We start from the raw sequence: 115343 nt of genomic DNA, 5'->3' as shown, positions 1-115343 counted from the left end.
CGCCAGCATCCGCCGCCAGAACGGCAGCTCGGCTTCCCGGCGTTCAGCGTCGGCTCGTAGGCGTGCAGACCACTCATAGAGCGAGGTTTCTTCCGGCGGCAAGGTGATCGGCTGCCCCTGCATGGCGCTGTCGGCCACCTGCCGCAGCTCGTCGAGCAGGATGCGCCAGGAAACGCCGTCGACTACCAGGTGATGGATCGCCAGCACCAGCCCCAGGCTCTGCCCGTCACGCCGCAACAGGATGCCTTGCATCATGGTGCCGGCAGCCGGTTCGAGATGGTCAAGTGCGGCATCAAACGCCTGTTCCGCCGCTAACTCCAGCTCACCGGATACGTTATGAACCTGCATCAGTTCACCGCCGGCGGCGGTTTCAACCACCAACTGACCGTCGCGGATCCGCGCGCCCAGCGCCGGGTGCGCCGCACGCAACTGCTCCAGTGCATAACGCAGCTGTTCCGGCTGCAGCTCAGCAGGCACGCGCAGAAAAACCCCGTGCGCGAAGCGACGATGCATATCGCCCGTCTCGGCAAACCAGTGCAGGATCGGCAGCCCGTCGATCGGGCCTTGTTGCACGCTGCGTGCAGCCTGAGAGTCTACGGCCAGCGGCTGCATCGCCTGCGCCATGCGCGCGGGGGTGTGCAGCGCGAAGATCTCGCGCGGCCGCAGCAGATACCCTTTGCGCCGCAGGGCGGTGCCCAGCCCCATCGCCGAGATGCTGTCGCCGCCGAGCGCGAAGAAATCGTCGTCGGCGCCGATGCGATCCATCCCCAGCAGCTGCGCCATGGCGCCGCAAATCAGCCTTTCCTGCTCGGTGGCCGGCTCGCGAATGCTTTGCGCCAGCGTCTCCTGCGGTTTGGGCAGCGCCTGGCGGTCAATCTTGCCATTCACGTTAAGCGGCAGCTCCGGCATCACCACCAGGATCGCCGGCACCATATAATCCGGCAGACGCTGCGCCAGCTGCCCCAGCAGCTCGCTTTGCAGCGAGGGTGAGGCACGGCGCGCGTCATCCTGCACCGAGCAATAGCCGATCAGGCGATAGGTGGCGCCGATCGGCTCGGCGATCGCTACCGCCCGCCCCACGTCCGGCAAGGCGGCCAAGGCGCTTTCCACCTCACCCAGCTCGACGCGGAAGCCGCGCACCTTGATTTGGTGATCGGTCCGGCCAATAAACACCAGCTGGCCCTCCGCGCTCCAGCGCATCAGATCGCCGCTGCGGTACATCACCTCGCCTTCGGCGAACGGATTGGCGACAAAGCGCGCCGCCGTCAGATCCGGGCGCCGCAGGTACCCGCGCGCGATGCCTTTGCCGGAAATGTACAGCTCGCCCGCCGCGCCGATCGGCACCGGCTGCAGGCGGCCGTCGAGCAGCCAGACTTCGGTATTGGCGAGGGGACGGCCAATCACCGGCTGTTCGGCGGCCATGACCGGCGCGCCGAGGGTATCGACGGTGTATTCGGACGGGCCGTAATAGTTGTGGATCTCCACCTCCGGATGCTGCTGCATCAGGTTCCACAGCGTCGGCGTCGCCGCCTCGCCGCCGATCATCACGAACGCCGGCAGCGGGAACTGCCCCTTCAGCAGGCCGCAGTCCACCAGTTGCGAGAAGAATGACGGCGTGATGTCCAGCAGATCGATCGGCGTCTGTTGGGTTTGTTCGAGCAGCGCCCAGGGATCGCGGCGCAGCTCCTCATCGAAGATGACCAGTTCGCTGCCCATCATCATGCAGAACAGCGGTTCCCAGGAGGAGTCGAAAGAGAACGAAGCGGTATGGCCGGCGCGCAGGCGGCGCCCATGGCGAGCCTGGAATTTTTCGATCGCCGGGCCAAACAGCGAGGCCTGATGCGACAGGAACAGGTTCAGCAGCCCGCGGTGCGTGGACATCACGCCTTTGGGTTTGCCGGTCGAACCGGAGGTGTAAATCATATAGGCCAGATGCGCCTCGTTCAGCGGCGCACGCCGTTCGGCATCCGTTATCGGCGCAGCTTCGGCGGCCGCGCAGCGCGCCAGGCACGCTGCGTCGTCCAGGCACAATACCTGTGGCAGATCCGGCATATTGGCCTGCGTAGCGCGGTGGGTCAGCAACATCGCCGGCCGCGCGTCGTCGCACATCAGCGCCAGGCGTTCACGCGGGTAATCCAGATCGAGCGGCATATAGGCCGCGCCGCTGGCCAACACGCCGAACAGCGCGACCAGCGTGTCCACCGAGCGCGGAATGCCGATGGCGACCACGTCTTCCGCGCCGATGCCGCTTTCGATCAGCACTCGCCCCAGCTGCATCACCCGTTCGGAGAGCTGACGGTAGCTGAGGCGCACATCGCCACAGGCCACCGCCAGCGCCTCGGGCTGCCGCTCAACCTGGCGCAGGAAAGCGTCCATGATTGACACCATGCCCGCCGGCGGTGTCAGATGCGCGCCGCGCCCCCAGGCCGCGAGCTGCTTTAACTCCCCTTCGCCGATCAACGCCAGTTGACCGTTCGGCTGGTGCGGCTGCCGCGCCAGTTGCTGCAGCCAATGGCCGATGCGCTCCGCGTGGTGATGCAAGGTGCGCGGCGAGTATTTGGCCGGGTTGGCCACCAACGACAGCGTCAGCACGCCGTTGCGAAAGCCGATCTCAAACTCGAGATCGTCGACCGGCCCCATCGCCAGCGTATGGGTAACGGCCGCCTGGCCGTCGAAGGACAAGGCGCTGTGGTAAACCTTGACGTTGATCACCGGGCCGTACAGTTCCTGATGGCCGCCGACCAGGCCGAGATCGCGTTTGATCTGCTCCGCTTCATAGCGTTGATGGCGGCGCGCCTGTTTGATTTGCGCCACGGTCGCCTGGCAGACGTCCGCCAGCGACATCTCCGGCGTCACATTCAGCAGCAGCGGCAGCACGTTAACCACCGGGCCGACCGCCGCCAGCGCCTGGGAGCCCATACGGCGCATGAAAGGAAAACCGAGTGAAAAACGGGTTTCGCCGCTCATGCGCGCCAGATACATCGCCAGCGCCGCCGTGACGATATCGGCCGGCTGCAGCGACTGCAGCGCGCCATCGCGCAGCGCTTCGTCAAACAGCGATTCCGGCAGCACCAGCGCCTGTTTGAGCGGCCGGGCGCCCGGTTCAACCTCCCGACTCTCCGTTGATAACGACAGCGGCGACGGCAAATCGCGCAGATGCTGTTGCCAGAACTCGGCCGCCCGCCGGCGCGCCGGCGACGTTTGCCATTGCTGAAACTCTTCCACCACCTTGCCGAATGGGGTAAACGGCGATGCCGCCGGCGACAGCCCGTGACGCAGCGCGCGATAGATATCGGCGATCCGACGGGTGATGGCCTCGAAGCTGAAGCCGTCCAGGGTCAGATGATGAAAGCGCTGGTACCAGAACCAGCGATCGGCGCTGACGCGGATCACCGCATGGCGATAGAGCGGCCGTTCGCCGTCCGCCGGCAGATCCTGCGCCAGATCGTCGTTCATCAGCGCCAGCGCCGCCTGCTCGGCGTCCGGCCGCGCGCTGAAATCGAACCACTCCGGCGCCTGCACGCGTGCGGGATCGGCTATCAGCGGTAAACGCTGCACCGGCTGGCCGTCCTGCGCCTCAAAGAATCGCGCCTGAACCGTATCCGCTTCGGCCAGCCCTTGACGGATCGCGCGCTCCAGCGCCGAACGATCGATAGCGCCGTGCAGTTCGGTGTAGTGCGCCACGGCGAAGCTGTTGCGGCGCAGCGCGATTTGGTCGGCGATCCAGATCCCCGGTTGCGCAGCAACCAGCGGATAATCCCGATACTCGACCTGAGTATCCGGTAAAGAAAGCGTTTCTGACATGGTGTCTGTCCTTTCCCTCAAACGGAATATATCGATTGTGCCTGGCGCTTAACGCGCCGCATCCGCCGCTTTCAGCGCCGCCGGCCGCATGTCCTGCCAGTGCGTTTCGATGTAGTCGATGCACTCGCCGCGCGACGCCGGCCCCATCAGCACGCGCCACCCCTGCGGCGTATCGGCAAACTGCGGCCACAGCGAATACTGCTGCTGCGCGTTGACCAGCACGGAGAAACGGAGGCTTTCGTCATCGAACGGGTTTTGTTGTTCCTGAGTCATTTTCATTACCTGTCTGTCAAAATGTGGGATTACTTCATTGCGGAAAGCAGTCGGCGCACGCCGTCCACCAGGCCGCCGCGCCAGCAGAGCGCGTCATGTCCGCCGGAATACACGCGGTAGTCGGCGCGGTGCCCGGCCGCCGTCAGCGCTTGGTGCATCTGGCGATTGACGAATTCGATGTCCGCCTCCCGATCGCCGGCCTGTTGGATCACGGTGAGCTTGGGTGCCGCCGCGTTGCGCTGCCGAACCTGGCGTATCAGCCAGCCTTCCTCCAGTTCGTGGCGTTTTTCGAACTGGGTCACAAATTGCACCGTAGGCCACCAGAAGGAGCCGGACTGGCTCAGCACGTGGCCAAAGCGCTCGGGCCAGTGCAAACCGGCGTATAACGCCGCCAGCCCGCCGTAGCTCTGGCCGGCGACCACGGTGCGCGCCCCAGTCTCGCTGAACGCTTCGCGGCGCTGCGCCTGCGGCAGCAGTTCGTCGATCACCGCTTGCCAGAAGACGGCGTTGCAGGGCAGCTCGTTTTCCCGGTATTCACCATCGATCGCATCGATCAGCAACCAGCACGCGGGCGGCAACTGCCCTTTTGCGGTTTCGTTCTCGATCACCGGCAGCAGCGCATGCCTTTCGATCCAGTTTTGGCCGTCGAGCAGCAGCACCAGCGGGCGGTTCGCTTTCACCGCCGCGTCGCCGCTGGCATACAGCCAAACGCGCCGCTGGTTACCCAGCCGTTCGCTGCGCCACTGAAATCGCTGTAGCCGCGCCTCATCCAGCGGCCGATCGGCGGCCTGCCAGGCGCTTTGATCGTCGGCATCCGGCCCTTGCGCCAGGGATACGGGCCGCGGGCGATGAGACGGCCCCAGCGAGAGGCGATTCAGCGGATCGGCGATCGCCAACGGGAACAGCGATACCCACCAGGCACGCTGTTGGCGGTCGCGTAACGTTTCGTCTTCGCTGAAGACGGGGGGCAGGTCTCGCTCGGTAATAGGGATCAGGCTGTAGCTGCCGCGCCAGCGGCGATCGATAACGGCCGAGCCGTACCAAACGTCGGTGCCGGGGAGCCGAGTCAGGCTGCTGGGGGACGTGCTGTGGTGATCGGTAATGCCGTTGATATCGGCGTAAACGCGGCATATCGGCGAGTGCCGTTCATCGCCGGCGGGGTCGCGCCATAGCCAGGTCATTTTGACGTGGCGTTCGTCGAGCGCGTCGACGATGGGCGTGCCCTGCGCGGCAACCTTTTGCCACCACGCGGATTGCCCTGCCGCCTCTTCACGCAGCCATTGCGCCGCCAATCCCTCAAGGTCGTTTCCTGGCCTCTTTTCCGGCAAAAACTCCATAGCGCCCCTTACATAACATGAGTGATTTTTACAAAACCTGACAATCGTATTGATACTCATTATCATTTTCAATACTATTTGTCGGATTTTTACCGTCGTGCACATACGGCGTCTCCGCGTCGACGGGTGAATACCGCTCGCCGATATTTCGGGGTTTATCAGGGTGGCATAACACACAACGCAGGTATGCAGGAGAGATAATGAAGATTAAAAACAAAGGGATAGCTAACGGGAATGCGGAGGCGATGTCCGCCAGGCATCTGTTGCTGGGATCGGCGCTGGCGTTATTGCCCTTGGCGCAACACGCGTCTGCGGCAGCGGACGAAACGATTTTGGTGACCGCCGACGCGCAAAACAGCGTGACCGCGCCGGTCAAAGGGATCGTCGCCAAAGAGAGCGCCGCCGGCACCAAGACCGCCGCCTCTCTGCGCAAGACGCCGCAGTCCATCTCGGTGGTCACGCGCGAGCAAATGAACGACCAGGAGCCGGCGTCGGTCGCCGACGCGCTGAACTACACCAGCGGAGTGATCACCACCTACCGCGGCAACTCCAACCGCAATGACGAAGTGATCAGCCGCGGCTTCCGCTATGCGCCCAAACTGCTCGACGGTCTGCACTTTGGCCTCTCGAGCCAAAATGGCGGCGCCGGGCAGATCGACCCCTGGCTGCTGGAGCGCGTGGAGATGGTGCACGGCCCGGCCGGCGTGCTGTACGGCCAGGTCAGCCCCGGCGGCGTGGTGGTGATGACCAGTAAACGCCCTACCGCCCAGAGCATTCACGAAGTCAAATTCAGCACCGGCAACCGCCATCTGGCGGAAACGGCGTTCGATTTCGGCGGCAAACTCAACGACGACAACACCCTGTTCTATCGCCTGAACGGTATCGCCAGAACCGAGCACGAGTTCGTCAAAGACAGCAAGCAGCAACGGGTGGCCATCGCGCCGGCCTTCACCTGGCTGCCGAACGAAGACACCAGCTTTACGCTGCTGACCAGCTACCAGAACGATCCGAAAGCCGGGTCGCGCAACTTCCTGCCGCGCGCCGGCACGCTGTTCCCGACCAGCGCGGGCTATGTACCTTACGACTTCAACGTCAGCGAGCCCAGCTTCAACAAATCGCGGCGCGAGCAGGCGTCGATCGGTTACAGCCTCGAGCACAACTTCAGCGATGCGCTGTCATTTACCCAGAACCTGCGCTTCACTCACCGCGATGAAGACTATAAATATCTGGTCTATAACGTAAATTCTGACGTTAACGACCACACCGTGACGCGCAGGGCGCAGCATGAAACGCAGATGACCAACGAGTTTGGCGTGGATAACCAGCTGAAGGGTCTGTTCGATACCGGCGAGGTGAAGCACACCGTGCTGGGCGGGCTGGATTACCGCTACAGCCATAGCGATTCGAAGATGTATCGCGATCGCGGCAACGATTACCCGATCGACTGGGCCAATCCGGTTCGCCCCAGCATTGATGGCAGCGCGCTGACGCTGGTTTCCAGCGAATTGAAGACGCTGAATCAGGTCGGGGTGTATCTGCAGGATCAGCTGGAGTGGCATAACTGGAACCTGCTGCTGTCCGGCCGCCAGGACTGGTCGCAGGTCAACACCCGCGATCGCACCGCCGGCGGCAAAGAGCAGACCTACAACGATGCGCAATTTACCGGCCGTGCGGGGCTGCTTTACGCCTTCGACAACGGCATTTCGCCGTACGTCAGCTACAGCACCTCGTTCGATCCTAACCTGTATCCGAGCGCGCCGGGCGCCGATCCGCTCAAGCCGACCACCGGCAAACAGACCGAGGTGGGCGTGAAGTACCAGATCCCGGGCGGCAATACCCTGCTGACCCTCTCCTGGTTCGACATTACCCAGCGCAACGTGGCGTCCTATAACCGTCTCACCTCCGCCTATGAGCAGATTGGCGAGGTGAAATCCAAGGGGATTGAGGCGGAAGTGCACGCTCAGCCGACGCCGGAGATCAAGCTAACCGCCGCCTATACCTACACCGACGTAGTGACCAAAGACTCCAACTCGGCGGACGAAATCGGCCACAGCCCGGCGGGCATCCCGCGCCACGCGGCGTCCGCCTGGGGCAGCTACAGCTTCCTGAGCGGCGCGCTGAACGGCCTGACCGTCGGCAGCGGCGTGCGTTACATCGGCGATGCGCCGGCCGACGCCACCGGCCAGTACGACGTGCCGCACTACACGCTGTACGACGCCATGGTGAAGTATGACCTCGGTCAGGCTTCGTCGGCACTGCGCGGCGCGGCGCTGCAGCTCAACGTGCAGAACCTGACGGACAAGAAATACGTTTCGTCGTGCAGCGGCGAGTACGCCTGCTTCTACGGCAGCGGCCGCAGCATTATCGCTTCGGTCAACTACCGCTGGTAACGACAAGGGGCGGCCATCGCCGCCCCTTTCTTCCGCCTTTCTCGCCGCCTTTCTCGCCGCCTTTACTCCTGCTTCAATTCCCGCAAATGCTTGTACACCGTGGCGCGCCCCATCGACAGCACATTGGCGATGTAATCCGCCGCGCTTTTGGCCTTGAACGCCCCCTGATGATAGAGATCGCTGACCAGCCGCCGTTTCTGCTCGCGGCTCAGCGCGCCGAGCGCAGCGTTCTCGCGCCGCAGCCAGTCATGCAGGAAGGTGTTGATCTTCTCCTGCCAGTCGTCTTTGAACAGCTGTTGCGGCTGTGGCTGCAATCGCGTGACCGATAAAAACATGTCCAGCGCATTGCGGGCGTCCTCGAACATCGCGGTGCTCAGGTTGATGCACAGCAGATAGCTGGGCTTGCCCTGCTCGTCGCGCGCGGCGATGCTCACCGAACGCATCTTTTTGCCGTCCCAGTTCAGCTTTTCATAGGGGCCGGTCACGCCGGCGCCGCCATCGAGCTCGAAGTCTTCCAGCCCGGCGTCATCGCCCGGTTTGCGCTTCGACAGGTTGTTCGCCAGATAGGCAATCTTGTTGGTGGCCAGATCGTGGATCACCACTTCCGCATTCGGGAAAAACAGCGCGGCGATGCCGTCGGCGACCGATCGCAAAAGGTCGAGTTGAGAAGAAGAGTTCGGCACGCTGGGGGGTCTCCGTATAGCCCGGTTTGGTTTGCGGTTCAGCCGCTTAGCATACCGCAGTTGCCGCCGCTTGCCGAGCGGAGCGGCGGCAAGCGGCGTATCCTTCGCCGGTTATTCCGCCTCGGCGCCGCGCCGATAAAACACGTAGCTCTCGCGCGCCACGCTGTCGCGGACCCGATAGCGCCAGATCAGGCCGAGCGTGGTAAACCACAGCGGCATGCTGCACAACGCGATCAGCGTATCGCGATCGAACACCATCAGCACCAGCGTAAAGGCGAAAAATGCCAGCGTCAGCCAGGCCATCGCTACCCCGCCCGGCATTTTGAAGTGGGAAGCGGCGTGCAGATCCGGCCGCTTCTGGCGATACACCAGGTAGGCGACCAAAATCATGCCCCAGCTGTAAACCACCAGGATCGCCGCCACGGTAGAGACAATGGTGAACAGCGTCATGACGTTCGGCACCAGTACCAGCAGCAAGGTGCCGGCCACCATGCAGAAGCAGGAAAACAGCAGGCTGCGGATCGGAATGGCCGTGGTGCGCGACAGAATGCGGAACTGACCGTGGGCATGCTTTTCCATCGACAGGCTGTACAGCATGCGGGTGCTGGAATACACCCCGCTGTTGGCCGAGGACATCGCCGAAGTCAGCACCACGAAGTTGATCACCGCGGCGGCGGCCGGCAGCCCCGCCCGATCGAACAGCATCACGAACGGGCTGCTGTCCGGCGAGATGTGGCTCCATGAGGTGACGGCGATAATGGTCAGCATCGAGCACACGTAGAAGACGATGATGCGGGCCGGGATCGCGTTGATCGCCTTCGGCAGCACCTTCTCGGGGTTTTTGGTCTCCGCCGACATTGTGCCCAGCAGCTCGATGCCGGTGCAGGAGAAAATGGCGATCTGGAAACCGGCGAAAAAGCCGAAGATGCCGTGCGGCATGAAAATGGCGGGATCGGTGACGTTATGCAGCGAAGCGGTCACGCCGTCCGGCGAAGTCCAGCCGCTGAACACCATCCAGGCGCCGGTAGCGATCAACGCGACGATCGCCACCACCTTGATCATCGCGAACCAGAATTCGGCCTCGCCGAACATCTTGACCGACAGCATGTTGAACAGACACAGAAACCCCAGCGTCAGCAGCGCCGGCAACCAGGGCGAGACGTCTGGCAGCCAATATTGCACGTAGCCGCCGCACACCACCACGTCGGCAATGCAGGTTACGACCCAGCTCAGCCAGTAGGACCAGCCGAGAAAAAAGCTGGCGCGCGGCCCCAGGTATTCGGAGACAAAATCGGCGAACGAGCGGTAATCGAGCCGCGTGAGCAGCAGCTCCCCCATCGCTCTCATCACCATGAACATGAAAAAACCGACGATGGCGTAAGTCAGTACGATGGAGGTGCCCGATAGCGCGAGGGTTTTCCCGGCGCCCATAAACAGCCCGGTGCCGATGGCGCCGCCGATCGAAATCAGTTGAATGTGGCGCGCACTCAGCCCGCGCTGCAAGGTTTGGGCACAGTGAGGCCCCTCGGCTGAACCTGGGTTCAGCCGATCGCAGTGGTTTTTTGTCATGGTGTTACCTGTCCGTCGTTAAGGCGATTAAGCAACCGATGCGCGGTTGCAGCAGGAATGAAACGCCCGCGGGCGCTCTAACCGGCAAAAAAATTGAGACCAAACGCTGCCCGCCCCGTTATGACAGGGAGGTAATAATAATGGGTACCAAGAAAATGCTCTCGTGAGCCGTCGTATCGCCCACGTTTGGCGTACAAAGCCTGAGCGTGGTGGGTAAACACTACAATATCAAATGGTTATACTTTCCCTTGTGCAACAAAAAAACGACGCCGGAGCCGTTTTAACATTAATTTAACTCTGGCGAGGGGAAATGCCATTGTCAACATGGCAGTTAAATAAAATGAAACTTTTTGATCACATTCAAGCTTCTGAAAAATAGATAAAAAGGGTTTTTATGCGCTTTATATGCATAAATTATGCATGTGATCGCTCACCGCCGACAAAAAGTAATTAACTATTCATTTACCGCGCTGCAGGCGGCGAAAAACCGTCCGCTGGCCCGATGAGAGGGGGGCTAACAACCGGCATAATTAGTGGTAAATTTAGCGTCGCAAAGTGTTATGCGCTTGCTAATCCACGGTTAAACGAAATAAATACCTCTAATATATAAAGGTTGGTTATGGAAAAGCTATCCTACGCTTCAGACAGCAGCACCACCGCTTGGGCTACATATCTGCAACAAATCGATCGCGTCGCCCCTTACCTCGGTGACCTGTCACGCTGGGTTGATACGCTGCGTCACCCTAAGCGCGCTTTGATTGTCGATATCCCGCTGCAGATGGACGATGGCACCATCCGTCACTTCGAAGGTTTCCGCGTACAGCACAACCTGTCGCGCGGGCCGGGCAAAGGCGGCATCCGCTTCCACCCTGACGTCGATCTGAACGAAGTGATGGCCCTGTCCGCCTGGATGACCATCAAGTGTGCCGCGGTCAACCTGCCGTACGGCGGCGCCAAGGGCGGTATCCGCGTCGATCCGTTCAAACTGTCTGAAGGTGAACTGGAGCGACTGACCCGCCGCTACACCAGTGAAATCGGCTTCATCATCGGGCCACAGAAAGACATTCCTGCGCCGGACGTCGGCACCAACGCCAAAGTGATGGCCTGGATGATGGACACCTACTCCATGAACCACGGCACCACCATCACCGGCGTGGTCACCGGCAAACCCATCCACCTCGGCGGCTCCCTGGGCCGTGAGAAAGCGACCGGCCGCGGCGTGTTCGTCACCGGCAGCGAAGTGGCCAAGCGTCTGGGCGTGCAGATCGAAGGCGCCAAAGTGGCGGTACAAGGCTTCGGTAACGTGGGCAGCGAAGCGGCCCGTCTGTTCGTCGGCGTCGGCGCGCGCGTCGTCACCATCCAGGACCACTCCGCTACCCTGTTCAACGCCAACGGCATCGACCTGGCCGCGCTGACCGAATACCAGGCCAAGCACAAGCAGATCGCCGGCTTCCCTGGCGCCAGCGAGATCGAAAGCGAAGCGTTCTGGTCGGTTGACATGGACATCCTGATCCCTGCGGCGCTGGAAGGCCAGATCACCCGTCAGCGCGCCGAAATCCTCAGCGCCAAGCTGGTGCTGGAAGGGGCTAACGGCCCAACCTTCCCAGAAGCGGACGACATTCTGCGTTCCCGCAACATCACCGTGGTTCCGGACGTTATCTGTAACGCCGGCGGCGTAACGGTCAGTTACTTCGAGTGGGTGCAGGACATGGCGAGCTACTTCTGGAGCGAGTCCGAGATCAACGAGCGCATGGACAAGATCATGACCGACGCGATGGTCCACGTCTGGAACAAGGCGGCCGAGAAAGAGTGCAGCCTGCGCACCGCCGCTTACATCGTGGCCTGTGAGCGCATCCTGACCGCACGTAAAGAGCGCGGCATCTACCCAGGTTGATGCCCGTATCCCGGCCTGCCCCGGCAGGCCGGATTTTCCTCAGCGCAAACAGCGTTTCAACACCTTACCGGTACTGGTCATCGGCAAGCGTTCGACAAACTCGACGATACGCGGATACTTGAACGCCGCCAGCCGCTCCCGGCTCCAGGCGATCAGCGCTTCTTCCTCGATCGGTTCTTCCGTTTCCTTCAATACCACCACCGCTTTGATCTCTTCGCCCAGCGAAGGATGTTCAACGCCGATCACCGCCACCAACGACACCGCCGGGTGGCGAATCAGCGCCTCTTCAATCTCGCGCGGATAGACGTTGAACCCGCCGCGAATGATCATGTCCTTGGCCCGATCGACGATGAAATAGAAGCCGTCGGCGTCGCGGCGCGCCAGATCGCCGGTGCGGAACCAGCCGTTTTCCAGCACTTCCGCCGTCGCTTCGGGGCGATTCAGATAGCCTTTCATGATGTTGTAACCGCGCACCGCGATCTCTCCCACCTGATCGACACCGTCGATCGGTTGCCCGGTGACGTCGAGCAAGCGAACCTCCACGCCCCAGATCGGTTGGCCGATGGAGCCGGGTTTGGTCACGCGGTGCGGATGGTTAAAGGTGGCGACCGGGCTGGTTTCCGACAGCCCATACCCTTCGAGAATGTTGACGCCGAAGCGGCGCGAGAAATCCTCCAGGATCTGCACCGGCAGGCTGGCCCCGCCGGACACCGCCATACGCAGCGTGCTGCGCAGGCACTCGATATCCGTGTACTCATCCAGCGCATTCAACAGCGCCCAATACATGGTCGGCACCCCGGCGAAAAAGGTGATGCCGTGCCGTTGCATCAGCGCGATGGCCTGTGCGGCGTCGAAGCGCTCGACCAGCACCAGGGTGGCGGCGGCGGCAAATCCGGCGTTCATCTGCACCGTCGAACCAAACGTGTGGAACAGCGGCAAGGTTACCAGGTGACGATCGGGATTCGCCTCTGAGCCGTCGAACAGCCGCACCGATCCCAATGCGTTGAGCACCAGATTGGCGTGGGTCAACTCCGCACCCTTGGCCCGGCCGGTGGTGCCGCTGGTATAGAGCACCACCGCCGTGTCGCTTTCGAGCGTTGCGGCAGACGCGAACTCAGTGGACTGTGCGGCTATCGCCTGGCTGAAACGCTCCCCCTCGAGCGGCAGCCGATCGCCGATAATAAACACCTCGCGGCATTGTTCCGCCTTCGCCGCCGCCCGCAGCGCCTCTTCCCCCAACGGCAGAGTGCTGCTGCCTTCGAAACAGAACAGCGCCACCGCCGCCGAATCCGCCAGGTAATAGTCGAATTCGGCGCTTTTAAGCAAAATATTCAGCGGCACCACCACGGCGCCGCTTTTGAGGATGCCGTAGTAGATAGCCGGAAACTCCGGCCGATTTGTGCAGGCCAGCGCCACCCGTTCACCGGGCTGCACGCCGCGCGCGACCAGCAAATTCGCCACCCGGTTGGCCATTTCATTCAGCGCCCGATAGCTGAGCGGGATATCGTCCTGTATCACCGCCGGCCGCTCCGGCCAGGTACGCGCACTCTCTTCAAGCAAGGTTGCCAGATTCAGCATCGGGGATCCTCCCTGGGGTTGAGCGACGAGAAAAGCGCCGCAGTATCACGAGTATAGATAGGCGCTTTGCGGTTCGCATTCCCAGGGGGGCTGGGCTATACCTTAGGCATTCCCCCTCCTGCAGGAGTTGTGATCATGAGCAAGAAAAAGATCCTGATGCTGGTCGGCGACTACGCCGAAGATTACGAAACCATGGTGCCGTTTCAGGCATTGCAGATGATCGGCCATTGGGTGGACGCCGTGTGCCCCGGCAAAGCCGTCGGCGACTATATCCAGACCGCGATCCACGATTTTGACGGCGCGCAGACCTACAGCGAGAAACCCGGCCACCGTTTCACCCTGAACGCCGACTTCGCCGCCGCCAAAGAAGAGCACTACGATGCGCTCTTGATCCCCGGCGGTCGGGCGCCGGAATACCTGCGTCTGAACCCCGACGTGATCGCGCTGGTACAGGCGTTTGACGCCGCGAAAAAACCGATCGCCGCCGTTTGCCACGGTCCGCAGCTGCTGGCGGCGGCCGGGGTGTTGAAAGGCCGCACCTGCAGCGCCTACCCGGCCTGCGCACCGGAGGTGCGGCTCGGCGGCGGTCATTATGCGGAGATCGGCATCGATCAGGCGCACGTCGACGGCAATCTGGTCACCGCCCCGGCCTGGCCGGCGCATCCGCAGTGGCTGGCGAAGTTCGCTGAGGTATTGGAGCAGTAATGCGGCGCTAACGGAGCTGCTCGATCAGAAAATGGATGTCGTACAGCCAGCGTTTGGCGCGCGCGGAGCGCACCAGCATAGACACGCACAGCGGCCGGGTGTGTTCTTTACAGGCGGAGGGAGAAAACCAGCGCCCGGTATTGCTCGGCGGCTGGAAATACAGCTCGTGGTTATAGTTGCCGCTGTCGACGCCGAAGGTGTCGAAGTAGCGGCGCATCAGCGTGTTGGAGTCGCTGAACGACAGATTGAGCACGGTGTTAATCTCGGTTTCCGGGGTGATGGCCACGCCCTTCTGCAGCCGCCCTGATGCGTTGAAGGCGGCGATAAGCGCGATGACCTGTTGCTGAATGTCTTCTGCCATGACGACCTCGAGCCGATATGAAGAAAAAGTGAGTGCAATTACCTGTCTGACTCTGCCCGCCGCGGCGAGTTCGGGCCGCCGCGCGGGTTTTCCGTTTCTTTACACTTTCCATAAAAAACGCGCGCAGCCAAACGCCCGGCGCGCGCGGTCGAAGGTTAGCGGCTGAGCGTCGTCTTGTCGGCGATGACGCCATCCCCCTGCGGCTCGGCGGCAACCCCGCCGCCCAACACTTTATACAGGGTCGCCTGATTGTCGTACGCGGTCTGCTGTGCGGCGATCAGCGACTGCTGCGCCGTATACAGCGTGCGCTGCGCGTCCAGCACGGTCAGATAGCTGTCCACGCCCTGGCGGTAGCGCAGTTCGGCCAGACGATAATATTGCTGCGCCGCCGCCACATAGCCGGTTTGCGCCGCCAGCTGTTCCCGCAGCGTGGCTTTGCGCGCCAGCGCGTCGGCGGTTTCCTGAAATGCCGTCTGCACCGCTTTCTCATAGGTGGCGACATACAGATCTCTCTGCGCTTTGCTGTAGTTCAGTTGCGACGTGTTATAGCCGCCGCTGAAGATCGGCAGGCTGATGCTCGGGGCGAATGACCAAACGCCCGCGCCATGGCTGAACAGCGACGAGAGTTCACCGCTGCCCACCCCGCCGCTGGCGGTCAGGCTGATCGACGGGAAGAACGCCGCCCGCGCCGAGCCGATATTGGCGTTGGCGGATTTCAGGTTATGCTCCGCCTGCAGCACGTCCGGCCGCGTCAGCAGCACCTGCGAAGAAACCCCGGCCGGCAGGTCGCGCATGATCCCGCCCAGCGCGTCGATGCCGCCGGGCAGCAGGTTTTCCGACACGCTTTGCCCCACCGCTAAATCCAGCGCGTTTTTCGCCTGCGCGGCGCTGGTCGCATAGCTGGCGGCGTCCGATCGCGCCTGTTGATAAACGGTCTCCGCCGACGCCACGTCGACCAGCGACGAGATGCCGTGCTGCTGGTTTTTGCGCGTCACCTCCAGCGACCGTTTGGCGCTTTCCATCGTCTGCTGCGCCACCGCCAGATTGCTGCGCTCGGCCGCCACCGCCACCCAGTCGGTGACGATGTCGGCAATCAACGTCAGGCGGGTACTTTTCGCCGCCTCCGAGTTCGCCAGATAGGTTTCGAACGCCGCCCGCGACAGGCTGGCGTTTTTGCCGAACAGATCCAGCTCAAAGGCGCTGACGCCGGCCTGCGCTTCGTAACTCTGGCTGATGGCGGTGGCATTGCCGTTGCCGGTCAGCGAACGCCCGCGACTGCCGTCGGCGGTGGCGTTGATCGTCGGCAACAGCGCTGCCCGCTGCTCACCGTACAGCGCGCGCGCCGAGGCGATATTGGCGATCGCTTCGCGCAGATCGCGGCTGCTGCTCAGCCCCATCGCCACCACCTGGCGCAGCCTGGCGTCCTGCACATAGTCGCGCCAGGCGACGTCCGGGTAGCTCAACGCCTGCTTGCCGGCGGCCTCGCCCTGCGGCAGGTTGGCGGGCACCGGCGCCGCCGGGCGCTGGTAGTGCGGATCCAGCGACAGACACCCGCTCAGCAGCAGCGGTAAAGTTAACATCATGACTCGTTGCAACACGTTATTCTCCTGCCTGCGACGGCGAGTTGGCGGGCCGACGGGTAAACATGCGGCGCACCAGCACATAAAACAGCGGGACGAAAAAGATCGCCAATGCGGTGGCGGTAAGGGTGCCGCCGATAATGCCGGTACCGATGGCAATGCGGCTGTTGGCGCCGGCGCCGCTGGATACCGCCAGCGGCAGCACCCCGGCGGTAAACGCCAGCGAGGTCATCAGGATCGGCCGCAGGCGCATGCGCGCCGCGTGAACCGCCGCGCCAATCAGCGTTTCACCGCGCTGGTGCATTTCCTCGGCGAACTCGACGATCAGAATGGCGTTTTTTGCCGACAAACCGACGATGGTCAGCAGCGCCACCTGGAAGTAGATATCGTTCTCCAGCCCGCGCAGCGTGATCGCAAGCAGCGAACCGACGATGCCCATCGGCACCACCAACATCACCGCAAACGGAATCGACCAGCTCTCATACAGCGCCGCCAGGCACAGGAACACCACGATGAGCGAAATGGTGTACAGTGACGATGCCTGGCCGCTGGTCAGCCGCTCCTGATAGGAGAGCCCGCTCCAGGAATAGCTGCTGCCGGCGGAGAACTTCGCCGCCAGTTTCTCCATCTCGCTCATCGCCGTGCCGGAACTGACGCCGGCGGCGCCCTGCCCGGTGATCTCGAACGACGACAGCCCGTTATAGCGCGACAGGTTTTCCGGGCCGTAGATCCAGTGTGAGGAAGCAAAGGCGGAGAACGGCGTCATGCTGCTGTCGCCCGCCGCGTTGGTGCCGCGCACAAACCATTTGTCGAGATCTTCCGGCTTGGCGCGATACGCTACGTCGCCCTGCATATAGACTTTTTTCACCCGGTTGCGATCGATAAAGTCGTTGACGTAGGTGCTGCCGAACGCGCTGCTGAGCGTGCTGTTGACGTCGCCGGCGCTCAGGCCGAGCGCCTGCAGTTTGCCGCTGTCGATCTCCACCTGCAGCTGCGGCGTATCCGGCAAGGTGTTGGCGCGCACCGCCAGCAGCGACGGATTGCCGGCGGCGGCGGCGACGATCTGATCGCGCATCGCCTGCAGCTCGGCGCGGGTGGTCGCCCCTTTGGCCTGCAGTTCGAAGGTGAAGCCGTCGGACTGGCCGAAGCCGTCGATCGCCGGCGGGCTCATGGAGAACACCTGGGCGTCGCGCAGCGAGGCGAAATGCGCCATGGCGCGCTTGGCGATGGCGTCGGCGGTGTTTTCACTGCCGCCGCGTTGGCTCCAGTCTTTGAGGCTGACGAACGCCATGCCGGCGTTTTGCCCGCTGCCGCTGAAACCGAAGCCGTTGATGGTGAAAATAGTGCTGACGTTGGCCTTTTCCTGCTCGAGGAAATAGGCGGTGACCGCCTCGCTCACCGCCGAGGTGCGGGCATTGGTGGCGCCGGCCGGCAAGGTGTACTGCACCATCACCGAACCCTGATCCTCATTGGGCAGGAAACCGGTCGGCAAACGCAGATACATCACGGCGGTGGCGATCAGCAGCAGACCGTACAGCAGCAGATAGCGCGTCGGCCGGTGGATCACCCCGCCGACCTTGTCGGCGTACTTCTCCTGCAGCCGGTTATAACCGCGGTTGAATTTACCCAGCAGCCCTTTGTCGGTCTGTTCTTCATGCGTCGATTTCAGCAATGTGGCGCACAGCGCCGGCGCCAGCGTCAACGCCAGCACCACCGACAGCACCATCGAGGAGACGACGGTGATCGAGAACTGGCGGTAGATCACCCCGGTGGAACCACCGAAGAACGCCATCGGCAGAAACACCGCCGACAGCACCAGCGCGATGCCGACCAGCGCGCCGGTGATCTCGCGCATCGATTTCTCCGTCGCCTCGCGCGGCGGCAGCTTATCTTCACGCATCACGCGTTCGACGTTTTCCACCACCACGATGGCGTCGTCCACCAACAGCCCGATCGCCAATACCATGCCGAACAGCGTCAGGGTATTGATCGAGTAGCCGAACGCCGCCAGCACGCCGAAGGTGCCCAGCAACACCACCGGCACGGTGATGGTCGGGATCAGCGTGGTGCGCAGGTTTTGCAGGAACACGAACATCACCACCACTACCAGGACCACCGCTTCGAACAGCGTTTTCACCACCTCCTCGATCGAGATGTTGATGAAGTCGGTGCTATCTTTCGGGTAGGCCACCTTATAACCCTGCGGCATCGCGCTTTGATATTCCGCCACCTTGGCCTTTACCAGCTTGGCGGTGTTGAGGGCGTTGGCGCCCGCCGCCAGCTTGACCGCGATCCCCGCCGCCGGGTGGCCGTTGAGGTGCGCGCTGGCGGAGTAGTCTTCGTTGCCCAGTTCAACCCGCGCCACGTCGCCCAGCCGCACCAGCGCACCGCTGCTGTCGCTTTTCAGGATGATATTGCGGAACTGTTCCGGCGTTTGCAGCCGCGACTGCGCCTTCACCGTGGCGGTCAGCTGCTGGTCGGCGGCGGCCGGCAGATCGCCTACCTTGCCGGCGGACACCTGGGTGTTTTGCGCCTCGATCGCCGTCTGCACGTCGGAAGGCATCAGCGCATAGCTCGCCAGCCTGGTCGGATCCAGCCAGATGCGCATCGCGTATTCCGAGCCGAATACCTGCACGTCCCCCACGCCCTCGATGCGCGACAGCGGATCCTGCAGGTTGCTGACCAGATAGTCGGAAATGTCGGCCATTGTCGCCTTGTCCGTCTCGTCATACAGCCCGACGATCAGCAGAAAGCTGCTCTGGGATTTCTTGACCGTCACGCCTTGGGCGGTGACCGCGCTCGGCAAGCGGCTTTCCGCCTGCTGAACTTTGTTTTGCACCTGCACCTGCGCGATATCCGGATCGGTGCCCTGATCAAAGGTGACGTCGATGCTGACCGAGCCGCTGGAGCTGCTGGTCGAAGAGAAATACAGCAGGCCATCCAGCCCGGTGAGCTGCTGCTCTATCACCTGGGTGACGCTGTTTTCCAGCGTTTCCGCGTCCGCGCCCGGGTAGGTGGCGGAGATGGAAATCTGCGGCGGTGACACGTCCGGGTACTGCGAGATAGGCAACGAATTGATCGACATCAGGCCGCACAGCATGATGATGATGGCGATCACCCAGGCGAACACCGGCCGCCGGATAAAGAACTGCGCCATATCACTGCTCCCCGCGTTGGTTTTTGTCGACCGAGACTTCAACCGGCTTCACTGCGGCGCCGATCGTCACCTTGCTGGTGCCTTCGACGATCAGGCGATCGCCTTCGTTCAGCCCGCTGCCGATCAGCCAGTTGCTGCCCACCACCCGTTCGGCGCTGACGGTGCGCTGCGCCACTTTGTTTTGCTCGTCGACCACCAACGCGGTGGCTTCGCCCTTGGCGTTGCGGGTGATGCCCTGCTGCGGCGCCAGAATGGCTTTGGGATCGACGCCGTTATCCACCGTGGCGTGGATATACATGCCGGGCAACAGCTCATGTTCGGGGTTGGGGAACACCGCGCGCAGCGTGACCGAACCGGTAGCCTCATCCACCGCCACCTCGGTCAGCTCCAGCTTGCCGGCATGGGCATAAGACGTGCCGTCCTCCAGCTTGATGGCGACCGGCGTGACCGCGCCGCGCTGTAACGCCGCCTGCTGGCGCCGCAGTTTAAGCAGCTGGGCGCTGGACTGGGTAAGGTCGACATAGATAGGATCCAGCGCGCGGATGGTGGTCAACGCATCGCTTTGGCCGGCGGTCACCAACGCGCCCGGCGTCACTGACGAAATACCGATGCGCCCGGCGATCGGCGCACGCACCTGGGTATAGCCGAGATTGATGCGCGCCGTCTCCAGCGCCGCCTGATACTGCGCCACCGACGCCACGGCCTGCAGATACGCGGCTTTGGCGTCGTCTGCGTCCTGTTTGGAAACGCCGTTTTCTTTCACCAGCGCCGCATAGCGCTGCGATTTGAGCCGGGTGGATTGCACCGTAGCCTGGGCGTTTTTCAACTGGGCGGCGGCCTGATCGTAGCTGGCCTGATAGCTGGCGGGGTCAATTTGATACAATACCTGCCCGGCTTTCACCTCGGCCCCTTCGGTAAACAGCCGCTGCTTGATGATACCGTCGACCTGCGGCCTCACGTCGGAGGTCATGGTGGCGTTGACCCGGCCGGTCAACTCGCTGCTCAGGGTCACTGACTGGCCGCGCAGCGTGACCACGCCGACCTCCCGCTCACCGCCCGCTCCCGCCGGCGCGTCGGCGTTTTGCCCATCGCAGCCGGCCAGCAACAGCGACAGCCCCAGCGCTAAAAGCGTTTTCCTCTGCATTGCAATACGATCCTATTGAGAATGACTATTCTCAATATATCGAATGCCGCAATGCGCTTCTGAAAGGGTTGCGTAAGGATTGCGTAAAATCTTTTCGGGCTGGAAAACGCGCAGCGCGGTGGGTTTACCCTAATCTGCGCGCAAGCGTCAGCGCCAAAACCGTGGCGATGCTGATACCCGCCGCTCCCAGGAAAACGGCGGATGAGCTGCCGGGAATGAACGCCATAAAGGATGACAAGAACTGGCCGGAGAAAATCGCCATCGATAAATAGGCCAGATTTCGCCCCCGGGTGCGGGGGGAGCTTTGTTCTACGGTCATATGATTAACCAACGGCACCGAGAAGCCGAACCCGCATCCCATCAGAATGCCGCCGGCAACAAATGCCGCAGTCTCGTGCGCAGAGGCGAAGAGCAGATGCGCTGCGGCATAACAGACAAACGCCGCGCCAAGCGCGCCGTTTTCTCTGAGTAAAGCCACCAACCTGGGCATCAGCGCGGCGGCAAAAACGGCGATAAGCGAGATAAACGACAGGAAGTATCCCGTTTGCGCCGCCCCGATATTCATGTGGTGGAAATGCTGCGGGATGATAATGATCCCGGTGAAGAAGCAGATCATGGAAAGCACAGCGGAAAAATAGACCGCGGTTAATCTGCCGGCGCCGGTGGAAATGGCATCACCGCGCTGAACGTTGTCTGATTCGCCCACATCGGACTGGGGTTTGGGCACAAACAGCAACTGCATCGCCAGCAACACCCAGGCGACAAGATACAACAGGAAGGGCCAGCGCCAGCCGAGCGTCGCCAACAGTCCGCCGATAAACAGAAAGATGACGCCGCCCAGCTCGATCGACATGCCTTGCGAAGCGATCATTTTCAAGCGCGCCTGCCCGCTGTAAAAAGCAGAAATCAGACCGGTGCCGGCTGACATCACGATCGCCGTGGCGCCGCCAAGCAGCAGGCGGTCGAGCATCACCGGCCAAAAGCCGCGAAGCAACAGCCCCCCCGCCCCAAGCAGGCCATACAACAACAGCCCCCAGCTGAGCGCCGCGTAAGCGCCCGCCCTGTCAATAAAACGTCCGGCGAAGGGGCCAAATATCACCACGCCCAACGACGGCACGGTGACCAGCCAACTGGCCGCGGAAGGCGTGCCCAACTGGCTCGCGATCTCCGTCAAACCGGGAACGATCACGCAACCGACCATGATCGTCAGACAGGCCACGGCCAAGAGCGTAAACGCCGCCATTTTTCTTAATTCACGCATAGAGTGCCTCACTGAAATATCCGATATATGGATATAGCATCCACAATTCGGACGGTATTCTTGAGGCTTCTGCCCAACATGTCAACGCGCGAACTGTAAATCGAATGTCAATCCTACCCTGCCAACGTCGGCAACCCCTCAGTTATTACCTGCAATGGCTGGCAGGCGCTTTTTGGCAATCCATGCGCTTTGTCACTCAATGAGCGTTGACATCGCCCACATCCGGCAACAGAATAATAACCATTATTCGGATGAATGATCCATCATGCGGATAATTCAGAGTCAATATCAACCACACCACATCTCGCTGCCGTCAAGTCGGCGACAACCTAAGTGAGGATCTCATGAGTAAAGAAATTTCACGTCGTAATATCATCAAACGCATTCCGCTGTTGGCTGGCGGCGCCTTGCTTTCTCAATCCCTGCTGTCTTCCGCCATGGCGGCGCCATCATCCGCCCTACCGGCGGCGACGCGGAAAGGCGCGTTTACTGATGCGGGCGCATCGCTCGATAAGTCATTGATTTCCTACTATCAGGTGCCGATGCAGAAACGCTTGAAGATCAATGAGAAAGGCATTCAGGGCAAGCCCTATGCCGAGTTCTTCGACAGCAATCTGGATGCGCCCGTAGAGATGATCCGCGCGCTGGAACAGGGGCCGTTGGCAAAAGAACACATTCTTCAACCCACGAAAGCGGGCCTGAAAACCCTATTGGAACGTTTTGACGAGTTTCCGGTATCGGGTTACGCCGTCGTTGAGGATGGCGGCCCCTGCGCCTATGCGCAAAGCCGCCATATTTTTCCGGGCGTGACCACGGAGATGTTCAAGTGGTGGTTCTGCTGGCACCCGATCGAGAGCGAACGCTATTATCTGTGGTTCCCGCATGCTCATATCCACAACTCGGTTGTCGATCCCAAGCGTCTGGCGGATACCCGTCTGTCCTACGCTGAGCGGCTGTACGGCAACCCGAACCACATTACCGAGTACATTGGCGATAACTATCTGGACGGCGTTATCCATTTTAATGCGCCGGAAAGCTTCGGCGTCGAGAGCGAGTTGCTCAAAAAGCATCGCTTTACCTTTAACGCCAGCGGCATCATCACGCCTTATGATGCGCAATCAACGCCGCTGGTGCTGATGATTCATCTGGGTCGCGACACGCCGCAAGGGATGGAAATGGTCAACCGTTACTGGATCGGCACGCACGAATCCTGGGATAGATTCGACAAGTTCCCGGACGGCGGAAAACGCTCGCGCGAATACATCGCAAAAGCGGGGATGACGAAAGCGTCGCTGGAAGGCTTTGCCTATGAAATGGCCGTCCACGATATGACGGAGTTCTCTTCGCTCGGCCGTTTTCTGCCTGAGATTTATGCCCGGTTCGGCAACAGCTGACCGCCGCCTTCCCCTCGCCAACGCAGCGCCGGGGGCGAGGCAGGCTTGCCCATGCGGCGTTTAGCGCCTGCCGGGCCAAACGCCCCGGCTTGTTATGCCAGCATCGCCTCGATTTCCGCTTTGCACTGCATCAGCGAACCGAGCAGATGGTCAAACTTTTCCTCGAAGCGCATGGCCGGAACCGCAATGGATATGGCGTAAAGCTCGTTGACGCCGATATTGAGGTAAACGCCGACGCCACAGACGCCGCGAGCGTGCTCTTCGCGATCGATGGCGTAACGACGGATCCTGGTTTCCCGAATGTCCTCCAGTACGGATGAGACGGTTCTGAGGGTATTATCCGTTCTGACATCCGGCTGGCCGCCAAGCAGATCCGCAATCTTTTCGTCAGGCAGCTCGGCCAGAATGGCTTTGCCATGCGCTGTGCAGTGGCACGGAAAGGCGGTGCCAACGGCTGATACGACGCGAAGTTCCTGATCGGAAACAAACTGGCCTACCGATACCGCGTGGCTGCCGCGGTAAACGCACAAATCGACGGTTTCACGCGTGCGGCGGCCAAGCGTTTCCATCGCCGGTTTTGCAAGGGTGATCACATCCGTATGCGCGGAAGCCGCCAGGCGGGCGAGCGCCGGCCCTAATTGAACGCCGCCGCTGCCCATGATGAGCAGCTGTTGCGATTCAAGCGAGGTGACCAAACGGTGTACGGTGGTGCGCGGCAGCCCCGTTTCCCGGGACAATTGAGAGATGGTCATGCCCTTCGGTTGAGTTTCCAGCGCCCGCAGCAGGGTGGCGGCCCGGGCAATCACCTGTGAGCCGCTATTATCCGCGTCATTACTCATCGTGATGTTCCACATTGAATGGGGTCAGGGACGAAAGAATATCACAGGTTGTCCACATATTGGATAGGTGGACAAGATCCATGGAAAATCCCCCGCCTACCTGCCTCATCACAGATACCAGGATTTTTTAGAGCAACACCGTGAGATAAAAGCAATAGCTCCCCCCATGATATTCAGGATGGCCGTTTGCCCATGTTTCATCATCGCGCAGGCGCCTACGCCAACAGCCTCACGTACCTACGGCTTTTTACGGCTTCGCCAATCTGAACACCGTTTTGGTGTGCCAATAGTAGTCGATCGCCGCCGCGATATTCGGCATCCAACCGTCCGGCTCATAGGGCACGAAGCCGGAAAAACCCAGCCTGCGGGCAGAGACCTGGAACCCCGCGCCGGAGAAAATGCGCGCATAGTCGTCCAGCGAGCGATCCTGCACCACGGTATGCGTCTGTTCAGCGACCCTTGCGCGCCATTGCGGCCACAGCGGGTTGTCGGTGTGGCAACCGGTCACCGCATAGTAAACGCCGCCCGGTTTCAGCGCCCGCAGCATATCGGCGGCATGCTGCGCGATATCTTCGATCAGATAGATGACTTCATGGCTGAAGGCGATATCGAAATGGTCATCCCAGCCTGTCAGCCGCGTGTCGGTTTGATAATCGATCGGCAGGTTTCCTTTCAGGCGATTGGCGTGTTCGACGGACTGGCGGGCGATATCGACGCCGAGCCCTTCACGAAATGGCCGGATTTGGTGCAACAGACGCAGAAAACCGCCCTGATTGCAGCCGAAGTCCAGCACCCTGACGCCGGACAGTTCGTGTTCCGGCACCAGAGTTAGCAGATGCCGCCAGATAGGCGCATGGCCTTCGGCCATGGCCTGCTCTGCGTGCGGATCGCGATACCAGGTGGGAATGCTCAAGGATGAGTCGTTCATGATGGCCTCCTTATGTTTCCACTCAGCCAACCACAGCCTATGGCGACAAACAACCGTGCGCGCATTTTTTGAACATTCACTGCTCTGGTTTGCCATGCACCGGCAGCTGGCTGGTCACGCAGTGAATGCCGCCGCCGCCGGCCGCGATGGCGTCGATCTCCAACTGCACCACCTTGCGCTGCGGATAGAGCGCCGACAGTAGCGTAAATGCCGCCTTATCCGCCTGCGGGTCGCCAAATTCAGGGGCGATCACCGCGCCGTTGATCACGAAATAGTTGATGTAGCCCGCCGCAAAGTCCGGATTGTTACGGCTGAAACGGCTGTCGCGCGGTGCCAGCGGCGGCGAAAGCGTATGCACCTGCAGCTTGCGGCCGTCGGCGTCGGTCGCTGCCTTGAGGATCGCCAGATGCGCCTGGGTAACCGCATGATCATAAGAGGCCGGATCGGTGTCCAGGTTGGCCACCACCACGCCCGGCCGCACGAAACGGGCATAAAAATCGACGTGGGCGTCGGTGATGTCCCGGCCTTTAATGCCCGGCAGCCAGATAATTTTGCGCAGGCCGAGCATCGCCTTCAGCTCCTGCTCCACCCGATCGCGGTTCCAGCCTGGATTACGGTTTGCATTCACCCAACTGCTCTCGGTCATGATGCCGGTGCCGCGCCCATCCACCTCAATGCCGCCGCCTTCGCCTACCAACGCACTGCGGCGCGGCTGAGCGACGCCGTATTTTTTGGCGGCGAACGCCGCCAGACGCGCATCCCTGGCATGCCGCTGCTTATCGCCCCAGCCGTTGAAGTTGAAATCCACCGCGCCCAGCGCACCGGCGTCGTTGACGACGAAATTGGCGCCAATGTCACGCATCCAGATGTCATCCAGTTCGGTGACGACATAGCTGACGTTCTGACTGCCGCAGGTGGCCTCCGCCAGCTGCCGTTCGTGCGCGCGGCAAAATACCGTCAGCGGCTGAAACTCGGCGATGGCGCGGGCGATGCGCCCCTGCGCTGCCTGCACGTCCGCCGTGAACCCGCCCCAGATGGCCTTCTGGGCGCCGAAGGCGAGAAACGCCCGCAGCTGAGGTTCCCCTTCGTCGGGCATCCGCCAGGCCGGATTAAGCGCAGCTTCTGCGTGACCGCGTAATGGAAAGCCCAACGATGCCGTCAAGCCGACGCCGGCCACCGCCGAAAGCTGCTTGATAAAGGTGCGACGCGTTGACATAAACAACCTCTTTTAATTAATTTAAATTCAAATAGTTAGCCGAGATCTTTACGCTCCGGCACTTGAATCTCATGCTAGTCTTCCCCCGCCACCGCGACAAACGATATATTTAGCGGATATCTGATTAGACAGGCTTATCGATAATGTTAAAACACTGGCCCCCCTTGAGCGCCCTGCGCGGTTTCGAAGCGGCGGCGCGCCTGGGTAGTTTTCATCAGGCCGCCGAAGAATTGCACCTGACCCAGTCGGCCATCAGCCAACAGATCCGCAGCCTCGAGGCGTTTTTGGAACAGCCGCTGTTCTTCCGCACCGGCCGCAGCGTAACGCTGACCGACGCCGGCCACGATCTGTTCAGCACCGCGCAGGTGATGCTGCAACAATTGGCCGTCGGCATTCGCCGTTTGGATCAGTACCGCAAACCCAATCAGCTGATCGTCAACACGACGCCGGCCTTTGCCCGTCACTGGCTGACGCCGCGGTTGGGCGAGTTCAACCGGCGACATCCGCAGATCGATCTGTGGCTGTTCACCAGCTTTGAACCGCCGGATATGGCGACGGACAGCATCGATCTGGCGATCCGCGACGATCTCAGCGCGCAGGCGGACTGCACCTTTAACGTTCTCTGTACCGACCGGCTCTATCCCGCCTGCCACCCCAGCCTATTGGCGTTGGCGCCGGAGCAGCGCGTGACCTTGCACGGCGAACGCGAGATGGACTGGAGCCACTGGACGGTGGCGGGCGGCGCGCACGTCGGCCAACGCGACAGCGGGCTGAACTTCTCCGATCCTGGTCTGCTGCTGGACGCCGCCTGCAACGGCCTCGGCATCGCGTTGGTCAGCCAACTGCTGGCGCAACACGCGCGCGACGTCGGGCTGCTGCAACCGTTAACCGAGCAACGCGTGCGCGGCGCCAACTGGGCGTGGCTGCTGCACCGCGACAGCGAACATAATCCGCTCGCCCGGCACTTCTGCCAATGGCTGCAGTCGGCGCTGCCCGCCGGCGCATAACGCGCCACGTCACGATTTGCTACTCTGGTCAGGCGGGCCCGCCTGACCGCTGCTACTTTCAATAAAGCGCCGCAACAGCCCGAAGAAAACGCGCTAACCTGCTGTTTCAAAATAATTAGTTGAATTCACCTGATAACTGAACATCGCTAAAAGGATCTTCTATGTCTGCCGGTTTATTGAAAACGATAGCGCTGAGCGTGACCCTTGTTTGCTCCCTTCCCGCCGCCTGTGCCGCCGATCTGACCGCCAGCGCGGTCGCCGCTCCGGATCAGTATGGCGCCAAGGTCGCCGCGCACATTCTGCAGGCCGGCGGCAACGCGGTCGATGCGGCGGTCGCCACCGCCTTTACCCTGGCGGTAACCTACCCTGAAGCCGGCAATATCGGCGGCGGCGGCTTTATGACGCTGTACGTCGACGGCAAGCCCTATTTTCTCGACTACCGCGAAGTGGCGCCCAAGGCCGCCGGCAAAACTATGTATCTGAACGAGAAAGGTGAAGTGATCGAAAATCTCAGCCTGGTGGGCAGCCGCGCCGCCGGCGTGCCGGGCACCGTGCTGGGGTTGTGGGAAGCCCACAAGCGTTTCGGCAAGCTGCCGTGGGCCGAACTGCTGACGCCGGCGATCGGTTACGCCCGGCAAGGTTTCACCGTAGCGGATCAGCAGTATCAGTACCGTGAAGACGCCAACAAGCTGTTCGCCGGTAAAACCAACTTCGGCGACTATTTCGGCGCCATGAAACCCGGCACGGTGTTCAAACAGCCGGAGCTGGCCGCCACCCTTGAGCGCATCGCCAAATCGGGCGCCGACGATTTTTATCACGGCGAAACCGCCCGCCTGCTGGTGGCGCAAATGCAGCGCGACAACGGGCTGATCGGCGCGGCGGATCTGGCCGACTACCGGGTGAAATGGCGCGAACCGATGCGCATCAGCTGGCGCGGCAACACCGTGTATACCGCCCCGCTGCCCAGCTCCGGCGGCATCGCGCTGGCGCAGCTGCTGGGGATAAAAGAAGATCGCGCCGCCGACTTCAAGGGCGTGCCGCTGAACTCGGCGCGCTATATCCACCTGTTGGCGGAGATCGAAAAACGCGTGTTCGCCGATCGCGCCGACTACCTCGGCGATCCGGATTTCACTAACGTGCCGGAAGCGCAGTTGATCGCCCCTGATTACCTGCAAAAACGCGCCGCCGAGATCAATCCGCAGGCGATCTCACCGACCGAGCAGGTACGGCCGGGGCTGGAAACCCACCAAACCACCCATTTCTCGATCGTCGATGCCGCCGGCAACGCCGTCAGCAACACCTATACGCTCAACTGGGACTTTGGCAGCGGCGTGGTGGTCAAAGGCGCCGGCTTCCTGCTCAACGACGAGATGGATGACTTCAGCGCCAAACCGGGCGTCGCCAATGCCTTTGGCGTGGTGGGCAGCGACGCCAACGCCATTGAGCCGGGCAAACGCATGCTCTCCTCGATGAGCCCGACCATCATCACCCGCGACGGCGACGTCACCCTGGTGATCGGCACCCCGGGCGGTTCGCGCATCTTCACCTCGATCTTCCAGGTGATCAACAACCTCTACGATTACCATCTGCCGCTGGCGCAGGCGGTGGCCGCCCAGCGCGTACACCATCAGCTGTTGCCGAAGGACACCGTCTACTATGACAGCTTTGCGCCGCTGACCGGCAAACCGGCGGACGAGCTGAAGGCCATGGGCTACACCCTCGAAGACCAGGGCTGGAACATGGGGGATATTCAGGTCATCCGCATCGATGGCCGCACGCCGGAAACCGCGTCCGATCCGCGCGGCCGCGGCGTGGGCCTGGTGGTGAAAAAGTAACGCCCCGGCGGCCCGCCTCAGGTTAGACGGGCCGCTACTTCCCCGCATTGACTGCCGCTGCGCCCTTTCTTACTCATCTATACTGAAGCGACAGGCTCGCGTTTGACGACGGCGGCGTCTGCCTTCCTTCTTAGACGATAACGACAATATTAATTTTAAATCAATCACCTGCATTTATCGTAAGCGGTGTCGGAGGCAATCAATAATGGCGAAAAGACGAGCAGTACCCGGTGTCCATCCCTACGATGGGCCCGCCGGCGGTTGGGGCGCGCTGAAAGCGACGGCCATCGCCGTGCGCACACAGATGGATACCCTGGAAGCGCCGGTGACGCTGATGCGTACCAACCAGCCCGACGGGTTTGACTGCCCGGGATGTGCGTGGCCGGATAAAGAGCATCGCTCCACCTTTCAGTTTTGCGAAAACGGCGCCAAAGCCGTGACCTGGGAAGCGACCAGCAAGCGCGTGACCCCCGAATTCCTGGCGCAAAATACCGTGACCTCACTGCTGCAAAAAACCGATTATCAGTTGGAGGACTACGGCCGTCTGACCACGCCCCTGTTTTATGACGCCGGGACGGACACCCTGCGCCCGCTGGCCTGGGACGAGGCGTTCCAACGCATCGCCGCCGTCTTGCAGACGCTGCCGCCGGAACAGGTGGAATTTTATACCTCCGGCCGGGCGTCCAATGAAGCGGCCTACCTGTTCCAGCTGTTTGCGCGTGAATTTGGCAGCAATAACTTTCCCGACTGCTCCAACATGTGCCATGAGCCGACCAGCGTTGGCCTGCCGCAGTCGATCGGCATCGGCAAAGGCACTGTCTCGCTGGACGACTTTGACAGCGCGGAGCTGGTTATTTCCATCGGGCACAACCCGGGCACCAACCACCCGCGCATGATGGGCACGCTGCATGAGCTGGCGCGCAAAAAAGTGCCGATCATTGTGTTTAACCCGCTGCGCGAGCGGGCGCTCGAACGTTTCACCGATCCGCAAAACGTCATCGAAATGGCGACCTACAGTTCGACCCCGATCGCTTCAACCTACTATCAGGTCAAAGCCGGCGGCGATGCTGCGGCGCTCAAAGGCATCGCCAAAGCATTGCTGCAGTTGGATGATGAGCATGGCAATGCGCTGGATCACGCCTTTATTGCCGAGCACACTGAAGGGTTTACGGCTTTCGACGCCGATCTGCGGGCCACCCGTTGGGAAGCCATTGAGGCGGAAAGCGGTCTGACGCGTCAGGATCTGGAACAGGTCGCCGCCGCTTACGCGAAATCCAACGCCACCATCGTGACCTACGGCATGGGCATTACGCAGCACAATAAAGGGACGGCCAACGTGCGCCTGATCGCTGACCTGCTGCTGCTGCGCGGCAACATTGGCAAACCGGGCGCCGGCATTTGCCCGCTGCGCGGCCACTCTAACGTGCAGGGCAACCGCACCGTCGGCATCACCGAAAAACCCTCGGCCGAATTTTTGGCGAAGCTGGAAACGGTGTTTGGCTTCACGCCGCCCAAAGCCCACGGTCACGATGCCGTGAAATGCATGCAGGCGATGATCGACGGCGCTTCGAAAGCGTTGATTTGCCTGGGCGGCAACTTCGCCGTGGCGCTGCCGGACCCCGAGCAGAGCTTCCCGGCGATGAAAGCGCTGGAGTTAAGCGTGCATATCGGCACCAAACTCAATCGCAGCCATCTGTTGGTGGCGAAAGAAACTCTCATTCTGCCCTGCCTGGGCCGTACCGAGCTGGACCTGCAGGCCGGCGGACGGCAATCGGTGACGGTGGAGGATTCGATGTCGATGGTGCATGCCTCGTCCGGCAAATTAAAACCGGCGTCGGAACTCCTGCGTTCGGAACCCGCCATTGTGGCCGGCATGGCCAAAACGGTGATGCCCGCCAGCAAGGTGCCCTGGGATGAGCTGATCGAGGATTACGACGTGATCCGCGATCTGATCGAAAAAACCATCCCCGGCTTCGACAATTACAACGCGCGCATTCGTCAACCCGGCGGTTTTCGCATGCCATTGCCGCCGACAGAACGCCAGTGGCCGACGGCGACGGGCAAAGCGATGTTTTCGGTGTTCAGCGGGTTGCACGAAGACCAGATTGCGGCGGAACAAAATACGCTGCGGCTGATCACCCTGCGCAGCCACGATCAGTACAACACCACCATCTATGCCCTGGATGACCGCTATCGCGGGGTTTTCGGCCGGCGCGACGTGCTGTTTATGAATGACAGCGATCTGCAACGTTTGGGGCTGGAGCATGGCGACGTGGTCGACCTGGAAACGGCGCTGCCCGGCAGCACCCAGCGCCTGGAAGGCATCACGGTGATCGCCTACAACATCTCGGCCGGATCGGTTGGCGCCTACTACCCGGAAGCCAACGTGCTGGTGCCGTTGCATTACATCGATGAGGAGAGCGGTACGCCTTCGTACAAATCGGTGCCAATCCGCGTGAAGCTGAGATCCAAAGAGGTGCGCGCGGTCGATATCGCCTGACGGAAGCGGTTTGAGCCTTTCTCCGCATGGAGAAAGGCTTCTCCCCTTTATACCTGCGCCACCAACACATTGACGTTGGCGGGGAAAACCAATCCTTCCAATGCATTACCGCTGTCGGAGGTCACCAGATAATCGACCTCGGGCCATTTGGCCACCAGCGTCATCGCATGCCCGCGCAGCTTGTTTTCATCCGCCAGCACGATGCATTTGCGGCTCTGCGCAATCATTTTGCGCGCGATGGCCGCCTCATTGACGTTTTGATCCATCACCCCGGTCTGCACATTAACCGCACCGGCGCCGATAATGGCGTAATCGGCGAAAAACGCTTCGATATTATTCAACGCGATCGCGCCCAGGCACGCCATTTTGGAGTCGATGAACTGCCCGCCGATCAGCACCACGTCGATGGAGTCATTTTCCAGACAGACGTTGGCGATCAGCGGCGAGTTGGTGATGACCGTCAACTGATCCACCGTCGCCAACTGCCGAGCGAACTCCAGCGTGGTGGAGCCGAAATCCACGAACACCGTATCGCCCGGTTGGATCAGCGTCACCGCTTTCTCCGCGATGGCGCGCTTCTCAGCCTCGGCGATTTTGGCCCGCTCATTGAATTCATGCTCGAACTTGAACTGGCTGCTGACCGCGCCACCGTGGATCTTCTTGATCAGCCGATAGTCTTCCAGCTTGTTCAGATCGCGCCGAATGGTTTCCTGCGAAACCTGGAATTTATCCGCCAGCTCATTCACGTAAACCCGGCCATTGGCCTGGATCAGCGCCAGTATTTCATTGCGCCTTTCCACGGAATTAGAGATATCCATTCACATTACACTCGCTGCCTTAAGTAAGAGTGACTGCTTCCGCCGAGACTCGCGGCGTTAACTGACGGAATACTACGGGTTTCAGGGCGTTAGACGCAAGCCGTAGCCGCCGTTCATCCGGTGGGTTCGATGCTGATGTGCAGCGCGTCACGCTCGCCGCCGGGCGGCAAGGCGATGTTGCGCAGCAGGATCCGCCGTTCCGGCAGGCAGCGATGCGTTTTGCGGTACAGCACTTTCTCCCCCAGCCGCACCACCACCGAACCGGACACCGGCTGTTCCACGCGCATATTGATCGTGACCGTGGTGGGTTTGCCGATCAGCGCCACGTTGGCAGGCGCGGTCAGGCGGATCCGCTCGTCATGCCGCACCGGGAGGATTTGCCGCGCCGGCGGCAGCGTGCGCTGCAGCGAACGGGCAACGGCTTCGCCGACGTGCAGCCCTTCCTGATAACACTGGTCGCCCATGTCTGCCGGGTGCAGCATGTTACCGACGGCGAAATAGGCGGCGTCGGAACAGCGGCCGAACTGATCGGTCAGCGGGCAGCCGCTCTCCGGCCGCTGCGCCAGGTGGCTCTGGCGGATCAGCGTATACTCCCCGGTGAAGCGGCCGGTGAAGATCAGGCTGTCGCAGGCGATGCGCCGTTTCTCTCCCTGGCGATTCTCCACCTCGATGGATTCGACCCGATCGCGGCCGGCAATGTCGGTCACCCGCGAATAATAGTGAATCGGCACCCCCATCAGGCGCGCATAGAGCGCGCTCAGCCGCCAGGCGACGGGCCTGCCGCCGCTTTCAATCATGGCGACGGCGCGCACGCCGGCGTTGCGCAGCGTCCACAGCGCGGAGAAACTGACCAGCTCGGTGCCGACCACCACCGGCGCCTTGCCCGGCTGCAGCCCGCGCAAATAGACGAACTGCTGCAGCGCGCCGGCGGTCAGCACGCCCTGCGGCCGCAGGCCGCTCACCAGGCGTGGATGACGCGGCGTCTCGCGCACGCCGGTCGCCAGGATCACCCGCTGCGCTTTCAAGATGCTGACGCCACGGCGGTCCGTGATGGTCAGCTCACCGTCTGGTTTGATGGCGAGCACCGTCACGCCGGTGCGGATCTCTACCTGCCCGGCGCGCGCCAGTATCTTATCAACATAGGTGGACCCCAGCATCGGCCGGTAAAAAGTCTGCAGCCCGAAGGTGGGATGTCGGCAGTGCCTGGGCACGCCGCCCGCCTGCTGTTCCCGCTCCAGGATCACCACATCCTCGATGCCCGCCTGCCGCAGCGCGGTCGCCGCCGCAATCCCGGCCGGCCCGGCGCCGACAATCGCCACCTGATACTCAGTTTTCATCAATGCTCCCTACGGCCAGCGTTTGGCCAAAACGATCGCCCACCATTTCCGCCACCCGGCTGCTGCAATAGAAACCGTTGCAGCGCCCCATCATCACGCGCGTGCGGCGCCGCAGCCCGCCGATGCATTCCGGCGGCACGGCGGAATCGAACGCCGCCTCTATCTCCCGCTGGGTCACCAGCTCACAATGGCAAACGATGCCGCCGTTGTCCGGGCGCGCATAATCGCGCAGCGCATAGTCGGCAAGCATCGGCATCTGCGGCCAATGCACGGTCTGCGGCGTTGTCAGCGTGAAGCACGGCGTAAAGTGGTCGCGATAAAGCTGCTCCACGTATTGCGCGATGCCGAGCGCCGCCGTCAGGCCGGTGGAGCGAATGCCCGCCACGCAGATCCACTGCCGATCGGGATAGTGCTGAATGCGGTAGTGTTTCTGTTCGGTCGCCGGGCGTAATCCGGCATAGCTGGCGGTCACGCTGTAATTCGCCAGCGTGGGCAGCAGTCGGGTGCCCTGTTCGATCAGCTCGCGCATTTTGGTTTCGTCCACCGTCGCCGTCTCGCGGTCCTGCTGCTCTTCGGCGGTCGGCCCGAGCAGCAAATTGCCGAAGATGGTTTTCGACAGCAGCACCCCTTTGGTGATCGCCGTCGGCACCGGCAAGATGATGGCGTTGACCTGACCGGCGGCGGCCTTGTCGAACACCAGGAACTGCCCTTTGCGCGGGCGGATTTCAAACTCGGGCTGATGGCAGAAACTTTCTACCCGGTCGCCCTGATTGCCGGCGCAGTTGATGACGATTTTGCCGTGAAACTCGCCCCGGTTGCTGGTTAGCCGCCAGCCGGTCGGCAAGCGTTCGGCGCCGGTCACCTCGGTATTGAAGCGATAGTCGCCGCCGTGTTTGACACCTTGCGTCAGGTACGCCAGCGGCGTGCTCCAGGGATCGATCACGCTCTCTCCCGGTACCTCTACCGCCGCCAACGCGCCGGGCGCCAGCTGCGGCTCACGGCGATACAGCTCGGCGGCGTCGATCTGCGCCACGTCCAGCACGCCGTTGTCATGCGCCTGCTGCACGATCGCGGGCAGCGCCGCCAGCTGCTGCTCGTCCCACGCCACCACCAACGCGCCGGTAGGCAACAGCGGCAAATTCATCCGTTCACGGATGGCGATAAACTCCCGGTAGCCGGCCTGCATGCAATGCAGTTCCAGGCTGCCGCTCGGCGCATCGAAGCCGGTATGCAGCAGCGCGCTGTTGGCTTTGCTGGCACCGGACAGGATATCGCCCCCCTTTTCCAACAGCAGCGTACGGGCGCCCATCAGGCAGAATTTGCGGAATACCGCACACCCGACCACACCGCCGCCAATCACGACAATGTCCCAATCCGTTTGTTCTTCCATCATGCTGATGTCCCGTTTTGATGTGATAACCACAATAAAACCACACAATAACCGCATTTGAAATGGTAAAAACAACACAACTCCCAAAAAAATGCCGCATAAGGCGGGTGATAAGCAAAAAGTATGAGGTCGATCACGCGGGGTTATTTTATCTTGTGATTTATGTTGCTTTAATGTGTGAAATTGAAGATAGATTATTAAAACAGTCACACAACCAACACCAGGCACAATAAAAAAACAAAACCTATAAGAGAGCGAAGCAATGATGAATCAACGTTATGCCGCGATTGATCAGGGAACCACCGGCACCCGGGTCGTGGTGTTCGGCGAAGACGGCAGGCACCATTCGCCGGCCAGCATGCCGCACAAGCAGATCACCCCCAATCCGGGCTGGGTGGAACACGACGCCCTGGAGATTTTGGCGAATATCCGCCGCTGTCTCAGCCAGTGCGACATGGTGGATGCCATCGGTTTAGGGCATCAGGGCGAAAGCCTGCTGGCCTGGGACGCCGACAGCGGCCTGCCGCTGTACAACGCCATCGTTTGGCAAGATCAGCGCACCGAGCCGGAGATCCAGCGCCTGAAACGCGAAGGCGTCGAGCCGCTGGTGATGGCGAAAACCGGCCTGCCGCTCGATACCTACTTCTCCGCCAGCAAGATGGGCTGGCTGATGAACAACGCGCCGGGGGCCAGGCAGCTGGCGCAACGCGGCCGCCTGCGGCTCGGCACCATGGACGCTTTCTTCCTGTTCCACCTGTGCGGCCGGCACCTCACCGACTATAACTCGGCCTCGCGCACCTCGTTGTTCAACATTTATACCCTGCAGTGGGACGAGGAGCTGTGCCGTTTGTTCGGCGTGCCGATCGACAGCCTGCCCGAGGTCAGAGACAACATCGGCCACTTCGGCGACGTCGCGCTCAACGGCAAGCCGGTGCCGTTGACGGCCTGCATCGTCGACCAGTTTGCCGGCACTTACGGCCACGGCTGCCATCAACCGGGGCAGATGAAGATCACCTTCGGTACCGGCGCCTTTTTACAGGCGATCACCGGGCCGCGCCCGATCGACGCCGGCGAGTCCGGCCTGTTGCCCACGCTGTGCTGGAAGCTGCCCGGCAGCGAGCCGGTGTATGGCCTGGACGGCGGCGTTTATAACGCGGCCTCCGCCATTAACTGGGCAAGAAAGATAGGCCTGTTCAACGATTTCGATGAATTCGGCGATTTTCCGGCCCAGCCGGCCATCGCGCGCGGCCTGGCCTTTGTACCCGCGCTCTCTGGGCTGGCCTGCCCGTACTGGGATCGCTCCGCCGCCGGGATGTGGGCCGGCCTGTCGCTGGAAACCGAACGCAAGGATCTGCTGCAGTCGATCCTCGAAGGCATCGCCATGCGTTCCGCCGAGGTGATCAACGCCATGGATAAACTGAAACCGATCGGCGACAGCATTTCGGTGGACGGCGGTCTGTCCGCCAACCGTTACTTCACGCAGTTTCTCGCCAACCTGATCCAAAAGCGCATCGTCTCTCCCGCTAATAAGGAGATCACCGCCCTGGGCGTGGCGCTGCTGGCGCGTAAAGGATTGGGGATGGAACATCCGCTCAAGGTGCTCAACCGTTATGAAGTGACGGAACCCGCCGAGGTCGATATGAGGGTCTGGTTTACCCGCTATCAGGAAATCATCGCGCGCTCGCGCGGCTTACGTTCACCGCAGGAGGAACACCATGGCTGAGTTCGGTAATGTCATCATCTATATCATCATGGCCGGCACCCTGATCGGCGCGTTGGCGTCGATCGTCAAGCCGGAAGGCGAGCTGGGGCGTGAGTTCGTCAACGGCATTCATGCCATCGGCCCGGTGTTTCTCGCCCAGGCGGGCATCATGGCCGCGATCCCGATCATCTCTTACCTGATCATGTACAGCATCGGCCCCTTCTTCTCAGCGCTCGGCTCAGACGCCTCGATCGCGGCGCTGGCGGTGATCGCCGTGGACATGGGCGGCTACCAGTTGGCCGACGCCATCGCCGCCAACCGCGATATGTGGATCGTCGCCATGCTGGTGGGTTACACCTCCGGCGCCAGCATCGTCTATCTGATCCCGGTCGGGCTTATCATGCTGAACCGCGACGACCATAAGTATCTGGCGTTAGGGGCCATGGCGGGTTTGATCAGCATTCCGTTCGCCGTGCTGATCGCCCTGGTGACCATCACCCTCAACAACCTGCCGGTCAGGGAGATCATTTCCACCACCTCGCCCGCCGCGCACTATCTGCAGCTGGACTTGCTGCAGGCGCTGCGGCTGCTGTCGCCGCTGTTCGCCCTGTGCTTCCTGTTGGCGCTGGGGCTGAAGCTGCGGCCGGCGGCGATGGTGAAAGGGTTCCTAATCTTCGGCAAGGCGGCGGATGCCTTTATCAAACTGGTGTTGGCGCTGTGCATCATCGAGCATTTCACCGGCGTGTTTAAAAAGGTATTCGGCGGCTGGGTGTTCGATCCGTTATTTGCCGACAAAGACGAATTATTCCGCGCTATCGAGATCGCCGGTTATATCGGCATTATGTTGGCGGGCACATTCCCCATTTGTTATTTATTCCAGCGCTATTGCCGCAAGCCGATGCATTTCATCGGTAAAAAGCTCGGTTTATCGGATACCGGCGCGCTGGGCTTTATTATGGTATTGGCCAATATCATCGCCGTTTATCACCTGTTCAAAGGCATGCGGGCGCGCGATAAGGTGCTGTGCGTGGCCTTCGGCATCTGCGCGCAGGCCACGTTGGGCGATCACCTGGCGTTTACCGCCAACTTCCAACCTTCGCTGGTGTTGCCGATCATGATGGGCAAATTCCTCGGCGGCATGATCGCCGTGCTGATCGCCATAAAAATTTCGGTGCCGGAGGCTGAATTGCTGGAAAAAGAACAGACGCAAAGGCAATCGACGGCCATCGCCGCCGCCGCTCGCTGAATTTATCCCTAAGCCATAAAAATAAACGGGGCGCCGCCTCACGGGGAAGCTGCGCCCTTTTTTCGTCCCTGACAACAATTATTGAGAGAACAAACGCTAATGAGAAAAATATTTTTGGCCTGCCCCTACAGCCACGCCGACGCCAACGTCGTGCAGCAACGCTTTATCGCCTGCAACGACGTCGCCGCCGCTATCGTTCGCGCCGGCAACGCCGTTTTTAGCCAGGTCAGCATGTCGCATCCGATCAATCTCTGTCTGCAAGATCTCGACAAAACCGCCATCGGCACGCTGTGGGCGCCGATCGACGCGCTGTTCATGGCGGCGATGGATGAATTGATCGTGCTCGACTTGCCGGGTTGGCAAGAGAGCGGCGGCATCAAGCGCGAGATGGATTCTTTCGCGGCGCGCGGCTGCCGCGTCAGCCTGTGGTCCGAGGTCGCAGGCGAGTTCAACTGAGGCGTGCGCCCCGCCGCTTGGCGCGACGGGGCAGCGGCCTATTTGCCGTTGGCCAATTCGCCGTACACCACCTGGCCGCGGAAACCGCGCCGCACCTGCTGGAACAGCTCGCGGAACGCCGGGTAATCCTGCGCCTGGCACAGCGCTTCCTTGCCGCGAATGGCGTTCACCTGCAGGCGGTGATTGACGGTCACCTGCTGCCCGTCGCGCCGCCATGCCACGCGATAGTCGCCCGCCGCATTGCGGAACTGCCTGTCTTGCGGAATGGCGATAATCGGCACGTTGGCCGGCAGCTGCAGGCGGTAGGTTTCGTCGTAGCGCTGCGCGCTGCAGTAGAACGGCGTTTCGTTGCCCGGCGCCGCCGTGGTGGTATACAGCGTGCGGAACGATTTGCCGCCGGGCGGGTTGGGCAAGGTCATGCCGCCCACCACGCCGAAATCGACGTAGTCGTCCGCCTTGAAGCGGAAGCGGTAACCGAACTGCTTTTTGAGATCCAGCGGATCGCTGTTCATCGCCACCTCGCCGCTGCCGTCGATGCCGGAGGCGGACATGATCGTCGCTTCGGCCTGCGCCCGGTTCTGGCGGTTGATCTGCGAGAAGTAGCCCCGCAGGTCAATCTCTTCCACTTCGCTCAGCCGGCGCTCGGTCTCCCCCTGCAGATTGCCCGCCTTGTCGAACACGAAATCGACGCTCAGCGCGCTCTTGACCGGCTGCTCGTCGCTGCCCGGCGTGCGCGCCAGTTTGGCGTCGCGCGTGAGCAGCACCGGCGCCCCCAGGTCGCCCTCCGGCAGTTGCCCGAAACGCGCCCAGGGATTGGTGGAATCGAGGTACAGTTTGAATTCCGGCACATAGGTGATGGCGTGATTAAAGCGGCCGAGCAGCGGCACGTTAGGCAGTATCGGGCCTTCATCCATGCCGATCAGCACCGGCGAGCTTTCGATGCCCTTGGCGGCGAGCAGCGCCTCCAGGATCACCACGTGATCCTTACAGTCGCCGTAATGGTTATCGAGAATGCTCTGCGCCGAATTCGGCTCCAGCCCGCCGTTGCCCAGGTACACCGCCACGTAGCGAATGTTTTGCGCCACCCAGCGATAGAGGGCCTCCGCCTGCTCGCGCCGATCGCTGATGCCGGCGGTGATATTGTCCGCCAGCGCCTGAATGCCCGGCGTCACCTTCGCCGCCGCACCGGCCTTCAGCTGGTAGGCCTTGGCCAACTGCGGCCAATCGCGGTAGGTGCTGGCCATGATGGTCGGGCTGAAGGTCCAGCTGTCCGCCGCCCAGTTTTGCGCCTTCATCGGCGCGCTGCGCGAATAATGCCAGCGCCAGTGCGCCTGCCCGTTGCGGATCTGCGGCTGGTCCCCGCCCTCGACGCCGCGCGTGAAGATATGCATCGGCAGCTTGGCCGGCGCCTGCAGGGTCACTTCGGCGTCGTCGAACTGATCGAAAACGCTGAACGTCTCCCACAGGCCGAAATAGTCGGGGAAATACGGGGTGTTTTGCGTGCGGCGCAGCTCATACACCACGCGAGATCCCGGCGCCAGGTTGGAGAACACGATGACGCGCACTTTGCGGTCGGCATACAGCGGCGCCGTGGCGCTGGAGTAGCTCTCCTGGGTGTAGATGCGGTCGGGTGCCACGTCGTGGCGCTGGCCGTCGGCGGTCAGCGTATAGGCGGCGACCACCTCCAGCGTTTCCATTTTCTCGCTGTAGCTCAGGCGGATCTGGCTGAATTTCTCGATCGCCGCCTTGGTCTTCAGCAGCACTTCGTAGCTTTCCGTCTTCACGTTGGTGGCGTTGGCGTTAACGCGATAATCCGCGCGATAGCGCACGAAGCTGAAATCGTTGTTGGCCGTGTCGTTCTGGCCCTGATCCGCCGCGGCGGGCGGTGCAGCGGCCAACACGGTGGCCGGGTGCGTCGCCGTCAAACCGGCGAGTAACAGTATGGAAGGAATAGCGATTTTCATCTTCGGTCCTTGAAGGGCGTTAAGCAGCGACACCGGGCCATACGTCCGTCCCGGCGTCAAAACAGGCGGGCACACTAATATAATTGAGAATCATTTTCAATAAACGAACCGTCAACGCCCGGGTTAGCCCTGTTCGATCAGCATCACGGCGGTGGTCTCCGGCTCCAGCGCTTCGAATACATGCTCGCGATCGGCGGAGTAACTGATGTAATCGCCGGCGCTCAGCTCCAGCGGCTGATCCGCCGGGCCAAGGCGCGCGCGCCCGCTGCTGATGATCACATGCTCGACGGTGCCCGGCGGATGCGGCCGCGAGCATTTCGTTTCACCGGGTTGCACCCGCAGCCGGTAAATGTCGCGTTGCGCCCCCGGTGGGCAGGTCGCCAACAGCGTGGCGGCGTAGTTGCCCTGCTCCGACAGCGCCGGCGTTCCCTCATGGGCGCGGATCACTTGCACCGGCCTGCTCGGCTGTGAAATCAGCCGGCTGACCGGCACATCCAGCGCCATCGCCAGCGCCCACAGCGTTTCCAGGCTGGGATTGCCGCTGCCGGCTTCGAGCTGCGACAGCGTGGACTTGGCGATACCCGCGCGCTTCGCCAGTTCGGTAACGGACAGGTTCAACCGCTCCCGCTCGCGGCGGATTGCCGCCGACAAGAGGCCAATCGGCGTGATGTTCTGCATTAGGCTCTCGCTCATTGTTCGTTATACCATTCAATTGTTCGGCTTGACGAACAGCGTCAACCATGTTCATCATAATGTTCGATTGTTCATTTTAATGATTAAGCGACTTCACCACAAGCACGGTCAGGCCGCGAGGGAAACGACATGAAAACGAAAACGCGCGGCGCAGTGCAAATGATCCTCGCCATGACGATCTCCGGCACCGTCGGTTGGCCGGTACTCGTTTTAGGGCAGCCGCCCGCCACGGTGGTGTTTTGGCGCTGCGCGTTCGGCGCGCTGGCGATGCTGGCCACCTGCGCCGCGCTTGGGCAACTGAAATCAGGCGCGATCAACCGGCGGCAGCTGGCTTTCGCCGTCCTGGGAGGCCTCGCGCTGGTGCTCAACTGGACGCTATTGTTTGCCGCCTATGCGCATGCCTCGATCGCTGTCGCCACCGTGACCTACCATGTTCAACCGTTTATGTTGGTGGCGCTGGGAGCGCTGCTGTTCGGCGAAAAACTGACGGCTAATCGGCTGGGCTGGCTTCTGCTGGCGTTCGCGGGGATGGTGTTGATCGTCACCGGCCGGCAAAGCGGTGGCGGCGATGGCGACTATCTGTTCGGCGTGGCGCTGACGCTGGGGGCGGCCCTGATGTACGCCCTGGCGGCGGCGATCGTCAAACAGCTGGCTGCGTTGCCGCCGCAGCTGATCGTGTTGATTCAGCTGACCGTCGGCGCGCTGGCGCTGGCTCCGTTCGCCGGGCTGGCCCACCTTCCCGCAGATTCGTTCGACTGGCTGCTGCTGGCGACCCTCGGTTTGGTGCATACCGGGTTGATGTCCACGTTGCTCTATGGCGCGATCCAGAAAATCCCCACAGCTCTGGTCGGCGCGCTGTCGTTTATCTACCCGGCAGTGGCGATCGTGGTGGACTGGGCGGCGTTCGGGCACCGTCTCAGCCTGTTGCAACTGCTGGGCACGCTGGCCATTCTCGGCGCGGCGGCGGGCATGAACTTCGGCTGGCGATGGCCGCCCGCCGCGCACCGGGCCGGTAAAATCGGTTAATCCCGCCTGACGGGCAAGCTATGCACAATAAGGCATTCGCCTTGTGTCCGGCGCGGTGCTATTTATTTAAACCGTGTAGGGTAGAAGGAGTGTTCTATGTGGCATCACCGCCTGCAACGGCGCATCCGTTTCAGCTACTGGAACGAACTGTGCGTCACAAAAAAATAAGGGAAGGCGCAAGCCTTCCCTTTTGTCATTCACCGCTCGGGTCAAAAACGGTCGGTTTTCACCACCTCGTCGAACGGCAGCTTGCCGATGCGCGGGTAAGGTTGCCCCGCCGCCTTGCCGATAGCGACCATCAGCGCGATCTGATAATGCGCCGGCTTATTGATAATCTCGCCCACCGCGTCGAAATCAAAACCGTCCATCGGGCAAGAGTCGTAGCCCTGCGCCTTGGCCGCCAGCATCAGCGTCTGGGCGAAGATGCCGCTGCTGCGCATCACCTCGTCGCGCTGCACCTGCGGCTTACCGCGATAATACTGATCGACGGCCGGGATCATGAATTGCTGCACCGGCTCCGCGGCCTCGGCCCAGACGGTTTTTACCTGTGACTCCCAGCTCGACAGATCGCCGCACAGCACGACCAGCATCGACGCGTCGGTCACCTGCGCCTGCCCCCACGCCGCCTCGCGAATTTTCTCGCGCTGCGCGCGATCTTCGATCAGCAGCGGGCGCCAGTGCTGCAGGTTAAACGCGCTGGGAGCGCCCTGCAGCGCGATAGTCAGCAACGCTTTTTTCTCTTCGAGCGTCATCACGTGCTGCGCATCGAACTGCTTGGTGGCGCGGCGCTGGCGGATTGCGTCTAACGTATTCATTTTACTGCCTCTGTCCATGTGAAAAGCTCTATTGTCGCCAACGCGGCGTGGCTGTCCAGCCCCCGGAGGCTATTTCTGCGCGGTTTCGGCGCGCAAGCGGCCGACCTGCGCCGCCAGGTCCGGCCACGGCGCCTGACCGGCGTAATGCTGCCGCAGGTAGTTGAGCAGGATGGCGATCTGCGCGTCATTCAGGTTATGGCGAAAGCCCGGCATATAGCCCAGCTCGGCGTTCGCCGGCCGCTGTATGCCGTCCAGCACCACGCGAATGGCGTTGTCCGGCGCCTCGGCGAACAGGTTGGTATTCAGCGCCAGAGACGGGCGCACCCCCGCCATCTGCGCGCCTTTTTCCTGCGCATGGCACGCCATGCAGGCACCGGAAAACAGCCGCGCCCCTTGCGAACTCAGGGGCTCGACCTGGCGCTCCGCCTGAGCGTTCAAAGTTGCCGCCGCGGCCTGCGCCGCCGCTTCCGGATGATAGCTGCGCAGATAGACGGCGATCGCCTGCAGGTCGGCCTGCGGCAAGCGCGACAGCCCTTCTTCGATCACCGGCGCCATCGGGCCGGCGGCGACGCCGTGGTTGGCCGAGTAGCCGGTGCGCATGAAATCGACCAGATCCTGCTGTGACCAGGCGAGCGGCGCGGGCGAGCGGCCGGTCAACGCCGGCGCCGTCCAGCCTTCCGCCACGCCGCCGGCCAGGTGCTCGCCGCCGGTTTTCTCGCCGAACAGCACGTTGCGCGGTGAGTGGCAGGCGCTGCAGTGCCCCAACCCTTCGACCAGGTACGCGCCGCGGTTCCAGTCGGCGCTTTGGGCTGACTGTTCCGGCAACGCCCCCGGCGTCAGGAACAGCAGGTTCCAGGCGAAGATGCCCTGGCGAATGTTGAACGGAAAGTGCAGATCGGTGGCCGGCGGCCGGTACTTGACCGGCGGCTGCGACATCAGATAGGCATACAGCGCCTGCAGATCGTCGTCGCGGGTGCGGGTAAAGGCGGTATAGGGAAACGCCGGATAGAGATAGCGGCCCTGGCGATCGACGCCGTGGCGCATGGCGCGTTCGAACGCCGCGTAGCTCCAGCTGCCGATGCCGGTTTCCACGTCCGGCGTGATGTTGGTGGTGTAAATGGTGCCGAAGGGGATCTCCATCGCCAGCCCGCCGGCGTTGCGCTCGCCGCCCGCACGGGTGTGGCACACGGCGCAGTCGCCGAGATCGGCCAACGTTTTGCCGCGCGCGATCTGCGCCTCGCTGAAACTGTGGGTCGCATCGGCGGCGAGCGGCGCAATCTCCGGCTGCCAACTGGCGACCACGCCGGCGACCACCACGGCGATCACCGTAACGCCACCCCACCCGACGATTTTTTTCATCTTACTCATCTTTGCTGTCCTTGTTCGTTACGGGGGGTTAATGGCCGGCCTGAGCGCGCAGCGCGGCGAGCACCCGCGCCGGTGTGAACGGCACCTCGCGCAGGCGCACGCCGAGGGCGTCAAACAGCGCGTTGCCGATCGCCGCCGCACTCGGCACCGAGGCGGACTCTCCTGCGCCCATCGGCGCTTCGTCCGGGCGGTCGATCAGCTGGATATCAACCTGCGGCAATTCGTCGAAGCGCAGGATCGGATAGCCGCCCCAGTCCAATGACGTCACGCCCGATGCGTTGAAGGTCACAAACTCTTTCAGCACCCGGCTGGCGGACTGGATAATGTTGCCGTGCACCTGATGGCGCACCCCGGCCGGATTGATCATCCGGCCGCAATCATGCGCCACGAAGATTTTATCGAGCGTGATCTGCCCGGAAAGGCGATTGACGCTGAGATCGCACACCCAGGCCGCCCAGGCGGCGCCGAAGCCGGGAAATTTGCTGTGGAAATAGCGCGCATAGGCGAAGCCGCGGCCGCTCACCACTTCGGCGCCGGCGGCGCGTGACCGGTGCGCCGGGCCATCTTGCCAGTTCGCCTGGCGCTTCAGGGCCTCAATCAAGGTCACTGCGCGCGGATCGTTCAGGTAACGCAGGCGAAACGCGATCGGATCCTCGCCGGCACGCCAGGCCAGCTCGTCGATCCAGGACTCATGGGCGAACACGTTGGGCAGCGCCGAAACGCCGCGCATCCACGAGGCCCGCACGATCGGCGCGGCGTCCTGGCAAATCACCCGCATGTGCGGATACTCGTATTGCGGAATGGCGGTGCGATCGCCCATCTGTTGCACGTCAGCCCGGTTGGCCACCTTGCCGGTCAACACCAGCGGCAAGGTCACCGCATTGTTGGAGGGATAGCTGGTTTTCAACTCGTAGGCCGCCACTCGGTTTTGCGCGTCGAGGCCGCCGCGCACCCGGATCAACTGACCGGTGCCCTTCGGCTCCCAGCCGGATTCCTGTTCGCGCATCAGTTGCACCCGCACCGGGCGGCCGGTCACCCGCGCCAACAGCGCCGCGTCCGCCGAAACGTCGTCGGCGCAGTTGCGGCCATAGCAGCCGGAGGCCTCCATGCGGGTGATATGCACCTGCTCAGGCGCCAATTCCAGCAGCGTGGCGATATCTTTGCGCAGATCGTGCGGGTTTTGCGTGCCGGACCACACCTGCGCCCGCCCGTCTTTAACCTCCGCCACTGCGCAGGAAGGGCCGATCGAGGCGTGCTGATGGTAAGGCCAGACATAGTCCGCCCGCACTTCGGTATGCAGCGATGCCAGCGCGTCGTCCGTGCCCGCATCGTCGCGCAGCACGCGGTCGGTTTTCGGGTTGGCTTCCAGCGCGGCGGGCAGCGCCTCCGGCGACAGGTCCGGCAGGCCGGCCCAGGGTTTCCATTCGGTTTTCAGCCGGCGCATGGCGGCGATCGCCTGCTCTTCGCGCTCGGCCACAATGCCGATGAAATCGTTGATCACCACCAGTTTCACGATGCCCGGCAGATGCGCGATCGAACTTTCATCCACCGACAACAGGCCGCCGCCCAGCGGCGCGCTGCTGTCGGCGCCTGCGTAAGGCGGGCGCACCACCCGGCCATGCAGCATGCCGGGCAAACGCAGATCGTGCACGTAGGTCAGCGCGCCGCTCACTTTGGCCGGAATATCGACCCGGGCGACGGCGCGGCCGACATAGCGGTTCTGCTGTTCACCGTTCAGCGGCACGTTTTTATCCAGCGCCACGTGCAGATTCTGCCCGCTCGCCAGCTGCGCATAGCTCAAGGCGCGCCCCGGATTCTTGGTCACAAACACCTGCCCCGCCGCCGCCGTCAGCTGGTCGGCCGGCAGTTCGAAGGCTTTGGCCGCCAGCGCCGTCAGCATATGCCGCACCTGCGCCGCCGCCTGGCGCAGCGGCACCGACGTCACCTGAAGGGTGGCGCTGGCGATAGTTGGCCCCTGATCCGGCGTGCGTTGCGTATCGCCGAGGATCATCGTGACGTGCTCGAACGGCACGCAAATTTCGTCGGCGACGATCTGCGCCAGCGCGGTGCGAATGCCGGTGCCGAGATCGACGTGGCCGTTGAAGGCCGTCACCCGGCCGTCGGCGGTGAGGCTGATAAAACTGTCTACCCTGTCCAGCGGCAGATCGGCAGGCGTTGGGGCGGGCTCGGCGGCGAAGGCGTTAAACGGCGCGGGCAGCAGGCTGCTGACCATCACCACACCGCCGGCCTGCAACAGCTGGCGGCGGGTCAGTTCGAGGCGGCTCATGCTTGCCTCCGTGCAGCCAGCAGCGCGCGGGCGCGTTCGGCGGCGCGCAAGATCTCAAGATGGGTGCCGCAGCGGCACAGGTTGTAGGCCAGCTCTTTCTTGATCGCCTGTTCGTCCGCCTCGGGTTCACGTTCGAACAGCGCGACCAGCGTCATGATCATGCCATTGACGCAGTAGCCACATTGCGCCGCCTGCTCATCGATAAATCCTTGCTGCACCGGGTGCGGCGTTTCCGGTGTGCCCAGTCCTTCCAGCGTGGTGACGGACTTGCTTCCTACCGCGGCCAGCGGCATTGAGCAGGAGCGAGCGGCGACGCCGTCGATAAGAACGGTGCAGGCGCCGCACTCCCCCAGGCCGCAGCCGTATTTGGGGCCATTCAAGTGCAGATCGTTGCGTAACACGTACAACAGCGGGGTCTCGGGCGAGATATCGCCGAGTGGAACCACCCGGCCATTAACATTGATTTCCATGGTGAAACTATCCCTTAAACAAACGGATTTAATCCGTAACATCACTGCGTCGAATAATTGAGCAGCATGCTAATAATTATCATCAAAAGACTTGATAATGTTAAGGGAATGTAGCCGCCATGGCTTTAACGAAAAGTGGGTATTTTCTATAAATTTCCGATAGATAAGCCCGGTTTTATGATTGCGTTCCGTGATTATTGGCGTTCGTCAACGCGGCCTCGGCACCGTTGACCAACAGCCGCACGCTGGCTTCGAACAGCGCGTCTGCGCCCTTATCCTGCAAAGTTTCCCAGCCTTCGCACAGCAGCGGGTAACGCTGGCGATCGGCGTCATTCAGCGTATCGTCCGGCTGCATTTGCTGCTCTTCCAGCACCCAGCCTACGACGAAGCGCCCGACGGCGAACAGCAAATTCACCGCGCGTTCAGGCGTCAAGCCCGCCCGGCACAGCAGCGCCACCTTGGCCTCGATAATGGCGAATTGCGGCTCCTGCGGCCGGGTGCCGGCATGCAGACGCGCGCCGTCGCGGTAAGCCAGCAGAGCCCGACGGAAATTGCTCGCATTGGTGACGACCCAATCCTGCCAGGCCATATCGGCGGGCAGTTCTTCACGGTGATCCAACATGATGGTTTCCGCCATCGCTTTCAACAGCTCGGCTTTGTTCTTGAAATGCCAATAGAGCGTGGGAGATTGCACGCCGAGATGTTGCGCCAGGCGACGGGTGCTCAGAGCATCGATGCCGATTTCATTCAGCAGCGCCAGCGCTCCGCGCAGGACGGTTTCACGCGTTAAACGTATCGCAGTATTTTTTTCGCTCATCTCTCTATCACTGATAGGGTAACTATGGAATACTCAATACTCTATCACTGTTAGAGTCACAATCTTGAAAAAACCTATGCTGGTTATTTTGTTGACGGTGTTGCTGGATGCGGTGGGCATCGGTCTGATCATGCCGATCCTGCCGGCGCTGTTGCGCTCGCTGGGCGGTCTTGACGCCGGCAGCCTGCATTACGGCGCCCTGCTGGCGGCCTATGCGTTGATGCAATTCCTGTTTTCACCGATCCTCGGCGCGTTGAGCGATCGCTTCGGCCGGCGGCCGGTGCTGTTAATTTCACTCGCCGGCGCCGCGGCCGACTACCTGCTGATGGCGTTCGCGCCGACGCTGGCCTGGCTCTATCTGGGCCGGTTGCTGGCGGGCATCACCGGCGCCAACATGGCGGTCGCCACCGCTTACGTTACCGATATTACTCCTGCCGGCCAGCGCGCGCGGCGTTTCGGTCTGGTGGGCGCGGTGTTCGGCGTCGGTTTTATCGTCGGCCCGTTGCTCGGCGGTTCGCTGGGCGAGTGGCATCTGCATGCGCCCTTCCTGGCGGCGGCGGCGATGAATGCCCTCAACCTGGCGATGGCATTTTTCCTGCTGCCGGAATCGCGTAAACCCCGCGCCCGCGCCGCCGAGAAAATCCGCCTTAATCCCTTTTCGTCATTGCGACGGCTGCACGGCAAACCGGGCCTGCTGCCGCTGGCCGGCATTTACCTGATCATGGCGCTGGTTTCACAGGCGCCGGCCACGCTGTGGATTTTATACGGCCAGGATCGTTTCGGCTGGAGCATGATGGTGGCGGGCCTGTCGCTGGCCGGTTACGGTGCCTGCCACGCGCTGTCGCAGGCCTTCGCCATCGGCCCACTGGTCGCGCGGCTCGGCGAACGCAAGGCGCTGCTGATCGGCCTGACCGCCGACGCGCTGGGCCTGGTGCTGTTATCGATCGCCACGCGCGGCTGGGCGCCCTTTGCGCTGCTGCCGTTCTTCGCCGCGGGCGGTATGGCGCTGCCCGCGCTGCAGGCGTTAATGGCGCAAAAGGTGGACGACGACCATCAGGGCGAACTGCAAGGGACGCTGGCCAGCATGGGCAGCCTGATCGGCGTCGCGGGGCCGTTGGTGGCGACGGCACTGTATGCCGCCACGCGCGATGTCTGGCCCGGCCTGGTTTGGGCGTTGGCCGCCGCCCTCTATCTGCTGGTGCCGCCGTTGCTGGCGCGTTCGCGCGAGCGTGACGCGGCATAGCGTAGAGATCCCCTTCTCCCGCTTAAGCTCATTTATGGCTAAGCAAGGCATTATTCAGCATAAGCGGGCGCTTTACACGCCACTGCGCCGCTCATTATCATCGCCCTTATCCCGCCGCAGGAAAATTTGAATGCCGTTTCATGGCGTTACGCCCAGCGCGTATCGCTATTGTTCACTTCGCCTATCGGAAAATCAGGATGAGAAAACTCACAACGCCGCTGATCGCCGCCCTGCTGCTGGGCCTGTTTAGCTTGCCGGCCGGCGCGCAGGAGAAACCGCAGCAAATCACCATCGGTTACCAGAAAGCCAACATTTTTGCGCTGCTGAAATACCGCGGCACGCTGGAAAAAGCCCTTGAGCCGCAGGGCGTCAAGGTTCGCTGGATAGAATTCCCCGCCGGCCCGCAGATGTTGGAGGGGTTGAACGTCGGCAGCATCGATCTGGCGGCGACCGGCGACGCGCCGCCGGCCTTCGCGCAAGCCGCCAAGGCCGATCTGGTTTATTTGGCGCATTCGCCGCCCAGCCCGAAAACCGAAGCCATCGTGGTGCCGCAGGATTCGCCGATCCGCTCCGTGGCCGATCTGAAAGGCAAACGCGTGGCGTTGAACAAAGGGTCTGACGTCAATTACCTGCTGGTGAGCGCGCTGGAACAGGCCGGCTTGAGCTACAAGGACATCACGCCGGTCTATCTGCCGCCGAGCGATGCCCGCGCCGCCTTCCAGCGCGGCAGCGTCGACGCCTGGGTGATTTGGGATCCCTACTACGCCGAGGTGGAAACCCGCGCCAACGCCCGCCTGCTGAAAGACGCGGAAGGCCTGGTGCCGCACTATACCTTCTATCTCGCCAGCCGCCGCTTTGCCGAAACCTACCCGGATAGCGCCAAACAGGTGATTCAACAGCTCGGCGCGCTGAGCGACTGGGCCAACGAGCATCCACAGGAAGCGGCGGCGATCCTCGCTCAGAGCACCGGTCTGGATCAGGCCATTTGGGCCAGAGCCATCGCCCGCATGCCGTTCGGCAGCCAGCGCATGTCGCCGGAGGTGTTCAGACAGCAACAGCAGTTGGCGGATAAATTCACTGCCATCGGCCTGCTGCCGGTTAAGGTGGATGTCAACGCCGCCCGCTGGTCCGAAGATAAGCCCGAGGCGCAATAGCCTTTGCCGCGCTTTGGCTTTAGAAAGCAGAAACCGGCATTTTGCCGCCGGCATCAGCTGGCCTATGCTAACCCTGTGTGATGAAACGCGTTTTCATGGCATGTCTTCCGGAACGTTTTGCTTTAATTTGTTCGTCGTGAACCCTGGGCCGCCCCTGACTGGTGCGGCTTTTCTTTTTGTTCGGCAGTGTCGGCGGCGGCGAATTTTGCTATGGTAACCCGCAGATAAATGTCCCGTTTTCAGCCGCCGGATCGACTCATGTTTACCCATAAAGCAATCGCCGAGCTCAACGCCCTGGAGCTGATGGTTTATAACTACGTCAGCAAACACAAAAATCAAGTGATGTACATGACCATCCGCGAGCTGGCCGAGGCCGCCGGCGTATCCACCACTACCGTGCTGCGATTTTGCAAAAAAATGGGTTGCGACGGTTATTCAGAATTTCGCATCCGTTTCAAACTGTATCTGGAGCAAAGCGATGCGCCGCCGGTCGATTCCGGCATCGGCGAAATTCTCAGTTTTTTTAAAAGCGTCAGCAACGACGAATTTAATCAGTTACTCGATGAAGCGGCGCATCATATCGCCGCCGCCGAGCGGATTATTTTCGTCGGCATCAGCACCTCTGGCGCCTTGGGGAAATATGGCGCGCGTTTCTTTTCCAACGTCGGGAAATTCAGCACCCATATCGACGATCCTTATTATCCCGTCAACAGCGATATGTATAAAAACGCGGTGGCGATCATGTTATCAGTCTCCGGCGAAACCGAAGAGATCCTGCGACTGGCGAGCCAGTTCAGTCTGCACCACTGCAAGATCATCAGCATCACCAACAACGAAACCTCTTCGCTGGCGCGGCTGGCGGACTTTAATCTCTCCTACCACGTGCCGCAGCATTTGATCGGCGGCCATCACAATATCACCACGCAGATCCCCGTGCTTTACATTATTGAAACCATCGGCAAACGGCTTGGGCATATTAATTCGGCAAAATAAAACAGGCTGTTTTTTTATTGTGACAAATCACTTTGTCCGGCGATTTGTTATATCGTGACATTTCTTTTGGTCTTGTTACTCTATTGGCAATGCGAACGTTATTATCCTTCATTAAATAAGATGAGACATTGACGATGAAACAGTTGCCGAAAGATTTTCTGTGGGGAGGCGCGGTCGCCGCGCACCAGGTTGAAGGCGGTTGGGATCGGGGCGGCAAAGGCCCAAGCATCGCCGACGTGCTGTCCGGCGGTTCGCACGGCGTCGATCGCGTGATGACCGACGGCGTGCTCGACGGCTACCGTTACCCCAACCATGAAGCGGTGGACTTCTACGGCCGCTACAAACAGGACGTGGCGCTGTTCGCCGAGATGGGCTTCAAGTGTTTTCGCACCTCGATCGCCTGGACGCGCATCTTCCCGAACGGCGACGAAGCAACGCCAAACGAGGCCGGCCTGCAGTTTTACGACGATCTGTTCGACGAGTTGCTGAAATACGGCATCCAGCCGGTGATCACCCTGTCGCACTTCGAAATGCCTTACCATTTGGTGAAAACCTACGGCGGCTGGAAAAACCGCCGGGTGGTGGAATTTTTCGTGCGCTTTAGCGAAGTGGTGATGCGCCGCTACCGCGAGAAGGTGAAGTACTGGATGACCTTCAACGAGATCAACAACCAGAGTAACTACCGCTACCCGCTGTTCGGCTACTGCTGTTCCGGCGTGGACTACACCCAGGAAGACAACCCGGAGCAGGCGCTATACCAGGTATTACACCACCAGTTCGTCGCCAGCGCGCAGGTGGTCAAACTCGGCCATCAGATCAACCCGGAGTTCAAGATCGGCTGCATGCTGGCCTGCGTGCCGTTCTACCCTTATTCCTGCAAGCCGGACGACGTGATGTACGCCGTGGAGGCGATGCACCAGCGCTATCTGTACACCGACGTGCAGATGCGCGGCTACTACCCAAGCTATCTGCTGCGCGACTGGGAACGCAAAGGGCTGAAGATCGAGATGCAGCCGCAGGACGCACAGATCCTGCGCGAGGGCTGCACCGACTACATCGGCTTCAGCTATTACATGAGCAACGCGCTGCAGGCCAACGCGGTGGAAGGCAGCGACGGCATGTTCGGCTTCCCGGGCAACGTGCCGAACCCGCACGTCAAGGCTTCCGACTGGGGCTGGCAGATCGATCCGGTCGGGCTGCGCTACTCGCTGAACGTATTGTATGAACGTTACCAGAAACCGCTGTTTATCGTGGAGAACGGCTTCGGCGCCTTCGACAAGGTGGAAGCGGACGGCCAGATCAACGATGACTATCGCATCGACTATCTGCGCGCCCATATCGAAGAGATGAAAAAAGCGGTGATTGAAGACGGCGTAGACCTGATCGGCTATACGCCGTGGGGCTGCATTGACTGCGTATCGTTCACCACCGGCGAGTACAGCAAGCGCTACGGCTTTATCTACGTCGATAAACACGACGACGGCACCGGCACGCTCGAACGTTCGCGCAAGAAAAGCTTCGACTGGTATCGCCGGGTGATCGCCAGCAACGGCGAACAGCTTTAACCGCACGGCAGACCAATCAGGGGCGATGTTCGCCCCTTTTTACTTTATTGCGCCTTACTCCGCCGTCTGCCCGGCGGCGAGGTACTTCGCCATTTCCGGCGGCGGCACCATGCCGCCGCCGGTCGCCCACACCAGATGCGTCGCCTGCGCCAGGCTTTCCGCGCTCACCCCTTGCCCGCTAAGCTGTTGCGCATTGGCCTCCATGCGCCACGGCCCGGCCATGCCCGCCAGGGCGGAGGGTTCCAGCTGGATATGCTCGTGCCTGTCCAACAACCCGAGCAATGCGAACATCTCTTCGTCGCTCAGCGTGTAAAATGCGCTCAGCAGGCGCTCCATCGCCCGGCCGACAAAACCCGAGGCGCGCCCCACCGCCAGCCCATCCGCCGCCGTGCGGTTGTCGATGCCGAGATCTTGCACCGCAATGCCGTCATGCAACCCGCTGTAGACGCCGAGCAGCATGCAGGGGGAATGGGTCGGTTCGGCGAAAATGCAGTGAACGTGATCGCCGAACGCCAGCTTGAGGCCAAAGGCCACACCGCCCGGCCCGCCGCCGACGCCGCACGGCAGATACACGAACAGCGGATGCTGCGCGTCCACCACAATACCCTGTTCAGCAAACTGCCACTTCAGGCGGCCACCCGCCACCGCGTAGCCGAGGAACAGGGTTTGCGAATTTTCATCGTCGATAAAGAAGCAATTCGGATCGTTCGCCGCCTGTTGGCGCCCTTGCTCGACCGCCACGCCGTAATCTTCGGCGTATTCCACCACCGTCACGCCATTGTCGCGCAGCTTCTGTTTTTTCCACTCTCGCGCATCCGCCGACATGTGCACGCTGACATCAAATCCCAGGCGGGCGCTGATGATACCGATGGATAATCCCAGATTGCCGGTTGATCCGACGGCGATGCGGTACTGGCGGAAGAACTGACGAAACGCGTCGGAACACAGCCGGGCGTAGTCGTCGCCGATCTGTAGCAGCCCCGCCTCCAGCGCCAGTTTCTCCGCGTGCGTCAGCACCTCATAGATGCCGCCGCGCGCTTTGATTGAACCGGAAATCGGCAGATGGCTGTCCTTTTTCAATAGCAGACGCCCGCCCAACGCCTGCCCATAGCGCCGATCCAACGCCTGCTGCATGGCGGGGATCGCCACCAGCTCGGATTCGATGATCCCCTTTGTCGGTTGGGTTTCCGGGAAGGCCGCGGCGAGATAAGGCGCGAAACGCGCCAGGCGCTGCTCGGCTTCGGCCACGTCGGCGGCGGTCAGCCCGACATGGGGCAAGCCTGCGGCCAGCGTGGTCGCACGCGGATTGAACCAGGTGATAGGCGCGAGGGCGACCATTCGCTGCAACAGCGGATGCTGCGCAACCCACGATTGGATCTGTGATTTTTGCATAAGAGTCCCTGACTGATTTGGCGTTGCCGTCACCATGCCGTGAACGCCGGCGGCTGACAAATGATAAATTCTGAGTTTGAGGTGCAATAGATTGATGCAAACGCGGCGTTAGCCTGCCGTCACGCCAAACAGCATGCCCACGCCTGAGGAGACCGCCATCGCCAGCGCGCTCCAGATCAGAATACGCGCCACCCCCGGCAAGATCGGCGCCCCGCCGGTTTTCGCGGCGATGCCGCCGAGAACGCCGAGGGAAATCAGCGCCGACGCCACCAGCGCCGGTCGCGTCCAGGCAACCGGCACCCACAGCGCCACCAGCAGCGGCAACAGCGCGCCGAGGGAGAAACTCAGGGCCGACGCCAACGCAGCCTGCAGCGGCCGGGCGCGGGTGGCGGAGGAAATGCCCAGCTCGTCGCGCGCGTGCGCCTCCAGCGCATCATGCGCCATCAGCTTTTCCGCCACCTGCCGAGCCAGCGCCGGATCCAGCCCGCGATGCACGTAGATTGACGTCAGTTCGCGAAACTCCCCCGGGTAGTCTTCAAGCAGCTCCGCCTGCTCTTCCGCCAGCGCGGCCTTTTCGGTATCCGCCTGCGACGAGACCGACACATACTCACCGGTCGCCATCGACATCGCCCCGGCCACCCACCCGGCGACGCCGGCGATCATCAGCGCGGAATGCGAGGCGCTGGCCGCCGCGACGCCCAGCAGCAGGCTGGCCGTTGAAACGATGCCGTCGTTGGCGCCGAGCACCGCCGCCCGCAGCCAGCCGATGCGTTCAATACTGTGCCGTTCTCGGTGCATCCGTTCTCTCCCTCTGTGACTGTTGCGCTACTCGCGCGCCGCCGCTTCCAGCCCGGCGATGTCGATTTTGCCCATCAGCAGCATCGCTTCCGTGACCCGCCGCACGCGGGCGGCGTCGGGATCGTTCATCAACTCCGTCAGCCGCCGCGGCACAATTTGCCAGCACAGCCCCCAGCGATCGCGCAACCAGCCGCACTGCTCCGCCTCGCCGCCCTCGCTCAAGGCATCCCACAGCCGGTCGACTTCCGCCTGATCGTCACATTCCACCATCACGGAGAAACTGTGGTTGAACGGATCCAGCGGCCCGGCTTCGATCGCCGCGTAGCGCTGGTCCCCCAGCGTGAAAGAAGCCAGTTTCACGCTGCCGGCCGGGCCGCTCGGCGTATCCGCCGGCAGGTCGGAAAACCAGTTCACGGACGAACCGGGGATCAGCGCGACATAGCAATTCAGCGCCGCTTCCATGTCCTTTTCAAACCACAGATGTTGCGTAATTCTGGCCATTTGCGCCTCCTTTACGCATCGAGGATCGGCGCGAACCCGCCAAAGATCATGCGTTTGCCGTCAAACGGCATCTCACCCAGCGCCTTCATGCGCGGATCGTTCATCATTTTCTCGTTGGCGGCGTCGCGCACCGCTTTGGAGGGGTACTCTATCCAGCTGAACACCACCACTTCGTCTTCCTGGGCTTTCACCGCGCCGCGAAAGTCGGTGAGCTTGCCGTCGGGCACGTCATCACCCCAACACTCCACGATGCGCGTGGCGCCAAACTCTTTGAACAGCGGCGCCGCTGCGGCCGCCAACCGGTGATAAGCCTCCTTGTTGGCGGCCGGTACCGCCACCACAAAACCGTCTACGTATTTCATCCTGGTATCCTCTTGTCTGATTAAGGACAGTCGGTTCAGCGCGGGCGACGTTGCCTGCGCCCCCTACCAGTTTAGACGGCGGGCGCGCAACCCGGATCGGAAGTTCAGCGCTCAGGATCGTTCGGTGGGTAAGAGTCCGGCGTGGCGACCCGGTTACGGCCGGCGTTTTTCGCTTTGTATACCGCCAGATCCGCCAGTTTGAGCAGGTCGGCCAGGCTGTGGCCGGAACCGCCCGGGCAGGTCACCATGCCGATGCTGACGGTGATCTGCAGCGGATGGCCGGCCGGCATGGTGATCGATTCCGCCTCAATGCGTTGCCGCAGCCGTTCGGCCAGCTGCAACCCTTGCTGTGGCTGGCCGAGCGTCGAGACGATAGCGAACTCTTCGCCGCCCATGCGGCCGAACAGATCATCGACGCGCAAATCGGCGGCGATCGCACGGGTAAAGGCCATCAGCGCCTGATCGCCGCCGGCATGGCCGAAACGGTCATTAATCGACTTGAAATAGTCGATATCGAGCATCATGACGCACACCAGCTCGCCCTTTTGGTCTATCAACCGTTCGCCGCGCTGCATAAACGCATTGCGCGTCAGCACGTGCGTCAACGCATCGTGATTCGCCACGTGCTCCAGCGTGCGCAGCAGCGCATTGCGCGCATAGTTCATGCTGGCCACGGCGATGGGGCCCAGCGCCAGCAGCGCGATGCCCAAACGCATCGATACCGCGTTTTGCAACACCTTCATGTCGAGCGTCGAACTCAACAGCCCGAAATCGATAGCCAGATGGCACCAAAGCACATAGATCAGCACCGCAATCATGGTGCAGAACAGTGAGAAGGACATCGCCAGCCACAGCAGCACCGGCATGGGAAAGATCACCGCCCCGGGGCCGCCGATCAGCACGCTGCACACCGCCGCCAGCAACAGCAGCGCCAACACCGTGAGTTTTCGCCCCGCCCGCGGCCATTGGCTGCGCTGGGTGAACATGGCGCCGGCCGCCGCAAGGCGACGTCGCCAATCGCCGGGAAACGCCAGAATAAACGGCATCAGCGTGACGTAATTGGTGAACTCGGACGAGAACCACAGCGCCAGCGAGGTCAGATAGGGTCTGCCGAACAGCCACTGCGAAGTTGCGGCGCCTACCGCGCCGGTCGCGGCGGCGGCGGCCAGGCAGATGCCGAACAGGTACATGCTGGACGTGCCGCGTTGCAACATGCGCGCCGGCGGCGACAGCCGCATGAACAACAGATACCCCACCACGACGCCGGTCAGATTGGCGACGTTCAGCAGCAGCGTCTTTTGCAGCGAACTGCCGGTCAACAGATCCGCCGCCAGATAGCCCAGCACCGCCATGCCCCAGCCGGCCCGCGTAGCCCACTGTGGCCGACGCACCAAAACGGCCAGCAGTACGGCGTTCACCGGCCAGAATATCGCCAGAAAGCTGCCGGGACGACTCACGATGCCCAGCAGACACAGGGTGAACACCAACAAAAAAATGATGAGCGCGGGCCAGATTTTCCGGGTATCAGACAACGAGGTGGTTTGCATCTTGGATCCAGAGACTTCTGCTGCGTAAGGTGACAATCTGTTCGTGTCACAACCGTCGGCGGTGAGGCGAAGATAAACGGCCGACCCGCCTATTATTGCCAGTTTTGCCTGCCCGGACACCTGTTTATTCATCAAGGGAAAATATATTTGTGTATCAATATATTGACAGAAATAACCCTTCCGGCGAACAAACTGCCACGCCCCTCCCGTCACTGCGATCGTTATTGCCATCCATCCGACTTTTTACCGGCAAAATCGCCGCCTTTTTCCCTAATGGCAAAATTAAATCGCGCAATGAAGGGATACCGGCATTCCCCCTCTATTCAAAATCTATAAATGATAATTATAATGATAATCGTTACTATTTATTATTTTTTCATGGAATTATATGCACCAGTCAGTTCTTCGCCACCCCACTAAAAGAAATAAAAATCACGTTCTTCGCACGCTGCCCCTGATTGCCGGTTTGTTCCCCGCGCTGGCGATCGCCGCCGCGCCCGGCGCAAAAACGGAGGAATCCATTACGGTGACCGCCGCGGCCCAGCCTTCCGGCAGCTATAGCGCCGACACTGCCTCGACCGCCGGCAAGACCGCCGCGCCGCTCGCCGAGGTGCCGCAATCGGTCAGCGTCGTCACCTCTCAGGTCATTAACGACTTCCAGGTCAAAAGCGTCAATGAGGCGATGAAGTTCGTCAGCGGCGTCACCCAGGGCAACACGCTCGGCGGCACGGAGGATGGCTTCGTCAAGCGCGGATTCGGGGTTAACTCCGACGGCTCGGTCTTCATCGACGGTGTGCGCAGCAACCAAGGGCTGAGCATGGACGCCACCACCGATCGCGTCGAGGTCCTGAAAGGTTCCGCGTCGCTGCTGTATGGCATCCTCAGCCCCGGCGGCGTCATCAATCTGATCGGTAAAAAACCGCAGTATGACTGGAACACCCGCATCAGCGGCGCCACCAACAGTTTTGGCGGCGGCAGCGGCAGCGTCGATGTGACCGGCCCGCTGGGCGGCGGCTTCGCCTTTCGCCTGATCGCCGAACGCCAGCACGCAGATTACTGGCGCAATTTCGGCAGCGACGAACACACGCTGATCGCCCCCTCGCTCAGTTGGTTCGGCGACCAGGCTTCCTTTAACATCGCCTACAGCGAATACAAGTACGACATTCCTTACGATCGCGGCACCGCATTTATCGACGGCAAACCGGTCGATGTGCCCTATGACCGCCGCTTGGATGACTACGCGAACCATGCCTGGGGCAAGAACAAACGTCTGAACGCCCATTATGAGTACGCGCTCGATCCGATCTGGACCACCCGCTTCAACTACGCCTGGCTGCAACGCCGTTACGACAGTAACGAAGTGCGCGCCACCGCGGTCGACACCACGACCGGCATCGTCTCACGCCGCGCCGACGCCAACCGCGGTTTCAATCATCAAACCCACTATTACTCCTGGGATCTGACCGGTTCGCCGCAGCTGTTCGGCATGCAGCACGATCTGCTGCTGGGCGTGGACTACGAGAAAAATCAGACCTACAAGGCCTATTCCTACCGCGGCAAGATCTCGAAGACCTTCAACATGTACGATCCGGTGTATGGCGAAACGCCGGTCACCGACAGCACCACTTACAGCGACGCGTCAAGCAACCTGCGCGCCACGCTGTTCAGCCGCTCCCTGTACGCCAAGGACAGCATTCATCTCACCGATCAATGGATCGCGGTGCTGGGCGCGCGCTATCAGTCGTATTACCAGAACAACAGCAACGGTTTCCAGAAACCGAAAAATACGCTCAATGACAAAGACGACCAGTTTTTGCCGCAGGCGGGGTTGGTGTATAAGCTAACGCCGAGCCTGTCGCTGTACGGCAATTACAGCCGTTCGTTCACGCCGTCCACCGCCATCGACGACAATGGCGACGTCGCCACGCCGGAAACCGGCACCACCTATGAGGTGGGCGGAAAATGGCAGATCACCCCGGCGTTTGACGCCACGCTGGCGCTCTATCGCATTGATGAAAGCAACATGTCGATCTTTATCAACGGCGTGACCCGCAGCATCCCCAAAGCGCGCTCCACCGGCGTCGAACTGGAGTTGAACGGGGAAGTGGCGCGCAACTGGGATCTCACCGCCAACTACAGCTACGACAAGACCGAAATTGTCGAAGACAACCTCAACCCGGACAACGTCGGCAATCGGCTGGTCAACGCCCCAACCCACATGGGCGGCCTGTACCTCAGCCGCCGCATGACATTGCCGGTGGTGCCCGGCGAGGTGCGCGTTGGCGGCGGCGCGCGCTACGTCGGTCGCCGCGCCGGCGATCCGGAGAACAGTTTCACCATGCCGGCCTATACCGTGGCGGATGCCTTTGTCGCCTGGGACAGCAAGCTGCTTGGGAAACATACCCAGCTGAAACTGAATGTGAAAAACCTGTTCAACCGCGAGTACTATGCCTCCAGCGCCGGTAATTTACGCGTGATTGAGGGTGAACCGCGCAGCCTGAGCCTGCAGGCGACGGTCGATTTCTAACCTGTCATGCCTTGGGCGCCGTTTGGCGCCCGTTTTCTTTGCGCCGGCTGCGGCACATCACATCGGCAAGAAAATCCAGCAACGCGCGGTTGAACAGCGCGGGCCGCTGCAGCGGCGCGAAATGGCTGACACCCGGCAGCGTCGTCAAACGGGCGCCGGGAATGCTGCGGCTAAGATAGGCGGCATGTTCGGCGCGGATAAACTCATCGTGTTCGCTGTGCACAACCGTCACCGGCACGCGAATGGTCGCCAATTCCTGCGCGGTATAGTTCGGCTGGCTGCTCATCATCAGGCTTACGGCGGAGACGAAGGGAGCGAAATCCTCCGGCGTCGGTGACAAGGCGGCATAGTCCTGCGCATGGCGCGCAAAGCAACGCTCGACGAGCAGACTGGACGGCGGCGGTTTAACCCCGCTGGCATCCATATTGCAACCGAAGAAAAAGACGCCGTCCACCCGCTCGGGCGCCCGATGGGCGGCGATGAGCGCGACGCAGGCACCGTCGCTCCAGCCCGCCAGCGCGGCGTGGGGTATTTGCAACGCCGCCATCACCGCCAACAGATCATCGGCCATCCGAGCGTAACGGTATGGCCGCGCGTCGCGCGTGCTGCGCCCGTGCCCGCGGCTGTCGATGACCAGCACGCCATACCCGGCGGCCAGCAGCGCCGGCAGTTGATACCCCCAGTTGCCGCTGTGGCCCAGGCCGCCGTGCAACAGGATCAGCGTCGGAGCAGCGCCATAGGCCGCATACCAGATGTGCGCGCCGTCGTGTTCGACAAAGCCCTGCCTGGAACCGGGCGGCAACGGCGGCGCGCCCTGCGCGGCAAAACGGGTCAAATCGTCGTCGGTTTGCATCTTTCTCCCCTCATTCGCCGAGGTTGAGCATCAATACGGCATCCAGGGAGTATAGTTCGCAGTGGCAAGCGGTGCCGTTCGCTTTCCCGGCATATACTTAAAGGAGGAATCGCAATGGAGGACGGTGAGATGAAGAAGATAATTCTCGTGTTTTTGACGTTGATGCTGAGCGGTTGTATCGGCGGAGGCGGCGGCCCATCGAATGCGCCTTCGGCATCGCCAAATGAACCTTACACCTGCACCAAATCCAGCGCCAACAGCGACTGCTCGCAATCGGTGGAACCATCGATGTACTAGGCCGCGTTCGGCGGGCCGTCGCTTAACGGCCCGCCGCCTCAAACCGGTACTAGGAGGAGTGCTCCTCTTCATTGGCCTGATATCGCGTCGCCTGCTGCTTCATGAACACCACCTCCTGCGGGCTGGACAGGCTCACTTCCTGCGCGCGCAGCAGCTTGAGGATATTGAACAGCAGTTCGCTCTTGGTGGCGCCGACCATGCGCGGGCTCGGCACATAGCCGGTCACGCTCAGGATAATGCCGTCCGGCCCCAGTTGGCTGAAGCGCACGTAAGGTGCCGGCGTCTCCAGAATGGTTTCGTACTCGTTGTAAGCGCTGAGCAAGATATTGCGCACCTGCTCCGGATCGATCGAGGTCGGGAACGTCAGCGCGATGGTCACCACGCCTTGCGCGTTGCCCATGGTGGCGTTACGCACGTTCTGCGAGATCAGCTGTGAGTTCGGTACGATCATGGTGGAACGGTCGCTGAGCTGGATTTCGGTGGCGCGCACGTTGATGCGCCGCACGTCGCCTTCCACGCCGCCGATGCCGATCATATCCCCGACCTTCACCGGGCGTTCGGTCAGCAGGATCAGGCCGGAAATAAAGTTCTTCACAATCTCCTGCAAACCGAAACCGATACCGACCGACAGGGCGCTGACGATCCACGCCAGGTTGCTCCACTGGATGCCCAGCGCCGCCAGGGTGATCAGAATGACCAGCACATAGCCGATATTGCTGAACAGCGTCACCAGCGAGGCGCGAATGCCGACGTCCGAAATGGTCTTCGGCAGCAGCTCAGAGCCCAGCCAGCGCCGCACCGCCCGCAGGATGTAGATGCCGATCGCCAGGCAGATCACGGCGTTGAGCAGGTTGCCGGGCACGATGTTGAAACGCTGCAAGCCTTCGCCGGTCAGGATGGAGACGATTTTCTCCATCAGCGAGCCCGGCGTGGTGCTGCCGAACGAGCCGTTGAACAACGCGACGATCATCAACAGCAACAGTGAACATTTGGCCAGCGCGGTGGTGATGATCGCCACCTGCTCCAGATGGCGATCCTTGAAGCTGAGCGTTTTCTTCAGCATCTTGCCGCTGACGGTCTGCGGCGAAAACAGCGCGGCGCACAGGTCAGTGGCGAACAGCACCATGAAGTAGAACGCCATCAGCACCAGCACCACCCAGATCAGCTGGTAGGTCAGGAAGCGGGCGAAAGCGATATAGCCCACGAGCAGTGAAAGCAGGATCACCACCGAACACACCAGGGTAACGATGTGCACCAGCCCGCCGACCAGCGTGCGTTTTTCCAGGTGCGCGCCCTGCTGCTCCAGACGGCGACGAATGCGCTGGCCGCGCAGCGGCGCCGCCAGCAGCACCATGCCGATCAGCCCCGCCACCAGGCCGTTGCCGAAGATGGTGGTGGCCAATGAGGCGCTGACGACGTTGTTGATCAGCTCCACAGTACCGAACGCCAGCGCCAGGCCGGCCAGCAGCGGCGAGAAGTAACGCAGCCCGGCGGCCACTTCATTGTCCAGCGCAGCCAAACGCCAGGACGGGCGATTCAGCGACAGCGCCGCACGCCCCAGCCCGGCGATCAGCGCGCAGAAAATCCCCAGACGGTTAAAGCCTTCGGCGAAGTCTTCCAGCATCATCGGCAGCGGCTGCACGCGGATAAAGACGTAATACAGCAGGTTCAGCGCAATCGAGGTGGTGATCACCGTCACCGCCACGGTGATGATGGCCATAAAGCTGCGGCGCAGGCGCCCGTCCGGCAGGAAGCGAATGCTGACCCAGGCGAGGAAACGCTCGGACAAATAGCGCCCCCAGGACCAGACGATCACCGCCAGCGCCAGCAACGCCAGCGTGCCGTACCGCCATTCGTCCTGCCAACTGGCGTCCCAGGCCGCTTTCATCTCGGCGTTGAACTGGTCCAGCCGCTGCACGTCATCCGCTGACGGCTGCACGACCGGCGTCCAGAATTTGACGCCCAAAATGCTGCCGGTGTTCAGCGCCAGCTGGGTTTTGAACGCCACCCGGCGCAGATCGCTGATCTGCTGGCCCAGATCGAAGGCGCTGGTCTTGATGGCCTGCGCGCGTTTTACCGCATCGTCCAACTGCTTCTTGCTGCTGTTCAGCGCATTGCGCTGCTGGGCGACGGCCGGGGTTTCCGGCAGCGCGCCGGCCGCCGGGGCCGGCCCCAGCACGTCCAGCTGCGCCTGCAGTTTTTCCTGCACCGGCTGCAGATCGGCGGACAATTTATCCATGCTGGCGACCAGATCGTCCGTCGCCAACCGCAGCTTGCTGAGCTGGGTGTCGGTCGTCGCTTTGGAAACCAGCTGCTTCATGCTGTCCAACTGCTTTTGCGCGGCTTTCAGCTGCGTAGCGGGATCGGGCGCGCTTTCGGCGGCGGGATCATCCTGGGGGGCGGCGACGGCGGCGAACGGCGTCAGTTGCATACCCAACAGCAATAATAACAACAGCAGGAACGGGCGAGGCTTTAACATAAATTCAGTGCTCAGCATCATTATCTGATAGACAGACGAACAGGCGGCGGATGAACCGTCGCTTAACCATAAACGCTAATTATAATAGCTGCTTAATGTCGGCCGAAATACAGTAATTATTCCCATTGTGTGCCACGCGCCCGCGCTCGCCTTAGCTTGCTGATTATTCAGGCGCTTTTACACTGGCGATACGGCATGAAGCGCTCTATAATCCAGCCACCGATTAACCTGCAACCAATAAAAGGAGACTTACTATGCTGACGTGTGAATTGGTTTTTCACTCACACTTCTTTGGTAATCGTCGCCGCTCAAGCATTACCGGTATCGCGCGGCGATAACCCAGCTTGAGCGAAGCTTACTAAATCCAGGATCTTCCCTCCGGCTTACCGGGTTGTCGTCAGCAATGTTTGACGATAGGCATTGTCATGCCTGTAATTCTTGAGTAAGCAATGAGCACATTACTGTCTGCACAATCTGTCGGTTACGACAACGCGTTCGGCGTCCTGCTGAGCGAGATTTCCTTCAGCCTGAAAAAAGGCGACCGCATCGGTTTGATCGGCGATAACGGCTGCGGCAAAAGCACCCTGCTGCAAATTCTCAGCGGCGACCTGCCTGCGCACACCGGAACGGTGACATTGTCACATCAATGTCTGATGGCGCGCATCGAGCAGCATCTGCCGCCGGAGCTGCACGCCAGCACCCTGCTGGATGCGGTTCTGGCGCGGCTCCCTGCGGGCCAACACCTCAGCGAACGCTGGCGCTGCGAAGCGCTACTGGCCGAGCTGGGGTTTGAACCAGAGAGCTGGACGTTGACCGCCGGCACCCTCAGCGGCGGCCAGCATACGCGGCTGCTGTTGGCGCGCGCGTTGATCCGCCAACCCGATCTGCTGCTGCTCGACGAACCCAGCAACCACCTGGACCTGCCCACGCTGCTGTGGCTGGAACAGTTCTTGCGTAACTGGACCGGCAGCTTCGTGCTGGTGTCGCACGATCGCTACCTGCTCGACCAGGTAACCAACTGCACCTGGATCCTGCGCGACAAAACGCTGCAGTTCTTCCGTTTGCCCTGCTCTGCGGCACGCACCGCGCTGGCGGAACAGGACGCTGCGGACGAACAGCGGCGACAGGCCGAGCAAAAGGAAATCGACCGGGTGGAAAAAAGCGCCAAGCGCCTGGCGACCTGGGGCAAGGTCTACGACAACGAAGATCTGGCGCGCAAGGCCAAGCAAATGGAGAAGCGCGTCGATCGGTTGAAGGAAGAACAGACCACTCTGACCGCCGGCAGCCCTTGGCGGCTGCGGCTGCAGGGAGAAGCGCTGGACGCCGATCGCCTGCTGGCGCTGCCGCACTGGGCGGTGCGCCCGGCGCCTGATGCGCCGGTGCTGTTCAGCCTGGAACATCTGCGCGTGAAAAGCGGCGATCGCATCGCCATCGTCGGGCGCAACGGCTGCGGCAAATCGTCGCTGTTGCGCCTGCTGTGGCGCGAGTATCAGCAACAAACGCAGCGCCCGGCGCTGTTCCATCCGCGCGTGCGCATCGGCTATTACGATCAGAGCCTGCAACAGCTGCGCGATGAAGACACGTTGAGCGAAGCGCTGGCGCAGTTTGCGCCGCTGACCGAGGAACAGCGGAAAATGGCGCTGATCGGCGCCGGGTTCCCTTACCTGCGCCACCATCAGCAGATCCGTTCGCTGAGCGGCGGCGAGCGTTCACGGTTGCTGTTTGTCGGCCTGACGCTGGCCAACCATTCGTTGCTGCTGCTGGACGAGCCCACCAACCACCTGGATATGGCGGGCAAAGAGGAGTTGGCGGAAACGCTGCGTCAGTTCCCCGGCGCCGTCATGCTGGTCACCCACGATCGGATGCTGATCGAACAGAGCTGCAACCGCTTTTGGCTGATAGACCAACAAAAACTGGAGGAGTGGCACGATCTGGCGCCGGTGTACCAGCGTCTGGCGGGTGAAACGCCGGCGCTGGCGACGGCGCACGAGGCCAACGCAGACGCCCCTACGCCAAACCCGCAGTTGGAAGGCGAAGAGGCGTTGCTGACCGCCCTTTTTGCCCTCGAAAGCAAACTGGAGGCCGACCTGGCGCGCAAGCCGAAGCACCAGAAACTGGAGCTTCAGGCGCGCTGGCGCCGCGAGATTGCCGACATCACCGCCCGGTTGAGTCTGGGCTAGCCTTGACAGGCCGCCATCCGGCGGCCTGTTTTTTGACGGAGTGCGACATGGCATTTTCCCTTGAGCAAGCCTCACTCGCGCAGCGCCCGCTGCTGGCGGCCATGCTGTCCGATTGCCTGCGCGAGCTGGGCGTCGATGGGGATTACCCCTATTTGCCGCTCTACTGGCGCGAGGCCGGCCGCTACCCCTATTTGATGTTGAGCGATCGGCAAACGGCCGGGTTCGCGTTGGTCAGGCGTCTCGATAGCGCCACCGTCGAAATGGCGGAGTTCTACATCAAGCCCGAATGGCGACGCAACGGGCTGGGACAACAGGCTGCCCGCGCCTTGTTCGCGCAGCATCCCGGCGGTTGGTCGCTGTCGGTCAGCCAGGATAATGCGCGCGGGCTGGCGTTTTGGCGGGCGGCGATACCAGCCGAGGCTCTACATATGCAACAAAGCACCAGGCTCACGTTCTCTTTCGTTATTCGGTAATGGCAGACGGCGAATATTGCCAGGCCAAAAGAAACGCGGTGATAGCCGCTTCGGTCATGTGTTGCAATTGTTCCGGCGTCGGCCACTGGTCGGATAGCAAAACCGCGGGCAATGGATACCCCATAACCGCGCCCAGAAATGCCATCGCCTGCGGCTGCGCATGGACAAATTGGATTTGCCCATGCTGCCGCGCCTGTTCCAATATCCTCGCTAACGCCTGAAGCACTCGCCCGGCATTGCGTTCGCGCAAAGTGGCGTACAACTCAGGTTTCTGCAACAGCAGTTGCACCAGCAACCGCTGAAAATGCACGTTCTCAACGCTGAAAAAATGCGCCTGAACCACCGAGGCGAAACGTGCCAACACCTGCGGTAAATCCACACTCTCCTGTGTCAGAATGGTGGCAATTGGCGGCTGCATCTTTTCGATAAGATGGTTGAACGTCTCCAACACCAAGGCATCCTTGCTCGGGAAATGATTGTATAAGGTTTGACGGGTGGTTCCCGCCTCGTTGGCTATCTCGTCCAAAGAGATGTCCAAGCCCTGCTGCAAAAACAGAACGCTGGCGGTTTCCAGTATCCGGGGCCTGGCCTTCATCGGCCTTCCCGGTTGACGGTTGATCATATTATCTCCCCCTGCCCAGAGGCTCATTTTCGCGCTTTAAGTCGTGCCAACCCTTGTTTAGTCAGAACAAAAAACAGCGGTACGAACAATAATGTCAGCAGTGTGCCAGAAATCATGCCGCCTATCACAGCAATACCGATTTCGCGCCGGCTGGCGGCCCCGGCACCGACAGAAAGCGCCAGCGGGATTACACCAGCGACAAACGCCAATGAAGTCATCACGATGGGCCGCAGACGCAATCGCGCCCCTTCCAATGTCGCCTGCAACAAAGCGGATCCCGTTTTTAGCTGTGTTTCAACAAACTCGACGATCAGGATCGCGTTTTTCGCCGCCAGACCAATCGTCGTCAACATTCCCACCTGGAAGTAAATATTGTTTTCATACCCCGCAAGGCGTGCGGCAACAACGGCTCCGATAATCCCGAGGGGAATGATCAGCATCACAGACAACGGAATAGACCAACTCTCATACAGCGCGGCAAGACAGAGGAAAATGAACAACACCGAGGCTAGATACACCACCAGTGTTTGCCCGGCGGCCAATTGCTCCTGATATGAGAGCCCACTCCACTCAAGGCGGTAGCCGTCTATATCGCCGATGATACTCTGCATACGCGCCATCGCGGTGCCGGAGCTTTCTCCCTCGGCTGCCGCCCCCTGTAACTGCGTGGCCGACAGCCCGTTAAAGCGCTGAAGCATTTGTGGGCCTGAGAGCCAACGCGTAGTCGCGAAGCTGGCAAAGGACGCCATGCTGCCGCTTTCACCACGTACAAACCAACTATCGATATCATCCGGCACCGAGCGCCAGGCCGCATCCCCCTGCATGTAGACCCGCTTCACGCGGCCGCGATCGATAAAATCGTTAATATAAGCGCCTCCCCATGCGGCAGAAAGCGTGTTGGTGATGTCAGCCTGCTGCAGCCCTTGTGCGCTAGCTTTTTGCTGGTCGATATCGACCTGCAATTGCGCTTTATCTTCGAGGCCGTGTATGCGCACCGCCGTTAACAACGGATCTTCGGTAGCGGCGGCGATCACCTGCCTCTGAGCAGCTTGCAGCGCGTCATGCCCGACGCCGTTTTGATCTTGTAACCACAATTCAAATCCACTGGACTGCCCCAACCCGCGCACCGCCGGCGGCGACAACACATTGATTTGCGCGTCACGATAGCTTTTGAAATGGCGATTGGCGCGGCTAATAATCGCCTGCGCGTTATTTTCATCACCGCTGCGTAGCGACCAATGTTTCAGTTCGGCAAACGCCATACCGACATTCTGACCACTGCCGGCGTTATTGCGCCCGACAACCATGAAAATTACATTCAGGTTGTCCCGCTCGGCGGTCATGAAATAGTCGGCGATAGCGTCAGCAGTCTGTTGCGTTCTGGCCATCGGGGCACCTGGCGGCAGAGAAAACTGGACCATTACCGAGCCCTGATCCTCAACCGGGAGAAAACCGGTAGGCATACGCAGATATTGCCAGATCATGAAACTAACCAGCAGCAGCGCCAACAGGCAAAAACGCCCCTTGCGCGCCATCACATGGTTCAATCCCAGTCCATAACGCCGCTGCCCGTATTCCACCAGGCGGTTAAAGCCGCGAAAAAAACGGCTGCGCGGCCGGTGCACCGGCGGTTTCAGCAAACCGGCACACAGTGCCGGCGTCAAGGTCAACGCAACTAAAACCGACAGCACCATAGCCGCGACCAGCGTGATGGAAAACTGTCGGTAGATCATCCCGGTTGAACCGCCGAAAAATGCCATTGGAATAAATACCGCCGAAAGTACCAGCGCGATGCCGATCAGAGCGCCATTGATCTCCCGCATCGAAAGCAACGTCGCCTCGCGCGGTGGCAATTGCGCCTCCTCCATCACGCGCTCAACATTTTCAACCACCACAATCGCGTCATCTACCAACAGGCCGATCGCGAGCACCATGGCGAACAGTGTCAAGGTGTTTACGCTGTAACCCAACAGCGCCAAAACACCGAAAGTGCCGAGCAACACTACGGGTACCGTAATGGTGGGGATCAACGTGGCGCGCCAATTTTGCAAAAACAGATACATCACCACAATCACTAGCGCGATCGCTTCCAACAGCGTTTGTACGACGCCTTCAATGGAAACCAGTACGAACGGCGTGCTGTCTCGTGGATAAGCCACCTGCAACCCCGGTGGAAACTGCGGGGCCCTGCGATTCACTTCGGCCCGTACCCGCTCTGCCACCTCCAGCGCATTGGCGCCGGAAGCCAACTGAATCGAAATACCCGCCGCCGGGTGACCATTGAGGCGCGTTTGGTTTTGATAGTTTTCCGCCCCGATTTCAACACGAGCAACATCGCGCAAATACACCGCCGAACCGTCGGTATTGGTACGCAGAATAATATCCTCAAACTGTTCCGGCGTTTCCAGCCGCGATTGTGCGGTCACGGTCGCGTTCAACGACTGGCCTTCTATCGTAGGCAAGGCTCCGATCTCACCGCTGGTGACCTGGGCATTTTGCGCTTCTATGGCGACCTGCACGTCAGACGGCATCAAACCATAGCCGCTCAGTTTGATCGGATTGAGCCAAATGCGCATAGCATATTGGGCACCAAACACCGTCGTCTCCCCGACGCCATCCACCCGGCTCAGCGGGTCTTGCAGCGAACTGACCAGAAAATCATTGATATCAACGCTGTCCATACGGCCTTGCGTGTCGTACAAGGCAACCACCATTAGGCTATCACCCTGCGATTTAGTCACAGTGATGCCTTGCTGCTGCACTTCTTGCGGCAATCGCGACGTTGCTTGATTGACCGCATTTTGCACTTGAACCTGAGCAATGTCCGGATCGGTTTGTTGTTCGAAGCTAAGGCTGATGCGAGCCTGGCCCGCCGAACTGCTGGTTGATGAGAAATACAACAGGCCATCGATGCCTTTAATTTGTTGTTCGATAATCTGAGTCACGCTGTCCTCTACCGTTTTGGCCGAAGCACCGGGGTAATTGGCTGTCACCGTGACACCAGGTGGCGCGATGTCGGGATATTGCTCAATCGGCAATGTCCAGAGCGCCAGAGCACCCGCTGCCATAATGCAGATGGCCAGCACGGCCGCAAACACCGGTCGAAAGATGAAAAAATGCGCTAGCATGCCTGACCCCTCTGATTATCTTGCTGACGGATGCTTTGATGGTACGTTTAATAATTAAATTTACTTTACAGTAAAGTAAATAAATTAAATCAAACCTGAAATCAAGCAGGAATAGACACCGTATTGTCATCTGACTATGGCACCCTGCACACTAAACTTTGTTTGGAATACTGCCTGCCATGACGTCACTCTCTCCACGGGACATCGAGGCGCGCTACCGCTTCGCGCGTGAGATCGCCCGCGCCGCCGCCGATCTCGCCTTCAGCTTTTATCAACGCCGGCAGAGTCTGGCCATCGAGTTTAAACAGGGCCTGCAGGACGTGGTCAGCGAAGCCGATCGCCGCGTCGAGGCGCTGATCCGCCGTATGATCAACCGTCGGTTTCCCCTGGATGGGTTTCTCGGCGAAGAGAGCGGCGGCAGCGGCGATAATGCCGCCTGTATTTGGGTGGTCGATCCGATTGACGGCACCGCCTGCTTCCTGAACGGGCTGCATACCTGGTGTATCGCGATAGGCGTGGTGATCGACGGCGAGCCAACGATCGGCGTGGTCTACGATCCCAACCACCGCGAGATGTTCCGCGCCTGCCGTGGCCAAGGCGCTTTCCTCAACGGGGAACCGATCGGCGTGCATGCCGGGCGCAGCGTCGCGGATGGCGTGATGGGCGTCGGGATATCACCGCGCGCCTCGGCGGCGGAATTCAGCGGTTTTCTCTGTCGCCTGCTGCAGGCGGGCGGCATGTTCGTGCGCAGCGGCTCCGGCGCGTTGATGACCGCCCAGGTGGCCGCCGGGCGCCTGCTAGGCTATTACGAACCGCATATGAACGCCTGGGACAGCCTGCCTGGGCTGGTGCTGACGCGCGAAGCCGGCGGCGTGGCGAATGACTTTATGCACCACAACGGGCTGCGACGCGGCAACCCGCTGCTGCTGGCCAACGCGGCGCTCTATCCGCAATTGGCCGAGCTGATTCAAACGCCGGGCTTGATCGGCTCGACGTGCCCTATCGCGCGTGAGATGGCCGGATAAAGCGCGCGCAGCCGCCGCTCGACCCGATCGACCGCATCGTGCGCGGCGGCGATGGTTACCGCCGGCGACACCCGGCAGTGGAAGTTGACGATGATGCCGCCGTCGGTTCTGCGCGCCCGGATGTTATGGACGTCTTGCACCTTATCCCCCTGCTCCAGCGCCGACTGCAAAATCAGCCGGATATCGGCCAGCTCGGCGGCGGAAACATCCTCGCTGGCCAGCCAGTGCGGCGTCTGCGGCTCCAGATGGGTCTCTATCTCGGTGTCCTCGCCGATCGCCTGACGCAGGATCCCTTCTATCTCCGTGGCGATTTCATGCGCCTGCGCCACGCTGGCGTTGGCCGGCACCGCCAGATCCATGCCGATCGCCATGTGCGTCGGCAACTGCTGCAAGGTGACATTCTGCACCTGCGCGCCGTGATTGGCGGCGATCGCCCGAATGCGCGTCGCCATGTCTTCGTCGCTGCGGGTCTGCGGCACCGCGATGACGGTAAACTCCGCCTTGGCATGCTGCTCCCGCAGTCGTTCGACGATTTCTCGCTTGAGCGCATCGATGCGCTCCAGCGGCAAGGTGCGGCACACCGCCACCGTGATCTCGACAAACAGTACGGCGCCGGCGTTGCGAATGCGCACGCTGTCGCAGGCCAGCACCGCCGGGAAGCTGTCCAGCGTGGCGCGAATCGCCTCGGTGGCTCCGGCCGGCGCGGCATCCATCAGCGAGTCGAAGGAGCGTTTACCCAGTTTGATTGCCGCGACCAAGATAAAACCGGCGACGATCAGCGCGGCGATGGCGTCCGCACGGCCAAAGCCCAGCAGCACAAACACCATGCCCAGCAGCACCACGCCGGACGAAAGCATGTCGGAGAAGAAATGCAGCGCATCCGCCTCCAGCGCCGCGCTGTCGGTCGCCTTGGCGACGCGATTGAGCGCCCGCACGCGGAAAAAATCGACGCAGATGGAAATCAGCAGCACCGCGATCACCACCGGCGCCGCGACGATCTCATGCGGCTGCCCAAGCAGGCTGCTGCCCGCCTCGTAGACGATCCAACTGGCGGCGCCGAGCAACAGCAACACCTCGAACAGCGCCGCCAGGTTTTCCACCTTGCCGTGGCCGAAGTGGTGATCGTCATCGGCGGGTTTATCGCTGATGCGCACCGCCAGCCAGGTGATGCTGGTGGCGATAAAATCGGTGAAAGAGTGGATCCCTTCGGATATCAGGCCAATACTGCCGGTAAAAATGCCGGCGACGAATTTGCCCGTGGCCAGCAACCCGCTGGCGATCATCGAGTTTCTGGCCACGGCCTGTTTTTCATTTTGCATGATGCTGCTCACATTCGGACGGTGATTTATTTTTTTACTTTAGAGGATAATTGCCAGACAAAGGCGATCAGCAGCATACTGCCAGAGAAAGTCAGCATGAGGCTAGTAAGAAAATTGGATTTTCCGGTGGAATAAAAATAAATCTCATTCACCCCCACCGAAATCATTAAAATGGCGTAGAGCAATCCCAGAATAAGAATCGTCATTATTATCAACTCCCGTATCAGGCCGCGCGTTCAGCGCGCCGCTAAATCCTCCCCATAATAAATAGCGGTTACGGGGAGGATGCATCTAGGCGGATCTTTAGCGTTCATCAATCATCCCATTTGGTGCTCATATAGGCCGCCAACAGGCCCAGCGAGCTGATCATTGCCAGGAATCCCATAAAAATAGTCATGTTTCCCATTATTTTGTCCTCAGGTTAAATGTTATCGATAAAATCCCCTTGCGTTAAATATCGGGGTTGGTCGGCATCCATGGTTTTTAACGTCCTCCTCAGGCTTGTCACATTTCCGCCCTTTACGGGCGGAGCGGTTTAAATACCCAAAACGTGCTGGGCGATTTTGAAATAAATAATCAGGCCGGTGCCATCGATAAAGGTGGCGATAAACGGCGCCGAAACCACGGCAGGATCGATGCCGAGACGTTTCAGCAGCATCGGGATGATCGACGAAACAATGGCGCTCCACACGGTGATCGCCACCAGCGACAGGCTGACCACCAGCGTCACCTCCATGCCGACGCCCATGATCCAGGCGCGCACCCAGGCCGCCAGGCCGATGGTGACGGCGATCAGCAGCGAGGTCGAGACCTCCTTGCGGATCACCGCGCCCAGGTTGCGCAGGCTGACCTCGCCCAGCGCCATGGCGCGCACCAGCGTCGAGGTGATCTGGGTGCCGCTGTTGCCGCCGGTGCCGATCAGCAGCGGGATAAAGAACGCCAGCGCAATCGCCGCTTCGAGCTGATCTTCAAACGCTTTCAGCACGTTGCCGGTGTAGGCTTCAGCGACGAACAACATCAGCAGCCACACCGAGCGTTTACGCCACAGCGCCCACGGGCTGGTCTCCAGATAAGGCTTGTCCAGCGGCAGGCTCGCGCCCTGACGCTGCGCGTCTTCGGTGTTTTCATCCTCGACCAGCCGGGCGATCTCACGCTCGCCCAGTACGCCGACCAGCGTGTTATTGGCCACCACCGGCACCACGTCCAGCCCCCCTTTGCCCAGCAGATGCGCCACGTCGTTGCGATCATCGTCGGGTGAAACCTGGAAATAGCTGTAATCCATCATTACGCCGACGGCTTTATCCTGTTCTTCGCACTGCAACAGTTTTTTCACCGACAGTGTGCCGCGCAGATGATAATCGTCCGCGGTAATAAATACCCGGCTGGGAATTTCGTCCGTTTTGAGCTGCGAAAGTAAATATTCCCGGGCATGATTGACCGTCATCGTTGCGGGAACGGTAATAAAATCGGCGTTCATATAACCGGCGACCGAAGTCTCGTCGAGAGTTTCAGTCGCGTTCAGCGCCGGAGAAGAATAGTGTTGATGTGACTTGATCATTTTGTCAGTCCCTATTTCTGTTGTGAACTTCAACAGCGAATCGCATAGGGGCGTAACCACAGAGGGAGTGCAGACTGCCTATCTCCGCGTCCAGGTTTTAGCACTATACAACGTATCCGAGTTGTTGCTCGGAAGTTACTTTGGGCTGAACCTTAATCCGATAAAGCCTGTCTTAACCTTGGGCATCTCTCGATGTCGTCAGATCAGTAACCTGTGTTTGTATAGGAGCCTCGCCAAACGAGATACTGCATATAAACTACCGGCGCAGTATAGGCGTTGTTTTATCCGGCGGGAAGAAAAGATTGCCCGTCGTTTATGGAGTATTTAGGATAATGTTAATTAAACGGCCATTTATAAAAACGGCTGATATAAATCAGCCGTTTTTTATTTTTCAGTGTTCGAGAATGTAGACGTTTTTATCGTATAAGGCGCCCTGACGAGTAAAGTCGATCCCCTTCACGTAAGGTTTGATGAGCGTGGCGTTGGCTTCGTAGTACACCGGCGCGACCGGCGTATCGACGGCCAGCACCGCCTCGGCCTGCTGGAAATACTGCTGCACCTGCTGCGGTGTCGGCGCCGCCGTCGCCTGATGCAGAATGCGATCGTACTCCGGATTGCGGTATTTGGGGCTGTTCTCGCTGCTGTCGGAACGGAACACGTTCAGGAAAGTAGACGGATCGTTGTAATCCGCCAGCCAGCGGGTAAAGGCCACGCCGTACTGCCCGCGGTTGATATTGTCCAGCGTGACTTTGCGCTCCTGGCTTTGCAAGGTGGCCTCTGCGCCGAGGTTCTTTTTCCACATGGCGGCGGCGGCGATGACGATCTTCTTGATGGTGGCGTCATTGCTGTACAACACGGTAAAGCGCAGCGGATGCTCGGCGTTGAAACCGGCCTGCGCCAGCAGTTGCTTCGCCTGGGCGTGGCGTTGTTCCGGCGTCAAACCGGCCGCGGCGCCGGGCTGCAGGCTATAGCCGCCCGCCCCGGTTGGGGTAAAGGTCCAGGCCGGCTGCTGGCCGTATCCCAACACTTTGCCGGCGATAATCTCTTTGTCCAGCGCCAGGTTCAGCGCCTGGCGCACCCGCACGTCGTTAAACGGCGCCTGGCGGTTGTTGAAGGCGAAATAGCTGGTGGAGAGCAGCGGATAGGTCACCAGCTGTTGCTCGCCGAGCGTTTTTTTCAGCTGCTGATACAGCTCCGGCGGCGTGGTATACCCCAGCTCAACCTCACCGGCGCGAAAACGCGCCACTTCAGGGAAGCCCTGGATCGGCAAGAAGGTGACCTTGTTGAGCACGGTATTGGCGTTATCCCAATACTGCGGGTTACGTTCCACCACCACCTTTTCGTTGACCACCCACTGGCTGAGGCGGAACGCCCCGTTGCCGACAAAGTGCGCCGGCTGCGTCCAGTTTTTGCCGTACTGCTCCACCACCTTGCGGTTAACCGGCAAAACCGGGAAATGCACCAGTTGCTTGATCAGATAGGAATTAGGCTCCGACAGCGTCACCTGCAGAGTGTGCGCATCCAGCGCCTTGACGCCCAGCTCGCTCGGCGGTTTGCTGCCGGCGTTGATCGCCGCCGCATTCAGCACGTAGGCCGAAGCCAGATAGCTGCCGTACGGCGAGGCGGTTTTCGGATCGGTGAGGCGCCGCCAGCTGTAAACGAAATCGTCGGCGGTCACCGGATCGCCGTTCGACCATTTGGCCTGCGGCCGCAGATGGAAAGTCCAGACGTTGCCCTGATGCTCCCACGTCTGCGCCAGTGCCGGGATCACTTCACCGTCTTTTCCGACGCGCAGCAAGCCTTCGAACAGATCGTTGAAGATGTAGAACTCCACATTGCTCTCGGCCAGGTTTGGATCCAGCGTCGCCGGTTCATACCCGTTGGCGCGCACCAGTTCTTGTGCCGCCGCCAGTTTAACGCCTGCCGGCACCTCGGCGGCATGGGCAGCCGTAGCGTTAAAAGCCAGGAGGATTAAACCAGCCAGTTTCTTACCATTAAATGAATATTTCACGTCGATATCCCTGATTAGTGTTTTATCGCGTTTAATATGCAATGAGGCAGTGGAATAAATTAAATCATTAATCGCTATGAGTCATAACCAAAAGCGGTGTTGAATTTCTTTCATTATCAAAGAAGTACTGGCGACAGAACGATGAAAAACACGAGGATAAACGCGGAGACCGGCATTGCCGTCAGGAACGCCGTGAACCGGCGGTGACATAAATTCAGGCAATCAATACAGATTATTCCAGCCGAAGCTTAACTTATCCTTAGGGCAATTCATTTTGTGAGCGATCGTCAAAAATAATTTAATACGAATCGTTTTCACTATCATTATTGATGTTCTTGGCTAAAATCGGCCTGCTTGCGCTCGCCAGGCGATATTCGTTTTCTTCATTCGAACGCTAAAAAGGATAACTGCATGAAGCTGCGTATTTCATCTCTCGGCCCCGTCGCCCTGCTCGCCTCCTCGATGATGCTGGCCTTTGGCGCTCAGGCGGCCTCCGCCGACCAGGGCATCGTTATTTATAACGCCCAGCATGAAAATCTGGTGAAATCCTGGGTCGACGGATTTACCAAAGACACCGGCATCAAGGTGACGCTGCGCAACGGCGGCGACAGCGAACTGGGCAACCAACTGGTACAGGAAGGCAGCGCTTCACCTGCCGACGTGTTCCTGACGGAAAACTCCCCGGCGATGGTGTTGGTGGATAACGCCAAGCTGTTCGCCCCGCTGGACGCTGCCACGCTGGCGCAGGTGGAACCACAATATCGCCCAAGCCACGGCCGCTGGATCGGCATCGCCGCCCGCTCTACCGTATTTGTTTATAACCCGGCCAAACTGAGCGACGCGCAGCTGCCGAAATCACTGCTGGATCTGGCCAAGCCGGAATGGAAAGGCCGCTGGGCCGCTTCGCCGTCGGGCGCCGATTTCCAGGCGATAGTCAGCGCGCTGCTGGAGCTGAAAGGCGAGAAAGCCACGCTGGACTGGCTGAAAGCGATGAAAACCAACTTTACCGCCTATAAAGGCAACAGCACGGTGATGAAAGCGGTCAATGCCGGCCAGATCGACAGCGGCGTGATCTATCACTACTACCCGTTCGTGGACGGCGCGAAAACCGGCGAGAACAGCAACAACATCAAGCTGTATTACTTCAAACATCAGGATCCGGGCGCCTTCGTCAGCATCTCCGGCGGCGGCGTGCTGGCTTCCAGCAAGCATCAGCAGCAGGCGCAGGCGTTCATCAAGTGGATCACCGGCAAACAGGGCCAGGAAATCCTGCGCACCAACAACGCCTTCGAATACGCCGTCGGCGTCGGCGCAGCCTCCAACCCGAAACTGGTGCCGCTGAAAGATCTGGACGCGCCGAAGGTAGACGCCGCGCAGTTGAACAGTAAGAAAGTTGTCGAACTGATGACCGAGGCCGGCCTGCTGTAAGGCCCGCTGGCAAACCGAGAGTTTTTGATCGTTATGTCAAACCTGAGTACCCACGCCGCGCAGACCGCGCGGCGTTATTCCACTATCCCTCGTCACCCGCGGCCGGGGCCGATCGTGGTGGCCTGCGCCGTGTTGCTGTCGTTGCTGGCGCTGCTGCCGTTGGGATTCGTTATCGGCGTGGCGTTTGAAACCGGCTGGCAAACGGTCAAAGCTCTGGTTTTCCGCCCGCGCGTGGCGGAACTGCTGTTGAATACCCTGCTGTTGGTGGTGCTGACGCTGCCGATTTGCGCCGTGCTGGGCGTGGCCCTGGCCTGGTTGACCGAACGAACCACGCTGCCGGGCCGGCGTCTCTGGGCGGTATTGGCGACCGCGCCGCTGGCGGTGCCGGCCTTTGTGCAAAGCTATGCCTGGATCAGTCTGGTGCCGTCGATGCACGGCCTGGGCGCCGGCGTTTTCATCTCGGTGCTCGCTTACTTTCCGTTTATCTACCTGCCGGCCGCCGCCGTGCTGCGCCGCCTGGATCCCGGTATCGAGGACGTCGCCACCTCACTCGGCTCCCGGCCGCCGGCGGTGTTTTTCCGCGTGGTATTGCCTCAACTGAAACTGGCGGTCTGGGGCGGCTCGCTGCTGATCGCGTTGCACTTGCTGGCGGAGTATGGCCTGTACGCCATGATCCGTTTCGATACCTTCACCACCGCGATCTTCGATCAGTTCCAGTCGACCTTCAACGGCCCGGCGGCCAACATGCTGGCCGGCGTGTTGGTGCTGTGCTGCCTGGGGCTGCTGTTGCTTGAGGCCATAAGCCGTGGCCGCGCACGCTATGCCCGCGTCGGTTCCGGCAGCGCACGCAGCCAAACGCCGCGCCGCCTTTCGCCGCCGCTCGCCGCGCTGGCGCTGCTGCTGCCGATCGCGCTGACTGCGCTGGCGTTGGGCGTGCCTTTCATCACCCTGGCCCGCTGGCTGTGGCTGGGTGGATTCGAGGTGTGGCGCAACGCCGAGCTGTGGCCCGCGCTGTGGCAAACGCTGTCGCTGTCCGCCGCCGGCGCGCTGCTGATCACGCTGTGCGCCATTCCGATGGCCTGGCTGTCGGTACGCTATCCGGCCCGGCTGTATCGGGTGCTGGAAGGCTGCAACTACGTGACCAGCTCGCTGCCCGGCATCGTGGTGGCGCTGGCGCTGGTGACCATCACCATTCACAGCTTCCGGCCGATTTACCAGACCGAAATCACCCTGCTGCTGGCGTATCTGCTGATGTTTATGCCGCGGGCGCTGATCAATCTGCGCGCCGGTATCGCACAGGCGCCGGTGGAATTGGAAAACGTGGCGCGCAGCCTGGGCAAATCGCCGGCGCAGGCGTTGTGGAGCACCACGCTGCGGCTGGCGGCGCCGGGCGCCGCTGCGGGCGCGGCGCTGGTATTCCTGGCGATCGCCAATGAACTGACCGCCACGCTGCTGCTGGCGCCGAACGGCACCCGCACGCTGGCCACCGGCTTCTGGGCGCTGACCAGCGAGATAGACTACGTCGCCGCCGCGCCTTATGCGCTGATTATGGTGGCGCTGTCGCTGCCGCTCACCTGGCTTCTTTATTCTCAATCTAAACGCACGGCGGGACTATGAGCACGCTCGAACTGCACGGTATCGGAAAATCTTACAACGCCATCAGAGTGCTGGAACACATTGACCTGCAGGTTACCGCCGGCAGCCGCACGGCGATCGTCGGCCCTTCCGGCTCCGGCAAAACCACTCTGCTGCGCATCATCGCCGGCTTTGAAATCCCCGACGGCGGCCAGATCCTGCTGCAGGGGCAAGCCATGGGCAACGGCGGCGGCTGGGTACCTGCGCATCTGCGCGGCATCGGCTTCGTTCCGCAGGATGGCGCGCTGTTCCCGCACTTTACCGTCGCCGGCAACATCGGTTTTGGTCTCAAGGGCAGCAAACGCGAGAAACAGCATCGCATCGAGGCGTTAATGGAGATGGTGGCGCTGGATCGCCGTCTGGCGGCCCTGTGGCCGCATGAACTGTCCGGCGGGCAGCAGCAGCGGGTCGCGCTGGCGCGCGCTCTGTCGCAGCAACCCCGGCTGATGCTGCTGGACGAGCCGTTCTCGGCGCTGGATACCGGCCTGCGCGCCGCCACCCGAAAAGCGGTGGCCGAACTGCTGACGGAGGCCAAAGTAGCGTCGATCCTGGTCACCCACGATCAGAGCGAGGCGCTGTCGTTCGCCGATCAGGTGGCGGTGATGCGCAATGGCCGGCTGGCGCAGGTGGGCGCGCCGCAGGATCTTTATCTGCGCCCGGTCGATGAACCGACCGCCAGCTTCCTTGGCGAAACGCTGGTGTTGACCGCTGAACTGGCGCACGGCTGGGCCGACTGCGCACTGGGGCGCATCGCCGTCGACGATCGCCAACGCAGCGGCCCGGCGCGCATCATGCTGCGCCCGGAGCAGATTCAAATCGGCTTGTCAGATCCGGCGCAGCGCGGCCAGGCGGTGATCACCGGCATTGATTTCGCCGGCTTCGTCTCTACGCTCAACCTGCGGATGGTCGCCGGCGGCGCGCAAATCGAGATCAAAACCGTCAGCCGCGAAGGCCTGCAGCCCGGTGCTCAGGTCACTCTCAACGTAATGGGCCAGGCGCATATTTTCGCCGGCTGACTCACTTAAGGCCGGGCTGCTCCCCGGCCTTCTCAGCGGCAAATCTTGTCGCGGCGCGGCTTTTTCGGCGCCAGCAGATAATCCACCACGCTTTCGTCAACGCAGCTGTCGATGCCGTTCAGCACCAGCGTATGCCCGTCGCGTTCGCGGGTGATCAGCGGGCTTTTAAAGGCGGCGGCCATCACCTGGGCATTGCGGTACGGCGTGGTTGGATCGTAGCGCTGGGCGACGAACAGCAGCGGCGGCAGCGCGGCGGACGCCACCGGGGGGTGCGGCCGATCTTTGCCGCGGTACGGCCACAGATCGCACATTTCCAGCGGGTATTCGTGCAGCGGCAGATAGTGGGCATACAAAGCGGCGGTATTGATCTCCTGCCGCTGCCGGCGCAACTGCTGCGGATCGGCCGTCGGGTTGGCGACGTCGGCGCAGGTGATGACGTTCAGGGCGTCATCGGCATCCGGCGAATAGCTTTCGTCAATCAGATCGGAAACCTGCTGCCCGGCGATGCCGGCATCGAGCTGGCGCAGCACGGTGGCCAGCTCATGCCAGCGCTCCGGCCACAATAACAGCGAACGCGTGACCGTCAGCACGTCGTCGGCGGAGATTTCATAGCCCGCTGCGGTGACGAACGGCTGCTCGTGCAGCTTGCGCAGCAAGGCGTGATAGCGCTGCAGTGCCTGATTGGCGCCGCCGCCCAGCTGACAGCTGTCGGTTTTACCGCAGTAGGCGGCGAAGCGCAGGAAGCTTTGCTGGAAACCCCGTTCCTGGTTTAGCCGCTGGGTGAAATCGTCCTCCGCCAGATCCACCACCCCGTCCAGCACCAGCGCGCGCGTTTTCTTCGGAAAACGCTCGGCATACAGCGCCGCCACCTTGGTGCCGTAAGAGTACGCCACCGCCGTCAGCCCTGGCTCGCCCAGCGCGTGGCGGATCGCATTCAGATCGTTGACCGCTTCGTCGGTGCCGATATGTTGCAGCACGTCCGCGCCGGTCTGTTTGATGCAGGCGGCAATCAGGGCGCGCGTCTGGTTCTCCGCGCCGGCCACGTCGTTGTCGTCCGGTTCAGGGAGTTCGTCACCTTCGGCCAGCTGGCAGGAGATTTTCGGCGTCGATTGGCCGACGCCGCGCGGATCGTAACCGATGATGTCGTAGGATTTACGCAGCCTGGCGACGTGGGCGTCGTTGCCTAAATAGGGGTTGATGCCCGGCAGGCCCGGCCCGCCGCTGATCGTCACCACGCTGCCCTTTTTCGGCCCGGTGGCGGGCAGCAGGGTCAGCGCCAGGCGCACGGTCTGTTCGCCCGCCTGCGCCGCATGAGCGGGCGGCGTGGCGTACGCCAGCGGCACCTCGAGATAGCCGCAGCGCAGCCCCGGCGGCGGCGCCTCATCGAACCAGCGCTGAAAGCCGCTGTTGAGACAAGATTGCCAACGAATGCCGTTTCCGGCCGCCGCCCCGTGGAGCGCAGGCTTAGCCTGAGCGGGCAACGCGGCGGCAGTCGCGGCGAGCAGCGCCAGAATACGCAGTACTGACATGGGGAGTCCTTTCAACTCAACGAATCGGTCAAAGGTTAACGGTACCCGGTTAAACCGCTAGCCAATAGAACACAAAAAGCCGCGCGGGTGAAGCCGCCACCGCGCGCCCGGCAAGACTTTTCTCTGCTCGGATTGCTCTTATAACGCACAGAATGCTGCAAAAAACGTCGTTTGCCTGCTAGGCTTAGAGTTCATTATCCCACAAGGAACAGGAGAGCAGCATGTTTGGAAAAGCGGAAGACAAAGCCAATGAAGCCGCAGGCGCGGTAGAAGAAGCGTTCGGCAAAGCCGTTGATTCGCCGGAGCATCAGGTGCGCGGCGCGGCGCGCAAATACGCCTCCCAGGCCAGCTATGCCGCCCGAGACGCCGCGGACAGCGTAAGAACGCAGGTGGAAGCCAACCCGCTGGCCGGCGTGGCCGTTGCGGCGGCGGTCGGCATCGTTTTCGGCTTCCTGCTGGGACGCAAATAAGCGGCGAACGCGCCGCTCGACAACAGGCCCGTTACGGGCCTTTTTTTCGCCTGCCTGCAAACTTTCATCTATCACAGCCATCGCTTAAAAAAACCAACGCCTTCAACTACGATTAGTTTGTGACCAGAGCAAGGCTCTGCGATCCGGCGGATAACCCTATGAGGATTATCACCATTATCCATGCTGTTTAAGCCGCTCTCCTTCACGCGGCTAAGAAAGGTTGATTATGGCTCGCACCACCCCTATCGAACGTTACCGCAATATCGGCATCTCCGCGCATATCGATGCCGGCAAGACCACCACCACCGAGCGGATTCTGTTTTACACCGGGGTCAGCCACAAGCTGGGTGAAGTGCATGACGGCGCGGCGACCATGGACTGGATGGCGCAGGAACAGGAGCGCGGCATCACCATCACCTCGGCGGCCACCACCTGCTTCTGGAACGGCATGCAGCATAACTATCCGCAGCACCGCATCAATATCATCGACACCCCCGGGCACGTCGATTTCACCATTGAAGTGGAACGTTCGATGCGCGTGCTGGACGGCGCCGTGATGGTTTATGACTCGGTGGGCGGCGTGCAGCCGCAGTCGGAAACCGTCTGGCGCCAGGCCAACAAGTACAAGGTGCCGCGGCTGGCGTTCGTCAACAAGATGGACCGCATCGGCGCGGATTTTTTCCGCGTGCGCAAAATGATGATCGAGCGCCTGAAAGCCAACCCGGTGCCGATCGTTATCCCTATCGGCGCCGAAGATCACTTCAGCGGCGTGGTGGATCTGGTGCGGATGAAGGCCATTCTGTGGGACGAAGCCTCGCAGGGCATGAACTTCAGCTTCGAAGAGATCCCGGCAGAGCTGCGCGAATCGGCGCAGGAGTGGCGTGAAAACATGATTGAGGCCGCCGCCGAAGCCTCGGAAGAACTGATGGAGAAATACCTCAACCAGGTGCCGCTGAGCGAAGAGGAGATCGTCCATGGGCTGCGGGTGCGCACCGTCGCCGGTGAAATCCAACCGATGCTGTGCGGATCGGCGTTCCGCAACAAAGGGGTGCAGCGCATGCTGGACGCGGTGATCGAGCTGATGCCCTCGCCGCTCGATGTGCCACCGATGGAAGGCCACGGCGAACACGATGAAATCATCACCCGCAAAGCCGACGACAACGAAAAGTTCTCGGCGCTGGCGTTCAAGCTGATGACCGATCCGTTCGTCGGCCAGCTGACCTTCGTGCGCGTCTACTCCGGGGTACTGGCCAAAGGCAGCAGCGTTTACAACCCGATCAAAGGCAAAAAGGAGCGCATCGGCCGGATCGTGCAAATGCACGCCAACGATCGTAAGGACATCGACGAGCTGCACGCCGGCGACATCGCCGCCTGCGTTGGCCTGAAGGACGTCACCACTGGCGATACGCTGTGCGATCCCGGCGCCATCATCACGCTGGAGCGCATGACCTTCCCCGAGCCGGTGATCGCCCAGGCGATCGAGCCGAAAACCAAGGGCGACCAGGAGAAAATGGGCATCGCGCTGCAGCGCCTCTCTTCGGAAGATCCGTCGTTCTGGGTGCGCACCGATGAAGAATCCGGCCAGACCATTATCTACGGCATGGGCGAGCTGCACCTGGAGATTATCGTCGATCGCATGCGCCGTGAATTCGGGGTGGAGACCACCACCGGCAAGCCGCAGGTGTCGTACCGCGAAACCATCCGCAAACGGGTGGCCGACGTGGAAGGCAAGTTCGTGCGCCAGTCCGGCGGTAAAGGGCAATACGGCCACGTGGTGCTGACCGTCGAGCCGAACGAACCCGGCAAAGGCTTCGAGTTCTTCGATGAAATCAAGGGCGGCGTCATTCCCGGCGAGTTTATCCCGGCGGTGAAAAAAGGCGTGCTCGAGGCGCTGAACAACGGCGTGCTGGCCGGTTATCAGGTAGTGGACGTCAAGGTGCACCTGACCTTCGGTTCTTACCATGACGTCGACTCGTCGGAACAGGCGTTCCGCATGGCGGCGATCTTCGGCTTCAAGGAAGCCTGCCGTCTGGCGGATCCGGTGATCCTGGAGCCCATCATGTCGGTGGAGGTGGAAACGCCGGAGGATTACGCCGGCAACGTGATGGGCGACCTCTCCTCACGCCGCGGTCTGGTGCAGGGCATGGAAGAGATCCCGGGTGGCGGCGGCAAGGAAATACGCGCCAAGGTGCCGCTGTCCGAGATGTTCGGCTACTCAACCACCCTGCGTTCGATGTCGCAGGGCCGCGCCACCTACACCATGGAATTCAGCCACTACGCCGAAGCGCCGCGCAACGTGGCCGAAGAGATCATTCACCACAGCAAGCGTTAACCCTCGCGCCCGCCGCTGCGGCGGGCGTCACCTCGGCTTGTCCTCCAACGCCACCACCACCGGCTGCGGCTTGATGCGCATGGCGTACACCACGCCGGCGATCAAACAGACGATGCCGGCCAGCGTCAGCAACGGCGGCCAGGCCTGGCGCAGCAGAAAGGTATACGCCAACCCCGCCAGAATTTCGAACACGATGAGCGGCCCCACCAACACCGTCGGCAGTCGCTGGCTGGCTTCGTTCCAGCACAGCGCCCCCAGCCAGGAGCAGAACACGCCGATGATCAGCATCAGCGGAATAAACACCTCGGGGCGCGGGCCGAACGGCAAGGCGAACGCCGGCTCGCTCAGCGCCAGCTGGCCGCAGACCGCCAGATAGCCCAGCAGCGCCAGCGGCAGCGTCACCAGCCCCTGCGCCGTGGCCCAGGTGGCCGGCCGCTGCGTCGGATTCTCCCGCAGCCAGCGTGAATTGCGCAGAGGGAACCAGGTCCAGCACGCCACCGCCAACACGGCCAGCCCAAGACCGCTGAGATAGCGCCAGCCGTCGATCGATACCGCATTGCCGCGCAGCTCGGCGACGTTCACGCACACCAATCCACAGACGATCAGCAGCAGCGCCGGCGCCAGCTTGCCCCAGGCCAGGCGCCCGTCGTGCCGGCCGTAAAACAGGTTGGCGCAAATGGCGATCACCACCGGCAAGGTGCCGATGATCATGGTCGAGACCGGTGCGCCGGTGCGCTGAATGGCGCTGGCCAAACACAGGTAGTACAGCAGATTGCCGATGGCAGTCAGCTTGAGCGCTTCCAGCCAATCCTGACGCCGCAGCTTGCGCAGACGGCGACGATCAAACCAAGCCAGCGGCAAGGTAATCAGCCCAAAGGCCAGATAGCGCCCGGTGGACTGCAGCGCGGCGGGATAGTCCGGTACCAGCAGCGGGCCGACGAAAATCAGTCCCCACATCAGCCCGGCGGCCAGGGCAAACACAACGCCAATGAACATAACGACTCCGACAAACGGCCGGCGCGGCCAACCCGCCCGACAAGACAGCGGCAGAGTAGCGAAAACGCGGGGAGGAATTATTGTAGCAGGTTGCTGTTTTAGCCCAATTTCACCTGTTTCTGGAAACGCACCGGCGTGACGCCGTAACGATTAGCGAACGCGCGCGTCAGGTGCGCCTGATCGGTCAGCCCCGCCGCCGCCGCCACCTGTGCGGCGGGTATGCCGCGCTCCAGCATGCGTTTAGCCTGCGACAGCCGGATCGCCATCAGCATCTGCTGCGGCGAGACGTGATATTCGGCCTTGAACTTGCGCTGGAAATGGTACGGGCTGAGCGAGACCAGATCGGCCAGTTGGTGGAGGCTTATGGCCTCGGCATAATTATCGTGCAGGTAGCTTTTCACCACCTCGAAACTGTGCGCCGCCTCGGCTTTCTCTCGTTGCCCGGTGCGGATATGCGGTTGCAGCAACTCGACGGCCTCCAGCAGCAGGCCGTCGAGCGTAAGCGGATCCTCGGTTTGCCACAGCATGGCGAGAATGGCGGACAGGCGCTGCGCCGCCCGCGGATCGTGACGCACCGCCTCGGTAAACCACTGGCTCCGATCGCCGGACAGCTGCTCCAGCGCCTCGGGCGCCAGATAGAGCATGCGATAACACCAACCGCCCGGCGTTTCGGCTTCGCCGGTATGCAGCTCGTCAGGATTCATCAATACCAGCGCGCCCGGCGCCGCCAGGTGCTGCGCCCCGCGATAGCGAAAACGCTCCGCCCCGGTATCCACGGTGCCGATGGCGAAGGCGTCGTGGGTATGCGGCTCGAAGGCATAACGTTCGATATGCGCCTGATAGAGTTCGACGCCGGGCAGATGCGGCAAATGCCGGAACTGCGCGCAATCCTTCTCGAACGGAAACTGTTGTGGAACCCCTTGCACCCGACCTCCTCATCCGTGCTGACAATCTGCTCAGCATAGCCAAAACATCGCCGATTGAGTAGCCGCCCTGGTCCTTTCGTGCCCCTCGCCTGGACGATCGCCGCCATTCGGCGTAGGGTTAAGGTCCCTGTCCCATTCAGGCGCGCCGCATCGCAAAACTCAGCGGCCCCTGACCACTCCGTAAACAAGAGGCAACAATGTATCCGGATACTCAACTGTATATCGATGGACAATGGCGCAACGCGCTGGCCGGGAAAACCCTGCCTGTCACCAACCCCGCCAGCGACGAGGTCATCGGTCAGGTGGCGCACGCCGCCACAGAGGATCTCGATCTGGCGCTGGCCGCCACCGAGCGCGGATTTAACCTCTGGCGCAACACCGCCGCACACCAGCGTGCCAACCTGATGCGCAAAGCCGCTGCACTGCTGCGCGAACGCGCCGACGCCATCGCCGCCATCATGACGCAGGAACAGGGCAAACCGGTGGCGCAGGCCAAGATTGAAATTCTCAACGCCGCCGACGTTATCGACTGGTTCGCCGGCGAAGCCACCCGCACCTACGGGCAGATCATTCCGTCCCGCGCCCGCGACGTGCAGCAGCAAACCCTGAAACTGCCGGTCGGCCCGGTGGCCGCCTTCACGCCGTGGAACTTCCCGATTAACCAGATCGTGCGCAAGCTGTCCGCCGCGCTGGCGGCGGGTTGTTCCATCATCGTCAAAGGTCCGGAAGAAACCCCGGCCTCACCGGCAGAGCTGATCAAAGCCTTCGCCGACGCCGGTATCCCAGCCGGGGTGATCGCACTGGTGTACGGCACCCCGGCGGAAATCTCGGAATACCTGATCCCGCATCCGACCATTCGCAAGATCTCCTTCACCGGCTCCACCCGCGTGGGCAAACATCTGGCGGCGCTGGCCGGCCAGCATATGAAAAAGGCCACCATGGAGCTGGGCGGCCACGCGCCGGTGCTGATCTTTGACGACGCCGATCTCGACGCGGCAGCCAAAGAGCTGGCGCAGTCGAAGTTCCGCAACGCCGGCCAGGTCTGTATCGCCCCGACCCGCTTCCTGATCCAGCAAGGCGTTTACGAGGCCTTCGTGGAGAAATTCACCGCCGCGGTGCGTGAGCTCAAGCTCGGCAACGGGCTGGAAGACGGCGTGACGATGGGCCCGATGGTGCTGGGCCGCAGCGTCGACAATATCGAGGCGCTGGTGCAGGACGCTATCGCCCACGGAGCGAAGGCCAGCACCGGCGGCAAACGCGTGGCGGGCAAAGGCAACTTCTTCGAGCCGACGGTGCTGCGCGACGTGCCGCTGAGCGCGCGCGCCATGTCGGAAGAGCCGTTTGGCCCGGTCGCCCTGCTGCGCCCGTTCGCCACCTACGACGAGGCGATCGCCGAAGCCAACCGCCTGCCGTACGGGCTGGCCGCCTACGCCTACAGCCGTAACATCGCCACCGTCAATGCGCTGGGGCGCGACGTGGAGAGCGGCATGCTGAGCATCAACCACATCGGTTTCGGCCTGCCGGAAACGCCATTTGGCGGCGTGAAAGACTCCGGTCACGGCACCGAAGGCGGCAGCGAAGCGATCGAATCCTATCTGGAAACCCGCTTCGTCACCGTCGCCGGCCGTTAATCGCGTGTCTGATGAATAGCCAAACGCCCCGCAATGCGGGGCTTTTTTTTTACTCGCCGGCCAGCTCGAACAGCCGTCGCGCCGCCGGGGTCAGCCCCAGCATGTGTATGCAGGCATGCACCATGCCCGGCAACCGTTCGCAGCGTACCGCCACGCCCGCCTCGCGCAGCCGCTGCGCATACTCCTCGGCCTCATCGCGCAGCGGATCATATTCGCAGCTCAGAATGGTGGCCGGCGGTAACCCGCGCAGCGTGGCGGCGTGCAGCGGTTCGCCGTAGGGTTCGCGCCGCTGAGCCAGATACTGCTGCCAACAAAATACCATCGCGTCGCGCGTCAGAAAGTGCCCCTCGGCAAACTCGCGATAGCTCCTCGTCGCCATTTCGCGGCTGAGCGCCGGATACAGCAGCAGCTGACGCTCGATATGCGGGCCGCCGCGATCCCGCGCCAGCAGCGCGACCGCCGCCGCCAGATTGCCCCCGGCGCTGTCGCCCCCCACTGCCAAGCGCTGCGCGTCGATCCCCAACTGCGGCGCCTGTTGCACCACCCAGCAGAGCGCCTGATAGACATCTTCCAGCGGCTGCGGAAACGGATACTCTGGCGCCAGACGATAGTCGACCGACAGGATCACCCGGCCGGTTGCGTTAGCCAGCGCCTGGCAGGGCTGGTCATACAGCGACAGCGAACCGAGGCACCAGCCGCCGCCGTGGGCGAACAGCATCGCCGGTTGTGCGGCAGCGCGCCTTTCCCCCGCCGGTAGATAAGCGCGCAGCGCAATCCGGTGCCCATCGGCGGCGATCACCGTATAGTCCCTGACGCCGCCGCTCGGTGCCGCTTCGCCCTGCAGCAAGCGCAAACCGGTTTCCGTGGCCGTGCGCATTTCCGCCAGCGACGCGGGTGGCAGTGCGTCGACCGATGCCGTCAAAAAGGCGGCGATGCGTTCATCAAGCGGCATGTTGTTCTCCCGCCAGGAACGGCGTAATCAGTGCGATAAACGCCTCATGACACTCCTCGGTGATGAAATGGCCGCAGCCGGCGACCGTTTCGCCCCGCAGATCGCGCGCATTGCCCTGCAGCGTCGTCAGCGGCGCGTCGCCGGTGGCGTGTTCCGCCCCCACGGTCAGCACCGGCATCGTCAATGGCGTGGCGGCGCGCACTCGGTTCTGGCGAACGGTCTCCGGGATCGCCCGGTAATAGTCGAATCCGGCGCGCAGGCCGCCCGGCGCCGAATAGGCGGCGATATAGACCTCAGCCGCCACCCGATCGCGCCGATAAGACCAGCGGTTGAAGATATAGCCAAGATACTCCCGCTCGCGCCCCTGGGTCAGGGTCTCCGGCAAATCCGCCAACTGGTTGAACATGAAATGCCACAGGAAGATGTTCTCCTCCGGCGCGACGAAAATCGGCGGCGGCGGCGCCAGACCGGGGATCACCGCCTCCGTCAGCACCAGGCGCTCCACCGCCTGCGGGAAATCGCTCGCCATGGCGTAACCGACCCACATGCCGATGTCGTGGCCGACCAGTTGGTAACGTTCGTGGCCCAGTTGCGCCATCATCGCGTGCAACGCCGCACCGATGCTGCCGGTGTCGTAACCGCCGACAGGCTTGTCCGAATCGCCGATGCCCGGCGGATCGACGGCGATCGCCTGAAAACCGGCCGCCGCCAAGGCGCGCATCACATGGCGCCAGGTGTACCAGGTTTGCGGCCAGCCGGGGATCAGCAACACCGGCCGCCCTTCACCGGCTATCACGCAGTGGATACGTTGGCCATTGACCTGGGTATAGACGTGTTCCGCCCCGAGATCCTGCAACAGGATCTCGTTCTCTTGTTGTTTCATGGGGTTAACTCCCTGTGGGATCAGGCTCAGCGAATGCCGAGCAACGCATTGATCTGCTGTGGGTTGACCGGCGCACCGGCGAAGTCATCGAACACTTTGTCGGTGACATGGATGATGCGATCGCGAATGAAGGCCGCGCCTTCGCGCGCGCCGTCCTGCGGATTTTTCAGGCAGCATTCCCACTCCAGCGTCGCCCAGCCCGAATAGCCGTACTGCGTCAAACGGGAAAAAATGCCGTTGAAATCGACCTGACCGTCGCCCAGCGAGCGGAAGCGGCCGGCGCGATCGATCCATGACTGATAACCGCCGTAAATACCCTGGCGGCCGGTCGGATTGAACTCGGCGTCCTTAACGTGGAACATGCCGATAACCTCTTTATAGATATCGATAAACTCCAGATAGTTGAGCTGCTGCAGCACCATATGGCTCGGATCGAACAGCACCCGGCAGCGCGGATGGTGGCCGACGCGTTCCAGAAACATCTCGTAGGTCACGCCGTCATGCAGATCTTCACTCGGGTGAATTTCGTAGCACAGGTTGATGCCCTGCTCGTCGCAGGCGTTGAGCACCGGCAGCCAGCGTTTGGCCAGCTCGTTGAACGCAGTGTCGATCAATCCTTCCGGCCGCTGCGGGAACGGGAACAGATAGGGCCAGGCCAGTGAGCCGGAAAAGGTGCCCAGCTCGCTGAGCCCGAGCCGCGCCGAGGCTTTTACCGCCAGCAGCATTTGCTGCCGCGCCCACTCGCCGCGCGCGTTGGCATCGCCGTGCAGCGCCGGCGGCGCGAAGCTGTCGCACAGCGCATCGTAAGCCGGGTGCACCGCCATCAGTTGGCCGAAAATATGGCTGGTCAGTTCGCTGACCACCAACCCATGCTCCGCCAACATACCGGTCAGATCGTCGCAGTAGGTTTGGCTTTGCGCAGCGGTGGCCACGTCGAATAAACGCCGATCCCAGGCCGGGATCTGCAACGCGCTAAAACCGGTCTGCGCCGCCCACTCGGCAATGGCGGGCAGGCTGTTGAACGGCGCTGTCTCATCGCTGAACTGCGCGAGATGCAGGCTTGGACCTTTGAGGGTTTTCATCGTAAACTCCTATTGGTTGTCGATTGACAAACAATAGGAGCAAAGCGCGGCGACCGCAAGCGAAATTTATAAAGGCATTGGTATTCCCGCCGATTTAAGCGATCCTATGTCGCTGAATGGCAGGTAAATTGGAGCAGCGAATGGCAGGCAGACCGCGCGAGTTCGATCGCGAACAGGCGCTCTTGAAGGCGCGAAACTTATTCTGGCGGCAGGGTTACGAAGGCACCTCGATGTCGGATCTGGTGGCGGAATTGGGTATTGCTTCCGCGCGCATCTACAAAGCGTTCGGCTCCAAAGAGCAGTTGTTCCGCGAGGCGATCGCCAGTTACGAAACCACGGAAGGCGGCTTTGCCGATCGCGCCTTCGCGCAGGAAAGCGGCATTCGCCCGGCGATCAAACGCCTGCTGGAAGATGCCGTGCGGCTCTATAGCCGGCCGGATCTGCCGCAGGGCTGCATGGTGGTCTCCTCCGCCGCCAGCGTCAGCGCAGAAAACGACGGGCTCAAAGCCTGGCTGGCAGAGCACCGGCTGCAGCGCACGCAGCAGATCGTCGAACGGCTGCGCCAGGCGGTGCAAACCGGCGAATTGCCGGCCGACACCGACGCCGACAGCCTGGGAGACTATTTCGCCGTCTTCCTGCACGGCCTGTCGATTCAGGCGCGTGACGGCGTCACCGAAGCGCGGTTATTGGCGGCGGTGAACGTGGCGCTCAGGGCCCTGGGCAACCGCGCCTAATCGATTCTTGAATGCGGTTCAAACTCAGGCGCGTTTTACCTATGGCTGTGAAGGAACCGCGTTTCTGACAAAATCTGCGACGTGAGGATTGGTATTTTCCGGCTTGTGAATCAGAGCAACCTGATACGGGATCTGTTCTCCACTAAGCCGACAAAAAGAAACGTTTGCCCAGCCGCTTTTTTGCATGAATTCAGGGACCAGACTGACTCCTAATCCCGAAGCAACAAGGCCGACTATCGTTTCCATCTGCACGGCTCGCTGAACAACCTCAGGAGCAAATCCTGCCTTTTCGCAGGCCTCAATGATAGCACGATAGAGACCTGGCCCTTCTTGCCCAGGAAACAATACCCACGGCTCCCTGGCCAGGGCAGAAAGCGAAAGAACGCCGCTTGTTCCGGCAGGATGTTTACTCGGCAAAACGGCAATCAGCGGGCAGCTAAAAAATGGATGGCAAGACAGTTTCGGTATGGCGTATTCAGGAACAGGTAAAACCGCAATGCCAATATCAAGCGTGTCTTCCAAAAGGCTCGCAACCTGTCGCGCCGTCGTCATTTCTTTCAGTTCAAGGACGACCTCCGGACAGGAAAAGTGAAAACGGGCGACTATTTCGGGAAGCAGATGTCTGACGGCGGAAGCGACAAAACCGATGCGCAAAGCCCCAGTCATTCCCTGGCCGGCGCGTCGTGTCAGTAACATCGACCTTTCCATCTGCATCAGCGTCGCAACCGCTTCCTTCTGCAACACTTTGCCTGCCGGGGTCAGTGCCGTTATACGATTGGTTCGTTCAAAAAGCCGGGTGCCCAACGCCTCTTCCATTTGACGGATCGCGTTTGTCAGCGGGGGTTGAGCCATATGCAAACGCTCAGCCGCTTTACGGATATTCATTGTTTCTGCAACCACAAGAAATTGACGGAGCTGACGCAGGGTGAGCATATCGCGATACCTTCAACGTATTAAGAAAGCCCCTCGATAGTATTAGACACACTAGCCAGGTAGCCTGAAGATGCTTCCTGTATATATTCGCGGAGCAGAAATAACAATGAACATACTCAGATCGTTGTCACTGACTTATCGAAACCTAAATACGTTGCTGGCCCTCCTTATCATGTCAGCGTCGTCAACGCTGGCTGCATCAAAAGAAAATGAAATCCCCACACCTGTAAGTCGAACAGACAGATACATTTTGCTTGCGGGCGGAGAGCAACTGCACGTCAGGGAAGTCAGCCTGAAATCTGAGGGCAAACCTGTACTGCTGATTCATGGCGCACGGGTTCCCGGCCTGGCCTCTTTTGATTTGCCCGTCAAGGGCGGCTCTTTGGCTGCAGATCTGGCATTAGCCGGCTTTCGGGTATATATCCTCGATCTGCGGGGATACGGGTTATCCAGCCGGCCGGCCGCGATGGATAGCCCCCCTGACCAGTCGACGCCGTTGATCCGCACTGCGGACGCCATAACCGATATCGATCGCGCCGTGCAGGCTATTCAGGCATGGAGTCGAGCGCCCCGCATTAATATCCTGGGATGGGCGACGGGAGGACACTGGGCTGGCGCTTATGCAACCCAATATCCACAGAATGTGGAACGGCTGGTGCTCTATAACACGCTTTATGGCGGAACCGCCCACCACCCGCTGCTGGGCCAGGGATCGCCGCTGGACGATCCTCAAAATCCCGGGCATTTCAACGCCGCCAAATTTGGCGGCTGGAGCCTCAACACGCGGGACAGTCTGTTTGTCGCCTGGGATAACAGCATTCCCGTGGCGGATAAAACACAGTGGCGTGATGAAACAGTGAAACGCGCTTACGGCGATGCCGCACTGGCATCGGACAACACCTCGCAGCGCAGAACGCCACACAGTTTCAGGGCGCCAACCGGTGCCATGGCAGACAGCTTTGAGCTGGCGACGGGCAGAAAACAGTGGTCGGCAACCGCCTTAACCACCGTTCCCGTGTTGGTTATTCGCTCAGAACGGGATTTTTGGAGCCGCCCTGAAGATATGGACGCCATCATGAAAGATGCCCCTTCAGCCGAAAAGCTGGTCATTCCTGAAGCGACACATTTTGTCCATCTCGATAGAGATAACGCCGGCAGACAACGCTTTCTCCAGGGCGTTGTCAGATTTCTGGCGCAGCCTCAGCCCAACGACGGCACTTGCTCCTCCGGCAAATCGACAATCACCAGCGTGCCTTCGCTGCCCGGCAACACGCGGTGCGGTACGCCGGCCGCGGCCTGATACAGCTGCCCGGCTCGCACTACCACTTCTTCCCCCGCCACCTGCAGCCGCAGGTGGCCGCTGATCACCAGCAACCCTTCGCTGTAATCATGCACTTCATCCGCAATGCTGCGCGCATCCATACGCAGCACTTTGATGTTGGCCGCACCGACGCGGCCCAGCACGGCGGAACGCCAGGCCTCGGGCAGTTCGGCCGCCTGCTGGTTTAAATCGAACAGCATCGTCATACCTTATCGCTACAGAGGAACCGGCACTCTACTGCAAAGCCGTCACCTGCTGAAAGACGCGTTGGTTGTAGATTATGCCCCGGCGTTCTGAGCCGCCGCCTCACGGCGCAGCCACTGCCGCAGATTTTCGCCTTCCTGCGACAGTTCACTGTCCAGCCGAGCGCACAGGTAATAATCGCGGCCGTCATCGATCGGCAGATCGAACATTTTGATCAACTCACCGCTCTCAAGGTACTGGGCGATTAACGGTTCACGCATCAACGCGCACCCTAACCCCGCCTGCACCGCCGCCAACGTCAACAATCCATCCTCGAACATCGGGCCGATACTGCGCAGCGGGCGCTTGACGCCGGCCTGCTGAAACCATTGCATCCAGGTATTGCGCTCCTCGTCGTGCAGCAGCGGCAGCGTCGTCAGCTGATCCGGCGTATCGAGCAGACCGTGCAGTTTACTGAATGCCCGGCTGCACACCGGCACCATTTTTCCGGACATCAGCTTCTCGCTGCGATAGCCGGTCCACTGCCCGACCCCGAAGCGGATCGACAGATCGGCGGCGTCGCTCAGGTAATTGCGGTGGTTGGCGTAGACCACATTGATGTCGATATCCGGATTTTCACGCAGAAAACCGCGCAGCCGCGGAATGAACCAGCCCATGCCGAACAGCGGGATCAGGCTGATGGTCACCTGCCGCGACGCGGATTGTTCACGCACGTGTTCGGTCGCCTGCCGCAACACGTTGAACGCCGAGCGAATCGAGCGGTAATACTCCCGCCCCTCGCTGCGCAACACCAGGTTACGCCCCTGCCGTTCGGTCAACGGCATCTGCAAAAATGCCTCCAGCGTTTTGAGTTGATGACTGACCGCCGAAGGCGAAATCATCAGCTCGTTAGCCGCCGCGCTGATGCCACCCAGGCGCGCGATGGCTTCGAACGCCCGCACGGCGCGCAGCGGCGGATCGTTCGGCAGCATCGGCAATGGCTCATCGTACTGTTCTGTTTTTTTCATATATTGACTGTTTTTGGGAAATCGACACTGAAGGAATGGATTCAATATACATAAAAATCAATACATTAAAATCACTCGTTTTTTGTATAAGAAAGTATTTTTCCGTATTTTACAATTTTTTTAAATTCTCTACTGTGAGCCTCTGACTCATTATCTCCGGACTCTCCTTATGGATACGCTGGTACAGCAAACCGTCAACGGTTTGATGCTCGGCAGCATTTATGCGCTGATCGCGCTCGGCTACACCATGGTGTACGGCATCCTGCGCATCATCAACTTCGCGCACGGCGACGTGCTGATGGTCGGGGCGCTGAGCGCGCTGTCGGCGATAAACGTGTTGCAACACCACTTTCCCGCGTTATCGCCCTACGCCACGCTGCTGCTGGCAGCCCTGTGCGCCATGGCGGTCTGCGCCATCACCTCGATGGCGATCGAGCGTCTGGCCTATCGCCAGTTGCGTAATGCACCGCGCCTGGCCCCGCTGATCAGCGGCATCGGCGTCTCGCTGCTGTTGCAAACCCTGGCGATGCTGATCTGGTCACGCAATCCCCTGATGTTTCCGCAGCTGTTGCCGATGACGCCCATCGCCCTGACCGCAGGCAGCGCCGAACATGCGCCGGCGGTGATCACCGGCACGGCGATCGTCACGCTGGCGGTGGCCGTAGCGGTGATGGCCGGTCTCTGGCTGCTGGTCGAACACAGCCGTTTCGGCCGCGCCATGCGCGCCACGGCGGAAAACCCGCAGGTCGCCGGCCTGATGGGCATCAGTCCTGACCGCATCATCGTTCTGACCTTCGCGCTCGGCGGCGCGCTGGCGGCGGTCGCCGGCATCATGATGGCCAGCAACTACGGCAATGCCGGTTTCTCGATGGGCTTTCTGCCCGGCATCAAGGCGTTTACCGCCGCCGTGCTCGGCGGCATCGGCAACCTGCGCGGCGCGATGCTCGGCGGATTGCTGCTGGGGCTGTTCGAATCGCTGGGCACCGGCTATCTCGGCGAGCTGACCGGCGGCGTGTTCGGCAGCAACTACCAGGACGTGTTCGCGTTTCTGGTGCTGATCGCCGTGCTGGTTTTCCGCCCCTCCGGGCTGTTGGGCGAACGCATCGCCACGCGCGCATAAGGACATCACCATGACCGTTTTGACTCCCCCCGCTCCTCTGGCCAGGCCGCGTTGCGCCGGGCTGGGGCTGACGTTGTTCATTCTCTCCCTGCTGCTGGCGCCCTGGGTGGCGGGTGCCGCCGGCGGCAACTATTGGGTGCGCGTTGTCGACTTCGCCTTGCTGTACCTGATGCTGGCGCTCGGGCTGAACATCGTGGTGGGCATGACCGGATTGCTGGACATGGGCTTTATCGCTTTTTACGCCGTTGGCGCCTATCTGGCCGCGCTGCTGTCGTCACCGCATCTGACGCAGCAGTTCCCGCTGCTGCTGCAGTGGTTCCCCGACGGACTGCACCTGTCGATGCTGTGGCTGATCCCGCTGGCGGCGCTGCTGGCGGCGGCGTGCGGCATCCTGCTCGGCGCGCCGACGCTGCGGCTGCGCGGCGATTATCTGGCGATCGTCACGCTGGGCTTCGGCGAGATCGTGCGCATTCTGATGCGCAACCTGGATCGCCCGGTCAACCTCACCAACGGCCCCAAAGGCATTTCCGGCGTCGATCCGGTCAGCCTGTTCGACCTGAAGTTTTCCGGCATGCATGAGTGGTTCGGCGTGCGTTTTTCCGGCCTGTACCTGTATTACTACCTGTTCGCCGCGCTGCTTCTGGCGATCCTGTTTATCAGCCTGCGGCTGCAGAATTCGCGCATTGGCCGCGCATGGACGGCGATCCGCGAAGACGAGGACGCCGCGCGGGCGATGGGCATCAACACCCGCAACTTCAAGCTGCTGGCCTTCGCCATCGGCGCCACCTTCGGCGGCGTGGCCGGCGCGCTGTTCGCCGCGTTTCAAGGCTTCGTGTCGCCGGAATCCTTCACCCTGCAGGAATCGATCGCCGTACTGGCGATGGTGGTGCTCGGCGGCATGGGGCACATTCCCGGCGTGATCCTGGGCGCGCTGCTGCTGGCCGCCCTGCCGGAGCTGCTGCGCAGCAGCATGGGGCCGCTGCAGCAGGCGCTGTTCGGCCAGGTGCTGATCGACCCGGAAATCATCCGCCAACTGTTCTACGGCCTGGCGCTGATCCTGGTGATGCTGTATCGCCCGGCGGGCCTATGGCCGGCTCGCCATGCCGGGAGGAACGCCGCATGACGCCGCTGCTCGCTTTAAATCACGTCAGCAAACGTTTCGGCGGCCTGACGGCGGTGGATGACGTCAGCATGAGCATCCGCCAGGGGGAAATCTACGGCCTGATCGGGCCGAACGGCGCCGGCAAAACCACCTGCTTCAACCTGATCACCGGCCTGTATCGCGCCGACGAGGGCGAGTTCAGCCTGTTGGGCCAGCGCTATAAACCGCAGGCCATCGACAAAGTGGCGCAGGCCGGCATCGCCCGCACCTTCCAGAACCTGCGGTTGTTCAACGAAATGAGCGTGCTGGAAAACGTGATGGTCGGCTGCCATGTGCGCACCCGCAACGGCCTGTGGGCGGCGATCGCTCGCCACGGGCGCGCGAAAGAGGAGGAACAGGCGGTGCGCGATAAATCTCATGCGCTGCTGGAGTACGTCGGCATCAGCCAATTCGCCCATTACCGCGCCGGCGATCTCGCCTATGGCCATCAGCGGCGGCTGGAGATCGCCCGCGCGCTGGCGACCGAGCCCCGGCTGCTGGCGCTGGACGAACCGGCGGCGGGCATGAACGCCGGAGAAAAAGTGGCGCTGCGCGAACTGCTGCTGCGCATCCGCGACAGCGGCAAAACGCTGCTGCTGATCGAACACGACGTCAAGCTGGTGATGGGCCTGTGCGATCGGCTGACGGTGCTGGATTACGGCAAAGCGATCGCCGAAGGCGAGCCGGCGCAGGTGCGGCGCGAACCGGCGGTCATTCAGGCCTATCTGGGAGGCGGCGCGCATGTCTGAAGCCCTGCTGAGCGTTAAACGACTCAAAGTGTCTTATGGCGGCATTCATGCGGTCAAAGGCATCGATTTTATGGTCAACGCCGGCGAACAGGTGACGCTGATCGGCGCCAATGGCGCGGGCAAGACCTCCAGCCTGCGAGCGCTGACCGGCCTGCAGCCGTTCGAAGGCGACATCCTGTTCGACGGTTGCTCGATTCGCGGCGTGCCGCCGCACCGGTTGCTGCAACGGGGGCTGGTGATGGTGCCGGAGGGACGCGGCATTTTCACCCGTTTGACGGTGCGGGAGAACCTGCAGCTCGGCGCCTATGCGCGGCGCGACAAATCGGCGGTGCGGCAAGATTTCGAACGGGTGTGCGCCACCTTCCCGCGGCTGAGCGAGCGCCTGCACCAACCGGCCGGGCTACTTTCGGGCGGTGAACAGCAGATGGTGGCGATGGGCCGCGCGCTGCTCAGCCGCCCGCGGTTGCTGATATTGGACGAACCCTCGATGGGGCTGGCGCCGATTGTGGTGGAAGCCATTTTCACGGTCATCAAGCAGTTAGCCCGTGACGGCGTCACGCTACTATTGGTCGAGCAGAACGCCCGCCTGGCGCTGGAGTCCACCGATCGCGCCTACGTGTTGGACAGCGGTAGCCTGAGCCACAGCGGCCGTTCCGCCGACATGCTGGACGATGAAAAAATCAAACAGATCTATTTGGGTGAATAACCGTTGTTTCTTTTAACCGCACCAGGAGTATGACATGCAACAGAACATTCGCATCAAACCGTTGGCGCTGGCTGCCATGACAATGATTCTTAGCCTCCCGGCGCTGGCGGCCGACACCGTGCTGATCGGCCTGGCCGGGCCGCTGACCGGCCCTTCCGCGCGCATCGGCAAAGATCTCGAAAACGGCGCGCAACTGGCGATCGCCGACGCTAACGCGCAGAAACCGACGCTGAACGGCAAACCGGTCACCTTCAAACTGGTGTCCGAGGACGACCAGTCCGATCCGCGCACCGCCGTGGCCGTGGCGCAGCGTTTGGTCGACGAAGGCGTCGCCGGCGTGGTCGGCCACTGGAACACCGGCACCAGCATCCCGGCGGCGCGCATCTATCACGACGCCGGCATCGCCCAGGTGGCGCCGGTCGCCACCGGTCACGGCTATACGCAACAAGGTTTTGACACCAGCTTTCGCGTGATGGGCCACGACGACGACGGCGGCAACTACGCCGGGCAATATGCGGTGAAGACGCTGAAAGCCAAGCGCATCGCGGTGATCGACGATCGCACCGCTTTCGGCCAGGGGCTGGCGGACGAATTCATCAAATCGCTGCAGGCCCAGGGCGTGCAGCCGGTCGCCCGTGAATACGTCGATGACAAGACCGTCGATTTCAGCGCCGTGCTGACCACCGTGCGCAGCAAAAACGCCGATCTGATCTTCTTCGGCGGCGTAGATTCCCAGGCGGCGCCGCTGGCGCGCAAACTGAAACAGTTGGGCATGAACGCGCAGCTGATGGGCGCCGGCGGCTTTGTCAGCCAAACCTTCCTGACGCTGGCGCAGCAGGAAGGTGAAGGCGTGGTGGCGCTGGAGCCGGGGCTGCCGCTGGAACAGATGCCGGGCGGCAAGGCGTTTGAGCAAGCCTACCGCGATCGTTACCACACCCACATCGAACTGCATGCGCCCTTCGCCTACGACGCCACCCGAGTGCTGATCGCCGCCATCGAACAGGCCGGCTCGGCCGACCCGGCCGATTATCTGCCGAAACTGCGCGCCATACATTATCAGGGCGTGACCGGCGCCATTGCCTTCGATGCGCAGGGCAACCTGCAACAGCCGAGCTTCACCCTGTATCGGGTGGTTGACGGCAAATGGCAGCCGCAAACCGTGTTGGGCGGCGCCAAACCACAATAAATCAAGAGGAGCAAGGCGATGAGCTGTGCAAACAACGAGTTGGGCATTTTGGCCCGCAGAAAAATCGAGGCGGAGATCATCAAACCGATCTACCAGATCCTGGTGCGTGAAATCGGCAAGGCGCGCGCCCAGGCGGTGATCGGCGAGGCCATCGAGAATGCCGCCATCGAGGCGGGCAAACAGTTCGCCGCCCAGGAACCGAACGGCGCGGATCTGCGCAGCTTCGCCGCCTTGCAGTACCTGTGGGAAAAAGACGATGCGCTGCGCGTCGAGGTGATCAATCAGGACGAACAGCACTTCGACTATAACGTCACCCGCTGCCGCTACGCCGAGATGTATCACGAGATGGGGCTGGGGGAGATCGGCCACCTGCTCTCCTGCGCTCGCGACAGCCAGTTTATCGTCGGCTATGCACCTGACGTTGAACTGCAGCGCACCCAGACCATCATGTCCGGCGCCCCTTGCTGCGATTTCCGCTACACCGCTAAAACGCCGGGAGAAGATCAATGACGTATCGAGTCAACGGCGAGCGCCTGTGGCAAAGCCTGCAGACGATGGCGCAGTTCGGCGCCATCGCTGACAACGGCGTCACCCGCCTGGCGCTCAGCGAAGAGGATCGTCAGGCGCGCGACCAGCTGCGCCGATGGGCGCTGGAGGCCGGTTGCAGCGTGCGCGTCGATCGGATGGGCAACATGTTCCTGCGCCGTGAAGGCACGCGGCCCGAGCTGGCGCCGGTCGTCACCGGTTCTCACGGCGACTCGCAGCCCCGCGGCGGCCGTTTCGACGGCATCTACGGCGTGCTGGCCGGATTGGAGGTTATTCGCAGCCTCAACGATCGGCAGATCGTCACCGAACGCGCGATTGAAGTGATCAACTGGACCAACGAAGAAGGCGCGCGCTTCGCGCCGGCGATGATCGCCTCGGGCGTGTTCGCCGGGGTATTCGACCTGGAATACGGCCTGACGCGCCACGACGAGCACGGCGTCAGCCTCGGCGAGGCGCTGGAGCGAATCGGCTACGCCGGCGAGTATCCGGTGGGCGGCACGCCGATCCATGCCGCCTTCGAGTTGCACATCGAACAGGGGCCTATTCTGGAAGCGGGGCATCTCGACATCGGCGTGGTGACCGCCGCACAAGGGCAGCGCTGGTATGAACTGGAGGTCGTCGGCTTTAGCGCCCATGCCGGCACCACGCCGATGGACCGCCGCCGCGACGCCCTGCTGGGCTTTGCGACGCTGGTCACGGCGGTCAATCGCATCGGCTGGGATTTCGCGCCCGACGCGCGCGCCACGGTGGGCATGGCGCAAATTACCCCCAATTCACGCAACGTGGTGCCGGGACGCGTCTTTTTCAGCGTCGAATTCCGCCATCCAGAGGAGTCAATTCTGGCGCAGATGGAGCAGCGCCTGCTGGCGGCGGTGAACGCCGTCAACGACGGCAGCCTGACCGCGCGCGCCGAGCGCATCTTCCAGTATCCCCCGGTCGCTTTCGATCGGGGCTGCATCGACAGCGTACGTCATGCCGCGCAAGCGTTGGGCTATCGCCATCGCGACATGATTTCCGGCGCCGGCCACGATGCCTGTTACCTTAACCGCGTCGCTCCGACGGCCATGATTTTCATTCCCTGCGTGGACGGCATCAGCCACAACGAGCGGGAAGATATCACCCCCGCCTGGGCCGCCGCCGGCGCCGACGTGTTGCTCAACGCCCTGCTGGCGCACGCCGACGCCTGATCCTCGCCCCGGTTTGGCGCCGGGGCAAAAAATATTCAACAAAACGGTTGAATATTAGCCTGCCTGATCTATATTCAACCATATGGTTGAATTATCTTCCTCACAGCTGGACGCCATTTTTCATGCGCTGGCCGACCCGACCCGCCGCTCGATGTTACGCGCGCTGGCCGGCGGTGAGCGCAGCATCGGCGAACTGGCCGCGCCGCTGCAGATGTCGTTCGCCGGCGCCTCCAAGCACGTGAAAGCACTGGAACATGCGGGCCTGGTGCAACGCACCGTGCAAGGAAGAAACCATATCTGCCGGCTCGAACCCGAGCCTATGGCGCAGGCCATGCTCTGGCTGCAAACCTATGAACATTTCTGGACTGAACGGCTGGATGCGCTCGAACAGGCGCTGCTGCAGCCCGAACAGCTTCCTCCCAAGGAGTGAACCATGAATGATTACGGCATGATTATCGAACCCGGCACGCTGCGCATCCAGCGGCTGCTGCCCGGCCCCATCGAGCGGGTGTGGGCTTACCTGACCGAATCCGACAAGCGCGCCACCTGGCTGGCGGCCGGCGCCATGAAGTTGGAAAACGGCGCGCCGCTGGAGCTGGAGTTTCGCAACTCCGATCTGGCTGGCGAGCACGAGCCACCGCCGGCCAAGTACAAACAGCACGGCGGCTGCGTCAGCAACCGCGGCCACATCACCTGCCTGTTCCCGCCGCGCCTGCTGAGCTTTACCTGGGCCGAACAAGATCAGGGCCGCCCTTCCGAGGTGACCTTCGAGCTGACGGAACAGGGAAACGCGGTGCTGCTGACGGTCACCCACCGGCGCCTGGCCAACCGCGACGAGATGCTCAGCGTCGCCGGCGGCTGGCACACCCATCTGGATATCCTGCTGGATCGTCTGCACGATCGGGCGCCGCAGCCGTTCTGGAGCACCCATGCCCGGCTGGAAGAAGAGTACCGCGCCCGCCTGTAATTACGACTCGTCCCTGCGCCTGAACGCCAGATAACCCGCGATCAGCGTAAAACTGCCGACCAGCAACACCAGCAGGATAAAACCGTGGTGATTGCTGGCCAGCGGTATCCCTCCGACGTTCATGCCGAAGAAACCGGCGACGATGTTGATCGGCAACGCCAGCACGGTGATCACCGTCAGGGTGTAGAGCGTGCGGTTATTCTGCTCCATCAGCTTGGCGCCCAGTTCTTCCTGCAGCAGCCGGATGCGTTCGGTCAGGCTGGCGAGATCGTTCAACACCACGGTGAACTCTTCGGTAAACTGCCGCAGATCCTGCACCACCTCACGGCTCAGCCAGGCCGGCGGCCGGTTCAACAGCCGAAACAGCGCTGCCGGTTCCGGCGCCAACAGGCGCTGAAAGCGCAATAACATGCGGCGCATGCGCCCCAGCTCGGCGCGGTTGCGTTTGACGCGGCGGGTCAGCAGGCGATCCTCGATGGTATCGACATACTGGTTAGCCTGCCGCACCACCTGTTCCAACACGTCCTCCTGCTCTTCCAGCAGGTGCGCCAGCAGCTCGGTAGACGATGCCAGCTCCAGCGCCGTCAGGCGGCCAAGCAGCCGTTCAATCAATCGCACCGGTTTGTGACGCACGGTGACCACCAGCCCACGGCAGCAATAGAGCCACAGCGTCGCCGTTTCCGGGTTGTTGTCCTCAGGGTGGAAAATCACGTCGTTGAGCACCGCGAACAGATCGTCGCCCTGGCGCTCGATGCGCGTGGTGTGGGAACCATGCCGAATTTCATGGAAGAAAAAATCGGAAATGGCGAAATGGTTTTTCAGCCACTTCTCCGCCGCCGCGTGGTTGAGATTGAGGTGCAGCCAGACAAAGCCGTCGCCGGACGGCAAAGCCTGGTAGGCCTGACAGATCTGCTGCGAGTTCAGGCGCACCGGCGGCTCACCGGAACGAAACACATGGCCGTAGATCAGCCCGGTCACTTCATCATCGAAATCAAGCTTGTGCATCTTTTCCGCTAACCGTTGCACCATAACGCCTTATCCTGCCTGTTGCCGTTAACCCAAGACCGTCCCCGCTGTTATAACAATCTTTATTTATCGGCGTTAATGATTTTCACCGTTCCCGATGATTAATATTTTCGTCATAAAAAAGCCACATTCATTCAGAATACTTTTCAGGCGACAGCTACCGCATTCAATCCTCTTAGGAAGGTCATTATGAGCGATAACAGCGCCGTTCAAACGGGTGTGCCGGCCGCATCCAGCCTGCCCAAGCTGCATCAAAAGAACAGTCGACTCACTGTTCTTTTTTTTGTGTTTTTATTAATTCTGGGGATCGCGTTCGCCGGGGTGAACTTATTTAACGACGTCAGCGACGCCGGCGCCGTCTATACCAGTTACATTCCGTTTTTATTATTGGGGCTGGCGCTGCTGATCGCGCTGGGCTTTGAATTCGTCAACGGCTTCCACGACACCGCCAATGCGGTCGCGACGGTGATTTACACCCACTCGCTGTCGCCGATGGTCGCCGTGGTGTGGTCCGGTTTCTTCAACTTTCTCGGCGTGTTGCTCTCCAGCGGCGTGGTGGCCTTCGGCATCATTTCGCTGCTGCCGGTCGAGCTGATCCTGCAGGCTGGCACCGGCAACGGCTTCGCCATGGTGTACGCCCTGCTGTTCTCCGCCATCATCTGGAACCTCGGCACCTGGTGGCTCGGGCTGCCTGCCTCGTCGTCGCATACGCTGATCGGCTCGATTATCGGCGTTGGCGTGGCCAACGCCCTGATCCACGGCCGCACCGGCACCAGCGGCGTGGACTGGGGCCAGGCGATCAAGGTGGGCTATGCGCTGCTGCTGTCGCCGGTGATCGGCTTCGTGTTCGCCGGCCTGCTGCTGCTGGCGCTGAAGCTGTTCGTCAACAACCGCCAGCTGTACAGCGCGCCTAAAGACAATAGCCCGCCGCCGCTGTGGATCCGCGGATTGCTGATCCTCACCTGCACCGGCGTTTCCTTTGCCCACGGCTCCAACGACGGCCAGAAAGGCATGGGCCTTATCATGCTGATCCTGGTGGGCACCATGCCGATCGCCTACGCCCTGAACCGCTCGATGCCGCCGGAGCAGATCCCCCGGGTGGCGGCGCTGGCGGAGGTGACCAAAAACGAGCTGCTGCGCCAGTTCCCGGCCGGCGACCAAACGCCGCCGCGCGAGGTGCTGACCGGCTATGTGCGCACCAGCGATCTGACTCCGGAGGTAGTGCCGGCGCTGGCGCAACTGACCGGCGCGATCGGCGATCAAATTCGCCAGTACGGCTCGGTCGACAAGATCCCGGCACAGGCGGTGTCGAACACCCGCAACGACATGTACCTGGCGTCCGAGACCATCAAGCACCTGAAGACAGAGCATCAGTTGCAGATCAATCCCGACACGCAGCGCAACCTCGACGCGCTGAAGGGCGAACTCGACAACGCCACCCGCTTCATTCCCTTCTGGGTGAAAGTGGTGGTGGCGATTGCACTGGGGCTCGGCACCATGGTCGGCTGGCGCCGCATCGTGGTGACGGTGGGCGAAAAGATCGGCAAATCGCACCTGACCTACGCCCAGGGCGCCAGCGCCGAACTGGTGGCGATGACCACCATCGGCGCGGCCGACGCCTTCGGCTTGCCGGTTTCGACCACTCACGTACTTTCATCCGGCATCGCCGGCACCATGGCAGCCAACCGCTCCGGCCTGCAAATGGCCACCCTGCGCAATCTGCTGATGGCCTGGGTGCTGACGCTGCCGGCCTCAGTGCTGCTGTCGGCGGTGCTGTACTGGATCTTCAACCATTTCTAACACCGGGCTGATACGGAGAAAATCTGATGACCATGCATGAATTCAACCGCGAAGACGGATTCAACCAGCGCCTGCTGCAAGAATTTTACGACAGCTACGACGAAGAGCTGGAAATGGAGCTGGACGACCTGCGCTTCGACGCGGCAGAAGTCGACAGCGACGCGAAGAAAGCCTGGCGCAAGCAATACTTCCGCGAACTGCTGCGCCTGCAGGGCGAACTGGTAAAGCTACAGGACTGGGTGATGCGTACCGGCCATCGGCTGGTGATCCTCTTCGAAGGCCGCGACGCCGCCGGCAAGGGCGGCGTGATCAAACGCATTACCCAGCGCCTCAACCCGCGCACCTGCCGCGTGGCGGCGCTGCCGGCGCCGAACGATCGCGAACGCACCCAGTGGTATTTTCAGCGTTATATCGCGCATCTGCCCGCCGCCGGCGAAATGGTGCTGTTCGACCGCAGCTGGTATAACCGAGCCGGCGTGGAGCGCGTGATGGGCTTTTGCAACGACGCAGAGTACGAGGAGTTTTTCCGCAGCGTGCCGGAATTCGAAAAAATGCTGACGCGCAGCGGCATCCAAATCGTCAAATACTGGTTTTCGATCACCGATGAGGAGCAGGAGCTGCGTTTCCTCAGCCGCATTCACGATCCGCTCAAGCAGTGGAAACTCAGCCCGATGGATCTGGAAAGCCGCCGCCGCTGGGAGGACTACACCGAGGCCAAAGAAATCATGTTAGCGCGCACTAACATTGCCGAGGCGCCCTGGTGGGTGGTTCAGGGCGTCGACAAGAAAAAGGCCCGCTTGAACTGCATCACTCACCTGCTGCAGCAGGTGCCTTATGAGGAAGCCGAAGGTAACGTCATCACGCTGCCGCCGCGCAAACGCAGCCCGGAGTACCACCGTAACCCGGTGCCGGACAACATGGTGGTGCCGGAAATCTACTGACCGTAGCGCAGAGAGGCGGTTGCCGCAGCTCTGCGCAAATACAACGCTTTGATTTCTCTCACGCTAAGGGGCCAGCCCCCATGTTAAAGTGGTTGCTTTCCATTTTGACAGGAGTCCTCCATGCGCCAACGCATCATTGTCTGCCCGCTGATTGAAAACGATAACGCCTTCCTGCTGTGCAAAATGGCGGCGCACAAGGGCGTGTTTCCCGGCCAGTGGGCGCTGTCCGGCGGCGGCGTCGAGCTGGGTGAACAAATAGAACAGGCGCTGCGACGCGAAGTGCGCGAAGAGTTGGGCGCCGCGCTGATCCTCGACAACATCACGCCCTGGACTTTCCGCGATGACGTGCGCACCAAAACTTACGCCGACGGCAGCCGGGAGCAAATCTACATGATTTACCTGATTTTCGACTGCCATGCCGCCAACCGCGACGTGACGATCAACGACGAGTTCGATGACTACGCCTGGGTGCCGCGCGAGCGCCTCGCGGACTACGATTTGAACGAGGCCACCCGCTTCACCCTGCGGCAACGCGGGCTATTGTAGTCATTACAGCAAGAGTACAGCGGGTACCGTTCTGTAACGAGACATGATAGCAGAACGATTGCCCGCCCCATTCTGAGGGAAACGAACGCCAGAGCAATTGCCTTCCTGTCCTGCATTGACAATGTTAATATACTGACAGATAAATTTTAATAATGTGGTTTATTAATGAAAGCAATTACTATTGATCAGTTTATAAAAAGAGAAAACAACAACCTTGATTTAATTAGAATATTCTGCGCTTATTTTGTTATCTATGCCCACGCGTTTGTCTTATCTCCATCAGAGGGAAGTAATGACATTTTATACAAAATAACCTTGCTGGGGCATGTTTCATTCGGTGGGTTAGCCGTAAAAACCTTTTTCCTAATCAGTGGCCTACTCGTTACCAATAGTCTCCTTGCCAATGGCAGAATAATAAATTATGTTAGCTCACGCTTTCTCAGGGTTTTTCCGGCTTATGCGCTAACGGTCATCGTATCGGCACTCATTATTGGCCCCTGGTTAAGCACATTAAGTCCCTCCGATTATTTTACATCAAGTGACGTTTGGTCTTATGTCGTTAAAACATTAAAACTCGATGTTCAGTACCACCTCCCGGGTGTCTTTAGCAGCAATGCCTCCAACGCCGTAAACGGCTCGCTTTGGACTATCCCTATGGAAGTAAAAGCATATTCTTACCTGCTCTTAATATACTTGGTCAGTCTTATCTTTGGCCCCTACAAGAAACTATTTATCGTACTCATATCCATCCTTATACTCGTTGAGCCTTTTACTCCGTTAAAAGGTCATCTGATCGTGAAATCAGATAGCCCAAGCATCTATTTACTTTACCCTTTTTTTGCAATAGGTTGCCTTCTGGCAATACTGAAAGATTGGGCAACTACTCGCGACCTGTTGGCAACAGCCATTATCGCACTCCTCGCTTTCTTTATCGTCGATGATGAGATCGGCAAAACTGCCCTATTTTATGTATTCTCTTCCATGCTGTTGTTATACAGCGCATCGACGTCCTATATGAAAAGGCTGAAGATAAAAAATGATATCTCCTACGGCATTTATCTTTGGGCATTTCCAATACAGCAAGTCATCGCATCCGTATTTGTAGCCTCGCCATACATTAACATGGCGATATCAATGATAGTTTCAAGTGTCTTTGCCTATTTGAGTTTCAAATGGATAGAAAATCCGGCTATGAAAATCAACAAAAGGCTGCAGAAAAATCATGTATCACTGCAAAGCGATCGCGTTTAAAAACCTGTGCCGTCAGCTTATTTAAAAACCAAGTTTTTCCACTCGGGTATTTTAGAAATGTTAACCTTAAACACGCATCTAAAATACCCGGTGTCGTTTACACCGAACGACGCTCAACGCTTCATTGTTTGAAACGTTTTGCCGTCCTGCGCATATCTAAATCCGTTTTGGAACAATGGAATATTCTATCGCCAATCAGTATTAAGGCGTGCGCCGCCCGCATGGTATTTGTCAGGCATATCTGATGAGGAAAGGAGCGGGAAAATGGCTTATGCCTTGAGCATATTGGAAAAGAGTCCGATCGCCGAAGGGGAAAGCGCCGCGCAGGCGCTGGCGCGCACGCTGCATCTGGCGCAACAGGCGGAACGCTGGGGATATCGGCGTTTCTGGTTAGCGGAGCACCACAATACGCCGCAGCTCGCCTGCCCGTCGCCGGAGGTGCTGATCGGTTATCTGCTCGGCCAAACGTCGCGCATTCGCATCGGCTCCGGCGGCGTGATGCTGCAGCACTACAGCGCCTACAAGGTAGCCGAAAACTTCAACCTGCTGGCGGCGCTGGCGCCGGGGCGCGTCGATCTCGGGGTGGGCAAAGCGCCCGGTGGGCTACCGCTCGCCACCCAGGCGCTGCAGGCCGCCCATGACCGGCAAAACAAACCGGCCTTCCCGCAGCAGCTGTCGCAACTGACCGCCTACCTGAACGACGACGCCGAGCCCGGCCTGAGCGCCACGCCGTTGCCGCCGCACGGCGCTCAGCGCTTTCTGCTCGGCGCCAGCAAAGAGAGCGCGACGCTGGCGGCCGAGTCCGGCTGGGCTTTCGTGTTCGCCGCGCATCTGAACGGCAATCCGCAAGACATTCGCGAAGCGCTGGCACACTACGCCGCACACAGCGGCGGCCGCAAGGCGCTGCTGGCGGTGGCGGCGATCGTGGCGCAGAGCCCGGAGCAGGCCGCGACGCTGGCGGCGGATATTCAGCAATACCGCGTGCACGTCGCCGGTGAGCAGAGCGTGACCGTCGGCAGTCGGGCGCAGGCCGAGAGTTTCGTGCAACAGGCCGGCGCCACCGACTACCGCATCGAGCCGCGAGAAAGCCATGTTCTGCTCGGCACCGCGCAGCAGGTGCATCAGCAACTGGCGCAGCTGCAGCTGCAGTACGGCGTGGACGAGTTCATCATCGACACGCCGATCGCCGAACCGACCGCCCGGTTAACCTCGCTACAGCGGCTGGCGGAGGAAAACCTGACGCCGGCTTAGTTGATCGCCACCCCGGCCCGCATGGCTTCGGACAGATCCTGCGCCAGCGGCGCCAGCATGGCAAGGGCTGGGCGTCGCGCGAGCGTCTCACGGACTACGATTTGAACGATGCCATCCGCTTCACGCTGCGACAAAAAGGATTGTTGTAACAGTTTGAGCGATTATCGCCCTATTTTCTTCACATTTGCCGGGCAGACTCTTTTGATATTTTTTAATCACTTAGGGTCACTATTGCCACCGTTATGCTTTTATCTCACGCTTTTCTCCGTCTGTCCGCACGGCGCTTCGGCGCCACCCTCCTGTTCAGTCTGCTGTTCGTTTTGGCGCCCGTGCATGCCGCGGCACCGCCGCTGGTGCTGAATGCCAAATCGGTGCTGGTCGTCAATCAACGCACCGGAAAGACCCTTTATCAGAAGCAGCCGAACCGCGTGCTGCCGATCGCCTCGCTCACCAAACTGATGACCGCCATGGTCGCCCTGGACAGCAAACGCCCGATGGGCAGCAAGCTCAAAGTCACCGCCGCCGATCGCGATCTGCTGAAGAAAACCCATTCGCGCCTGACCATCGGCTCGGTGCTCAGCCGCCGCGACATGCTGCACATCGCCCTGATGTCTTCGGAGAACCGCGCCGCCGCCGCGCTGAGCCGCAGTTATCCCGGCGGGCGCAAGGCCTTCGTGGCGAAAATGAATCAGAAAGCGCGCGCCATCGGCATGAAACGCGCCCGCTTCTACGATCCGACCGGGCTGACGCCGCGCAATGTGGCGACCGCCAACGATCTGCTGAAGATGGTCAATCACGCCTATCGCTATCAGTCGATTCGCCGCTTCAGCACCGACAAGCAGCAGATCGTGCGCCCCGGCCGCGGCCAATTGGTCTACCGCAGCTCCAACGGCCTGATCAACAACCCCGCCTGGAAGATCCAGCTACAGAAAACCGGCTTTACCGACGAGGCCGGTCACTGCCTGGTGATGCGCACCACCATCAAAGGGCAGCCGGTGGTGATGATCCTGCTCGGCGCACAGCCGCGCTACGGTCACTACCGTGACGCCATTCGTCTGAAGGCCTGGCTGGGGGGGTAACACCGCGTCGTAATGGAACACCCTATCGCCAACCAGTATTAAGCCTCACGCCGCCCGCACGGTATTTGTCAGGCATATCTGATGACGGAAGGAGCGGGAAAATGACTTGTGCCTTGAGCATATTGGAAGATCGCCGAACCGACCGCCCGGTTAACCTCGCTACAGCGGCTGGCGGAGGAAAACCTGACGCCGGCTTAGTTGATCGCCGCCTCGGCCCGCATGGCTTCGGACAGATCCTGCGCCAGCGGCGCCAGCTGTGCCGGCACCACGTTGGCCAGGCTAACGCGGAGCGCCGGGCCGCCCTTCAGGCGGAAAGGCTCACCGCCCTGCACCAACCACCCCCGCTGCGCCATCAGCTGCGAGGCGGCGCTTTCCGACCTCACCGGCAGCCACAGATGCAACCCTTCACCTACCGCCAGCGCCGTGTGATTCAATGCATTGAGCCGCTGCACCAGTTCATCCCTTCTGGCCTGATATGCCTGTTGCGCCCGCGGCAGTTGCCCTTCCCGCAAGGCCTGTCTCCACAGCCTGGCGGCGATCTGTTGCAAGATATGGCTGACCCAGCGTTCGCTGATGTACTGATCGGCGCGCATCGCCTGCAGCAACGTCGGGTTGCCGCAGGCCAGCGCGATGCGCAGATCCGGGCTGAGAAACTTGCTCAGCGACAACACGTACAGGCCGCGATCGCCGTCGAACGGCAGATGCAGCGGCTGCTGCGACAGCGGCCCCCAGAAGTCGTCGACGATAGCCAGACACTGCGGGTTGTCGCGCAGAAAACGCCGCCACTGTTGCGCGCGCTGCGCAGAGAGCGAAGCGCCGGTCGGATTGTGAGCGCGCGGCGTCAGGATCACCGCGCCGGCGGCCCCGCTTTCCGGCAACCGACAGCCCTGTTCATCTACCGCCAGCGGCAGCGGCCGTAGACGCAGATGGCGCAAAAGCGTCAATAGCGGCGGCCAGCAGGGATCTTCCACCCACACCGCCGCACCCGGCTGCACATGGCAGCGCAGTGCCTTTTCCATCGCGTCCAGCGCGCCGGAGAACACCGCCGGTTCCCCCAGCGTGACGCCCTGGCGGCTGAGCCACTCGCGTCCCAGACCGGTCAATACCGGCAGATCGCCACTGATGTCATAACCATTTTGCTGCGGGAACACCTCCGCCGCGCCCAGCGCCAATGCCGGCAACAATGCGGCATCCAGATTGCCGCTGGCCAGATCGCACATTCCCGCCGGCACCTGACGCGGCGTATAGGCCGCACTCACCGCCGCCAGCGGCGGCTCCAGCACCACCGTTCCCGCCCGCCCGCGCGTTGCCACCAGGCCGGCATCGCGCAATCGGGCATAAGCGCTGGCGACGGTATTCGGATTGACCTCCAGCTCCGCCGCCAGTTGGCGTACCGGCGGCAACAGCTCGCCCGGCCGCAGCGCGCCGTCTTTGATGCGTGCGGCGATCTGCTCGGCAATCTGGACAGCGCCGCCGCCTTTTGCATACAATAAAGCCATACATAAATCCTTTTGTACTAGTTCAAATAAGATTAGCAGCTTCCGCGGCCAAAAGTAAGGGGTTCCATGGATAAACATTACGTGCTCGACATTCAGTATGCAGGAAAAGCCTTTGCCCGCCTGGAGATGTTCACCCCCTGGGCAGCCGATCAGCTGGAGCAGGCGTGCGCGCTGTTCCCGGCCGCGCAGGGTTATCAGGTGCAGCTCAGCCAGGTCAGCGAACGCCGCATCGTCTACCAGAGCGGCGCGCAGGGCATCACGGTGCTGGGCGAGTCGCTGGCGCTGACGCCGTTCACCCACGCTCACGAGGTTAAACAATGAAAAAAGCCGTCGCCATTCGACACGTCAATTTTGAAAACCTGGGTATTCTCGGTTCCCTGCTCTCGCTGCGCGGCTATCAGATCGACTATTACGATGCCGGTCGCGATGATATTCGTGCTATCAATAATGAAGAGACAGATCTGTTGGTGGTGCTCGGCGGGCCGATCAGCGCCGCCCGGCACTTTTCCGGTGAGCAGCGCTATGATTTTCTCGACCATGAATTGGCGCTGGTCAAACAGCGCCTGGCGCAGCGGCGGCCGACCCTCGGGGTGTGTCTCGGCGCGCAGGTGATCGCCCAGGCGCTGGGCGCCGACGTGATTTCGCTCGGCGTTAAAGAGATCGGCTTCGCTCCGCTGACCACGCTCGCGGCCCAAGACGACTCGGTGCTGGCGCCGCTGGCCGATACGCCGGTGCTGCATTGGCACGGCGATATGTTCATGATCCCGGACGGCGCCCGCTGCCTGGCCGGCACGGCGATTTGCCCGCATCAGGCTTTCGACTATCAGGGGTTCGCACTCGGTCTGCAGTTCCATCTGGAGGCGGATCACCGCGATATCGAACGCTGGTTGGTTGGCCATGCCTGCGAGCTGGAGCTGGCCGGCGTCGCGCCCCAGAGCCTGCGCGAACAAGCGGCGCGCCACGGCGCACAGCTGGAACAGCGCGCGCGGCAGGTGTTCGCCCGCTGGCTGGATAATAACGAACCAAGGATGTAACTCATGCAACAGGCTTCACCCTTGCGATCACCGTCCATCGACGTGATCAGCATTCAATCTCAGGTGGTTTACGGCAGCGTCGGCAACGGTATCGCCTACCGTGCCCTGCTGAAAAAGGGGCTGGAAGCGCTGCAGGTGCCCAGCGTGCTGTTCGGCTGCCCGCCCTATTACGGCAAGCCGCATGGCGGCGTCATCTCCGGCGAGTGGTTCGGCGGCTTTCTCGACGATCTGATCGCCCGCGGCGTGATGAAACGCACCCGGGCGGTGATCGTCGGTTACCTGGGCGACGTGATGCAGTGCCATATTCTGGCCAACTGGCTGCAGCGGGTGCGCGCCCTCAATCCGCAGATAAGGATCTATATCGATCCGGTGATGGGCGATTACGGCGAAGGGATCTACGTGGATGAGCGCATCGTCAATTGCTATCGTTCACCGTTCCTGCGGCTGGCCAACGGCCTGACGCCGAACGGCTTCGAACTGGAGCAGCTGTGCGGCCGCTCTTTGAGCAGCCGGGAGCAGACGCAACGCGCCGCGCAGGCGCTGTTGAACGACACCACCGAATGGGTGCTGGTCACCAGCGCGCCGGGCGTGGCACAGCACGAAGACGAAGTGGGTTTAATGTTGGTCACCCGGCAGGAAGCGCAGTGCTTTACCCATCCGAAGGTCAAATCGGCGGTCAAAGGCACCGGCGATCTGTTCACCGCACTGCTGGTGAGCCATCTGCTGCGCGGCGCCGCGCTCGACGCGGCCGTGGTTGCCGCCGGCGGCGAAGTGTGCGACGTGCTGGCCGAAGCGGCGCATTTCGGTTGGGAAGAGATTGGCAGCCTGCGGGCGTTAAAACCGTAAGACCTGTGGGGAGTCAGGGGCAGCATGCCCGCCCCTGATAAATATCAGCGTTTTTTCTTTTTGTTGAAATCCAGCTCGAAGGCGAACACCGCGCTCTGAATTTTGCGCTCCATCGCCAGCCCCAACTTGAGGAAACGGCACGACAGGCGCGAGAAGTGCACCACCTGGTCGTTATCGTCGGTTTCCTGATCGTCGTTGACCACCACCAGCTCCATATTGACCTTGAAGCTGCCGTAGCTGCCCAGATCCAGCTCCGCTTTTTTGAACTGCAGGCCAGGCTGGAAGAAATCCGGCAGCGGGCCGTCGAAACGCAAACCGACGCCGCCGGCGGAGAGATCGTGGATACGCAGTTCATAAGGCGTGCCATCCGGGTATTCGCCGGTACAGAAGAATTGGCGCCAGTGCGGCGTGGTGATGCGGAATTGGCGACGGCGCTGGATATAGACCAACTCCTGCGGCAGCCGGGTCGAGCAGGCCTGGACACCCTGATGTTCGGTCAGTTCTGCCTGACCGACGGAAAACTCGATTTTGGCGTCGTGGCTTTCAATCACGATGGTGCAGGCGCCGTCGATGGCGTTTTCCGCTTCCTCACCGCTAAACACGATATTGTCCGGCCCGACGCTCAATAACAGACTTTGAAACCGGTGCTGCTGATTTTCTACGCGCAGCGGCGTGCGTTGTTTGCAAATTTCACGCAGAATCGCCAGAACTTCAAAACGCTCCCGTTTGATAAACAGTCCGTTATCGCTGTGCTCCACACGTCTCTCCTGACTTTTTTTCTAATGACGTCTTATGTATTCCTTATGGTTATCATCTCTGGGAATATTCCTAAAGTCAAATTTGCCAGCGTTGCCAGGCCTGCGGCAGCAGGCGCGCGAAACGTTTCGCCCATGCCTGTTGCCCGCGTTCGTCGGCGATCAGATCCTGGCGAATTTCGATGCCGACGTAAGGCAATCCGCGCCGTTCCGCGTGCACCGGCAACGTGTAGTCGGTGGCGTCGGTCATCGCATAGGGCTCGTTGATCCCCACCTGCAAATCCCCCTCTTCGCGCAGCAGCTCGGCCAGCAGCCGGGCAAATTCCGGGTAGCGATTAAACAGCAACCCCACCTGCCAGGGGCGCGATTCCCCTTTGAACACCGGTGTGAAACTGTGCATGGCGATCACCGCTGTCGGCAGTTCGCGCAGCTGACGCTGCCCCAAATGATCGTCGATGGCGTGGTGATACGGCAAAAACACCTCACGCTCGCGCGCCAGCGCGTGCTCGGCGTCAATACCGATATTACCGGGTATCGGCGTCAGTTCGGACAAATGCGGGATCGAGCTGGCGATACCGGGCGCCCGGTTGCAGTCGATCACCAGCCGTGAATAACGCTGGTGGATCAGGGTGGCGTCCAGCTGACGGCTCAGATGGCGCGACACGTTCAACGCGCCGATGTCCCAGCCGATGTGGCGTTCGATCTCCCCCGGCGGCAAACCAAGGTCGCCAAGGGATTGCGGTATCGCCTTACCGGCGTGATC

Annotated in this window: 97 protein-coding genes and 1 riboswitch (2 of these 98 cut by a window edge); of the genes, 46 read left to right on the top strand and 51 right to left on the bottom strand. The window is 61.2% G+C overall.

The features are described from left to right. The 3 genes in view from ACJ8QF_RS14815 to fes are tightly spaced (at most 48 nt apart) and all read right to left on the bottom strand, a layout consistent with a single transcriptional unit that may run on beyond the window. A protein-coding gene (locus tag ACJ8QF_RS14815) for an amino acid adenylation domain-containing protein (protein WP_442537639.1) crosses the window boundary here: on the bottom strand, positions 1-3804 show its beginning. 4707 nt of this gene lie to the left of the window's left edge; the window shows 3804 of its 8511 coding nt (coding positions 1-3804); the start codon lies at positions 3802-3804; the stop codon falls past the left edge of the window. A gap of 48 nt (positions 3805-3852) precedes the next feature. Further along, positions 3853-4077: an MbtH family protein gene (locus tag ACJ8QF_RS14810; protein ID WP_004937955.1), complete on the bottom strand. Its 225-nt coding sequence runs from the start codon at positions 4075-4077 to the stop codon at positions 3853-3855. Positions 4078-4106: 29 nt separating this feature from the next. Continuing rightward, positions 4107-5414: an enterochelin esterase gene (gene fes, locus ACJ8QF_RS14805; protein ID WP_442537638.1), complete on the bottom strand. Its 1308-nt coding sequence runs from the start codon at positions 5412-5414 to the stop codon at positions 4107-4109. A 200-nt stretch (positions 5415-5614) separates the two neighbouring features. Between fes and ACJ8QF_RS14800 the strand changes: the two genes are divergently transcribed. After that, positions 5615-7804, top strand: a complete 2190-nt coding sequence (locus ACJ8QF_RS14800) for a TonB-dependent siderophore receptor (protein WP_280631587.1) — start codon at positions 5615-5617, stop codon at positions 7802-7804. A gap of 62 nt (positions 7805-7866) precedes the next feature. On the opposite strand, the gene ACJ8QF_RS14795 is transcribed toward ACJ8QF_RS14800, so the two are convergent. After that, positions 7867-8487, bottom strand: coding sequence for a helix-turn-helix transcriptional regulator (locus tag ACJ8QF_RS14795; RefSeq protein ID WP_015377909.1), 621 nt, complete (start codon positions 8485-8487; stop codon positions 7867-7869). Between the two features lie 111 nt (positions 8488-8598). Next, entirely contained in the window at positions 8599-10056 is a 1458-nt protein-coding gene (locus tag ACJ8QF_RS14790; protein ID WP_004937969.1) for an amino acid permease, read from the bottom strand. 619 nt (positions 10057-10675) lie between these two features. Here ACJ8QF_RS14790 and ACJ8QF_RS14785 point away from each other — a divergent pair. Then, complete coding sequence (locus ACJ8QF_RS14785; protein ID WP_033643119.1) at positions 10676-11950, top strand: Glu/Leu/Phe/Val family dehydrogenase; 1275 nt, start codon at positions 10676-10678, stop codon at positions 11948-11950. A gap of 39 nt (positions 11951-11989) precedes the next feature. Here ACJ8QF_RS14785 and ACJ8QF_RS14780 read toward each other — a convergent pair whose 3' ends face one another. Then, positions 11990-13528: a long-chain-fatty-acid--CoA ligase gene (locus tag ACJ8QF_RS14780; RefSeq protein ID WP_442537637.1), complete on the bottom strand. Its 1539-nt coding sequence runs from the start codon at positions 13526-13528 to the stop codon at positions 11990-11992. 135 nt (positions 13529-13663) lie between these two features. On the opposite strand from ACJ8QF_RS14780, the gene ACJ8QF_RS14775 reads away from it, so the two are divergent. Next, complete coding sequence (locus tag ACJ8QF_RS14775; protein WP_004937978.1) at positions 13664-14233, top strand: DJ-1/PfpI family protein; 570 nt, start codon at positions 13664-13666, stop codon at positions 14231-14233. A 7-nt stretch (positions 14234-14240) separates the two neighbouring features. On the opposite strand, the gene ACJ8QF_RS14770 is transcribed toward ACJ8QF_RS14775, so the two are convergent. From ACJ8QF_RS14770 to ACJ8QF_RS14750, 5 genes are all read right to left on the bottom strand, one after another. Continuing rightward, positions 14241-14594, bottom strand: a complete 354-nt coding sequence (locus tag ACJ8QF_RS14770; protein ID WP_004937980.1) for a DUF1493 family protein — start codon at positions 14592-14594, stop codon at positions 14241-14243. A 155-nt stretch (positions 14595-14749) separates the two neighbouring features. Beyond that, complete coding sequence (locus ACJ8QF_RS14765) at positions 14750-16192, bottom strand: efflux transporter outer membrane subunit (protein ID WP_442537636.1); 1443 nt, start codon at positions 16190-16192, stop codon at positions 14750-14752. A 1-nt stretch (position 16193) separates the two neighbouring features. Then, positions 16194-19331: an efflux RND transporter permease subunit gene (locus tag ACJ8QF_RS14760; RefSeq protein WP_442537635.1), complete on the bottom strand. Its 3138-nt coding sequence runs from the start codon at positions 19329-19331 to the stop codon at positions 16194-16196. Between the two features lies 1 nt (position 19332). After that, entirely contained in the window at positions 19333-20475 is a 1143-nt protein-coding gene (locus tag ACJ8QF_RS14755; protein ID WP_197753124.1) for an efflux RND transporter periplasmic adaptor subunit, read from the bottom strand. A gap of 124 nt (positions 20476-20599) precedes the next feature. Then, positions 20600-21718, bottom strand: coding sequence for an MFS transporter (locus tag ACJ8QF_RS14750; RefSeq protein WP_442537634.1), 1119 nt, complete (start codon positions 21716-21718; stop codon positions 20600-20602). Between the two features lie 362 nt (positions 21719-22080). On the opposite strand from ACJ8QF_RS14750, the gene ACJ8QF_RS14745 reads away from it, so the two are divergent. After that, a complete protein-coding gene (locus ACJ8QF_RS14745) occupies positions 22081-23130 on the top strand; it encodes a DAPG hydrolase family protein (RefSeq protein WP_004937998.1) in 1050 nt (349 codons plus the stop codon). A 92-nt stretch (positions 23131-23222) separates the two neighbouring features. Here the strand turns inward: ACJ8QF_RS14745 and ACJ8QF_RS14740 are convergent, their stop codons facing one another. From ACJ8QF_RS14740 to ACJ8QF_RS14730, 3 genes are all read right to left on the bottom strand, one after another. Beyond that, positions 23223-23969, bottom strand: a complete 747-nt coding sequence (locus ACJ8QF_RS14740) for an IclR family transcriptional regulator (protein WP_004938000.1) — start codon at positions 23967-23969, stop codon at positions 23223-23225. Positions 23970-24216: 247 nt separating this feature from the next. Beyond that, positions 24217-24897 (bottom strand): class I SAM-dependent methyltransferase, encoded by a 681-nt coding sequence (locus ACJ8QF_RS14735; RefSeq protein WP_021503722.1) that lies wholly within the window; start codon positions 24895-24897, stop codon positions 24217-24219. Positions 24898-24973: 76 nt separating this feature from the next. Further along, on the bottom strand, positions 24974-26113 hold the full coding sequence (locus ACJ8QF_RS14730) for an agmatine deiminase family protein (RefSeq protein WP_275094786.1): 1140 nt from the start codon (positions 26111-26113) through the stop codon (positions 24974-24976). 143 nt (positions 26114-26256) lie between these two features. Between ACJ8QF_RS14730 and ACJ8QF_RS14725 the strand changes: the two genes are divergently transcribed. The 3 genes from ACJ8QF_RS14725 (at position 26257) to ACJ8QF_RS14715 (ending at position 31455) form a co-directional block, all read left to right on the top strand. Further along, positions 26257-27120 (top strand): LysR substrate-binding domain-containing protein, encoded by an 864-nt coding sequence (locus ACJ8QF_RS14725; RefSeq protein ID WP_442537633.1) that lies wholly within the window; start codon positions 26257-26259, stop codon positions 27118-27120. Between the two features lie 161 nt (positions 27121-27281). Further along, complete coding sequence (ggt, locus tag ACJ8QF_RS14720; RefSeq protein ID WP_442537632.1) at positions 27282-28955, top strand: gamma-glutamyltransferase; 1674 nt, start codon at positions 27282-27284, stop codon at positions 28953-28955. A gap of 202 nt (positions 28956-29157) precedes the next feature. Continuing rightward, positions 29158-31455, top strand: a complete 2298-nt coding sequence (locus ACJ8QF_RS14715) for an FdhF/YdeP family oxidoreductase (RefSeq protein WP_442537658.1) — start codon at positions 29158-29160, stop codon at positions 31453-31455. Positions 31456-31502: 47 nt separating this feature from the next. Here the strand turns inward: ACJ8QF_RS14715 and ACJ8QF_RS14710 are convergent, their stop codons facing one another. From ACJ8QF_RS14710 to ACJ8QF_RS14700, 3 genes are all read right to left on the bottom strand, one after another. Continuing rightward, positions 31503-32273, bottom strand: coding sequence for a DeoR/GlpR family DNA-binding transcription regulator (locus ACJ8QF_RS14710; RefSeq protein ID WP_004938020.1), 771 nt, complete (start codon positions 32271-32273; stop codon positions 31503-31505). Between the two features lie 113 nt (positions 32274-32386). Continuing rightward, a complete protein-coding gene (locus ACJ8QF_RS14705) occupies positions 32387-33610 on the bottom strand; it encodes an FAD-dependent oxidoreductase (RefSeq protein WP_442537631.1) in 1224 nt (407 codons plus the stop codon). Continuing rightward, a complete protein-coding gene (locus ACJ8QF_RS14700) occupies positions 33600-35003 on the bottom strand; it encodes an NAD(P)/FAD-dependent oxidoreductase (RefSeq protein ID WP_075685920.1) in 1404 nt (467 codons plus the stop codon). Before ACJ8QF_RS14700 ends, ACJ8QF_RS14705 begins: the two co-directional genes overlap by 11 nt. Positions 35004-35262: 259 nt before the next feature. On the opposite strand from ACJ8QF_RS14700, the gene ACJ8QF_RS14695 reads away from it, so the two are divergent. The 3 genes from ACJ8QF_RS14695 to ACJ8QF_RS14685 all read left to right on the top strand — a co-directional run bounded on the left by ACJ8QF_RS14695 (position 35263) and on the right by ACJ8QF_RS14685 (position 38404). Further along, positions 35263-36723, top strand: a complete 1461-nt coding sequence (locus ACJ8QF_RS14695) for an FGGY-family carbohydrate kinase (RefSeq protein ID WP_442537630.1) — start codon at positions 35263-35265, stop codon at positions 36721-36723. After that, the gene (gene eutH / locus ACJ8QF_RS14690; RefSeq protein ID WP_275094787.1) at positions 36716-37948 is read left to right on the top strand and encodes an ethanolamine utilization protein EutH; all 1233 of its coding nucleotides are present in this window, start codon (positions 36716-36718) and stop codon (positions 37946-37948) included. The genes ACJ8QF_RS14695 and eutH overlap by 8 nt, the downstream gene beginning before the upstream one ends. 99 nt (positions 37949-38047) lie before the next feature. Beyond that, positions 38048-38404: a DUF1937 family protein gene (locus ACJ8QF_RS14685; protein ID WP_103686681.1), complete on the top strand. Its 357-nt coding sequence runs from the start codon at positions 38048-38050 to the stop codon at positions 38402-38404. Positions 38405-38442: 38 nt separating this feature from the next. Here the strand turns inward: ACJ8QF_RS14685 and ACJ8QF_RS14680 are convergent, their stop codons facing one another. Together ACJ8QF_RS14680 and ACJ8QF_RS14675 are read right to left on the bottom strand one after the other, a co-directional pair. Continuing rightward, on the bottom strand, positions 38443-40368 hold the full coding sequence (locus ACJ8QF_RS14680) for a DUF3857 domain-containing protein (RefSeq protein WP_442537629.1): 1926 nt from the start codon (positions 40366-40368) through the stop codon (positions 38443-38445). 123 nt (positions 40369-40491) lie between these two features. Then, the gene (locus ACJ8QF_RS14675) at positions 40492-41061 is read right to left on the bottom strand and encodes a helix-turn-helix domain-containing protein (protein WP_049188929.1); all 570 of its coding nucleotides are present in this window, start codon (positions 41059-41061) and stop codon (positions 40492-40494) included. A 129-nt stretch (positions 41062-41190) separates the two neighbouring features. Between ACJ8QF_RS14675 and ACJ8QF_RS14670 the strand changes: the two genes are divergently transcribed. Beyond that, the gene (locus tag ACJ8QF_RS14670; protein WP_442537628.1) at positions 41191-42087 is read left to right on the top strand and encodes a DMT family transporter; all 897 of its coding nucleotides are present in this window, start codon (positions 41191-41193) and stop codon (positions 42085-42087) included. A gap of 209 nt (positions 42088-42296) precedes the next feature. Here the strand turns inward: ACJ8QF_RS14670 and ACJ8QF_RS14665 are convergent, their stop codons facing one another. The 5 genes from ACJ8QF_RS14665 to tetR form a co-directional block, all read right to left on the bottom strand. Further along, on the bottom strand, positions 42297-42902 hold the full coding sequence (locus tag ACJ8QF_RS14665; RefSeq protein WP_004938044.1) for a nitroreductase family protein: 606 nt from the start codon (positions 42900-42902) through the stop codon (positions 42297-42299). 69 nt (positions 42903-42971) lie between these two features. Then, a complete protein-coding gene (locus ACJ8QF_RS14660) occupies positions 42972-44270 on the bottom strand; it encodes a c-type cytochrome (protein WP_135638229.1) in 1299 nt (432 codons plus the stop codon). Positions 44271-44298: 28 nt separating this feature from the next. After that, positions 44299-46557: a molybdopterin cofactor-binding domain-containing protein gene (locus ACJ8QF_RS14655; RefSeq protein WP_442537627.1), complete on the bottom strand. Its 2259-nt coding sequence runs from the start codon at positions 46555-46557 to the stop codon at positions 44299-44301. After that, positions 46554-47027, bottom strand: coding sequence for a (2Fe-2S)-binding protein (locus ACJ8QF_RS14650; protein ID WP_021503731.1), 474 nt, complete (start codon positions 47025-47027; stop codon positions 46554-46556). The genes ACJ8QF_RS14655 and ACJ8QF_RS14650 overlap by 4 nt, the downstream gene beginning before the upstream one ends. Positions 47028-47202: 175 nt before the next feature. Beyond that, complete coding sequence (tetR, locus tag ACJ8QF_RS14645; RefSeq protein WP_197753140.1) at positions 47203-47844, bottom strand: tetracycline resistance transcriptional repressor TetR; 642 nt, start codon at positions 47842-47844, stop codon at positions 47203-47205. A gap of 64 nt (positions 47845-47908) precedes the next feature. Here tetR and tet(41) point away from each other — a divergent pair, with 64 nt between their 5' ends. From tet(41) to ACJ8QF_RS14625, 4 genes are all read left to right on the top strand, one after another. Continuing rightward, positions 47909-49087, top strand: coding sequence for a tetracycline efflux MFS transporter Tet(41) (gene tet(41), locus ACJ8QF_RS14640; RefSeq protein ID WP_131164699.1), 1179 nt, complete (start codon positions 47909-47911; stop codon positions 49085-49087). A 197-nt stretch (positions 49088-49284) separates the two neighbouring features. After that, positions 49285-50241: a sulfonate ABC transporter substrate-binding protein gene (locus tag ACJ8QF_RS14635; protein ID WP_275094791.1), complete on the top strand. Its 957-nt coding sequence runs from the start codon at positions 49285-49287 to the stop codon at positions 50239-50241. A 258-nt stretch (positions 50242-50499) separates the two neighbouring features. Then, on the top strand, positions 50500-51234 hold the full coding sequence (locus ACJ8QF_RS14630; protein WP_004938065.1) for a MurR/RpiR family transcriptional regulator: 735 nt from the start codon (positions 50500-50502) through the stop codon (positions 51232-51234). Positions 51235-51362: 128 nt separating this feature from the next. Next, positions 51363-52799: a 6-phospho-beta-glucosidase gene (locus ACJ8QF_RS14625; protein ID WP_031299656.1), complete on the top strand. Its 1437-nt coding sequence runs from the start codon at positions 51363-51365 to the stop codon at positions 52797-52799. A gap of 54 nt (positions 52800-52853) precedes the next feature. On the opposite strand, the gene ACJ8QF_RS14620 is transcribed toward ACJ8QF_RS14625, so the two are convergent. The 5 genes from ACJ8QF_RS14620 to ACJ8QF_RS14600 form a co-directional block, all read right to left on the bottom strand. Continuing rightward, positions 52854-54191, bottom strand: coding sequence for a D-serine ammonia-lyase (locus tag ACJ8QF_RS14620; RefSeq protein ID WP_197753143.1), 1338 nt, complete (start codon positions 54189-54191; stop codon positions 52854-52856). A 108-nt stretch (positions 54192-54299) separates the two neighbouring features. Next, positions 54300-54989: a VIT1/CCC1 transporter family protein gene (locus ACJ8QF_RS14615; protein ID WP_044031195.1), complete on the bottom strand. Its 690-nt coding sequence runs from the start codon at positions 54987-54989 to the stop codon at positions 54300-54302. A gap of 27 nt (positions 54990-55016) precedes the next feature. Continuing rightward, positions 55017-55490 (bottom strand): VOC family protein, encoded by a 474-nt coding sequence (locus ACJ8QF_RS14610; protein ID WP_004938077.1) that lies wholly within the window; start codon positions 55488-55490, stop codon positions 55017-55019. A gap of 11 nt (positions 55491-55501) precedes the next feature. Beyond that, on the bottom strand, positions 55502-55852 hold the full coding sequence (locus ACJ8QF_RS14605) for a DUF1428 domain-containing protein (protein ID WP_025302905.1): 351 nt from the start codon (positions 55850-55852) through the stop codon (positions 55502-55504). A 104-nt stretch (positions 55853-55956) separates the two neighbouring features. Further along, entirely contained in the window at positions 55957-57399 is a 1443-nt protein-coding gene (locus tag ACJ8QF_RS14600) for a GGDEF domain-containing protein (RefSeq protein ID WP_049188938.1), read from the bottom strand. Positions 57400-57787: 388 nt separating this feature from the next. Here ACJ8QF_RS14600 and ACJ8QF_RS14595 point away from each other — a divergent pair, with 388 nt between their 5' ends. Next, complete coding sequence (locus ACJ8QF_RS14595; protein WP_442537626.1) at positions 57788-59926, top strand: TonB-dependent siderophore receptor; 2139 nt, start codon at positions 57788-57790, stop codon at positions 59924-59926. A 4-nt stretch (positions 59927-59930) separates the two neighbouring features. On the opposite strand, the gene ACJ8QF_RS14590 is transcribed toward ACJ8QF_RS14595, so the two are convergent. Then, positions 59931-60779 carry an alpha/beta fold hydrolase gene (locus ACJ8QF_RS14590; RefSeq protein WP_197753145.1) on the bottom strand — a complete coding sequence of 283 codons (849 nt, stop codon included), beginning with the start codon at positions 60777-60779 and terminating at the stop codon, positions 59931-59933. Positions 60780-60893: 114 nt separating this feature from the next. Between ACJ8QF_RS14590 and ACJ8QF_RS14585 the strand changes: the two genes are divergently transcribed. Beyond that, positions 60894-61076, top strand: coding sequence for a hypothetical protein (locus ACJ8QF_RS14585; RefSeq protein ID WP_004938091.1), 183 nt, complete (start codon positions 60894-60896; stop codon positions 61074-61076). Between the two features lie 49 nt (positions 61077-61125). Here ACJ8QF_RS14585 and ACJ8QF_RS14580 read toward each other — a convergent pair whose 3' ends face one another. Beyond that, positions 61126-63555, bottom strand: a complete 2430-nt coding sequence (locus ACJ8QF_RS14580; RefSeq protein ID WP_442537625.1) for a DUF3772 domain-containing protein — start codon at positions 63553-63555, stop codon at positions 61126-61128. A 449-nt stretch (positions 63556-64004) separates the two neighbouring features. Between ACJ8QF_RS14580 and ACJ8QF_RS14575 the strand changes: the two genes are divergently transcribed. After that, positions 64005-65735: an ABC-F family ATP-binding cassette domain-containing protein gene (locus ACJ8QF_RS14575; RefSeq protein ID WP_442537624.1), complete on the top strand. Its 1731-nt coding sequence runs from the start codon at positions 64005-64007 to the stop codon at positions 65733-65735. 47 nt (positions 65736-65782) lie between these two features. After that, positions 65783-66208 (top strand): GNAT family N-acetyltransferase, encoded by a 426-nt coding sequence (locus tag ACJ8QF_RS14570; protein WP_442537623.1) that lies wholly within the window; start codon positions 65783-65785, stop codon positions 66206-66208. On the opposite strand, the gene ACJ8QF_RS14565 is transcribed toward ACJ8QF_RS14570, so the two are convergent. Further along, positions 66198-66830 (bottom strand): TetR/AcrR family transcriptional regulator, encoded by a 633-nt coding sequence (locus ACJ8QF_RS14565; protein WP_227414461.1) that lies wholly within the window; start codon positions 66828-66830, stop codon positions 66198-66200. The genes ACJ8QF_RS14570 and ACJ8QF_RS14565 overlap by 11 nt on opposite strands. Positions 66831-66853: 23 nt before the next feature. Further along, entirely contained in the window at positions 66854-69958 is a 3105-nt protein-coding gene (locus tag ACJ8QF_RS14560) for an efflux RND transporter permease subunit (RefSeq protein ID WP_442537622.1), read from the bottom strand. Between the two features lie 179 nt (positions 69959-70137). Between ACJ8QF_RS14560 and ACJ8QF_RS14555 the strand changes: the two genes are divergently transcribed. Continuing rightward, on the top strand, positions 70138-70983 hold the full coding sequence (locus ACJ8QF_RS14555; RefSeq protein WP_442537621.1) for an inositol monophosphatase family protein: 846 nt from the start codon (positions 70138-70140) through the stop codon (positions 70981-70983). Here ACJ8QF_RS14555 and ACJ8QF_RS14550 read toward each other — a convergent pair. From ACJ8QF_RS14550 to ACJ8QF_RS14530, 5 genes are all read right to left on the bottom strand, one after another. After that, positions 70926-72302, bottom strand: a complete 1377-nt coding sequence (locus ACJ8QF_RS14550; protein ID WP_442537620.1) for a cation diffusion facilitator family transporter — start codon at positions 72300-72302, stop codon at positions 70926-70928. The two genes, ACJ8QF_RS14555 and ACJ8QF_RS14550, sit on opposite strands and share 58 nt — an antisense overlap. 26 nt (positions 72303-72328) lie before the next feature. Then, complete coding sequence (locus tag ACJ8QF_RS14545; protein ID WP_004938106.1) at positions 72329-72508, bottom strand: hypothetical protein; 180 nt, start codon at positions 72506-72508, stop codon at positions 72329-72331. Positions 72509-72615: 107 nt separating this feature from the next. After that, positions 72616-72708, bottom strand: coding sequence for a protein MgtS (mgtS, locus tag ACJ8QF_RS14540; RefSeq protein ID WP_004938109.1), 93 nt, complete (start codon positions 72706-72708; stop codon positions 72616-72618). A gap of 129 nt (positions 72709-72837) precedes the next feature. Beyond that, complete coding sequence (locus tag ACJ8QF_RS14535) at positions 72838-73860, bottom strand: magnesium transporter (protein ID WP_442537619.1); 1023 nt, start codon at positions 73858-73860, stop codon at positions 72838-72840. Between the two features lie 75 nt (positions 73861-73935). After that, a riboswitch (M-box (ykoK) riboswitch) is annotated at positions 73936-74109 on the bottom strand. Between the two features lie 142 nt (positions 74110-74251). Further along, entirely contained in the window at positions 74252-75871 is a 1620-nt protein-coding gene (locus ACJ8QF_RS14530) for an ABC transporter substrate-binding protein (protein ID WP_442537618.1), read from the bottom strand. Between the two features lie 411 nt (positions 75872-76282). Here ACJ8QF_RS14530 and ACJ8QF_RS14525 point away from each other — a divergent pair, with 411 nt between their 5' ends. Genes ACJ8QF_RS14525 through ACJ8QF_RS14515 form a run of 3 tightly spaced genes read left to right on the top strand, consistent with a single transcriptional unit; the run spans position 76283 to position 79950 of the window. Then, positions 76283-77299, top strand: coding sequence for an iron ABC transporter substrate-binding protein (locus ACJ8QF_RS14525; RefSeq protein ID WP_004938115.1), 1017 nt, complete (start codon positions 76283-76285; stop codon positions 77297-77299). A gap of 33 nt (positions 77300-77332) precedes the next feature. After that, a complete protein-coding gene (locus ACJ8QF_RS14520; protein WP_442537617.1) occupies positions 77333-78916 on the top strand; it encodes an ABC transporter permease in 1584 nt (527 codons plus the stop codon). Next, a complete protein-coding gene (locus ACJ8QF_RS14515; protein WP_099981907.1) occupies positions 78913-79950 on the top strand; it encodes an ABC transporter ATP-binding protein in 1038 nt (345 codons plus the stop codon). The genes ACJ8QF_RS14520 and ACJ8QF_RS14515 overlap by 4 nt, the downstream gene beginning before the upstream one ends. A gap of 32 nt (positions 79951-79982) precedes the next feature. Here the strand turns inward: ACJ8QF_RS14515 and ACJ8QF_RS14510 are convergent, their stop codons facing one another. After that, positions 79983-81479 carry an alpha/beta hydrolase gene (locus ACJ8QF_RS14510; RefSeq protein WP_442537616.1) on the bottom strand — a complete coding sequence of 499 codons (1497 nt, stop codon included), beginning with the start codon at positions 81477-81479 and terminating at the stop codon, positions 79983-79985. A gap of 221 nt (positions 81480-81700) precedes the next feature. Between ACJ8QF_RS14510 and ACJ8QF_RS14505 the strand changes: the two genes are divergently transcribed. Together ACJ8QF_RS14505 and fusA are read left to right on the top strand one after the other, a co-directional pair. Beyond that, complete coding sequence (locus ACJ8QF_RS14505; protein ID WP_004938127.1) at positions 81701-81949, top strand: glycine zipper domain-containing protein; 249 nt, start codon at positions 81701-81703, stop codon at positions 81947-81949. A gap of 226 nt (positions 81950-82175) precedes the next feature. Next, complete coding sequence (fusA, locus tag ACJ8QF_RS14500) at positions 82176-84281, top strand: elongation factor G (protein WP_442537615.1); 2106 nt, start codon at positions 82176-82178, stop codon at positions 84279-84281. Positions 84282-84308: 27 nt separating this feature from the next. Here fusA and ACJ8QF_RS14495 read toward each other — a convergent pair whose 3' ends face one another. Both ACJ8QF_RS14495 and ACJ8QF_RS14490 read right to left on the bottom strand, forming a co-directional pair. Beyond that, positions 84309-85277: a DMT family transporter gene (locus ACJ8QF_RS14495; RefSeq protein WP_346595253.1), complete on the bottom strand. Its 969-nt coding sequence runs from the start codon at positions 85275-85277 to the stop codon at positions 84309-84311. 98 nt (positions 85278-85375) lie between these two features. Further along, positions 85376-86203: an AraC family transcriptional regulator gene (locus tag ACJ8QF_RS14490; RefSeq protein WP_442537614.1), complete on the bottom strand. Its 828-nt coding sequence runs from the start codon at positions 86201-86203 to the stop codon at positions 85376-85378. Between the two features lie 197 nt (positions 86204-86400). Between ACJ8QF_RS14490 and ACJ8QF_RS14485 the strand changes: the two genes are divergently transcribed. Beyond that, complete coding sequence (locus tag ACJ8QF_RS14485) at positions 86401-87834, top strand: NAD-dependent succinate-semialdehyde dehydrogenase (RefSeq protein ID WP_004938137.1); 1434 nt, start codon at positions 86401-86403, stop codon at positions 87832-87834. 49 nt (positions 87835-87883) lie between these two features. Here ACJ8QF_RS14485 and ACJ8QF_RS14480 read toward each other — a convergent pair whose 3' ends face one another. The 3 genes from ACJ8QF_RS14480 to ACJ8QF_RS14470 are packed head-to-tail and all read right to left on the bottom strand — an operon-like array spanning position 87884 to position 90751. Next, positions 87884-88786: an alpha/beta hydrolase gene (locus tag ACJ8QF_RS14480; RefSeq protein ID WP_442537613.1), complete on the bottom strand. Its 903-nt coding sequence runs from the start codon at positions 88784-88786 to the stop codon at positions 87884-87886. Then, entirely contained in the window at positions 88776-89669 is an 894-nt protein-coding gene (locus tag ACJ8QF_RS14475; RefSeq protein WP_176325895.1) for an alpha/beta fold hydrolase, read from the bottom strand. Before ACJ8QF_RS14475 ends, ACJ8QF_RS14480 begins: the two co-directional genes overlap by 11 nt. A 26-nt stretch (positions 89670-89695) precedes the next feature. Further along, positions 89696-90751 carry a sugar phosphate isomerase/epimerase family protein gene (locus ACJ8QF_RS14470; protein ID WP_021503749.1) on the bottom strand — a complete coding sequence of 352 codons (1056 nt, stop codon included), beginning with the start codon at positions 90749-90751 and terminating at the stop codon, positions 89696-89698. Between the two features lie 140 nt (positions 90752-90891). Between ACJ8QF_RS14470 and ACJ8QF_RS14465 the strand changes: the two genes are divergently transcribed. Then, a complete protein-coding gene (locus ACJ8QF_RS14465; RefSeq protein ID WP_442537612.1) occupies positions 90892-91485 on the top strand; it encodes a TetR/AcrR family transcriptional regulator in 594 nt (197 codons plus the stop codon). Between the two features lie 39 nt (positions 91486-91524). On the opposite strand, the gene ACJ8QF_RS14460 is transcribed toward ACJ8QF_RS14465, so the two are convergent. Beyond that, positions 91525-92418 (bottom strand): LysR family transcriptional regulator, encoded by an 894-nt coding sequence (locus tag ACJ8QF_RS14460; protein WP_004938156.1) that lies wholly within the window; start codon positions 92416-92418, stop codon positions 91525-91527. 106 nt (positions 92419-92524) lie between these two features. Between ACJ8QF_RS14460 and ACJ8QF_RS14455 the strand changes: the two genes are divergently transcribed. Continuing rightward, positions 92525-93718, top strand: coding sequence for an alpha/beta fold hydrolase (locus ACJ8QF_RS14455; RefSeq protein ID WP_442537611.1), 1194 nt, complete (start codon positions 92525-92527; stop codon positions 93716-93718). Here the strand turns inward: ACJ8QF_RS14455 and ACJ8QF_RS14450 are convergent. Next, a complete protein-coding gene (locus tag ACJ8QF_RS14450; protein WP_004938161.1) occupies positions 93619-93939 on the bottom strand; it encodes a cupin domain-containing protein in 321 nt (106 codons plus the stop codon). The two genes, ACJ8QF_RS14455 and ACJ8QF_RS14450, sit on opposite strands and share 100 nt — an antisense overlap. Positions 93940-94017: 78 nt before the next feature. Then, positions 94018-94950 (bottom strand): LysR substrate-binding domain-containing protein, encoded by a 933-nt coding sequence (locus ACJ8QF_RS14445; RefSeq protein ID WP_004938162.1) that lies wholly within the window; start codon positions 94948-94950, stop codon positions 94018-94020. Positions 94951-95119: 169 nt separating this feature from the next. Here ACJ8QF_RS14445 and ACJ8QF_RS14440 point away from each other — a divergent pair, with 169 nt between their 5' ends. The 9 genes from ACJ8QF_RS14440 to ACJ8QF_RS14400 all read left to right on the top strand — a co-directional run bounded on the left by ACJ8QF_RS14440 (position 95120) and on the right by ACJ8QF_RS14400 (position 102552). Then, positions 95120-96070 carry a branched-chain amino acid ABC transporter permease gene (locus tag ACJ8QF_RS14440; protein WP_442537610.1) on the top strand — a complete coding sequence of 317 codons (951 nt, stop codon included), beginning with the start codon at positions 95120-95122 and terminating at the stop codon, positions 96068-96070. Between the two features lie 10 nt (positions 96071-96080). Next, positions 96081-97193 (top strand): ABC transporter permease subunit, encoded by a 1113-nt coding sequence (locus ACJ8QF_RS14435; protein WP_442537609.1) that lies wholly within the window; start codon positions 96081-96083, stop codon positions 97191-97193. Beyond that, positions 97190-97960 (top strand): ABC transporter ATP-binding protein, encoded by a 771-nt coding sequence (locus ACJ8QF_RS14430; RefSeq protein ID WP_004938167.1) that lies wholly within the window; start codon positions 97190-97192, stop codon positions 97958-97960. Before ACJ8QF_RS14435 ends, ACJ8QF_RS14430 begins: the two co-directional genes overlap by 4 nt. After that, positions 97953-98666: an ABC transporter ATP-binding protein gene (locus ACJ8QF_RS14425; protein ID WP_004938173.1), complete on the top strand. Its 714-nt coding sequence runs from the start codon at positions 97953-97955 to the stop codon at positions 98664-98666. The genes ACJ8QF_RS14430 and ACJ8QF_RS14425 overlap by 8 nt, the downstream gene beginning before the upstream one ends. A 76-nt stretch (positions 98667-98742) precedes the next feature. Next, positions 98743-99852, top strand: a complete 1110-nt coding sequence (locus ACJ8QF_RS14420; RefSeq protein ID WP_370531167.1) for a branched-chain amino acid ABC transporter substrate-binding protein — start codon at positions 98743-98745, stop codon at positions 99850-99852. A gap of 18 nt (positions 99853-99870) precedes the next feature. Beyond that, positions 99871-100362: an L-2-amino-thiazoline-4-carboxylic acid hydrolase gene (locus tag ACJ8QF_RS14415; RefSeq protein ID WP_021503759.1), complete on the top strand. Its 492-nt coding sequence runs from the start codon at positions 99871-99873 to the stop codon at positions 100360-100362. Beyond that, positions 100359-101585, top strand: coding sequence for a Zn-dependent hydrolase (locus tag ACJ8QF_RS14410; RefSeq protein ID WP_442537608.1), 1227 nt, complete (start codon positions 100359-100361; stop codon positions 101583-101585). Before ACJ8QF_RS14415 ends, ACJ8QF_RS14410 begins: the two co-directional genes overlap by 4 nt. Positions 101586-101667: 82 nt before the next feature. Beyond that, positions 101668-102015, top strand: a complete 348-nt coding sequence (locus ACJ8QF_RS14405; RefSeq protein WP_308372567.1) for an ArsR/SmtB family transcription factor — start codon at positions 101668-101670, stop codon at positions 102013-102015. Positions 102016-102018: 3 nt separating this feature from the next. Next, positions 102019-102552 (top strand): SRPBCC family protein, encoded by a 534-nt coding sequence (locus ACJ8QF_RS14400; protein ID WP_015377962.1) that lies wholly within the window; start codon positions 102019-102021, stop codon positions 102550-102552. Here the strand turns inward: ACJ8QF_RS14400 and ACJ8QF_RS14395 are convergent, their stop codons facing one another. Then, positions 102553-103581: a transporter gene (locus ACJ8QF_RS14395; RefSeq protein WP_280631560.1), complete on the bottom strand. Its 1029-nt coding sequence runs from the start codon at positions 103579-103581 to the stop codon at positions 102553-102555. It abuts the gene before it with no gap. A 186-nt stretch (positions 103582-103767) separates the two neighbouring features. Here ACJ8QF_RS14395 and ACJ8QF_RS14390 point away from each other — a divergent pair, with 186 nt between their 5' ends. From ACJ8QF_RS14390 to pbpG, 6 genes are all read left to right on the top strand, one after another. Next, complete coding sequence (locus ACJ8QF_RS14390; RefSeq protein ID WP_442537607.1) at positions 103768-105378, top strand: inorganic phosphate transporter; 1611 nt, start codon at positions 103768-103770, stop codon at positions 105376-105378. 26 nt (positions 105379-105404) lie between these two features. After that, positions 105405-106319 (top strand): polyphosphate kinase 2, encoded by a 915-nt coding sequence (ppk2, locus tag ACJ8QF_RS14385; RefSeq protein ID WP_442537606.1) that lies wholly within the window; start codon positions 105405-105407, stop codon positions 106317-106319. 120 nt (positions 106320-106439) lie between these two features. Next, positions 106440-106865 (top strand): nucleoside triphosphatase NudI, encoded by a 426-nt coding sequence (gene nudI, locus ACJ8QF_RS14380; protein ID WP_442537605.1) that lies wholly within the window; start codon positions 106440-106442, stop codon positions 106863-106865. Between the two features lie 165 nt (positions 106866-107030). After that, positions 107031-108116 (top strand): acyltransferase family protein, encoded by a 1086-nt coding sequence (locus tag ACJ8QF_RS14375; RefSeq protein WP_442537604.1) that lies wholly within the window; start codon positions 107031-107033, stop codon positions 108114-108116. A 264-nt stretch (positions 108117-108380) separates the two neighbouring features. Continuing rightward, positions 108381-109367 carry an MsnO8 family LLM class oxidoreductase gene (locus tag ACJ8QF_RS14370; RefSeq protein WP_442537603.1) on the top strand — a complete coding sequence of 329 codons (987 nt, stop codon included), beginning with the start codon at positions 108381-108383 and terminating at the stop codon, positions 109365-109367. A 242-nt stretch (positions 109368-109609) separates the two neighbouring features. After that, the gene (gene pbpG / locus ACJ8QF_RS14365) at positions 109610-110446 is read left to right on the top strand and encodes a D-alanyl-D-alanine endopeptidase (protein ID WP_442537602.1); all 837 of its coding nucleotides are present in this window, start codon (positions 109610-109612) and stop codon (positions 110444-110446) included. A gap of 194 nt (positions 110447-110640) precedes the next feature. Here pbpG and ACJ8QF_RS14360 read toward each other — a convergent pair whose 3' ends face one another. Beyond that, on the bottom strand, positions 110641-111945 hold the full coding sequence (locus tag ACJ8QF_RS14360) for an aminotransferase class I/II-fold pyridoxal phosphate-dependent enzyme (RefSeq protein WP_442537601.1): 1305 nt from the start codon (positions 111943-111945) through the stop codon (positions 110641-110643). Positions 111946-112011: 66 nt separating this feature from the next. On the opposite strand from ACJ8QF_RS14360, the gene ACJ8QF_RS14355 reads away from it, so the two are divergent. Genes ACJ8QF_RS14355 through ACJ8QF_RS14345 form a run of 3 tightly spaced genes read left to right on the top strand, consistent with a single transcriptional unit; the run spans position 112012 to position 113825 of the window. After that, positions 112012-112266 (top strand): hypothetical protein, encoded by a 255-nt coding sequence (locus ACJ8QF_RS14355; RefSeq protein ID WP_004938217.1) that lies wholly within the window; start codon positions 112012-112014, stop codon positions 112264-112266. Next, complete coding sequence (locus tag ACJ8QF_RS14350) at positions 112263-112979, top strand: glutamine amidotransferase (protein ID WP_442537600.1); 717 nt, start codon at positions 112263-112265, stop codon at positions 112977-112979. Before ACJ8QF_RS14355 ends, ACJ8QF_RS14350 begins: the two co-directional genes overlap by 4 nt. A 3-nt stretch (positions 112980-112982) precedes the next feature. After that, entirely contained in the window at positions 112983-113825 is an 843-nt protein-coding gene (locus ACJ8QF_RS14345; RefSeq protein ID WP_049240901.1) for a PfkB family carbohydrate kinase, read from the top strand. Positions 113826-113869: 44 nt separating this feature from the next. On the opposite strand, the gene ACJ8QF_RS14340 is transcribed toward ACJ8QF_RS14345, so the two are convergent. Together ACJ8QF_RS14340 and ACJ8QF_RS14335 are read right to left on the bottom strand one after the other, a co-directional pair. Next, positions 113870-114583: a flagellar brake protein gene (locus ACJ8QF_RS14340; RefSeq protein ID WP_004938226.1), complete on the bottom strand. Its 714-nt coding sequence runs from the start codon at positions 114581-114583 to the stop codon at positions 113870-113872. A gap of 76 nt (positions 114584-114659) precedes the next feature. Continuing rightward, positions 114660-115343, bottom strand: partial view of an N-formylglutamate amidohydrolase gene (locus ACJ8QF_RS14335; RefSeq protein WP_049188971.1) — the 3' portion only. Its footprint extends 99 nt past the window's final position; only the last 684 of its 783 coding nucleotides appear in the window; the start codon falls outside the window, past its right edge; the stop codon is at positions 114660-114662.

It is taken from the genome of Serratia sp. CY81684 (assembly GCF_052166595.1).
GTDB classification, from domain to species: domain Bacteria; phylum Pseudomonadota; class Gammaproteobacteria; order Enterobacterales; family Enterobacteriaceae; genus Serratia; species Serratia nematodiphila.
This window is presented reverse-complemented; position numbering and strand designations above follow the sequence as displayed.

Coding starts and splice junctions, on each gene's coding strand:
- ACJ8QF_RS14810 (WP_004937955.1), bottom strand. CDS start 4,077: ATGACTCAGGAACAACAAAACCCGTTCGATGACGAAAGCCTCCGTTTC.
- fes (WP_442537638.1), bottom strand. CDS start 5,414: ATGGAGTTTTTGCCGGAAAAGAGGCCAGGAAACGACCTTGAGGGATTG.
- ACJ8QF_RS14800 (WP_280631587.1), top strand. CDS start 5,615: ATGAAGATTAAAAACAAAGGGATAGCTAACGGGAATGCGGAGGCGATG.
- ACJ8QF_RS14790 (WP_004937969.1), bottom strand. CDS start 10,056: ATGACAAAAAACCACTGCGATCGGCTGAACCCAGGTTCAGCCGAGGGG.
- ACJ8QF_RS14785 (WP_033643119.1), top strand. CDS start 10,676: ATGGAAAAGCTATCCTACGCTTCAGACAGCAGCACCACCGCTTGGGCT.
- ACJ8QF_RS14780 (WP_442537637.1), bottom strand. CDS start 13,528: ATGCTGAATCTGGCAACCTTGCTTGAAGAGAGTGCGCGTACCTGGCCG.
- ACJ8QF_RS14775 (WP_004937978.1), top strand. CDS start 13,664: ATGAGCAAGAAAAAGATCCTGATGCTGGTCGGCGACTACGCCGAAGAT.
- ACJ8QF_RS14770 (WP_004937980.1), bottom strand. CDS start 14,594: ATGGCAGAAGACATTCAGCAACAGGTCATCGCGCTTATCGCCGCCTTC.
- ACJ8QF_RS14760 (WP_442537635.1), bottom strand. CDS start 19,331: ATGGCGCAGTTCTTTATCCGGCGGCCGGTGTTCGCCTGGGTGATCGCC.
- ACJ8QF_RS14755 (WP_197753124.1), bottom strand. CDS start 20,475: ATGCAGAGGAAAACGCTTTTAGCGCTGGGGCTGTCGCTGTTGCTGGCC.
- ACJ8QF_RS14750 (WP_442537634.1), bottom strand. CDS start 21,718: ATGGCGGCGTTTACGCTCTTGGCCGTGGCCTGTCTGACGATCATGGTC.
- ACJ8QF_RS14745 (WP_004937998.1), top strand. CDS start 22,081: ATGAGTAAAGAAATTTCACGTCGTAATATCATCAAACGCATTCCGCTG.
- ACJ8QF_RS14740 (WP_004938000.1), bottom strand. CDS start 23,969: ATGAGTAATGACGCGGATAATAGCGGCTCACAGGTGATTGCCCGGGCC.
- ACJ8QF_RS14735 (WP_021503722.1), bottom strand. CDS start 24,897: ATGAACGACTCATCCTTGAGCATTCCCACCTGGTATCGCGATCCGCAC.
- ACJ8QF_RS14730 (WP_275094786.1), bottom strand. CDS start 26,113: ATGTCAACGCGTCGCACCTTTATCAAGCAGCTTTCGGCGGTGGCCGGC.
- ACJ8QF_RS14725 (WP_442537633.1), top strand. CDS start 26,257: ATGTTAAAACACTGGCCCCCCTTGAGCGCCCTGCGCGGTTTCGAAGCG.
- ggt (WP_442537632.1), top strand. CDS start 27,282: ATGTCTGCCGGTTTATTGAAAACGATAGCGCTGAGCGTGACCCTTGTT.
- ACJ8QF_RS14710 (WP_004938020.1), bottom strand. CDS start 32,273: ATGGATATCTCTAATTCCGTGGAAAGGCGCAATGAAATACTGGCGCTG.
- ACJ8QF_RS14705 (WP_442537631.1), bottom strand. CDS start 33,610: ATGAAAACTGAGTATCAGGTGGCGATTGTCGGCGCCGGGCCGGCCGGG.
- ACJ8QF_RS14700 (WP_075685920.1), bottom strand. CDS start 35,003: ATGATGGAAGAACAAACGGATTGGGACATTGTCGTGATTGGCGGCGGT.
- ACJ8QF_RS14695 (WP_442537630.1), top strand. CDS start 35,263: ATGATGAATCAACGTTATGCCGCGATTGATCAGGGAACCACCGGCACC.
- eutH (WP_275094787.1), top strand. CDS start 36,716: ATGGCTGAGTTCGGTAATGTCATCATCTATATCATCATGGCCGGCACC.
- ACJ8QF_RS14685 (WP_103686681.1), top strand. CDS start 38,048: ATGAGAAAAATATTTTTGGCCTGCCCCTACAGCCACGCCGACGCCAAC.
- ACJ8QF_RS14680 (WP_442537629.1), bottom strand. CDS start 40,368: ATGAAAATCGCTATTCCTTCCATACTGTTACTCGCCGGTTTGACGGCG.
- ACJ8QF_RS14675 (WP_049188929.1), bottom strand. CDS start 41,061: ATGAGCGAGAGCCTAATGCAGAACATCACGCCGATTGGCCTCTTGTCG.
- ACJ8QF_RS14670 (WP_442537628.1), top strand. CDS start 41,191: ATGAAAACGAAAACGCGCGGCGCAGTGCAAATGATCCTCGCCATGACG.
- ACJ8QF_RS14665 (WP_004938044.1), bottom strand. CDS start 42,902: ATGAATACGTTAGACGCAATCCGCCAGCGCCGCGCCACCAAGCAGTTC.
- ACJ8QF_RS14660 (WP_135638229.1), bottom strand. CDS start 44,270: ATGAGTAAGATGAAAAAAATCGTCGGGTGGGGTGGCGTTACGGTGATC.
- ACJ8QF_RS14655 (WP_442537627.1), bottom strand. CDS start 46,557: ATGAGCCGCCTCGAACTGACCCGCCGCCAGCTGTTGCAGGCCGGCGGT.
- ACJ8QF_RS14650 (WP_021503731.1), bottom strand. CDS start 47,027: ATGGAAATCAATGTTAATGGCCGGGTGGTTCCACTCGGCGATATCTCG.
- tetR (WP_197753140.1), bottom strand. CDS start 47,844: ATGAGCGAAAAAAATACTGCGATACGTTTAACGCGTGAAACCGTCCTG.
- ACJ8QF_RS14635 (WP_275094791.1), top strand. CDS start 49,285: ATGAGAAAACTCACAACGCCGCTGATCGCCGCCCTGCTGCTGGGCCTG.
- ACJ8QF_RS14630 (WP_004938065.1), top strand. CDS start 50,500: ATGTTTACCCATAAAGCAATCGCCGAGCTCAACGCCCTGGAGCTGATG.
- ACJ8QF_RS14620 (WP_197753143.1), bottom strand. CDS start 54,191: ATGCAAAAATCACAGATCCAATCGTGGGTTGCGCAGCATCCGCTGTTG.
- ACJ8QF_RS14615 (WP_044031195.1), bottom strand. CDS start 54,989: ATGCACCGAGAACGGCACAGTATTGAACGCATCGGCTGGCTGCGGGCG.
- ACJ8QF_RS14610 (WP_004938077.1), bottom strand. CDS start 55,490: ATGGCCAGAATTACGCAACATCTGTGGTTTGAAAAGGACATGGAAGCG.
- ACJ8QF_RS14605 (WP_025302905.1), bottom strand. CDS start 55,852: ATGAAATACGTAGACGGTTTTGTGGTGGCGGTACCGGCCGCCAACAAG.
- ACJ8QF_RS14600 (WP_049188938.1), bottom strand. CDS start 57,399: ATGCAAACCACCTCGTTGTCTGATACCCGGAAAATCTGGCCCGCGCTC.
- ACJ8QF_RS14595 (WP_442537626.1), top strand. CDS start 57,788: ATGCACCAGTCAGTTCTTCGCCACCCCACTAAAAGAAATAAAAATCAC.
- ACJ8QF_RS14590 (WP_197753145.1), bottom strand. CDS start 60,779: ATGCAAACCGACGACGATTTGACCCGTTTTGCCGCGCAGGGCGCGCCG.
- ACJ8QF_RS14585 (WP_004938091.1), top strand. CDS start 60,894: ATGGAGGACGGTGAGATGAAGAAGATAATTCTCGTGTTTTTGACGTTG.
- ACJ8QF_RS14580 (WP_442537625.1), bottom strand. CDS start 63,555: ATGTTAAAGCCTCGCCCGTTCCTGCTGTTGTTATTATTGCTGTTGGGT.
- ACJ8QF_RS14575 (WP_442537624.1), top strand. CDS start 64,005: ATGAGCACATTACTGTCTGCACAATCTGTCGGTTACGACAACGCGTTC.
- ACJ8QF_RS14570 (WP_442537623.1), top strand. CDS start 65,783: ATGGCATTTTCCCTTGAGCAAGCCTCACTCGCGCAGCGCCCGCTGCTG.
- ACJ8QF_RS14565 (WP_227414461.1), bottom strand. CDS start 66,830: ATGATCAACCGTCAACCGGGAAGGCCGATGAAGGCCAGGCCCCGGATA.
- ACJ8QF_RS14560 (WP_442537622.1), bottom strand. CDS start 69,958: ATGCTAGCGCATTTTTTCATCTTTCGACCGGTGTTTGCGGCCGTGCTG.
- ACJ8QF_RS14555 (WP_442537621.1), top strand. CDS start 70,138: ATGACGTCACTCTCTCCACGGGACATCGAGGCGCGCTACCGCTTCGCG.
- ACJ8QF_RS14550 (WP_442537620.1), bottom strand. CDS start 72,302: ATGCAAAATGAAAAACAGGCCGTGGCCAGAAACTCGATGATCGCCAGC.
- ACJ8QF_RS14545 (WP_004938106.1), bottom strand. CDS start 72,508: ATGACGATTCTTATTCTGGGATTGCTCTACGCCATTTTAATGATTTCG.
- mgtS (WP_004938109.1), bottom strand. CDS start 72,708: ATGGGAAACATGACTATTTTTATGGGATTCCTGGCAATGATCAGCTCG.
- ACJ8QF_RS14535 (WP_442537619.1), bottom strand. CDS start 73,860: ATGATCAAGTCACATCAACACTATTCTTCTCCGGCGCTGAACGCGACT.
- ACJ8QF_RS14525 (WP_004938115.1), top strand. CDS start 76,283: ATGAAGCTGCGTATTTCATCTCTCGGCCCCGTCGCCCTGCTCGCCTCC.
- ACJ8QF_RS14520 (WP_442537617.1), top strand. CDS start 77,333: ATGTCAAACCTGAGTACCCACGCCGCGCAGACCGCGCGGCGTTATTCC.
- ACJ8QF_RS14515 (WP_099981907.1), top strand. CDS start 78,913: ATGAGCACGCTCGAACTGCACGGTATCGGAAAATCTTACAACGCCATC.
- ACJ8QF_RS14510 (WP_442537616.1), bottom strand. CDS start 81,479: ATGTCAGTACTGCGTATTCTGGCGCTGCTCGCCGCGACTGCCGCCGCG.
- ACJ8QF_RS14505 (WP_004938127.1), top strand. CDS start 81,701: ATGTTTGGAAAAGCGGAAGACAAAGCCAATGAAGCCGCAGGCGCGGTA.
- fusA (WP_442537615.1), top strand. CDS start 82,176: ATGGCTCGCACCACCCCTATCGAACGTTACCGCAATATCGGCATCTCC.
- ACJ8QF_RS14495 (WP_346595253.1), bottom strand. CDS start 85,277: ATGTTCATTGGCGTTGTGTTTGCCCTGGCCGCCGGGCTGATGTGGGGA.
- ACJ8QF_RS14485 (WP_004938137.1), top strand. CDS start 86,401: ATGTATCCGGATACTCAACTGTATATCGATGGACAATGGCGCAACGCG.
- ACJ8QF_RS14480 (WP_442537613.1), bottom strand. CDS start 88,786: ATGCCGCTTGATGAACGCATCGCCGCCTTTTTGACGGCATCGGTCGAC.
- ACJ8QF_RS14475 (WP_176325895.1), bottom strand. CDS start 89,669: ATGAAACAACAAGAGAACGAGATCCTGTTGCAGGATCTCGGGGCGGAA.
- ACJ8QF_RS14470 (WP_021503749.1), bottom strand. CDS start 90,751: ATGAAAACCCTCAAAGGTCCAAGCCTGCATCTCGCGCAGTTCAGCGAT.
- ACJ8QF_RS14465 (WP_442537612.1), top strand. CDS start 90,892: ATGGCAGGCAGACCGCGCGAGTTCGATCGCGAACAGGCGCTCTTGAAG.
- ACJ8QF_RS14460 (WP_004938156.1), bottom strand. CDS start 92,418: ATGCTCACCCTGCGTCAGCTCCGTCAATTTCTTGTGGTTGCAGAAACA.
- ACJ8QF_RS14455 (WP_442537611.1), top strand. CDS start 92,525: ATGAACATACTCAGATCGTTGTCACTGACTTATCGAAACCTAAATACG.
- ACJ8QF_RS14450 (WP_004938161.1), bottom strand. CDS start 93,939: ATGCTGTTCGATTTAAACCAGCAGGCGGCCGAACTGCCCGAGGCCTGG.
- ACJ8QF_RS14445 (WP_004938162.1), bottom strand. CDS start 94,950: ATGAAAAAAACAGAACAGTACGATGAGCCATTGCCGATGCTGCCGAAC.
- ACJ8QF_RS14440 (WP_442537610.1), top strand. CDS start 95,120: ATGGATACGCTGGTACAGCAAACCGTCAACGGTTTGATGCTCGGCAGC.
- ACJ8QF_RS14435 (WP_442537609.1), top strand. CDS start 96,081: ATGACCGTTTTGACTCCCCCCGCTCCTCTGGCCAGGCCGCGTTGCGCC.
- ACJ8QF_RS14430 (WP_004938167.1), top strand. CDS start 97,190: ATGACGCCGCTGCTCGCTTTAAATCACGTCAGCAAACGTTTCGGCGGC.
- ACJ8QF_RS14425 (WP_004938173.1), top strand. CDS start 97,953: ATGTCTGAAGCCCTGCTGAGCGTTAAACGACTCAAAGTGTCTTATGGC.
- ACJ8QF_RS14420 (WP_370531167.1), top strand. CDS start 98,743: ATGACAATGATTCTTAGCCTCCCGGCGCTGGCGGCCGACACCGTGCTG.
- ACJ8QF_RS14415 (WP_021503759.1), top strand. CDS start 99,871: ATGAGCTGTGCAAACAACGAGTTGGGCATTTTGGCCCGCAGAAAAATC.
- ACJ8QF_RS14410 (WP_442537608.1), top strand. CDS start 100,359: ATGACGTATCGAGTCAACGGCGAGCGCCTGTGGCAAAGCCTGCAGACG.
- ACJ8QF_RS14405 (WP_308372567.1), top strand. CDS start 101,668: ATGGTTGAATTATCTTCCTCACAGCTGGACGCCATTTTTCATGCGCTG.
- ACJ8QF_RS14400 (WP_015377962.1), top strand. CDS start 102,019: ATGAATGATTACGGCATGATTATCGAACCCGGCACGCTGCGCATCCAG.
- ACJ8QF_RS14395 (WP_280631560.1), bottom strand. CDS start 103,581: ATGGTGCAACGGTTAGCGGAAAAGATGCACAAGCTTGATTTCGATGAT.
- ACJ8QF_RS14390 (WP_442537607.1), top strand. CDS start 103,768: ATGAGCGATAACAGCGCCGTTCAAACGGGTGTGCCGGCCGCATCCAGC.
- ppk2 (WP_442537606.1), top strand. CDS start 105,405: ATGACCATGCATGAATTCAACCGCGAAGACGGATTCAACCAGCGCCTG.
- nudI (WP_442537605.1), top strand. CDS start 106,440: ATGCGCCAACGCATCATTGTCTGCCCGCTGATTGAAAACGATAACGCC.
- ACJ8QF_RS14375 (WP_442537604.1), top strand. CDS start 107,031: ATGAAAGCAATTACTATTGATCAGTTTATAAAAAGAGAAAACAACAAC.
- ACJ8QF_RS14370 (WP_442537603.1), top strand. CDS start 108,381: ATGGCTTATGCCTTGAGCATATTGGAAAAGAGTCCGATCGCCGAAGGG.
- pbpG (WP_442537602.1), top strand. CDS start 109,610: ATGCTTTTATCTCACGCTTTTCTCCGTCTGTCCGCACGGCGCTTCGGC.
- ACJ8QF_RS14360 (WP_442537601.1), bottom strand. CDS start 111,945: ATGGCTTTATTGTATGCAAAAGGCGGCGGCGCTGTCCAGATTGCCGAG.
- ACJ8QF_RS14355 (WP_004938217.1), top strand. CDS start 112,012: ATGGATAAACATTACGTGCTCGACATTCAGTATGCAGGAAAAGCCTTT.
- ACJ8QF_RS14350 (WP_442537600.1), top strand. CDS start 112,263: ATGAAAAAAGCCGTCGCCATTCGACACGTCAATTTTGAAAACCTGGGT.
- ACJ8QF_RS14345 (WP_049240901.1), top strand. CDS start 112,983: ATGCAACAGGCTTCACCCTTGCGATCACCGTCCATCGACGTGATCAGC.